This is a genomic window from Streptomyces sp. NPDC029169, from assembly GCF_055563935.1.
In genome coordinates, this window is record NZ_JBVHXA010000005.1 from 281,566 (window position 1) to 376,915 (window position 95,350).

The 95,350-nt window shown below is 71.2% G+C and carries 88 protein-coding genes, 2 tRNA genes and 1 pseudogene (1 of these 91 cut by a window edge); 28 read left to right on the plus strand and 63 right to left on the minus strand.

Features of this window, described 5'->3' with window-relative positions:
• From ppdK to ACZ4VI_RS12635, 3 genes are all read right to left on the minus strand, one after another.
• Positions 1–2,014, minus strand: the 5' portion of a protein-coding gene (gene ppdK, locus ACZ4VI_RS12625) for a pyruvate, phosphate dikinase (RefSeq protein WP_467999176.1). It extends 698 nt beyond the left edge of the window; only the first 2,014 of its 2,712 coding nucleotides appear in the window; its start codon is at positions 2,012–2,014; its stop codon lies beyond the left edge, outside the window.
• A 376-nt stretch (positions 2,015–2,390) separates the two neighbouring features.
• The gene (gene dusB / locus ACZ4VI_RS12630; protein ID WP_467999177.1) at positions 2,391–3,527 is read right to left on the minus strand and encodes a tRNA dihydrouridine synthase DusB; all 1,137 of its coding nucleotides are present in this window, start codon (positions 3,525–3,527) and stop codon (positions 2,391–2,393) included.
• 119 nt (positions 3,528–3,646) lie between these two features.
• Complete coding sequence (locus tag ACZ4VI_RS12635; RefSeq protein WP_467999178.1) at positions 3,647–3,874, minus strand: DUF6243 family protein; 228 nt, start codon at positions 3,872–3,874, stop codon at positions 3,647–3,649.
• Positions 3,875–4,135: 261 nt separating this feature from the next.
• On the opposite strand from ACZ4VI_RS12635, the gene ACZ4VI_RS12640 reads away from it, so the two are divergent.
• Together ACZ4VI_RS12640 and ACZ4VI_RS12645 are read left to right on the plus strand one after the other, a co-directional pair.
• Positions 4,136–5,149 (plus strand): aldo/keto reductase, encoded by a 1,014-nt coding sequence (locus ACZ4VI_RS12640; protein WP_467999179.1) that lies wholly within the window; start codon positions 4,136–4,138, stop codon positions 5,147–5,149.
• Positions 5,150–5,181: 32 nt separating this feature from the next.
• Positions 5,182–5,766, plus strand: coding sequence for a TetR/AcrR family transcriptional regulator (locus tag ACZ4VI_RS12645; protein WP_467999180.1), 585 nt, complete (start codon positions 5,182–5,184; stop codon positions 5,764–5,766).
• 84 nt (positions 5,767–5,850) lie between these two features.
• Here the strand turns inward: ACZ4VI_RS12645 and ACZ4VI_RS12650 are convergent, their stop codons facing one another.
• Complete coding sequence (locus ACZ4VI_RS12650) at positions 5,851–7,233, minus strand: glycine--tRNA ligase (RefSeq protein ID WP_467999181.1); 1,383 nt, start codon at positions 7,231–7,233, stop codon at positions 5,851–5,853.
• A 176-nt stretch (positions 7,234–7,409) separates the two neighbouring features.
• Between ACZ4VI_RS12650 and ACZ4VI_RS12655 the strand changes: the two genes are divergently transcribed.
• Genes ACZ4VI_RS12655 through ACZ4VI_RS12670 form a run of 4 tightly spaced genes read left to right on the plus strand, consistent with a single transcriptional unit; the run spans position 7,410 to position 10,643 of the window.
• A complete protein-coding gene (locus ACZ4VI_RS12655; protein ID WP_467999182.1) occupies positions 7,410–8,459 on the plus strand; it encodes a metal ABC transporter substrate-binding protein in 1,050 nt (349 codons plus the stop codon).
• Positions 8,459–9,259 carry a metal ABC transporter ATP-binding protein gene (locus ACZ4VI_RS12660; protein ID WP_467999316.1) on the plus strand — a complete coding sequence of 267 codons (801 nt, stop codon included), beginning with the start codon at positions 8,459–8,461 and terminating at the stop codon, positions 9,257–9,259. Before ACZ4VI_RS12655 ends, ACZ4VI_RS12660 begins: the two co-directional genes overlap by 1 nt.
• Positions 9,260–9,261: 2 nt before the next feature.
• Positions 9,262–10,179, plus strand: coding sequence for a metal ABC transporter permease (locus tag ACZ4VI_RS12665; protein WP_467999183.1), 918 nt, complete (start codon positions 9,262–9,264; stop codon positions 10,177–10,179).
• A gap of 53 nt (positions 10,180–10,232) precedes the next feature.
• Positions 10,233–10,643 (plus strand): Fur family transcriptional regulator, encoded by a 411-nt coding sequence (locus ACZ4VI_RS12670; protein ID WP_361848386.1) that lies wholly within the window; start codon positions 10,233–10,235, stop codon positions 10,641–10,643.
• Positions 10,644–10,708: 65 nt separating this feature from the next.
• On the opposite strand, the gene ACZ4VI_RS12675 is transcribed toward ACZ4VI_RS12670, so the two are convergent.
• The 6 genes from ACZ4VI_RS12675 to ACZ4VI_RS12700 all read right to left on the minus strand — a co-directional run bounded on the left by ACZ4VI_RS12675 (position 10,709) and on the right by ACZ4VI_RS12700 (position 14,935).
• The gene (locus ACZ4VI_RS12675; RefSeq protein ID WP_467999184.1) at positions 10,709–11,269 is read right to left on the minus strand and encodes a YcxB family protein; all 561 of its coding nucleotides are present in this window, start codon (positions 11,267–11,269) and stop codon (positions 10,709–10,711) included.
• Between the two features lie 63 nt (positions 11,270–11,332).
• Entirely contained in the window at positions 11,333–12,181 is an 849-nt protein-coding gene (locus tag ACZ4VI_RS12680; protein ID WP_467999317.1) for an isoprenyl transferase, read from the minus strand.
• 18 nt (positions 12,182–12,199) lie between these two features.
• Positions 12,200–12,949 carry a DNA repair protein RecO gene (recO, locus tag ACZ4VI_RS12685; protein WP_467999185.1) on the minus strand — a complete coding sequence of 250 codons (750 nt, stop codon included), beginning with the start codon at positions 12,947–12,949 and terminating at the stop codon, positions 12,200–12,202.
• A 70-nt stretch (positions 12,950–13,019) separates the two neighbouring features.
• The gene (locus tag ACZ4VI_RS12690; RefSeq protein ID WP_467999186.1) at positions 13,020–14,321 is read right to left on the minus strand and encodes a S8 family serine peptidase; all 1,302 of its coding nucleotides are present in this window, start codon (positions 14,319–14,321) and stop codon (positions 13,020–13,022) included.
• Positions 14,322–14,471: 150 nt separating this feature from the next.
• Positions 14,472–14,687 (minus strand): hypothetical protein, encoded by a 216-nt coding sequence (locus ACZ4VI_RS12695; RefSeq protein WP_467999187.1) that lies wholly within the window; start codon positions 14,685–14,687, stop codon positions 14,472–14,474.
• Entirely contained in the window at positions 14,684–14,935 is a 252-nt protein-coding gene (locus ACZ4VI_RS12700; protein WP_467999188.1) for a hypothetical protein, read from the minus strand. Before ACZ4VI_RS12700 ends, ACZ4VI_RS12695 begins: the two co-directional genes overlap by 4 nt.
• Positions 14,936–15,052: 117 nt before the next feature.
• On the opposite strand from ACZ4VI_RS12700, the gene ACZ4VI_RS12705 reads away from it, so the two are divergent.
• The 7 genes from ACZ4VI_RS12705 to ACZ4VI_RS12735 all read left to right on the plus strand — a co-directional run bounded on the left by ACZ4VI_RS12705 (position 15,053) and on the right by ACZ4VI_RS12735 (position 21,482).
• Complete coding sequence (locus tag ACZ4VI_RS12705; RefSeq protein WP_467999189.1) at positions 15,053–15,886, plus strand: helix-turn-helix domain-containing protein; 834 nt, start codon at positions 15,053–15,055, stop codon at positions 15,884–15,886.
• Entirely contained in the window at positions 15,868–16,137 is a 270-nt protein-coding gene (locus ACZ4VI_RS12710; protein ID WP_467999190.1) for a DUF397 domain-containing protein, read from the plus strand. Before ACZ4VI_RS12705 ends, ACZ4VI_RS12710 begins: the two co-directional genes overlap by 19 nt.
• Positions 16,138–16,147: 10 nt before the next feature.
• Positions 16,148–16,489 (plus strand): hypothetical protein, encoded by a 342-nt coding sequence (locus tag ACZ4VI_RS12715; protein ID WP_467999191.1) that lies wholly within the window; start codon positions 16,148–16,150, stop codon positions 16,487–16,489.
• The gene (locus ACZ4VI_RS12720; protein WP_467999192.1) at positions 16,486–16,620 is read left to right on the plus strand and encodes a hypothetical protein; all 135 of its coding nucleotides are present in this window, start codon (positions 16,486–16,488) and stop codon (positions 16,618–16,620) included. Before ACZ4VI_RS12715 ends, ACZ4VI_RS12720 begins: the two co-directional genes overlap by 4 nt.
• 138 nt (positions 16,621–16,758) lie before the next feature.
• Entirely contained in the window at positions 16,759–18,132 is a 1,374-nt protein-coding gene (locus ACZ4VI_RS12725; RefSeq protein ID WP_467999193.1) for an FAD-dependent oxidoreductase, read from the plus strand.
• Between the two features lie 122 nt (positions 18,133–18,254).
• Entirely contained in the window at positions 18,255–19,991 is a 1,737-nt protein-coding gene (locus ACZ4VI_RS12730; protein WP_467999194.1) for a LuxR C-terminal-related transcriptional regulator, read from the plus strand.
• A gap of 96 nt (positions 19,992–20,087) precedes the next feature.
• A complete protein-coding gene (locus ACZ4VI_RS12735) occupies positions 20,088–21,482 on the plus strand; it encodes an FAD-binding oxidoreductase (RefSeq protein WP_467999195.1) in 1,395 nt (464 codons plus the stop codon).
• 10 nt (positions 21,483–21,492) lie between these two features.
• On the opposite strand, the gene ACZ4VI_RS12740 is transcribed toward ACZ4VI_RS12735, so the two are convergent.
• Complete coding sequence (locus ACZ4VI_RS12740) at positions 21,493–22,215, minus strand: tellurite resistance TerB family protein (RefSeq protein WP_467999196.1); 723 nt, start codon at positions 22,213–22,215, stop codon at positions 21,493–21,495.
• 177 nt (positions 22,216–22,392) lie between these two features.
• Positions 22,393–24,150 (minus strand): 2-isopropylmalate synthase, encoded by a 1,758-nt coding sequence (gene leuA, locus ACZ4VI_RS12745; RefSeq protein WP_467999197.1) that lies wholly within the window; start codon positions 24,148–24,150, stop codon positions 22,393–22,395.
• Between the two features lie 297 nt (positions 24,151–24,447).
• Here leuA and ACZ4VI_RS12750 point away from each other — a divergent pair, with 297 nt between their 5' ends.
• Together ACZ4VI_RS12750 and ACZ4VI_RS12755 are read left to right on the plus strand one after the other, a co-directional pair.
• A complete protein-coding gene (locus tag ACZ4VI_RS12750; RefSeq protein WP_467999198.1) occupies positions 24,448–25,512 on the plus strand; it encodes a M4 family metallopeptidase in 1,065 nt (354 codons plus the stop codon).
• Positions 25,513–25,541: 29 nt separating this feature from the next.
• Positions 25,542–25,805: a protealysin inhibitor emfourin gene (locus ACZ4VI_RS12755; protein ID WP_467999199.1), complete on the plus strand. Its 264-nt coding sequence runs from the start codon at positions 25,542–25,544 to the stop codon at positions 25,803–25,805.
• A gap of 130 nt (positions 25,806–25,935) precedes the next feature.
• Here ACZ4VI_RS12755 and era read toward each other — a convergent pair whose 3' ends face one another.
• From era to ACZ4VI_RS12785, 6 genes are all read right to left on the minus strand, one after another.
• Positions 25,936–26,886 carry a GTPase Era gene (gene era / locus ACZ4VI_RS12760; protein ID WP_467999200.1) on the minus strand — a complete coding sequence of 317 codons (951 nt, stop codon included), beginning with the start codon at positions 26,884–26,886 and terminating at the stop codon, positions 25,936–25,938.
• 21 nt (positions 26,887–26,907) lie between these two features.
• A complete protein-coding gene (locus ACZ4VI_RS12765; protein WP_467999201.1) occupies positions 26,908–27,846 on the minus strand; it encodes a DUF916 domain-containing protein in 939 nt (312 codons plus the stop codon).
• Positions 27,847–27,916: 70 nt separating this feature from the next.
• The gene (locus ACZ4VI_RS12770; protein WP_467999202.1) at positions 27,917–29,254 is read right to left on the minus strand and encodes a beta-xylosidase; all 1,338 of its coding nucleotides are present in this window, start codon (positions 29,252–29,254) and stop codon (positions 27,917–27,919) included.
• Between the two features lie 213 nt (positions 29,255–29,467).
• A complete protein-coding gene (locus ACZ4VI_RS12775) occupies positions 29,468–29,830 on the minus strand; it encodes a cytidine deaminase (protein WP_467999203.1) in 363 nt (120 codons plus the stop codon).
• Positions 29,831–29,856: 26 nt separating this feature from the next.
• Positions 29,857–30,591, minus strand: a complete 735-nt coding sequence (locus tag ACZ4VI_RS12780; protein WP_467999204.1) for a hypothetical protein — start codon at positions 30,589–30,591, stop codon at positions 29,857–29,859.
• A 121-nt stretch (positions 30,592–30,712) separates the two neighbouring features.
• Complete coding sequence (locus ACZ4VI_RS12785; protein WP_467999205.1) at positions 30,713–31,600, minus strand: helix-turn-helix transcriptional regulator; 888 nt, start codon at positions 31,598–31,600, stop codon at positions 30,713–30,715.
• Between the two features lie 92 nt (positions 31,601–31,692).
• Between ACZ4VI_RS12785 and ACZ4VI_RS12790 the strand changes: the two genes are divergently transcribed.
• On the plus strand, positions 31,693–33,084 hold the full coding sequence (locus tag ACZ4VI_RS12790; RefSeq protein WP_467999206.1) for an MFS transporter: 1,392 nt from the start codon (positions 31,693–31,695) through the stop codon (positions 33,082–33,084).
• A gap of 1 nt (position 33,085) precedes the next feature.
• On the opposite strand, the gene ACZ4VI_RS12795 is transcribed toward ACZ4VI_RS12790, so the two are convergent.
• From ACZ4VI_RS12795 to ACZ4VI_RS12845, 11 genes are all read right to left on the minus strand, one after another.
• Positions 33,086–33,439: an MmcQ/YjbR family DNA-binding protein gene (locus tag ACZ4VI_RS12795; RefSeq protein ID WP_467999207.1), complete on the minus strand. Its 354-nt coding sequence runs from the start codon at positions 33,437–33,439 to the stop codon at positions 33,086–33,088.
• Positions 33,429–34,730, minus strand: coding sequence for a hemolysin family protein (locus tag ACZ4VI_RS12800; RefSeq protein WP_467999208.1), 1,302 nt, complete (start codon positions 34,728–34,730; stop codon positions 33,429–33,431). The genes ACZ4VI_RS12795 and ACZ4VI_RS12800 overlap by 11 nt, the downstream gene beginning before the upstream one ends.
• 19 nt (positions 34,731–34,749) lie before the next feature.
• Entirely contained in the window at positions 34,750–35,247 is a 498-nt protein-coding gene (gene ybeY, locus ACZ4VI_RS12805) for an rRNA maturation RNase YbeY (RefSeq protein ID WP_137989380.1), read from the minus strand.
• An 11-nt stretch (positions 35,248–35,258) separates the two neighbouring features.
• Positions 35,259–36,281: a PhoH family protein gene (locus ACZ4VI_RS12810; protein ID WP_467999209.1), complete on the minus strand. Its 1,023-nt coding sequence runs from the start codon at positions 36,279–36,281 to the stop codon at positions 35,259–35,261.
• Between the two features lie 149 nt (positions 36,282–36,430).
• Positions 36,431–37,543 (minus strand): carbohydrate kinase family protein, encoded by a 1,113-nt coding sequence (locus tag ACZ4VI_RS12815; protein WP_467999210.1) that lies wholly within the window; start codon positions 37,541–37,543, stop codon positions 36,431–36,433.
• A 351-nt stretch (positions 37,544–37,894) separates the two neighbouring features.
• A complete protein-coding gene (locus tag ACZ4VI_RS12820; RefSeq protein WP_467999318.1) occupies positions 37,895–38,893 on the minus strand; it encodes an adenosine deaminase in 999 nt (332 codons plus the stop codon).
• Between the two features lie 10 nt (positions 38,894–38,903).
• Positions 38,904–39,806 carry a ribonuclease Z gene (locus ACZ4VI_RS12825; protein ID WP_467999211.1) on the minus strand — a complete coding sequence of 301 codons (903 nt, stop codon included), beginning with the start codon at positions 39,804–39,806 and terminating at the stop codon, positions 38,904–38,906.
• A 3-nt stretch (positions 39,807–39,809) separates the two neighbouring features.
• The gene (locus ACZ4VI_RS12830; protein WP_467999212.1) at positions 39,810–40,169 is read right to left on the minus strand and encodes a histidine triad nucleotide-binding protein; all 360 of its coding nucleotides are present in this window, start codon (positions 40,167–40,169) and stop codon (positions 39,810–39,812) included.
• 316 nt (positions 40,170–40,485) lie between these two features.
• Positions 40,486–41,649 (minus strand): tetratricopeptide repeat protein, encoded by a 1,164-nt coding sequence (locus ACZ4VI_RS12835; RefSeq protein WP_467999213.1) that lies wholly within the window; start codon positions 41,647–41,649, stop codon positions 40,486–40,488.
• On the minus strand, positions 41,559–42,620 hold the full coding sequence (locus ACZ4VI_RS12840; RefSeq protein WP_467999214.1) for a tetratricopeptide repeat protein: 1,062 nt from the start codon (positions 42,618–42,620) through the stop codon (positions 41,559–41,561). Before ACZ4VI_RS12840 ends, ACZ4VI_RS12835 begins: the two co-directional genes overlap by 91 nt.
• A complete protein-coding gene (locus ACZ4VI_RS12845; protein ID WP_467999215.1) occupies positions 42,617–43,879 on the minus strand; it encodes an AAA family ATPase in 1,263 nt (420 codons plus the stop codon). The genes ACZ4VI_RS12840 and ACZ4VI_RS12845 overlap by 4 nt, the downstream gene beginning before the upstream one ends.
• A 94-nt stretch (positions 43,880–43,973) precedes the next feature.
• On the opposite strand from ACZ4VI_RS12845, the gene ACZ4VI_RS12850 reads away from it, so the two are divergent.
• Positions 43,974–44,336 (plus strand): hypothetical protein, encoded by a 363-nt coding sequence (locus ACZ4VI_RS12850; protein ID WP_467999216.1) that lies wholly within the window; start codon positions 43,974–43,976, stop codon positions 44,334–44,336.
• Here the strand turns inward: ACZ4VI_RS12850 and ACZ4VI_RS12855 are convergent.
• From ACZ4VI_RS12855 to hrcA, 4 genes are all read right to left on the minus strand, one after another.
• Positions 44,333–45,076, minus strand: coding sequence for a 16S rRNA (uracil(1498)-N(3))-methyltransferase (locus ACZ4VI_RS12855; protein WP_467999217.1), 744 nt, complete (start codon positions 45,074–45,076; stop codon positions 44,333–44,335). The genes ACZ4VI_RS12850 and ACZ4VI_RS12855 overlap by 4 nt on opposite strands.
• Positions 45,073–46,149, minus strand: a complete 1,077-nt coding sequence (locus tag ACZ4VI_RS12860; protein ID WP_467999218.1) for a nitronate monooxygenase — start codon at positions 46,147–46,149, stop codon at positions 45,073–45,075. The genes ACZ4VI_RS12855 and ACZ4VI_RS12860 overlap by 4 nt, the downstream gene beginning before the upstream one ends.
• A 206-nt stretch (positions 46,150–46,355) precedes the next feature.
• The gene (dnaJ, locus tag ACZ4VI_RS12865) at positions 46,356–47,495 is read right to left on the minus strand and encodes a molecular chaperone DnaJ (protein WP_467999219.1); all 1,140 of its coding nucleotides are present in this window, start codon (positions 47,493–47,495) and stop codon (positions 46,356–46,358) included.
• Positions 47,496–48,515, minus strand: a complete 1,020-nt coding sequence (gene hrcA, locus ACZ4VI_RS12870; RefSeq protein WP_453727156.1) for a heat-inducible transcriptional repressor HrcA — start codon at positions 48,513–48,515, stop codon at positions 47,496–47,498. It lies immediately after the preceding gene.
• A 151-nt stretch (positions 48,516–48,666) separates the two neighbouring features.
• Between hrcA and ACZ4VI_RS12875 the strand changes: the two genes are divergently transcribed.
• Both ACZ4VI_RS12875 and ACZ4VI_RS12880 read left to right on the plus strand, forming a co-directional pair.
• Positions 48,667–49,389, plus strand: coding sequence for an MBL fold metallo-hydrolase (locus tag ACZ4VI_RS12875; protein WP_467999220.1), 723 nt, complete (start codon positions 48,667–48,669; stop codon positions 49,387–49,389).
• Positions 49,390–49,399: 10 nt separating this feature from the next.
• Positions 49,400–50,200: a DUF3097 domain-containing protein gene (locus ACZ4VI_RS12880; RefSeq protein WP_467999221.1), complete on the plus strand. Its 801-nt coding sequence runs from the start codon at positions 49,400–49,402 to the stop codon at positions 50,198–50,200.
• A gap of 26 nt (positions 50,201–50,226) precedes the next feature.
• On the opposite strand, the gene hemW is transcribed toward ACZ4VI_RS12880, so the two are convergent.
• The 3 genes from hemW to lepA form a co-directional block, all read right to left on the minus strand.
• The gene (gene hemW, locus ACZ4VI_RS12885) at positions 50,227–51,459 is read right to left on the minus strand and encodes a radical SAM family heme chaperone HemW (protein ID WP_467999222.1); all 1,233 of its coding nucleotides are present in this window, start codon (positions 51,457–51,459) and stop codon (positions 50,227–50,229) included.
• A gap of 69 nt (positions 51,460–51,528) precedes the next feature.
• A complete protein-coding gene (locus ACZ4VI_RS12890) occupies positions 51,529–53,403 on the minus strand; it encodes an AMP-dependent synthetase/ligase (protein ID WP_467999223.1) in 1,875 nt (624 codons plus the stop codon).
• Between the two features lie 258 nt (positions 53,404–53,661).
• The gene (gene lepA / locus ACZ4VI_RS12895; RefSeq protein ID WP_467999224.1) at positions 53,662–55,533 is read right to left on the minus strand and encodes a translation elongation factor 4; all 1,872 of its coding nucleotides are present in this window, start codon (positions 55,531–55,533) and stop codon (positions 53,662–53,664) included.
• A 185-nt stretch (positions 55,534–55,718) separates the two neighbouring features.
• Here lepA and rpsT point away from each other — a divergent pair, with 185 nt between their 5' ends.
• Positions 55,719–55,985 (plus strand): 30S ribosomal protein S20, encoded by a 267-nt coding sequence (gene rpsT / locus ACZ4VI_RS12900; RefSeq protein ID WP_384893243.1) that lies wholly within the window; start codon positions 55,719–55,721, stop codon positions 55,983–55,985.
• A gap of 476 nt (positions 55,986–56,461) precedes the next feature.
• Here rpsT and holA read toward each other — a convergent pair whose 3' ends face one another.
• On the minus strand, positions 56,462–57,457 hold the full coding sequence (gene holA / locus ACZ4VI_RS12905; protein WP_467999225.1) for a DNA polymerase III subunit delta: 996 nt from the start codon (positions 57,455–57,457) through the stop codon (positions 56,462–56,464).
• A 39-nt stretch (positions 57,458–57,496) separates the two neighbouring features.
• Between holA and ACZ4VI_RS12910 the strand changes: the two genes are divergently transcribed.
• Positions 57,497–57,757, plus strand: a complete 261-nt coding sequence (locus ACZ4VI_RS12910; protein WP_467999226.1) for a hypothetical protein — start codon at positions 57,497–57,499, stop codon at positions 57,755–57,757.
• Positions 57,758–57,794: 37 nt separating this feature from the next.
• Here the strand turns inward: ACZ4VI_RS12910 and ACZ4VI_RS12915 are convergent.
• The 8 genes and pseudogenes from ACZ4VI_RS12915 to leuS all read right to left on the minus strand — a co-directional run.
• A pseudogene (locus tag ACZ4VI_RS12915) lies at positions 57,795–58,159 on the minus strand (arylamine N-acetyltransferase); the annotation flags it as partial.
• A gap of 84 nt (positions 58,160–58,243) precedes the next feature.
• A complete protein-coding gene (locus ACZ4VI_RS12920; RefSeq protein WP_467999227.1) occupies positions 58,244–59,515 on the minus strand; it encodes an MFS transporter in 1,272 nt (423 codons plus the stop codon).
• Positions 59,516–59,518: 3 nt separating this feature from the next.
• Complete coding sequence (locus tag ACZ4VI_RS12925; protein ID WP_467999228.1) at positions 59,519–60,169, minus strand: winged helix-turn-helix domain-containing protein; 651 nt, start codon at positions 60,167–60,169, stop codon at positions 59,519–59,521.
• Between the two features lie 43 nt (positions 60,170–60,212).
• Entirely contained in the window at positions 60,213–62,705 is a 2,493-nt protein-coding gene (locus ACZ4VI_RS12930; RefSeq protein ID WP_467999319.1) for a ComEC/Rec2 family competence protein, read from the minus strand.
• 155 nt (positions 62,706–62,860) lie between these two features.
• Positions 62,861–63,646 carry a ComEA family DNA-binding protein gene (locus ACZ4VI_RS12935; protein WP_467999229.1) on the minus strand — a complete coding sequence of 262 codons (786 nt, stop codon included), beginning with the start codon at positions 63,644–63,646 and terminating at the stop codon, positions 62,861–62,863.
• A 371-nt stretch (positions 63,647–64,017) separates the two neighbouring features.
• Entirely contained in the window at positions 64,018–64,863 is an 846-nt protein-coding gene (locus ACZ4VI_RS12940; RefSeq protein ID WP_467999230.1) for a DegV family protein, read from the minus strand.
• A 60-nt stretch (positions 64,864–64,923) separates the two neighbouring features.
• Positions 64,924–65,769, minus strand: a complete 846-nt coding sequence (locus tag ACZ4VI_RS12945) for a hypothetical protein (protein WP_467999231.1) — start codon at positions 65,767–65,769, stop codon at positions 64,924–64,926.
• A gap of 133 nt (positions 65,770–65,902) precedes the next feature.
• On the minus strand, positions 65,903–68,770 hold the full coding sequence (gene leuS / locus ACZ4VI_RS12950; RefSeq protein ID WP_467999232.1) for a leucine--tRNA ligase: 2,868 nt from the start codon (positions 68,768–68,770) through the stop codon (positions 65,903–65,905).
• Between the two features lie 398 nt (positions 68,771–69,168).
• Here leuS and ACZ4VI_RS12955 point away from each other — a divergent pair, with 398 nt between their 5' ends.
• Both ACZ4VI_RS12955 and ACZ4VI_RS12960 read left to right on the plus strand, forming a co-directional pair.
• Positions 69,169–70,365 carry a hypothetical protein gene (locus ACZ4VI_RS12955; RefSeq protein WP_467999233.1) on the plus strand — a complete coding sequence of 399 codons (1,197 nt, stop codon included), beginning with the start codon at positions 69,169–69,171 and terminating at the stop codon, positions 70,363–70,365.
• Positions 70,362–71,939: a ferredoxin gene (locus ACZ4VI_RS12960; protein WP_467999234.1), complete on the plus strand. Its 1,578-nt coding sequence runs from the start codon at positions 70,362–70,364 to the stop codon at positions 71,937–71,939. The genes ACZ4VI_RS12955 and ACZ4VI_RS12960 overlap by 4 nt, the downstream gene beginning before the upstream one ends.
• 62 nt (positions 71,940–72,001) lie before the next feature.
• Here ACZ4VI_RS12960 and ACZ4VI_RS12965 read toward each other — a convergent pair.
• Positions 72,002–72,074: transfer RNA gene (locus ACZ4VI_RS12965), tRNA-Ala, on the minus strand.
• 120 nt (positions 72,075–72,194) lie between these two features.
• On the opposite strand from ACZ4VI_RS12965, the gene ACZ4VI_RS12970 reads away from it, so the two are divergent.
• A complete protein-coding gene (locus tag ACZ4VI_RS12970; RefSeq protein ID WP_467999235.1) occupies positions 72,195–73,421 on the plus strand; it encodes a glycosyltransferase 87 family protein in 1,227 nt (408 codons plus the stop codon).
• Here the strand turns inward: ACZ4VI_RS12970 and ACZ4VI_RS12975 are convergent.
• From ACZ4VI_RS12975 to ACZ4VI_RS12985, 3 genes are all read right to left on the minus strand, one after another.
• Positions 73,400–73,633, minus strand: a complete 234-nt coding sequence (locus ACZ4VI_RS12975; protein WP_361970244.1) for a hypothetical protein — start codon at positions 73,631–73,633, stop codon at positions 73,400–73,402. The two genes, ACZ4VI_RS12970 and ACZ4VI_RS12975, sit on opposite strands and share 22 nt — an antisense overlap.
• Positions 73,634–73,636: 3 nt before the next feature.
• Positions 73,637–73,828 carry a hypothetical protein gene (locus ACZ4VI_RS12980; protein WP_467999236.1) on the minus strand — a complete coding sequence of 64 codons (192 nt, stop codon included), beginning with the start codon at positions 73,826–73,828 and terminating at the stop codon, positions 73,637–73,639.
• Between the two features lie 77 nt (positions 73,829–73,905).
• Positions 73,906–75,345, minus strand: coding sequence for an MFS transporter (locus tag ACZ4VI_RS12985; RefSeq protein WP_467999237.1), 1,440 nt, complete (start codon positions 75,343–75,345; stop codon positions 73,906–73,908).
• A gap of 94 nt (positions 75,346–75,439) precedes the next feature.
• Here ACZ4VI_RS12985 and ACZ4VI_RS12990 point away from each other — a divergent pair, with 94 nt between their 5' ends.
• Complete coding sequence (locus ACZ4VI_RS12990; protein WP_467999238.1) at positions 75,440–76,315, plus strand: helix-turn-helix transcriptional regulator; 876 nt, start codon at positions 75,440–75,442, stop codon at positions 76,313–76,315.
• Positions 76,316–76,376: 61 nt separating this feature from the next.
• On the opposite strand, the gene ACZ4VI_RS12995 is transcribed toward ACZ4VI_RS12990, so the two are convergent.
• The 6 genes from ACZ4VI_RS12995 to ACZ4VI_RS13020 form a co-directional block, all read right to left on the minus strand.
• A tRNA-Ala gene (locus ACZ4VI_RS12995) sits at positions 76,377–76,449 on the minus strand.
• An 85-nt stretch (positions 76,450–76,534) separates the two neighbouring features.
• Entirely contained in the window at positions 76,535–77,188 is a 654-nt protein-coding gene (locus tag ACZ4VI_RS13000; protein WP_467999320.1) for a histidine phosphatase family protein, read from the minus strand.
• Complete coding sequence (rsfS, locus tag ACZ4VI_RS13005; protein WP_467999239.1) at positions 77,185–77,625, minus strand: ribosome silencing factor; 441 nt, start codon at positions 77,623–77,625, stop codon at positions 77,185–77,187. The genes ACZ4VI_RS13000 and rsfS overlap by 4 nt, the downstream gene beginning before the upstream one ends.
• A gap of 80 nt (positions 77,626–77,705) precedes the next feature.
• Complete coding sequence (locus ACZ4VI_RS13010; RefSeq protein ID WP_467999240.1) at positions 77,706–79,415, minus strand: LCP family protein; 1,710 nt, start codon at positions 79,413–79,415, stop codon at positions 77,706–77,708.
• A 19-nt stretch (positions 79,416–79,434) separates the two neighbouring features.
• Positions 79,435–80,052 carry a nicotinate-nucleotide adenylyltransferase gene (gene nadD, locus ACZ4VI_RS13015; protein WP_467999241.1) on the minus strand — a complete coding sequence of 206 codons (618 nt, stop codon included), beginning with the start codon at positions 80,050–80,052 and terminating at the stop codon, positions 79,435–79,437.
• Positions 80,053–80,105: 53 nt separating this feature from the next.
• Positions 80,106–80,267 carry a hypothetical protein gene (locus tag ACZ4VI_RS13020; protein WP_175439045.1) on the minus strand — a complete coding sequence of 54 codons (162 nt, stop codon included), beginning with the start codon at positions 80,265–80,267 and terminating at the stop codon, positions 80,106–80,108.
• A gap of 225 nt (positions 80,268–80,492) precedes the next feature.
• Here ACZ4VI_RS13020 and ACZ4VI_RS13025 point away from each other — a divergent pair, with 225 nt between their 5' ends.
• Positions 80,493–81,653: a M48 family metallopeptidase gene (locus tag ACZ4VI_RS13025; RefSeq protein ID WP_467999242.1), complete on the plus strand. Its 1,161-nt coding sequence runs from the start codon at positions 80,493–80,495 to the stop codon at positions 81,651–81,653.
• Here the strand turns inward: ACZ4VI_RS13025 and ACZ4VI_RS13030 are convergent.
• The 8 genes from ACZ4VI_RS13030 to ACZ4VI_RS13065 form a co-directional block, all read right to left on the minus strand.
• On the minus strand, positions 81,638–82,717 hold the full coding sequence (locus ACZ4VI_RS13030) for an SCO2583 family membrane protein (protein ID WP_467999243.1): 1,080 nt from the start codon (positions 82,715–82,717) through the stop codon (positions 81,638–81,640). The two genes, ACZ4VI_RS13025 and ACZ4VI_RS13030, sit on opposite strands and share 16 nt — an antisense overlap.
• 110 nt (positions 82,718–82,827) lie before the next feature.
• The gene (locus tag ACZ4VI_RS13035) at positions 82,828–83,433 is read right to left on the minus strand and encodes an SCO2584 family spore wall biosynthesis protein (RefSeq protein WP_467999244.1); all 606 of its coding nucleotides are present in this window, start codon (positions 83,431–83,433) and stop codon (positions 82,828–82,830) included.
• Positions 83,434–83,547: 114 nt separating this feature from the next.
• Positions 83,548–84,831 (minus strand): glutamate-5-semialdehyde dehydrogenase, encoded by a 1,284-nt coding sequence (locus ACZ4VI_RS13040; protein WP_467999245.1) that lies wholly within the window; start codon positions 84,829–84,831, stop codon positions 83,548–83,550.
• 121 nt (positions 84,832–84,952) lie between these two features.
• On the minus strand, positions 84,953–85,432 hold the full coding sequence (locus ACZ4VI_RS13045) for a hypothetical protein (protein ID WP_467999246.1): 480 nt from the start codon (positions 85,430–85,432) through the stop codon (positions 84,953–84,955).
• Positions 85,433–85,598: 166 nt separating this feature from the next.
• A complete protein-coding gene (proB, locus tag ACZ4VI_RS13050) occupies positions 85,599–86,726 on the minus strand; it encodes a glutamate 5-kinase (protein ID WP_467999247.1) in 1,128 nt (375 codons plus the stop codon).
• Positions 86,727–86,896: 170 nt separating this feature from the next.
• Positions 86,897–87,334, minus strand: a complete 438-nt coding sequence (locus ACZ4VI_RS13055; protein ID WP_467999248.1) for a GtrA family protein — start codon at positions 87,332–87,334, stop codon at positions 86,897–86,899.
• The gene (locus tag ACZ4VI_RS13060; RefSeq protein ID WP_467999249.1) at positions 87,334–88,347 is read right to left on the minus strand and encodes a glycosyltransferase family 2 protein; all 1,014 of its coding nucleotides are present in this window, start codon (positions 88,345–88,347) and stop codon (positions 87,334–87,336) included. Before ACZ4VI_RS13060 ends, ACZ4VI_RS13055 begins: the two co-directional genes overlap by 1 nt.
• Positions 88,344–90,845 (minus strand): YfhO family protein, encoded by a 2,502-nt coding sequence (locus tag ACZ4VI_RS13065; RefSeq protein WP_467999250.1) that lies wholly within the window; start codon positions 90,843–90,845, stop codon positions 88,344–88,346. The genes ACZ4VI_RS13060 and ACZ4VI_RS13065 overlap by 4 nt, the downstream gene beginning before the upstream one ends.
• 373 nt (positions 90,846–91,218) lie before the next feature.
• On the opposite strand from ACZ4VI_RS13065, the gene ACZ4VI_RS13070 reads away from it, so the two are divergent.
• Both ACZ4VI_RS13070 and ACZ4VI_RS13075 read left to right on the plus strand, forming a co-directional pair.
• Positions 91,219–94,089 carry a bifunctional glycosyltransferase/CDP-glycerol:glycerophosphate glycerophosphotransferase gene (locus ACZ4VI_RS13070; protein WP_467999251.1) on the plus strand — a complete coding sequence of 957 codons (2,871 nt, stop codon included), beginning with the start codon at positions 91,219–91,221 and terminating at the stop codon, positions 94,087–94,089.
• A 62-nt stretch (positions 94,090–94,151) separates the two neighbouring features.
• Positions 94,152–95,258, plus strand: coding sequence for a glycosyltransferase (locus ACZ4VI_RS13075; RefSeq protein ID WP_467999321.1), 1,107 nt, complete (start codon positions 94,152–94,154; stop codon positions 95,256–95,258).
• Positions 95,259–95,350: the final 92 nt, after the last annotated feature.

The window sequence follows — 95,350 nt, forward strand, 5'->3', positions numbered from 1 at the left end:
GGCGCAGCTCGTTCTCGTGCGGCTCCTTGCGGGCCTCGGCGAGGGCGACGCGCACCGACAGCTCGGTGATGTCGGGCAGGAACTCGTGCAGCGGCGGGTCGAGCAGGCGGACCGTGACGGGCAGCCCGTCCATGGCCTCGAAGAGCTCGACGAAGTCCTTCTTCTGGAGCGGGAGCAGGGCCTGGAGGGCCTCCTCGCGCTCCTCGTCGGTGTCGGCGAGGATCAGCTTCTCGACCATCTCGCGGCGCTCGCCGAGGAACATGTGCTCGGTGCGGCACAGGCCGATGCCCTGGGCGCCGAAGCGACGGGCGCGCAGCGCGTCCTCGGCGTTGTCGGCGTTGGCGCGGACGCGCAGCCGGCGGACGCGGTCGGCGTACGCCATGATCCGGTGGACGGCCTGGACCAGCTCGTCGGCGTCGTCGGCGCCGGCGTGCATGCGGCCCTCGAAGTACTCGACGACCGGGGACGGTACGACGGGTACCTCACCGAGGTACACCTTGCCGGTGGAGCCGTCGATGGAGACGACGTCGCCCTCCTCGACGACCTGGCCCGAGGAGGTGGTCATCCGGCGGCGCTTGGTGTCGACCTCGAGCTCCTCGGCGCCGCAGACACAGGTCTTGCCCATGCCGCGGGCGACGACGGCGGCGTGCGAGGTCTTGCCGCCGCGCGAGGTCAGGATGCCCTCGGAGGCGATCATGCCGTCCAGGTCGTCCGGGTTGGTCTCACGGCGGATCAGGATGACCTTCTCGCCGGAGCGGGACCACTTGACGGCCGTGTACGAGTCGAAGACGGCCTTGCCGACGGCCGCGCCCGGGGAGGCGGCGATGCCGCGGCCGATCTGCTCGACCTTGGAGTTCTCGTCGAACTTGGGGAACATCAGCTGCGCGAGCTGGGCGCCGTTGACGCGCTGGAGCGCCTCGGCCTCGTCGATCAGGCCCTGGTCGACGAGCTGGGTGGCGATCCGGAAGGCAGCACCGGCGGTGCGCTTGCCGACGCGGGTCTGCAGCATCCACAGCTGACCGCGCTCGATCGTGAACTCGATGTCGCAGAGATCCTTGTAGTGGGTCTCCAGGGTCTCCATGATCTGCATGAGCTGGTCGTACGACGCCTTGTCGATCGACTCCAGCTCGGCCAGCGGCACGGTGTTGCGGATACCGGCGACGACGTCCTCGCCCTGCGCGTTCTGCAGGTAGTCGCCGTAGACGCCCTGGTGTCCCGAGGCGGGGTCGCGGGTGAAGGCGACACCGGTGCCGGAGTCCGGGCCCAGGTTGCCGAAGACCATGGAGCAGATGTTGACCGCGGTGCCGAGGTCGTGCGGGATGCGCTCCTGGCGACGGTAGAGCTTGGCGCGGTCGGTGTTCCAGGAGTTGAAGACGGCCTCGATCGCGAGGTCCATCTGCTCGCGCGGGTCCTGCGGGAAGTCGCGGCCGGCCTCGGCCTTGACGATCTTCTTGAAGTGCTTGACGAGCTTCTTCAGGTCGGCGGCGTCGAGGTCGGTGTCGACGGTGACCTTCTTGGCGGCCTTGGCCTCGTCGAGGGCCTCCTCGAAGAGCTCGCCGTCGACGCCGAGGACGGTCTTGCCGAACATCTGGATGAGGCGGCGGTACGAGTCCCAGGCGAAGCGCTCGTTGTCGGCCTGGGCGGCGAGGCCCTCGACGGACTTGTCGGAGAGGCCGATGTTGAGGACCGTGTCCATCATGCCGGGCATGGAGAACTTGGCGCCGGAGCGGACCGAGACGAGCAGCGGGTTGTCGGCCTGGCCGAGCTTCTTGCCCATCTTCTGCTCGAGGGCGTCCAGGTGGGCGCTGACCTCGTCGCGGAGCTCGACCGGCTCGGAGCCGCTGTCGAGGTAGACCTTGCACGCCTCGGTGGTGATCGTGAAGCCGGGGGGAACGGGGAGGCCGAGGTTGGTCATCTCGGCGAGGTTCGCACCCTTGCCACCGAGCAGGTCCTTCAGGTCCCTGTTGCCCTCGGTGAAGTCGTACACGAACTTCTGATCTTTGTTTTCCGACACGTGTCTCGACTCCTCGAGGACTCGGTGGCTGCCCTGACGGCGAGGAACATACCCAGATCGAAGGCTCATGTGGAGGTATGCCTACCGGACACGTGGTCTTAACCACCCGTCCGCCAGCACATCGAAAGTAACCGACGAGTAGCTTCCGCTTTCAGGCTCCGAACCTGCCTTGACTCAAAACTGGGGATAGCCGCTCATGTGAGCGCCTTCCAGAGCATTTGTGTTCAACTCTTGAACACAGAAGGGGTGGCACCCAGTGCCACCCCTCCATAAGTGCAACGCCTCGAAACCTGCTCATCTGAGCACCACCTCTATCAAGGGTGGCGAGGATCACGCCGTACGAACGGCCCGATTCCCACGATCCGGACGCCCGGGATCACCCCCCGGACGTGTCCAACTCGGCCTCCTCGCTTACCCCGGCGCAGTCGTACGGGTCCTTCAGCCAGCCGTCCGGCAGGACCACCCGGTTGTTGCCCGAGGTACGGCCGCGCGGGCCGTCCGCGCCGGTCGGCCAGGGCTGGTCCAGGTCCAGCTCGCTCAACTGAGCGCTCAGCTCGTCCAGGGACGAGGTGACTGCCAGCTTCTTGCGCATCTCGGAGCCGACCGAGAAGCCCTTCAGGTACCAGGCCACGTGCTTGCGGAAGTCGATGACACCCCGCGACTCGTCCCCGAGCCACTCGCCGAGCAGCCGTGCGTGCCGCACCATCGCGTCCGCGACCTCGCGCAGGCCGGGCTGCGCGTACGTACCCGTGCCCTCGAAGCCCGCCACCAGGTCGCCGAAGAGCCACGGGCGGCCCAGGCAGCCGCGGCCCACGACCACGCCGTCGCAGCCGGTCTCGCGCATCATCCGCAGCGCGTCGTCCGCCGACCAGATGTCGCCGTTGCCGAGCACCGGGATCTCCGGCACGTGCTCCTTGAGCCGCGCGATGGCGTCCCAGTCGGCGGTGCCTCCGTAGTGCTGCGCCGCCGTCCGGCCGTGCAGGGCGATCGCCGTGACGCCCTCCTCGACCGCGATCCGGCCGGCGTCCAGGTACGTGATGTGGTCGTCGTCGATGCCCTTGCGCATCTTCATCGTGACCGGCAGGGCGCCCGCGTTCGACACGGCCTCGTTCAGGATCGCGCGCAGCAGCGGCCGCTTGTACGGGAGCGCCGAGCCGCCGCCCTTGCGGGTCACCTTGGGGACCGGGCAGCCGAAGTTCAGGTCGATGTGGTCGGCCAGGTCCTCGTCCGCGATCATGCGGACGGCCTTGCCGACCGTCACCGGGTCGACGCCGTAGAGCTGGATCGACCGCGGCTTCTCGCTGTCGTCGAAGCGGATGAGCTGCATCGTCTTCTCGTTGCGCTCGACCAGCGCCCTCGTCGTGATCATCTCGCTCACGAAGAGCCCCTTGCCGCCGCTGTACTCGCGGCAGAGGGTGCGGAACGGGGCGTTGGTGATGCCGGCCATCGGCGCGAGCACCACCGGCGGCTGCACGATGTGCGGCCCGATGGCGAGGGGGGAGAACACGGTCATTGGGCCATTGTCGCGCACTGCGGGGGTCTTTAGATGGCCGTACTGTCCGCACTGTCCGCACGCACGTGGGCCCCCGGTCACCTGGTGACCCGGGGCCCACGTCGTCGTACCGGCTGCGGCTACTCCTGGCTGCCCGTCGTCTCGCTGCCCGCGGTCTCGCTGCCCGCGGTCTCGGCGCCTTCGGCGCCCATCGCGCGTTCGCGCATCTTCTTCAGCAGCTCCTGCTTCTGGTCGACAGCGGCCTTGCGGTCGGCGCTGCGGCCCTGGACGGAGCCCGGCTGGTCGCCACGGGACAGCTTGCGGCGCTGTCCGCCGACGCCGAGGAGGTTGTTACGGCCCTTGGCCATGGGGTTCTCCCATTGGTGAGAAGTGGTGAGGGGATCGTTCGGCAGGGGCGGGCGTCGCGGCCCGCCGCGCTCTCACTCGTAGATCTGGAAGAACGAAGACATGCGGTAGACGCTACCCCGCCTGCGACACCCCGGACACCGATTTCCCGTCGCGTCACTCGCACGAATGACAGACATTGAAATCTGTCAGCCGTCATGTCATAGTTGTCATGCGTCACTCCTTCGATCCCTTCCCATCGATCCCCTTCCGAGGAGACACCCATGACCTCCCTCCCCACCCGCCGCCTCGGCACCACCGGCCCCCAGGTCTCGGCCCTCGGGCTCGGCTGCATGGGGATGTCCGCGCTGTACGGCGAGAGCGACCGCACCGAGTCGATCGCGACGATCCACGCCGCGCTCGACGCCGGCGTCACGCTCCTCGACACCGGCGACTTCTACGGCATGGGGCACAACGAGCTGCTGATCAACGAGGCCCTGCGCACGGCCCCCGCGGCCGCCCGCGAGCAGGCGCTGACCAGCGTGAAGTTCGGCGCCCTGCGCACGGTCGAAGGCGGCTTCACCGGCTATGACGGGCGGCCCGCCGCGGTGAAGAACTTCGCGGCGTACTCCCTCCAGCGCCTCGGCACCGACCACATCGACATCTACCGGATCGCCCGGCTCGACCCCGACGTGCCGGTCGAAGAGACCGTCGGCGCGATAGCCGAGCTGGTCGAGGCCGGACACGTCCGCCACATCGGGCTCTCCGAGGTCGGCGCGGACACCCTGCGCCGGGCGGCGGCCGTCGCCCCGATCGCCGACCTCCAGATCGAGTACTCCCTGATATCCCGCGGCATCGAGGAGAAGATCCTCCCGACCGCCCGCGAGCTGGGCATCGGCATCACGGCGTACGGCGTGCTCTCGCGCGGTCTGATCAGCGGCCACTTCACCCGTGACCGCGAGCTCGGCCCGGGCGACTTCCGGGGCATGAGCCCGCGCTTCCAGGGGGAGAACCTGCACCGGAACCTGGACCTGGTGGACCAGCTGCGCGCCATCGCCGAGGCCAAGGGCGTGACGGTCGCGCAGACCGCCATCGCCTGGGTCCTGTCTCAGGGTGAGGACATCGTGCCGCTGATCGGCGCCCGTCACCGGGACCGGCTCACGGAGGCCCTCGGCTCCCTGGACCTCACGCTCGACGCCGCCGACCTGGCCGCGATCGAGCGGGCCGTCCCCGCGGGCGCGGCGGCCGGCGAGCGCTACCCGGCGGCCCAGATGGCGCACCTGGACAGCGAGCACTGACTCGGGGTTCGACTGACAGGTACTGTCATCTCATGCCGACCGAGACCCTGACCGCAGAGCGCATCCTCGAAGCCACCGAGGAGGTGCTGCGGCGGTACGGCCCGGCGAAGGCGACGGTGGTCGACGTCGCCCGGGTGCTCGGCGTCAGCCACGGCAGCGTGTACCGCCACTTCCGTACGAAGGCGGCGCTGCGTGAGGCGGTGACCGAGCGGTGGCTGAGCCGCGCCGAGGTCGCCCTCGCCGAGCTGATCGAGACCTCGGACCGGTCGGCCGCCGAGAAGCTCCGGGCCTGGTTCGCCGGCCTCTTCGAGGCCAAGCGGCACAAGGCGGGTGACGATCCCGAGCTGTTCGCGACGTACGGCGTGCTGATCGACGAGGCCAGCGGTGTCGTCGAGGACCACATCGAGGCGCTGATCGGGCAGGTCCGCTCGATCGTCGAAGAGGGCGTACGGAGCGGGGAGTTCACCACCCCCGACCCCGCGGTCACGGCCCGGGCCCTGTTCGCCGCGACGGCCCACTTCCATGACCCGGCCTATGCCCCGGAGTGGCAGCGCCCCACGATCGAGGCCGAGTTCGACGCCGTACTGGACCTGCTGCTGCGCGGCCTGAGGGCGTAACGCGCGCAACGCGCAACGTACGGCGAAGCCCCCGGTTCCTTCCGCGGAACCGGGGGCTTCGGCGTACGAACGGTACGGCGAGCGTCAGCAGCCGAGGAGGCGGCTGCCCAGGTAGCCCTGGATCTGGTCGAGGGAGACGCGCTCCTGCTTCATGGTGTCGCGCTCGCGCACGGTCACCGCGTTGTCGTCCAGGGTGTCGAAGTCGACGGTCACGCAGAACGGCGTACCGATCTCGTCCTGGCGGCGGTAGCGGCGGCCGATGGCGCCGGCGTCGTCGAACTCGATGTTCCAGTTCTGCCGCAGGTCCGCCGCGAGGCCCTTGGCCTTCGGGGAGAGCTGCGCGTTGCGGGACAGCGGCAGCACGGCGACCTTGACCGGCGCGAGGCGGTGGTCGAGGCGCATCACGGTGCGCTTCTCCATGACGCCCTTGGCGTTCGGGGCCTCGTCCTCGTTGTACGCGTCGAGCAGGAAGGCGAGCATCGTGCGGCCGACACCGGCGGCGGGCTCGATGACGTACGGGGTCCAGCGCTCCTGGGCGTCCTGGTCGAAGTAGAGCAGGTCGTTGCCGGAGGCCTTGGAGTGCGCCTTCAGGTCGTAGTCGGTGCGGTTGGCGACACCCTCGAGCTCGCCCCACTCGCTGCCGCCGAACTGGAAGCGGTACTCGATGTCGGCGGTGCGCTTCGAGTAGTGGGAGAGCTTCTCCTTCGGGTGCTCGAACCAGCGCATGTTCTCCTCACGGAGACCCAGGCCCGTGTACCAGTTCCAGCGCTGCTCCATCCAGTACTCGTGCCACGTCTCGTCCTCGCCCGGCTTGACGAAGAACTCCATCTCCATCTGCTCGAACTCGCGGGTGCGGAAGATGAAGTTGCCCGGAGTGATCTCGTTCCGGAAGGACTTGCCCATCTGCGCGATGCCGAACGGGGGCTTCTTGCGCGAGGTCTGCAGGACCTGGCCGAAGTTGGTGAAGATGCCCTGCGCGGTCTCGGGACGCAGGTAGGCGACGGAGCCGGAGTCCTGGGTCGGGCCGAGGTGGGTGGAGAGCAGACCGGAGAACTGCTTGGGCTCGGTGAACGTGCCCTTGTTGCCGCAGTTGGGGCAGTTCAGGTCGGCGAGGCCGTTCTCGGGGAGGCGGCCGTGCTTCTCCTCGTACGCCTCCTCCAGGTGGTCCGCGCGGAAGCGCTTGTGGCAGGAGGTGCACTCGGTCAGCGGGTCGGTGAAGGTGGCGACGTGACCGGAGGCCTCCCAGACCTCGGTGGCCAGGATCACCGACGAGTCGATGCCGACGACGTCCTCGCGCGCGGTGACCATGTAACGCCACCACTGACGCTTGATGTTCTCCTTGAGTTCGACACCCAGCGGCCCGTAGTCCCAGGCGGCGCGCTGGCCGCCGTAGATCTCGCTGCACGGGTAGACGAAGCCACGGCGCTTGCTCAGGCTGACGATGGTGTCGATCTTGTCGGCGGCCACGGTGCTCTCTTCATTACGACGACGAAGTGCGAATGCTTCAGGTTACCGGCGCCCACGCCCCCCGTATCAAATCGGCCCGGCATACGCCCGCGCACCGCCGACCGCCGAGCGGACGTGGCCGGTTCCACAAGAAGCACAATTGACAATCGTTTCCAGTTTTGTTGAAAATGAGTGTCATGAACGTACGCCGTCTGATACCCACCACCGCCATCGCCGGAGCCGTCACCCTCGGTCTTGTCAGCCTCTCCGCCTGCTCGGGGAGCTCCGACGCCGCCGACAAGAAGGCCGACGGCAAGCTCAGCGTGGTGGCGTCGTTCTACCCCATGCAGTACCTGGCCGAGCAGATAGGCGGCGACCACGTCTCCGTCAACACGCTCACCAAGCCGGGCGTCGAGCCGCACGACCTGGAGCTCAAGCCGAAGCAGATCGGCGAGCTCGGCGAGGCCGACTACATCCTCTACCTCAAGGGCATCCAGCCCGCCGTCGACGAGGCGATCAAGCAGGCCGGCGTGAAGAACACCGTCGACGCTGCCACCCTCACCACGCTGGAGGACCACGGCACCGAGGTCGGCCACGACCACGGCGCCGAGGAGCCCGGCCACGAGGAGAAGCCCGAAGCAGGTCACGAGGGCGAGACCGCCGAGGAGCACGCCGAGCACGCGGGCGAGGAGAAGGCCGAGGAGCCCGGCCACGAGGAAGAGGCCGGTGCCGACCCGCACATCTGGCTCGACCCGGTGAAGTACGCCGAGGTCGCCAAGGGCGTCGGCGCCTCCCTGGAGAAGGCCGACCCGGCCCACGCCGCCGACTACAAGAAGAACACCGACGCGCTGGTGAAGAAGCTCGGCGACCTGAACACGGCGTTCGAGACCGGTCTGAAGAACACCACCACCAAGACCTTCATCACCACCCACTCCGCCTTCGGCTACCTCGCCGAGCGCTACGGCCTGGACCAGGAGGGCATCGCCGGCCTCGACCCCGAGTCCGAGCCGAGCCCCGCCCGGATGAAGGAGCTCCAGGACGTCGCGAAGAAGGAGAAGGTCTCCACCGTCTTCTTCGAGACCCTCGCCAGCGACAAGACCGCGAAGTCCCTCGCGTCCGACACCGGCCTCAAGACCGACGTACTGGACCCGCTGGAGGGAATTACCGACAAGTCCAAGGGCGATGACTACATCGAGGTCATGCAGTCCAACCTCGCCGCGCTGAAGAAGGCCCTCGGCGCGAAGTGATCCCCGCACAGCCGAGCCATGCACAGCAGGAGGCAACCGTGACCGCGCCCGTCATATCCGTCCGCGGAGCCACGGCTGCCCTCGGGGCGCGCCCCGTCCTGCGCGGCATCGACCTCACCGTGAACTGCGGTGAGGTCGTCGCGCTGCTCGGCGCCAACGGCTCCGGCAAGTCCACCGCCGTCCGTGCCGTCATCGGCCAGGTGCCGCTGACCGGCGGCACGATCTCCCTGTTCGGCACCGAGCAGAAGCAGTTCCGCGACTGGGCCCGCGTCGGCTACGTGCCGCAGCGCACCACCGCCGCGTCCGGCGTCCCCGCCACGGTCCGCGAGGTCGTCTCCTCCGGCCGCCTCGCCCGCCGTACGTTCGGCTGGCTGACCAGGGCCGACCGCGCCGCCGTCGAGCGGGCCATCGAGCTCGTCGGCCTCGCCGACCGCGCCAAGGACTCGGTGAGCGCCCTCTCCGGCGGCCAGCACCAGCGCGTCCTGATCGCCCGCGCGCTCGCCTCCGAGCCCGAGCTGCTGATCATGGACGAGCCGATGGCCGGCGTCGACCTCGCCAGCCAGGAGATCCTCGCCGCCACCCTGCGCGAGCAGGTCGCGGGCGGCACGAGCGTCCTGCTCGTCCTGCACGAGCTGGGCCCCCTGGAGCCGCTGATCGACCGGGCCGTGGTGCTCCGCGACGGCTGCGTCGTCCACGACGGCCCGCCGCCGAAGGCCGTCGGCCAGCACGCCCTGCCCGGCCACGACCACGTACATCCGCACGCGGCCGACGAGCCGCTCCGCACGGGACTGCTGACCTGATCATGGACTTCCTCGAACCTGCCTTCATGCAGCGGGCGCTCCTCGCGGCCGTCCTCGTCGGCATCACCGCCCCCGCCGTCGGCATCTACCTCGTCCAGCGCCGGCAGGCACTGATGGGCGACGGCATCGGCCATGTCGCCATGACCGGTGTCGGCCTCGGCTTCCTGCTCTCCTGGAGCCCGGTGTGGATGGCGACCCTCGTCGCCATCGCCGGCTCCGTCGCGATGGAGCTGATCCGTGCGTACGGAAGGACCCGCGGCGATCTCGCGCTCGCCCTGCTCTTCTACGGCGGTATGGCCGGCGGTGTCCTGCTGATCAACCTCTCGCCGACCGGCTCCAACGCCAACCTGAGCTCGTACCTCTTCGGCTCGCTGACCACGGTCTCCCCCGAGGACGTCACGGCGATCAGCATCCTCGCCGCGTTCGTGATCCTGGTGACGGTCGGACTGCGCCGCCAGCTCTTCGCGGTCAGCCAGGACGAGGAGTTCGCCCGCGTCACCGGCCTGCCGGTGCGCGCCCTGAACCTGCTCGTGGCCGTCACCGCCGCCGTGACCGTCACGGTGGCGATGCGGGTCGTCGGCCTGCTGCTCGTCAGCGCGCTGATGGTTGTCCCGGTGGCCGCGGCCCAGCAGCTCTCGCGTTCGTTCCGTACGACGTTCGTGCTCGCGGTCGTGATCGGCACCGGCACCACCCTGACTGGCACGATCACCTCGTACTACCAGGACCTTCCGCCCGGCGCGACGATCGTGCTGCTCGCGATCGCCGTCTTCGTCCTCCTGACCGTGCTGGCCACCCCGCTGGCCAGGCGCCGCGCCCGGGCCGCGGCGGCGTCCTCGGCTTCGGCCTCCGCCTCGGCAGGGGCCGACTGCGACATGGCCGTGCCCGTCACCCGCCGGCCCACGGACGACGCCGCGGTCTAGCGGTCCGGCGGCCTGGCAGAATGGCGGGGGCGACGAAACTCTAGGAGGCCCCTGTGGCGACGGCAGGACCCCCCGTACGCGGCCGCTCGACCAAGCAGCGAGCCGCGGTGGCGGCGGCACTGAACGAGGTGGACGAGTTCCGCAGCGCCCAGGAGCTGCACGACATGCTCAAGCACCGCGGCGACTCGGTCGGCCTCACCACGGTCTACCGCACGCTCCAGTCCCTCGCCGACGCGGGCGAGGTCGACGCCCTGCGCACCAGCGAGGGCGAGACGGTCTACCGCCGCTGCTCGACGGGCGATCACCACCACCACCTGGTCTGCCGCGTCTGTGGCAAGGCGGTCGAGGTGGAGGGCCCGGCGGTGGAGCAGTGGGCGGAAACGATCGCCTCCCAGCACGGGTACGTCAACGTGGCGCACACGGTCGAGATCTTCGGCACGTGCGCGGAGTGCGCGGCGAAGTAGGCGGTACGTGAAAGGGGCCCCCACCGGAGCGATCCGGTGGGGGCCCTCTCGCGTACGAGGGTGGCTCAGAGCCGCGTGATGTGCCGGTCGAGGATCGCGCGGAGCCGGTCGACCTCCTCGGCACCGGCCAGTCCCCGCTTGGGCAGCGTGCCGACCCCGACGCCGCCCTTGTCGCCGGAGAACACGACGAACAGCTCCGCCGTCTCGGTGTACCGCGGGAACATCTCCCACCCGGCCTTCACGTCGGTGTCCCGCGAGGTCCAGCGCATCCCGTGCTCGTCCACGAAAGCCCGGAACTCGCCCTGCGAGGCGACCATCCGGTGGACCTGCTTCGCCGTGAGCACCGGGATGAGCACGAGAAGACCGAAGGACAGCACCGTGAGGAAGACGGGGCCGAACGACGACGCGAACTGGCTGCTCGTCCCGGGCCGGAAGACGGACAGCACCAGGAGGAAGATCCCCAGGAACCCTGTGGTCAGCAGAAAGAGCCGCAGGCGGCGCCCGCCGGGAGTCTTGCGCATCCGCGCGCGCAGCGCGTCGGCCACGTCGACGTCGGTCGGCACATAGACCAGCTCCACGGTCTCCTGAGCTGTCTCCTGCGCTGTCGGATTCTGTCCCTCGGCCATGCTGGCCCCTCCCCGGTGCCTCGACGACAAGCCGTGATCGTAACGGCCCAGTCGGACAGCCGGTCAGACGGCCGGGCCCTGGGGCGGGACGACCGTGCCCATCGCCGCGCGGTCCGCCGCCGGGATCGCGCCGAAGCGGCGGTCGCGGGAGGCGTACTCGACGCACGCCCGCCACAGGTCACGGCGGTCGAAGTCCGGCCACAGCACGTCCTGGAAGACCATCTCGGCGTAACTGCTCTGCCAGATCAGGTAGTTCGAGGTGCGCTGCTCGCCGCTCGGGCGGAGGAAGAGGTCGACGTCCGGCATGTCCGGGTAGTAGAGGTACTTCTGGAAGGTCTTCTCGTTGACCTTCGACGGGTCGAGCCTGCCCGCCGCCACGTCCTCCGCGATCTTCTTCGCGGCGTCGGCGACCTCGGCACGGCCGCCGTAGTTGACGCAGAAGTACAGCGTCATCGCGTCGTTGTCGACGGTCTGCTCCTGTGCGACCTGGAGCTCCTGGACGACCGACTTCCACATCTTCGGCATCCGGCCGACCCAGCGGATACGGATGCCCAGCTCGTCCATCTCGTCGCGCCGGCGCCGGATGACGTCCCGGTTGAAGTTCATCAGGAAGCGGACCTCCTCGGGCGACCGCTTCCAGTTCTCCGTGGAGAAGGCGTAGAGCGAGAGGTTCTTGACCCCGAGCTCCAGGCAGCCCTTCAGGACGTCCAGGACGACGCCCTCGCCGACCTTGTGCCCCTCGGTGCGCGGGAGGCCCCGCTCCTGGGCCCAGCGGCCGTTGCCGTCCATCACACAGGCGACGTGGTTCGGCACCAGCTCGCCGGGGAGCTTCGGCGGGCGCGCGCCGGACGGGTGCGGCTCCGGGGTCTTGTACTCCCGGATCTTCCGTCCGAGGATTCCGCGTCGTGCGATGGCCATGCGATGGGTCTCCTAGCTCTTCTCTACGTACCGCAGCGAGCGCAGGCCGCGCTCCAGGTGCCAGTGCAGATAGGCGGACACCAGCCCGCTGCCCTCCCTGACGTGACGCGGTTCGCACGCGTCCGCCGTTGCCCAGTCGCCGGTGAGCAGCGCGCTGAGCAGGCCGATGGCCTCTGGAGAGGGTACGACGCTGCCGGGCACCCGGCAGTCGCCGCATATGACGCCGCCCGCCGCGACCGAGAAGAACCGGTTCGGTCCGTGGAGGCCGCACTTCGCGCAGTCCTCGAAGCTCGGCGCGTAGCCGTTGACGGCGAGGGAGCGCAGGAGGAAGGCGTCGAGGATGAGGTGCGGCGCGTGCTCGCCCCGGGCGAGCGTCCGCAGCCCGCCCACGAGCAGCAGGTACTGCTGCACGGCCGGCTCGCCCTCGTTGTCCGTGAACCGCTCCGCCGTCTCCAGCATCGCCGTCCCGGCGGTGTAGCGGGCGTAATCGGTGACGATCCCGCTCCCGTACGCGGCGATGGTCTCGCTCTGCGTACAGAGCGGCAGCCCGCGCCCGACGAGATCGCTCCCGCGGGCGAAGAACTGCACGTCGACGTGGGAGAAGGGTTCGAGCCTGGCCCCGAACTTCGACTTCGTTCGCCGCACACCCCGGGCCACGGCGCGTACCCGCCCGTGACCGCGTGTGAGGAGCGTGATGATGCGGTCCGCTTCACCCAGCTTCTGGGTGCGCAGCACGATGCCGTCGTCGCGGAACAGACTCATGGGCCCATTCTCCCGTACGACGACGGAGCCCCGGGCCGGTACCCGGGGCTCCGGTCGTTGCGGAAGGGGCTCAGTAGCCGCCGGCGTGGACGAGGTATCCGTAGTAGCGACCGCTGACGGGCGCGTTCGGGTCGCCGGCGAAGCCGTACGCGGCGGGCTGGAAGGCTGCGTCGGTACGGAGCCTGGCCATCACCTCGGCCGGGGTCAGGCCCGCGCACGGCCCGGCGATGCACAGGGCGGCCGCTCCGGCCACGTGCGGCGAGGCCATCGAGGTGCCGGAGAGGACCGTGGTGCCGCCGCGGAGGCGCGTGGACCGGATGCACACCCCCGGACCGGCGATGGTGTGGGCCGCGTCGGCGGAGCTGACGGCGAAGCTGGAGAAGGCCGCCCTGGTGTCGTCCGGTTCGGTTCGGCAGGTCGGGACCGCGCCTCCCCCGGGTCGGCCGTTGTAGTCGGCCATGGCGGTCGTGGTGAGCACCTCGTCGTAGGCGGCCGGAATGTGGTTGGCGACATCGTCATTGCTGTTGCCGGCCGCCACCACCACCGTGACGCCGGCCTGGTTGACCACGTGGCAGATCGCCCGGTGCTCCGGGTCGCCGTTGGTGATGCCGCAGTTGCCGTCGTCGGTACCGGCCCCGCCGAGGCTCATGTTCGCGACCTTGATGTTCCGCGCGGCGGCGTTGTCCGCCACCCAGTCGAGCCCACACACGATGTTGGAGGTGAACCCGGTGCCCAGGGCACCCAGCACCTTGACCGAGTACAGCGGGGCGCCGGGCGCGACCCCCACGACGTCGACGCCGTTGTCCCGGGCGGCGGCGGTGCCGGCCACGTGGGTGCCGTGTCCGTTGTTGTCGCGGTACGACCCGGGGAACAAAGGACTCGTGCAGTTGACCCCGCCGACCACGTTGAGATCACGGTGCCGGTTGTCGATCCCTGTGTCGAGAATCGCCACCCCGACGCCGACGGATCCCGTCCCGTCCCCGGCACGCGTGCTGCTCAGATCCGCGTCCACCCGGTCCACCCCGGTCGGCAGCGTCTGCTGGGTGGCCCGTACGGGCAGATCGGGGGCCACCGCCGCCACGTGCTCGGCCGCCCGCAGCGCCGCCACTCGGGACTCCGGGATCACCGCCGAGTACCCGACCAGGGCGTGCCGGTACCGGAAGCCCGCCGTCACCCCGTGGGCCCGGCCGTGCTCCCGCACGATCGCGTCGAGCCGGTCACGGGCCGAGTCCTCCAGCACGACCACGTACCGCCCCGTCGGGTGGGCCGCCGCCCCGGCCCCCGTGAGTCCCCCCGCCAGCAGCGCCCCCGCCACCGCGGACACCGCGGCCAACCGGTACGCCGGTCTCGCGACCCGGCCTCGTCCCGCCATGCCGAACACCTCGTTCCCTCTCGCTGTCGACGAACCCCGAACTCCGAACCGGTTCGCGGCGACCACGTAACCGGTGCGGTGGCGTTCGTGCAGCGCGGGCGAGGCGGATGGACTAACGGACCGCCAGGTTGCGGCTCCACCCGAGTGCGCTCAGGGCACCTCGCCCCGGCTCCGCGCGTTCGCGTGGGCCGTGGCGGCGCGGAGGCGCTCCGCCGAGGTCGCCTCGCGGACCCCCTCCGGCTCGGCGTCCCACTCCCGCCCGCCCCCGAGCGGCCGTAGCTGGATGTACGGGCCCTCGTGCCCCATGACCGTGCCCACACGTCCGGTGCGGATCTCGACGACGTACGACCCAATGGGCAAGTTCATGACCGGCCCCCTTCTTCCCCAGGCGGCGGCAGTACGGCGGCTGCCAGCAGGCGCGCCGTTTCCACCGTGCAGCGTCCCAATTCGATGAGCGGCGGCTGGTGCGGGGAGTCGGCGGCGAGGGTGACGACGTCGAGCCCGAGGGACGGCAGCACGATTCCCGCCCGTCCGAGTGCCTGACGCAATTCCGTCACCGTATCGCTCGCTTCTTCGACGGCCCCCGTGATCGACCGCGTGTCTTGTTCCTTCACCAACGCATCCCTTTCCGAATCCATTTCTCGTTTACCGCACCCAGGGTGGTGCCGGATCCGTAGAATCGACAGATGCGCAGGTCCTACAACTGCGAGGCAGCGTGGGGGAGTTAATCCATGGCCAAAGCACGGCGGTTGGACACGTGGCGGTTCTTCGGCCAGGAGCTGAAGGCACAGCGAGAAGCGAAGGGGATGACGCAGACCGAGCTGGGCGAGCGGGTGTTCGTTTCCGGGGGATACATCGGCCAGTTCGAACAGGGAATTCGGAAACCGCAACTGGACGTGGCGCGGCGAATCGACGAGGTCCTACAAACCGGAGGCTTTTTCGAACGGGCGTGGAGACGCCTGATCAACGCCTCGCCGTACGCGACCTATTTCGAGCCGGTGGTGGAGCTGGAGGCGCTGGCGACGAAGATCTGCGAGTTCGCGCCGACGGTGGTGCCGGGGCTGTTGCAGACGGCGGAGTACGCGAGGGCGGTGACGCTGGCGGCGAACCCGTTCGTCACCGAGGAGTACGTCGAGGAGAAGGTCACCGCGCGACTCGACCGGGCGCGGATCCTCAAGGACGCTACAAGGCCCGAGTATTGGGTGATTGTGCACGAGAACGCGCTGCTGACCCCGGTCGGCGGGACGGCGGTGATGGCGGCGCAACTGGAGCACCTGGCGGCGCTGGTGCGGGAGCGGGCGGTGCTGGTGACGGTGCTGCCGCGGGCGGCGGGTGCACACGCAGCCATGGAAGGCTCGCTCAGGCTCATGGAGTTCGAGGACGCGCCGCCAACGGGCTATACAGAGACGTCGTTTTCGGGAACATTGCTGGACGATCCGGCAGTGGTGAAGCGCGCACAGCGCGCCTACGATCTGCTCAGGGCCGCCGCTATGTCGCCGGAGGCGTCCCTGGCCCTGATCGACTCGGCGGCTGAGGACTACAGACGATGCGCGAGTACGACCTGAGCAACGCCCGCTGGTTCAAGAGCTCGTACAGCAACGGCGAAGGCGGCGACTGCATCGAGGTGGCGTACGACTTCGTCGGCGCCGCCTGGCGTAAGAGTTCCTACAGCAACGGCGAGGGCGGCAACTGCGTCGAGGTCCTGGACGACGTGCCCGGTGTCGTCCCCGTCCGGGACTCCAAGAATCCCACCGGCCCCGCCCTCATCGTCCCCGCCGCCGCGTGGGCCGTCTTCGTCACCGGCTTGAAGGGCTAAGACACGCCCCGTGTCGATCACTTCGCCCGTACCCGTCCTCCAGGGCCGCGGCGGTGCCGTGCTGAGCGCCGAGCGCGAGGCGCTGGTCCTGGAGCGCCCCCGCGACAGGCTGACGATCCCCGTCGAGGCCGTCGCCCGGGTCCGCGCCGAGGGACGGTCCGTCACGGTCGAGCTGAGGGCCCCGGCGGGGGCCGAGCCGGCCGTCCACCGCATCGAGGACGTGAGCGAGGCCGCCGCCGTCGTCTTCGCCGACGCCGTGAACGCGCTCCTGCCCGAGCTGACCGAGGAGGTCGACGGCGCCGCCCTCGTCATCCTGCGCACCATCAAGACCCGCGGGACCCGTCCGACGTGATCGTGCCGCAGACGCCGTTCATGCGGCGCTTCGACATCACCGTGGGCGCGTTCATCCTCTTCTGCGGGCTCAACGGCGCCGGCCTCGCGATCTGGATGACCGTCATGGCCGTCCTCGGCGAGGAGCTCTAGCTTCCCCTTTGGGAAGTCATAAGTCTGCCTTATGGGGCCATAGACCGGGGGCGGGTACCGGTCCGTGAAAGGCGTTATTTAGGGTGACCTAAGTGACGGCAGCTCTCGCCGTCACGTCGCTTGCGAAGGGAACCTGACATGCCCCGCCCTCTCCGGGTCGCGATCGTCGGCGCCGGCCCCGCCGGAATCTACGCCGCCGATGCGCTGCTGAAGTCCGAGGCCGCCGCCGAGCCGGGTGTGTCCATCGACATCTTCGAGCGGATGCCGGCTCCCTTCGGCCTGATCCGGTACGGCGTCGCCCCCGACCACCCGCGTATCAAGGGCATCATCACCGCGCTGCACCAGGTGCTCGACAAGCCGCAGGTCCGCCTCTTCGGCAACATCGACTACGGCACGGACATCCACCTGGACGACCTGCGCGCGTTCTACGACGCCGTGGTGTTCTCGACCGGCGCCATGGCCGACCGCGAGCTGCGGATCCCGGGCGTCGAGCTGGACGGCTCGTTCGGCGCCGCCGACTTCGCGTCCTGGTACGACGGCCACCCGGACGTCCCGCGCACCTGGAAGCTGGAGGCCGAGAAGGTCGCCGTCCTCGGCGTGGGCAACGTGGCCCTCGACATCGCCCGGATCCTCGCCAAGACGGCGGACGAGCTGCTGCCGACCGAGATCCCGCCGAACGTCTACGAGGGCCTGAAGGCGAACAAGGCGCTGGAGGTCCACGTCTTCGGCCGCCGCGGCCCCGCGCAGGCGAAGTTCAGCCCGATGGAGCTGCGCGAGCTGGACCACTCCCCGAACATCGAGGTCATCGTCAACCCCGAGGACATCGACTACGACGAGGGCTCCATCGCCGAGCGGCGCAAGAACAAGCAGACCGACATGGTCGCCAAGACCCTGGAGAACTGGGCGATCCGCGACATCGGCGACCGCCCGCACAAGCTCTTCCTGCACTTCTTCGAGTCGCCGGTCGAGATCCTCGGCGAGGACGGCAAGGTCGTCGGCCTGCGCACCGAGCGCACGGAGCTGGACGGCACCGGCAACGTCAAGGGCACGGGCCAGACAACCGACTGGGACGTCCAGGCCGTCTACCGCGCCGTCGGCTACCTCTCCGACGAGCTGCCCAAGCTCCCCTGGGACACCGCCAGCGGCACCGTCCCCGACGCCGGCGGCCGGGTCATCGAGGACGGCGGCGCGCACCTGGCGTCGACGTACGTCACCGGGTGGATCCGGCGCGGCCCGGTCGGCCTCATCGGCCACACCAAGGGCGACGCCAACGAGACGGTGGCCAACCTGCTGGACGACTTCGCCAACGGCCGGCTGCTCACGCCCGAGTCGCCGGAGGTGGACGCGGTCGTCGCCTTCCTGGAGGGCAAGGGCCTCACGTACACGACGTGGGAGGGCTGGTACGCCCTCGACGCCGCCGAGAAGGCGCTGGGCGAGCCGCAGGGGCGCGAGCGCGTGAAGATCGTCGAGCGCGAGGACATGCTCCGCGCGAGCGGCGTCGACCTCGGCTGACCACCCGTACCTGCAGGACCCGAGCCCGACTCGTCGACGACGAGTCGGGCCCGAGGTCTGTCCGAGGCGCCCGCCTGCCGACCGTCCTAACCTGGAAGGACCGGGAAGGGAAGTGAGCGGCGATGGCCGTCCCCGTCGAACAGGCCCCCGCCGTAGAGCGGGCACGGGCCGCGGCGGCCCGGGAGTCCTGGGCCGAGGTGTACGTACTGCTGCGCGAGGCCGACCGGCACCCCTCCGCCGCGCTGGGCCCGGGCGAACTGGACCTGCTCGCGGACGCCGCGTACTGGACGGGGCACGTGGACGAGTCGATCGCCGCCCGGCTGCGGGCGCATGCCGGGTACGTGGCGGCGGGCGACCACCGGGGCGCGGGGGCCGCGGCGTGGTGGCTGTACTTCGAGTACCGCTGCCTGGGCCGGCCGGCGGCCGCGGCGGGCTGGCTGCACAGGTCCCGTCACCACCTGGAGGGCGAACCCGACTGCCCCGAGCAGTGCTTCATCGCCTGGGCGGACGCGGAGGAGGCCCAGGAGCACCACGACGCGGAGGCGGCGCTCGCCGCGGCACGGCGCATGGAGCGCCTCGCCCGCGACTCCGGCAGCCCGGACGTGATCGCCCTGAGCCGCCAGGCCCACGCGGCGGTCCTCATCGCGGAGGGCCGCAGGGCGGAGGGCCTGGCCCTGCTCGACGACGCGATGGTGTCGGTCCTGGCGGGCGAGCTGAGCGGCATGTTCACCGGCTTCATCTTCTGTCTGGCGCTCACCCAGTGCATGGAGGCGGCGGACTTCCGCCGGGCCGTGGAGTGGACGGACGCGGCGATGTCCTGGTGCGAGGTCCCCTGGTCCCAGCACGTCCGCGCGGCGGACCCGGACTCACACCCGCTGGCCACGACGCCCGTGGCTCCTGAACAGGCCACCGACAACCCCTTCCGCGGCCTGTGCCGGATCCACCACGTCGAGGTGCTCGACCTGCTCGGCGCGTGGACGCTCGCCGAGGCCGAGGCCGGGCGGGTGTGCGGCGAGGTGCTGGTGGACAGCCTGGACGTCGCCGCCGAGGCGTACTACGCGGCCGGGGAGATCCGCCGTCGCCAGGGGCGGCTCGACGCCGCCGCCGTCTCGTACGCGCACGCCCACGAGCTCGGCCGTATCCCGCAGCCGGGGCTGGCGCTGCTCCGGCTCGCCCAGGGCAAGGCCGACGCCGCCGTGACCGGTCTGAAGCTGGCCCTGGCCTGTCAGAGCGACCCGCGCCACGACCTCCTGGGCCGGGCCCGGCTGCTCGCCGCCCAGACGGAGGTGGCGCTGGCCGTCGGGGACGTGGACGGGGCCGCCGACGCGGCGCAGGAGCTGGCGGGGCTCGCCGGGGACACGCCGCTCCTGAACGCCATGGCCGACACCGCCCGCGGCGCCCTCGCGCTCGCCCGGCACGAGCCGGCCCTGCGTCCGCTGCGCCGGGCGCTGGCGGGCTGGCTGGCGCTGCGCATCCCGTACGAGGCGGCGCAGGTACGGATGCTGCTCGCCGCCGCCGACCGGGCCGCGGGCGACGAGGAGGCCGCCCGTCTGGAACTCGTGGCGGCCCGCGCGGCCTTCGAGCGGCTCGGCGCGCTGCCGGACGCCCGCCGAGCGGCGGCCCTGCTGACGGAGCGGCGCCACCGCCCGCTGCCCGGCGGCCTGACCGCCCGCGAGGCGGAGGTCCTGCGCCTGGTCGCGGAGGGCGGCACGAACCGGGACATCGCCCAGGCCCTGGTGATCAGCGAGCACACGGTCGCCCGCCACCTGAACAACATCTTCGCCAAACTGAACGTCACCTCCCGCGCCGCCGCCACGGCCTACGCCTACGCCCACGGCCTGGCCGGAACCCCCGCGTAGGGCCCCCATGGGTCGTTCCGCCCATCTCGCGGCGGTCGTCCAACGTGGGTCGTTCGGGCGATGCCCGGGCCCGCCCGCGCGGCCTAGAACGGGGGCATGAACACCACCGACACCCTCATCACCGCAGTCCCGCCCGACTCGCTCGACACCCTGCGCGGCTCCGTCCGCGGTGACGTCGTCGTCCCCGGCGACGCCGCGTACGACGAGGCCCGGCGGGTCTACAACGCGCTTCACGACCGTCGTCCGGCCGTCGTCGTCCGGGCCGTGGACGCGGGCGACGTCATCGCCGGCGTCCTCTTCGCCCGGGATCACGGGCTGCCGCTCGCGGTCCGCGGCGGCAGCCATGCCGTCGCCGGATACGGCACCGTCGACGACGGGCTCGTCGTCGACCTGTCCCGGATGCGCTCGGTCCGCGTCGACCCCGTGACCCGTACCGCACGGGCCGACGGCGGCTGCACCTGGGGCGACTTCAACCACGCCACGCACGCCTTCGGTCTGGCCACCACCGGCGGCGTCGTCTCCACCACCGGCATCGCCGGGCTCACCCTCGGCGGCGGGATGGGCAACCTGGCCCGCCGCTACGGGCTGAGCTGCGACAACCTCGTCCAGGCCGATGTCGTGACCGCCGACGGCACCCTCGTCACCTGCGACGCCGAACGGCACCCCGACCTGTTCTGGGCGCTGCGCGGCGGCGGAGGCAACTTCGGGGTCGTCACCTCGTTCGTCTACCGCCTGCACCCGGTGTCGGACATCCTGGGCGGCCCGGCGTTCTACCCCCTCGACGGGGACGTGGCCCGGCGCTGGCGGGACATGAACGCCGGCGCCCCCGAGGAGCTCAACACGATCTTCGTCATCGGGCTCGGACCGGAGCTGCCGTTCCTGCCGGAGCGCTGGCACGGCCGGCCCGTCTGCGGCGTGCTGACCTGCTTCAGCGGCCCCTCCTCCGAGGACGAGAACGTCCTCGGCCTGCTCGACGAGCTCGGCCCGGTCCTCGGCAGGTACGTGGAGCGGATGCCGTACCCGGTGATCAACACGCTCTTCGACGACCAGCTGCCGCCGGGGCTCTACCACTACTGGAAGGGGAACTTCAGCCGCGATCTCAGCGACGGCGCCATCGATGTGCACGCGCGCTACGGGGAGACGATGCCCTCGATGGAGAGCGACACGGTCATCTTCCCGATCGACGGCGCGTGCCACCGCGTCGGCCCCGAGGACACCGCGTTCGCCTACCGCGACTGTGCCTACTCGCACGCGTTCGGCACGAGCCACACGGACCCCGCCGACAACGAGGCGAACATCGCCTGGACGCGGGAGTACGACGAGGCCCTGCGGCCGCACACCGAGGAGGCCGGCTACATCAACTTCCTGGACGCCGACGACCAGAACCGGGTCCGCTCCAACTACCGGCAGAACTACGACCGGCTGCGGGCGGTCAAGCGCCGCTACGACCCCGGCAACCTGTTCCGTCTCAACCACAACATCGCGCCGTAGCCCCTCAGGCTCAGAGCAGCGTCCTCGCGGTGGCGAGCAGCCGGGCGGTGTCGTCCGTGCACAGCGCGAGGGCGTTGCCGACCGTGTGGAGCACGTCCCGCTCCGCCGGGCTGTACGCCCCGTCCGCGAGCGCGATCCGGGCTCCCTGGAGCAGGATCGACTCGCGCCCGGAGGCGGCCAGGTGCGGGGCGAGCGGCTCCAGGGCCTCGTGCAGCTCGATGGCGAGGGCCGCGCCCCCGCTGCCCGCGTCCGGCAGGAACCGGCCGGTGTCGGCGGCGAGCGCCTCGACCAGATCGACCAGCTGGACGCCCGTGCACTCGTCGAAGCCGGCCGCACGGACCGCCGTGACCGCGGTGTCCACGGCCGTACGGGACGAGGTGCCGCCCGCCGCGAGGACGGCGAGGGCGACGGTGTGGACGGCGTCCCGCAGCATCGCGGAGAAGCGGCTCGTCGTCGGGTGGTCGAGCACCTCGGTGCCGAAGTGTGTATGGCAGGCGGCGCATTCCACGACCGGTCCGGCGAGGCCGCGGGAGAGCAGGGGCACGCCCAGGACCGCGAACCGCCGACGCCCGGTCCGCCTTCGGTAGTTGCGGTCGCCGCCGCACTCCTCGCAGAAGAACTCGCCGTCCCCGACGGTGTTCCAGGAGGTACGAATGCCGCAGATGCTCACTTTTCGTCCGCGTGACTCTCGGGCAGACCGCACGCCGCACCTCCCTTGACGAACCGGCGACATTGCCGACGTGGGGAGTGATGTTAGCCACATCCTTGATGTGGCGTCAGCACCTCGTCGCCAGATCGCCACCGACTTGGCCGAGACACGACGCGGATCCCGCTCCGACGAGATCACCCTCAGGGGTGTATGGGGAAGGCCCCGACGTCGCCGTGCGACGTCGGGGCCTTCAGTGACGGATCAGCGCGCGGAGCGGTTGACCGCCGAGATGACGGCCTTCAGCGAGGCGCGGGTGGTGTTGGCGTCGATGCCGATGCCCCACAGGACCTTGCCGTCGATGGCGCACTCGATGTACGAGGCGGCCTGCGCGGAGGCGCCCTCGCTCATCGTGTGCTCCTGGTAGTCCAGCAGTCGGGCGTCCACGCCGATCGCCTGCAGCGCGGCGAAGAAGGCGGAGATCGGACCGTTGCCGGAGCCGGACAGCACGGTCTCGACGCCGTCCACGACCGCCTCGACGGTCAGGGTGTCGGTGCCGTCCGTGTCGGACGTCGTCTGGCCGGAACGCAGCTGGATGCGGCCCCAGGCGTTGTCCGGGTTCGGCAGGTACTCGTCCTGGAAGACCGACCAGATCGCGGCCGGGGTGACTTCGCCGCCCTCGGAGTCCGTCTTCTGCTGGATGATCCTCGAGAACTCGATCTGCATCCGGCGCGGCAGGTCCAGCTTGTGCTCGTTCTTCAGGACGTACGCGATACCGCCCTTGCCGGACTGCGAGTTGACCCGGATGACGGCCTCGTAGGAACGGCCGACGTCCTTCGGGTCGATGGGCAGGTACGGCACCGCCCACTCGATGTCGTCCACGGTCTTGCCCTGGGCGGCCGCGTCGGCCTCCATGGCGTCGAAGCCCTTCTTGATGGCGTCCTGGTGGGAGCCGGAGAAGGCGGTGTAGACCAGGTCGCCCGCGTAGGGGTGGCGCGGGTGGACCTCCATCTGGTTGCAGTACTCGCTCGTGCGGCGGATCTCGTCGATCTGCGAGAAGTCGATCTGCGGGTCCACGCCCTGCGAGAACAGGTTCATGCCCAGCGTCACCAGGTCGACGTTGCCGGTCCGCTCGCCCTGCCCGAACAGGCAGCCCTCGATGCGGTCGGCGCCGGCCATGATCGCCAGCTCGGCCGCCGCCACCGCCGTACCGCGGTCGTTGTGCGGGTGGACGGACAGGCAGACGAACTCGCGGCGGGTCAGGTTCCGGGACATCCACTCGAACCGGTCCGCGTGCGTGGAGGGCGTCGAACGCTCCACGGTGGCGGGCAGGTTGAGGATGATCTCGCGGCCCTCCTCGGGCTGCCAGACGTCACAGACCGCCTCGCAGACCTCCAGGGCGAAGTCCAGCTCGGTGTCGGTGAAGATCTCCGGGCTGTACTGGTAGCCGAAGATCGTCTCGTCGCCCAGCAGCTTGTCCGCGTACTCCATGACCAGCCGCGTGCCGTCGACGGCGATCTGCTTGATCTGCTCCTTCGAGCCGCGGAAGACGACCCGGCGGAAGGTGGGCGCGGTGGCGTTGTACAGGTGGACGGTGGCGCGCTTGGCGCCGACCAGGGACTCCACGGTCCGCTCGATCAGGTCCTCGCGGGCCTGGGTCAGTACGGAGATGGTGACGTCGTCCGGGATCGCGCCCTCTTCGATGATGGAGCGCACGAAGGCGAAGTCGGTCTCGCCGGAGGACGGGAAGCCGACCTCGATCTCCTTGTAGCCCATGCGCACCAGCAGGTCGAACATCTCGCGCTTGCGGGCGGGGCTCATGGGGTCGATCAGGGCCTGGTTGCCGTCGCGCAGGTCGGTCGACAGCCAGCGGGGGGCCTTGGTGATGCGCCGCTCGGGCCAGGTGCGGTCGGGGATGTGCACGGCCTCGTACCGGCCGTACTTGTGGATCGGCATCCCGGACGGCTTCTGCATCTGGGTGGCGTTGGTGATGGGCGTCGGGCGGCCAACGGGCTGGGACATTGCGTACGGCTCCTCGGGTCCTGCGGGAGGGAGGGACGGCCGACTGTCGAACGCAACACCAGGTCCCGCGGGGAGGGGGTCGGCCTACGACTACAGGCCCTCGCCGCGGCAGCTAAGGAGAAGCAGCCCGAAACGCATGATGTGCCGCAGCCTAGCTCAGGTCCGCGCACGGCGGACCAGGTGTTCCAGTATGCGGGACGGCTGGGGCGTCAATACGAAAAGGTGACGAATCACTCCATTTCGCGGATCATGGTCGCCCCTAGTGACAGTTCCATGACCGAGTGCCACATTGCTGGGATGACCTCCCACTCGTACCACCCCGTCTTCTGCACGATCGTGCCGCCGCACCTCCTGGAGCACCTGGCCCGGTCCGGGAACCCGGCGATCGCGGCCGTCGCCCGGCGCACGCTGGTCGCCGACGCCGCGGCCCGTACCGCCCGCCTGCTCCCCTCGGCCGCCTCCCCCTCCGCTGCGGCTCCCGAGCCCGCCGAGTCCGCCCGCCCCCGGCGCACGATCTACGACGCCCAGGGCGGCACGGAGCTGCCGGGCGTCACGGTCCGCGAGGAAGGGCAGGAGGCGACCGGGGACGCCACCGTCAACCGCGCGTACGCGGGGCTCGGCGCCACCTTCGAGCTCTTCCTGAACGCCTACGGCCGGGACTCGATCGACGGCTCGGGGCTGCCGCTGCTCGCGACCGTCCACTACGACCGGAACTACGGCAACGCCTTCTGGAACGGCGAGCAGATGGTGTTCGGCGACGGCGACGACGAGATCTTCCTCGACTTCACGCTCCCCGTTGATGTGATCGGCCACGAGCTGGCGCACGGCTTCACGCAGTACACGGCGAACCTGGAGTACTTCGGCCAGTCGGGGGCGCTCAACGAGTCCGTCTCGGACGTGTTCGGCTCGCTGGTGAAGCAGTACGCGCGCGGCCAGAGCGCCGCAGAGGCCGACTGGCTGATCGGTGAGGGCCTGTTCCATCCGAACGTCGAGGGGACGGCGCTGCGCTCGATGAAGGCGCCGGGCACGGCGTACGACGACGACGTCCTCGGCAAGGACCCGCAGCCGGGCCACATGGACGACTACGTCCGCACGAGCCGGGACAACGGCGGGGTGCACATCAACTCGGGCATCCCGAACCACGCCTTCTACCTCGCGGCGACCGAGCTGGGCGGCAACGCCTGGGAGCGGGCGGGCCAGATCTGGTACGACGTGATGACCGGCGGCGCGCTGACGCCCGAGACCCGGTTCACCGAGTTCGCGGCGGCGACGGTCGCGGCGGCGAAGGCCCGGTACGGGGACGGGGAGGAGATCCAGGCCGTACTGAAGGCCTGGGCGGCCGTCGGCGTACCGACGGACTGACGGACCGATGGACTGGTAGACCAGAGGGCATGCGTATTCGAGTGCGGCGCACCGGCGGCTTCGCGGGCATCGAGCGGACGGCCGAGGTGGACACCTCGGCCGTGCCGGACGCCGCGGAGTGGCAGACCCTGGCCGGCACGGTCCTCGAGGAGGGCGGTGAGGACGGCCTGGGCGTGCCGGACGGCTTCTCCTACGAGATCACGATCGACGGCGAGACGATCCGCTGCTGCGACCCGCGCCTGACGCGGGCGCAGCGCGCGCTGATCACGAAGGTCCTGAAGGAGGGGGCGTAACTAGAAGCCGAGCTTCCTCAGCTGCTTCGGGACCCCTCTCTCACTGCCGTCCTCGCACCGCTCGGCCCCGGGGGCCTCACGGGCTTCGGACGGCTGCGCCGGCCGCCGGCCGGACGGTGCCTGGCTGGGCTCAGAAGCCCAGCTTGCGCAGCTGCTTCGGATCCCGCTGCCAGTCCTTCGCGACCTTGACGTGGAGGTCGAGGAAGACCGGGGTCCCGAGCAGGGCCTCGATGTGCTTGCGGGACTTCATCCCGACCTCCTTCAGGCGGCTGCCCTTCGGGCCGATGATGATCCCCTTCTGGCTGGGGCGCTCGATGTAGACGTTCGCGTGGATGTCGAGCAGCGGCTTGTCCGCCGGGCGGTCCTCGCGCGGGATCATCTCCTCGACGACGACCGCGATCGAGTGCGGCAGCTCGTCCCGTACGCCTTCCAGCGCGGCCTCGCGGATCAGCTCCGCGACCATGACCATCTCCGGCTCGTCCGTGAGGTCGCCCTCCGGGTAGAGCGGCGGGGACTCCGGCAGGAGCGGGATCAGCAGGTCCGCGACGAGCTGGACCTGCTTGTCGCCGACGGCCGAGACCGGGACGATCTGCTGCCACTCGAAGCCCAGCTCCTTGCCGAGCTGGTCGACGGCGATGAGCTGCTCGGCGAGCGTCTTGGAGTCGACCAGGTCGGTCTTGGTGACGATCGCGACCTTCGGGGTCTTCTTGATCCCGGCCAGCTCCTTGGCGATGAAGCGGTCGCCGGGGCCGAGCTTCTGGTCGGCGGGCAGGCAGAAGCCGATCACGTCGACCTCGGCCCACGTCGTGCGCACGATGTCGTTCAGCCGCTCGCCGAGGAGCGTGCGCGGCTTGTGGAGCCCGGGGGTGTCCACGAGGATCAGCTGCGCGTCCGGGCGGTGCACGATGCCGCGGACGGTGTGCCGGGTGGTCTGCGGCCGGGTGGAGGTGATCGCCACCTTCTGGCCGACCAGAGCGTTCGTGAGGGTGGACTTGCCCGCGTTGGGGCGGCCGACGAAGCAGGCGAAGCCGGCCCGGTGGACGGCTTCGGGTTCTTGGTTACGAGCGCTCATGGGGGCCATTGTCCCCGATGCGGAGCGCCGTCACGTACTCAGTGCCCGGCGCCGCCTCACCCAGAGCCCCGCGAGGGCCGCCGCTCCCCCGGCGAGCACGACCGCGGCGGCGAGCCACGGCAGGGCCAGGAAGGAGGCGCGGCCGGACTCCCGTACGTCCTTCGCGGTGGCCGTGAGCGTCACCTCACCCCAGTCGAACTGCGGCGATCCCGTCCAGCGCTCCGTGAGCCTGATCTTCTGGCGGGGCAGCAGCTCGGCGGGGATCTTCGCAAGATCGCGGGCGAGCAGGGTGCGGCCGAAGACACCCTCGGCGCGCAGGGCGACCTTGGGGTTGAGGGTGACGTTGCCGCGGTTGTGGAGCGTGTACGAGATGAGGGCGGTGCTCGTACCGGCGCCGGGGACGAGCGGCCGGTCCTGGTCGAGGGTGACGTCCTCGACGGCGAGGGCGGGGACGGTGGGGCCGTTGACCCGGAGGTAGACCCGGGCTCCGACGGCGCGCTGCACGCCGACGGCGACGGAGCCGCTGCCGCCGGCCTCGACCCGCTCGTCGAGGGCGACGACCGCGCCGGGGTGGTCACCGGGCTCGGCGTCGGCGGGGACGGTGAGGGTGTACGGCACGGTGACGGAGGAGCGGGGCGGGACGGTGACGCGGCTGCGGGCGGGCGTGATCCAGGCTCCGGCGCCGGTCTGCTTCTCCTGCCGGGTGCGGATGGCGAAGCCGCCGTCGCGTTCGGTGTTGTAGGCGTCGGCTCCGTAGAGGCGGAAGGTGAGGGGAGCGCCGGTCTTGTTGGTGACGGTGACCCGGTCGGTCAGGGTCGTGCCGGGGTCCGCGGAGAGATAGAAGTACGGCCGGCTGCCGAGCGGGGAGGCGGCCGGGTGGACGGCCCACTCGCCGTTGTCGGCGGCGTGGGCGGGAGTCCCGGCCAGGAGCAGCAGGGCGCCGACCACGAATACGTACAGCTTGCGCACGGTGCGAACCCCCGAAGGTCGAGGCGGGCCGACCGGGTGCGCGCCCGGCCCGCTGTGTGCGGTACTGCGGTCAGCTGAGCGTGAGCGTCAGGACGCCCGCGTACGAGCCGGGCGCGGTGAACGCCGGGACGTCGAGGGAGACCTTGGCGTCGACGGTGAACTCACCGCCGGTGAGCGTGCCGTTCGGGGTCGAGGCGAGGGTCGCCCCGCCGCTGCCGACCGTTCCCGACGAGCCGGGGACGCAGGTGCTCGGGCTTCCGGCCTTGGTGGTGCAGGCCGGGGTCCAGCTGAGTGCTCCGGCGCCGATGGAGCCGCCGGGGCCGGTGAAGTCGGTGACCTTGCCGGTCAGGGACCAGCCCGCGGGGCCGCCGCGGAAGTCCTTGACCGTCACCGTCTTCAGGTCGCCGGTCGCCGCGCCGCCCTGACCGAAGTCGACGGACGACAGTTGGACGGCGTCACCGGCCTGGGTCATCGACAGTTCGCCCGCCATGACCGCCGCCGTGAGCTTCTGGCTGTTCGGCGGGGGCGGGGTGTCGTCGATGACGGTGTACGCGGCCGGTCCGGCGCCCTTCTCCGGGTCCCAGGCCGCCCCCTCGTACGCCACGATCCCGGTGGTCGCCTTGTCGTTGACCGTCAGCCGGGCGGCGAACCCGCCCTCGCTGTCGGTCGTGACGGTCATCCTGTCGGCGGTCTCCGCCGCGCCGGCCCGGCCGACGACGGTGACCTCGGCGAGCGGGGTGAACTTGGCGCCGGTCACGGTGACCTGGACGCCCGGTGCGCCGGAGGCCGAGCCGAGCGAGATGTTCCGCTCGTTGGCACCCGGCTGCGGGCTCGCGACGACCGTCTCGGAGACGGGGGCGGGCGGGTTCATGACCGTACAGGGGGTGTCCAGCTCCATGATGTAGCTGGTGTGGATGTTGTAGTCGCCGGGCGAGAGGCTGATCGAGCCGGGCGCGGTGACCGTGAACGTACCGGTCATCGAGAACGGCGGGAAGGCGCCCTTGGCGGGGATGGGCGGGTTCTTCTTGGGTCCGGTGACGGTGACAGCGCCGGTCTGGGCGCCGCCGAGGACGACCTTGCCGCTCGGGGTCATGATGTCGGCGGGCAGGGCCAGGTCGACGGGGTTCGAGGCGGCCGGTTTGGTGATCGTGTAGGTGACCGTGACGGTGTCGCCGACCTTGGGTGCGGGCTTGTCGACGGTGATCTCGGCCGTCGTGGTGCCTTCGATCGGCGGGATGCCGGCGATCGGCGGCGGGACGCAGCGGGTGGGGAAGTCCACCGCCTGGGACGCGGCCGTCAGAGCGCCGGCCGGAGCGGCGAGTGCGCCGCCGGTGGCGACCGCGAGGGCCGCGGCGCCGAGGACGGCGCCCCAACGCCGTCTTCGGGCGCCGGTTCGCGAGAGTGCCATGTGTGCCCCCTCCTGAGGGATGAGAGGGCGCCATTGACGGCCGCGCGCAAGGAGAAGTCAATGGAATCGAAATGCACCGACTGATGACCCATCAGATACTGTCAAGATCGATGTTTTGCCTGGTCAGCCCGGAGAGCGCCGCGCCGTAGATCGCCGAGAGGGCCCGGCGCATCAGGCGCCGGGCCCTCTTCGTTTCGGCACATCGGCCGGACCTCAGCCCGCGGTGACCGCCGAACGCAGCTGCCCGTCGGGGCCGGCGAGCAGCACCGGGGTCTCCGGGCCGCCCAGGTCCCGTACCGCCGCGCGGTCCGCGTCCGAGGCGGACTCGGCGGTCGAGACGACGGCCGCGGCCTCCAGGGACTGGGCGCCACTGGCCACGGCCATCGCGACCGCGGTCTGGAGCGCGCTCAGCTTGAGCGACTCCAGAGCCACGGTCCCGGCCACGTACGTGCGGCCCGTCTCGTCCCGTACCGCCGCACCCTCGGGCACACCGTTGCGGGCGCGGGCGCTGCGCGCCAGCGTGATGATCTTGAGGTCCTCGGCGCCGAGGTCGCCGTGCTCGCGCTTAAGTGTCATGCCCCGAGCATAGGTCGGGGCACGGGTCAGCTCTGCGCGGCCTTGACGAACTTGTCGGCGGCGAGCTTGGCGAAGCCGTCGAAGTCCTTGTGGTCGGAGGCGGTGGCCGGGTCGTGTGCCAGCCGGGTCACACCGGTGCCCTGACGGGCGACCAGCAGGTTCACCTCCGTGTTGTAGCCGACATCGGGGATGCTCAGCTTCAGCCGCAGGGCGTGCGCCTCCTCGGCACCCTGCGGAGCCGTCAGCTTCGTCACGGTGGCCGTCAGCTTCATGCCCTCCGCCTCGGCACCGAACCCGGTGCAGGCGTCCAGGGCGGTGCCCAGCTTCTTGACGAAGTCGGCGGCCCCGGTGCCCGGGAAGGTCAGGACCTCCTGGTTGAGCGTCGTGGTTCCGCCGCGCTGGAAGTCGCCCGAGCCACCGAGCGTCGCGCCGGAGAGCTTCTCCGCGAGCAGGCCCGCGATCGGCTCGCACTCAGGCTTGTCGACCTTGGTGACGGTCGGGCCCTCCTCCGCCTTCACGGCCTTCCAGCCCGACGGCAGGTCCTTCAGCTCCAGGACGCCGGCCTTCATCTGCGCGGCCGTGAGCGGCGTCGCGGGCGCGGGGGCGGGGGCTGCCGACGTGGTCTGCCCGGCGGCCGGCTTGTCGGCGGCCTTGTCCTTCTTCGCGTCGTCCTTGGCCGCGCCGCCACCGCACGCGGCGGTCAGGGAGAGCGCGGAGACGGCGAGAGCGGCGGCCAGTCCGTGGCGAATGCGAGTGCGCATGGCGAATGAGCCCTTTTCGGGTATGAGGGTGATGGGACAAGCCCGGCGCACGGTGGGGGACGGCCGGATCGCGAGGAGAATATACGGGCCCGCCGACAACGCCGTACGGCGGGAGTCCCGTTCAGCCCGCCACCGGATACATCGCCCCGCGCCGTCCCTCCGGGGAGACCAGCCACTCCAGCTTCGCCGCCGTGTCCGCCTGCGGCAGCGGCGTGTGCATGATGATCGTCAGGTCGGGGCGCGCGGGCACCCTCAGCTGCGTGGACTCCACGCACAGGACGCCGACGAGCGGGTGCTCGATCTCCTTGCGGATCTGGCCGCCCGGGGAGATGTCCCGCCGCTCCCACAGCTCGGTGAACTCCTCGCTCGCCGCCTTCGCCTCCTCCACCACCGCGCGGAAGCCCTCGTCGTCCGGGCACTCCGAGCAGGCGGCCCGGAACTGGGCGACGACCTGCGGGGCGAGCCGCTGCCAGTCGGTCGCCCGGGAGCGGTAGATCGGGTCGGTGAAGAACGAGACGAGGCAGTTCTGCGAGATCTCGGGGCGCATGCCGAGGACGACCGCCGCCGACTCGTTGTACATGATCGTGTTCCAGTACGCGTCCATGATGTGCGCCGGGAACGGCATCCACGCGTCGATCAGCCGCCGCAGCCCCGCGCACATGTCGCGCGCCTCCGGATCGACCTGGGGGGCGGGCGGGTTGAGGCCGGCGAGGACGTACAGGTGGCGGCGCTCCGCCGCGGTCAGCCGGAGCACCCGCGCCACCGCGTCGAGGACCTGCGGGGAGACCGTGATGTCCCGGCCCTGCTCCAGCCACTGGTACCAGGAGACGCCCACGCCCGCGAGGACGGCGACCTCCTCGCGCCGCAGGCCGGGCGTACGGCGCCGGGCGCCGCCGTCCGGGAGGCCGGCCTCCGCCGGGGTGACCCGGGCCCGACGGCTCCTCAGGAACTCGCGCAGTTCGGCCAGTCGGTGCGCCTTGGCCGCATCGCTCTCGACGGCTGTGGCCACGTGTGCTTCCTCCCCCTGGATGCCTGGTGGTGCGACCAACAGGATAAGTTCCCGCTCCCCACGGTTGTTCCCGCGCGCCGAGGGTGGTGGCCATGGCAACCACCCTTGATTCCACGACGACACCCGCCCCACCGGCCCTCGCCGGACGCTCCCGGCTCGTCCTCTTCGTGCTGTGCGCCGCCCAGTTCATGGTGGCGCTCGACTTCTCCGTACTGAACGTGGCGCTGCCCGTCCTCGGCTCCGACCTCGGCCTGAGCCCGTCCGCGCTCCAGTGGGCGGTCACGGCCTTCGCCCTGCCGTCCGGCGGGTTCCTGCTGCTGTTCGGCCGGACCGGCGATCTGTACGGGCGCAAGCGGCTGTTCCTCGGGGGCCTCGCGCTCTTCGGCGCGGCCTCGCTGCTGGCGACCTTCGCCTGGGACCCGGCGTCGTTCCTGGCCGGCCGTGCCCTGCAGGGCCTCGGAGCGGCGGCGATCGTACCCACCGGCATGTCCCTGCTCACCACCACGTTCCCCGAGGGCCCGCAGCGGGACCGGGCGCTCGGCATCTCCGGCACCGTGCTGTCCCTGGGCTTCACGGTCGGCATGATCCTGGGCGGGGTCATGACCGACACCCTCGGCTGGCGCTCGACGATGGGCCTGCTCGCGCTCTTCTCCCTGATCGTGCTGCCCCTCGCCCCCGGCCTGCTGCGCGAGTCGCGGACCGCGGACCGGCCACGCCTCGACGTGCCGGGAGCGGTGACCGTGACCGGTGGACTGCTCGCCGTGATCTACGCCCTGTCGACGGCGGCCGAGCGCGGCTTCGGCGGCACGGACGTCCTCGTGACCCTGGTGGCGGGCGTGCTGCTGCTCGCGGCGTTCGTGGCGGTGGAGTCCCGGCACGCGTCCCCGCTGGTCTCGCTGCCGATGCTGCGGCGGCGCACGGTGGCCTTCGGCAACCTGGGCGGGCTCGTGACCTTCTCGATGATGTCCACGGTCGTCTTCGTGCTGACCCTGTATCTCCAGGAGACGCTGGGGCTCTCGGCCTTCGGCACCGGTCTGGTCTTCGGGGTGCAGGGCGTCCTGTCGGTGCTCGCCGGGTCTCTCGCGTCGAAGGTGATCGGCCGGATCGGCGCCCGCCGCACGCTCGCGTTCTCCCTGCTCGGTCAGGGCGTGTTCGTGGCGACGCTCCTTGCCCTCGGCTCGGACTCGGGCGCGGTGTTCGCGACGGTCGCCGTCTCGCTGGCGAGCATGTGCCACCTCGGCGCGATCATCTCGTACGGCGTGACCGTCACCTCCGGTGTCCCGGACGAGGAGCAGGGCCTGGCGACCGGTCTGGTGACGACAACCCAGCAGGTCGGCATCACCGTCGGCATCCCGCTGCTCGGTGTCCTCGCGACGACCGGCCCCAGCCTGTACGACGGGGTGCGCACGGTCCTGGCCGTCGACGCGGCGATCGTGGTGGCGACGGCGCTGCTCGTGGCGGTCGGCCTGCGCCGGAAGGGCTGAACTATGGACGGTCGAGGCGGAGCCGTACCGCCTTCGGCAGGCCCGCGACCACCAGGTCGTACGAGTCCTCGATGAGCTCCCGGACCATGCGGTCCGGGAGTCCGCCGACGGTCACCGTGTTCCAGTGGCGCTTGTTCATGTGGTAGCCGGGGGCGACCGCCGGGTACTCCTCGCGGAGCCGGACCGCGTCCTCCGGCTCGCACTTGAGGTTGATCCGCAGCGGTCTGCCGTCGAGCCAGGACAGCGCGAACATCTTCCCGGCGACCTTGAAGACGGAGGTGTCCGGCCCGAAGGGGAACTCCTCCGTCGCGTCGTTGAACTCCAGGCAGAAGGCGCGCAGCTGGTCAGGCGTCATCCGTCGTCCCTTCGGGCTCGACCGGCTCCACGAGCACCGTCACGATCTTGTTCCGGCGGCCCGCCGGCGCCTCGGCCGTCAGCCGCAGGTCGCGCCCGTCGGGCAGCTCCACGACCGCCTTGGCGCCCGCGATCGGCACCCGGCCGAGGGCCTTGGCGAGGAGTCCGCCGACGGTCTCCACGTCCTCGTCGTCGTACTCGTCCCCGCCGAAGCCGTACAGCTCGCCGAGGTCGCCGATGTCGAGGCGGGCGGTGACCCGGTAGCGGTCGTCGCCCAGCTTCTGGACCGGCGGGAGTTCACGGTCGTACTCGTCGGTGATCTCGCCGACGATCTCCTCCAGGATGTCCTCGATGGTGACGATCCCGGCCGTGCCGCCGTACTCGTCGATGACGACGGCGACGTGGTTGCGCTCCTGCTGCATCTCCCGCAGCAGGTCGCCCGCGTTCTTGGTGTCCGGCACGAACGCGGCCGCCCGCATCGCCGTCGACACCTGGTCCGACTCGGCGTCGCGGTTGATGTGCGTCTTGCGGACCAGGTCCTTCAGATACACGATGCCGACGATGTCGTCCTCGTTCTCACCCGTGACCGGGATGCGGGAGAAGCCGGAGCGCAGCGCGAGGGTGAGGGCCTGACGGATCGTCTTGTACCGCTCGATGCAGATGAGGTCGGTGCGGGGCACCATGACCTCCCGTACGAGCGTGTCGCCGAGCTCGAAGACGGAGTGCACCATCCGGCGCTCGTCGTCCTCGATGAGCTGTTCCTGCTCGGCGAGGTCGACCATGGCCCGCAGTTCGGCCTCGGAGGCGAAGGGGCCCTTGCGGAAGCCCTTGCCGGGGGTGAGCGCGTTGCCGATGAGGATGAGCAGCTGCGGGATCGGGCCCATGACCCGGGCCAGCGGCAGCAGGACGTGCGCGGCGGCGGTCGCCGTGTTCAGCGGGTGCTGCCGGCCGATGGTGCGCGGCGAGACGCCGACGGCGACGTACGAGACCAGCACCATGACCGCCATGGCGACGAGCAGGGCCTGCCAGGTCTCGGGGAACTCCTCCAGGCATGCGTAGGTGACGAGGACACCGGCCGCCATTTCGCAGGTGACGCGCACGAGCAGCGCCACGTTGAGATAGCGGGTGGGGTCGGAGGCGACCTGCGCCAGCTTCTCGGCGCCGCGCCGCCCCGACCGTACGGCCTCGGCGGCGCGGAAGCTGGAGACGCGGGCGATACCGGCCTCGGCGCAGGCGGCCAGCCAGGCGACGACGACCAGGGCGACCGCACCGAGGATGAGCGATGCGTTCATCGGGGGCCCGATCCCCGGGTCAGGAGACGGTGGGCGCCGGGGACGGGCCGGTCAGGCCCTTCTCCGCGCGCCAGCCGTCGACGATGGCCGCCTGGAGGCCGAACATCTCGGCCTTCTCGTCCGGCTCCTCGTGGTCGTAGCCGAGCAGGTGCAGCACTCCGTGGACGGTGAGGAGCTGGAGCTCCTCGTCCATGGAGTGCTGCGTCGGCGCGTCCTTGCCCTGCTGGGTGGCGACCTCGGGGCAGAGCACGATGTCGCCGAGGAGACCCTGCGGGGGCTCCTCGTCGTCCTTCGACGGCGGGCGCAGCTCGTCCATCGGGAAGGACATGACGTCCGTCGGGCCCGGCAGGTCCATCCACTGGATGTGGAGCTGCTCCATCGCCGCCTCGTCGACGACGATCACCGAGAGCTCGGAGAGCGGGTGGATGCGCATACGGGCGAGCGCATAGCGGGCGATGTCGAGGATCGCCTGCTCGTCGACCTCGGTTCCGGACTCGTTGTTGACGTCGATCGACATGGTGCTGGTGGCTACTTCCCGTTGCGGCTGTCGTACTGCTCGTACGCGTCGACGATACGGCCGACGAGCTTGTGCCGGACGACATCCTGCGACGTGAGCAACGAGAAGTGGACGTCCTGGACGCCGTCCAGGATCTCGCGGACCTGGCGCAGACCGCTCTTCGTGCCGCCCGGCAGGTCGACCTGGGTGATGTCGCCGGTGACGACGATCTTGGAGTCGAAGCCGAGGCGGGTGAGGAACATCTTCATCTGCTCGGGGTTCGTGTTCTGCGCCTCGTCGAGGATGATGAACGCGTCGTTGAGCGTCCGTCCTCGCATGTACGCCAGCGGCGCGACCTCGATCGTGCCCGAGGCCATGAGCTTCGGGATCGAGTCGGGGTCGAGCATGTCGTGCAGCGCGTCGTAGAGCGGCCGCAGGTAGGGGTCGATCTTCTCGTAGAGGGTGCCGGGCAGGAAGCCGAGCCGCTCGCCCGCCTCGACGGCCGGCCGGGTCAGGATGATCCGGGTGACCTGCTTGGACTGCAGGGCCTGGACCGCCTTGGCCATGGCCAGATACGTCTTGCCGGTACCCGCGGGGCCGATGCCGAAGACGACCGTGTGCTTGTCGATGGCGTCGACGTACCGCTTCTGGTTGAGGGTCTTGGGGCGGATGGTGCGGCCGCGGCTGGAGAGGATGTTCTGCGTGAGCACCTCGGCCGGGGTCTCCTGGCCGATCTCCGTGTTGCCGTTCTCGCTCGCCCTGAGCATGGCGATCGAGCGTTCCACTGCGTCCTCCGTCATCGGCTGCCCGGTGCGGAGCACCAGCATCATCTCGTCGAACAGTCGCTGGATGAGGGCGACTTCCGCCGCCTCGCCCACCGCACTGACCTGGTTGCCCCGGACATGGATGTCGGTCTTCGGGAACGCCTTCTCGATCACACGCAGGAGAGCGTCACCGGAGCCGAGAACGGTCACCATCGGATGCTTGGCGGGGACGCTGAAGTAGGCGCGGGTCTCGTCCGGCGCGCCATTGGGGGCTGTGGGTGTCTGAGTCATGGGCCGGCACTTGGCCTGCACATACCTCCCGTTGCAGGGTTCTCGCTGCTCGACAACCTCTGGAATACAAGCCTACGACGGAGGACTGACAAGGCCGAAGCGTTTTACGGGGCCCGGTACCGGGCTCCTCACGGGGCCCCTGCGCAGGTTCAGGCGCTCCGGCGGAAGCCGATGGTCGGGACCGCCCGGCGCAGGGGCCAGGGGCGGGTGGCGGCCGGGAGGAGGCGCTCCAGGAAGGCGTAGCGGGCCCGCAGGGCCTCCGGGTCCTGGCAGACGTGGTCCTGGACGTGCTCCCACCAGGCGGCGACCTGGCCCCAGCCGGGGGCGGAGAGCGAGCCGCCGAACTCCTGGACGGAGAGCGCGGCGATCAGTCCGGCGAAGGCCAGCCGGTCGGCGAGGGGCCAGCCCGCGAGCGTCCCGGTGACGAAACCGGCCACGAAGACGTCTCCGGCGCCGGTCGGGTCGAGGGCGGAGACCTCGATGGCCGGCACCTCGGCGGTCTCGCCGGTGGCGCCGTCGACCGCGTAGGCGCCCTCGGCACCCAGGGTGACCACCGCGTAACGGACCTTGTCGGCGAGGGCGCGGGCGGCGGCCCGGGGGCAGTCGGTGCGGGTGTAGCGCATGGCCTCCTGGGCGTTGGGCAGGAAGGCCTCGCAGTGCTCCAGGTCGGTCAGTCCGTGCAGGTCCCAGCGGCCGGTGTCGTCCCAGCCGACGTCGGCGAAGACCTTCGCGCCGCCCCGCGCGGCCTGGGCGACCCACTCCTCGGTGCGGCCCGGCACGAGCGAGGCCACGGCGGCCCGCGCGTGCGGCGGGTACGCGGGCAGGGCGCCGTCCGGGGGCGGGGCCTCGTGGCCGTGGGAGACCATCGTGCGCTCGCCCTCGTACGCCATGGAGACGGTGACCGGGGAGTGCCAGCCGGGCACGGTGCGGGAGAGCGAGAGGTCGATGCCCTCGCCCTGCTCCAGGGCGTCCCAGCAGTACTCGCCGTAGTGGTCGTCCCCGAAGGCGGCGGCGAGCGAGGTGCGCAGGCCGAGGCGGGCGAGCGCGGTGGCCATGTTGGCGACGCCGCCGGGGCTGGACCCCATGCCCCGGGCCCAGGACTCGGTGCCGCGCACGGGGGCGCTGTCGAGGCCGGTGAAGATGATGTCGAGGAAGACCGTGCCGGTGAGGAAGACGTCGCAGGCGGGGTCGGTGGGCTCCCGCAGGCGCACCAACGGATCGACCCCGGCGTCGCGTTGCTGATCTCCCCTTGCTGTGGTCACGGCAGGCTCCCGGTCGTGGTGCGGATCAGGCCAGTGTGCCTGATGAGGGCCGGGTGAGGGGGTGCCGTAGATCGAAAGCGGCCATGGTTACCCGGGGAATCAAGGCCCAAACCCCATAGTGACCCAGATCACAAATGGAATGGGGTCTGTCCTGCCTGGGGCTGAAGGGGGGCGGCCCTGTCGGGCCCCCAGCGGGGCTGGATTTTCAGCCCGTCCGGCGTTTGAGGACACGGCCGGAGGCCGTACGGGGGTCTGGGGGCTTGCCCCCAGTTCGGGAAGGGGCGGGGTGGGGAAGGAGCCCGCCGCAGGCGCCCACGGCCCGCACCCACGCACCCACCCCCGCCCGCCCCCCTACTCCGCGTCGAAGTCGTACGCCTCCACCTCCGCCAGGTACCCCGCCCGCCGCCCCTCCTCGTCCTCCAGGAAGGCCGCCTCGAAGGAGTTCCGCGCCAGCGTCCGCAGCTGCTCACGGTCCAGACCAAGCGCCCCCCGCACCGCCTCGAACGTGTCCCCCACATACCCCCCGAAGTACGCCGGATCGTCCGAGTTGACCGTCGCCATCAGCCCGGCGGAGAGCATCGCGGCCAGCGGGTGGTCCTCCAGGACGTCGATCGCCCGGAGCCGTACGTTCGACAGCGGGCAGAGCGTCAGCGGCACCCGCTCCCGTACCAGGCGGGACACCAGCTCGGGGTCCTCCATGCAGCGCAGCCCGTGGTCGATCCGCTCCACCCCGAGGACGTCGAGGGCCTCGCGGATGTACGCCGGCGGGCCCTCCTCGCCCGCGTGGGCGACCTTGCGCAGACCAAGAGCCCCGGCCGCCGCGTACACCTCGCGGAACTTCGACGGCGGATGGCCGACCTCCGCAGAGTCCAGGCCGACACCCGTGATCCGGTGCAGATACGGCTTCGCGGCCTCCAGCGTCGCCATGGCCGACTCGGCGGACTCGTCGCGCAGGAAGCACATGATCAGCCGCGTGGAGACGCCGTGCCGCTCCTCCGCCCGGTCCAGCGCGGCGGCCAGGCCCTCGATCACCGTGCCGATCGGAACGCCCCGCGCGGTGTGCGCCTGCGGGTCGAAGAAGATCTCCGCGTGCCGCACCCCCTGCGCCGCCGCCCGCGCCAGGTACGCGTCGGCGAGTTCGGTGAAGTCCTCGGCCGTGTGCAGGACGGCCATCAGCCCGTAGTACAGGTCCAGGAAGGACTGCAGGTCGCTGAAGAGGTACGCCTTGCGCAGCTCCTCGGTGTCCGCGTACGGCAGCGTGACGCCGTTGCGCGCGGCGAGCGCGAACGCCAGCTCGGGTTCGAGGGTGCCTTCGATGTGAAGGTGGAGTTCGGCCTTGGGGAGGGGCAGGGGCATGGATCTATCTTTTCGGTAGAGGGACCCGCATCAGGTCCTGGGCAATGCTCAGCTCGCCGTCGAACCCGGCCGCCCGCGCCTGCCGTTCGAACTCGGCGGGGTCGCCGTACCGCTGCGAGAAGTGGGTCAGCACGAGGTGCCGTACCCCCGCGTCGCGCGCGACGGCGGCGGCCTGTCCGGCCGTCAGATGGCCGTGTTCGGTGGCGAGCCGGACGTCCTCGTCGAGGAAGGTCGACTCGATGACGAGCATGTCGGCGCCCTCGGCGAGCGCGTGCACGCCCTCGCAGAGCCGGGTGTCCATGACGAACGCGAACCGCTGCCCGCGCCGCACCTCGCTGACCGACTCCAGCGTCACGCCGTTCAGGACGCCCTCACGCTGGATCCGGCCGACGTCCGGACCCTTGATGCCGTGCGCGGCGAGCCGCTCGGGCAGGATGCGGCGCCCGTCGGGCTCGGTGAGCCGGTAGCCGTACGACTCGACGGGGTGCGAGAGCCGGTACGCGTCCAGGGTGTAGGAGTCGGTGACGGCGAGCGGGCCGTCGGCGGCCACCGGGGTCTCCGTCAGCTTCACCGTCTCGCGGTAGGCGGTCGCGTACCGCAGCCGCTCGAAGAAGCGCTGTCCGCTCGCCGGGTAGTGCGCGGTGACGGGGTGCGGGACCTGGTCGAGGTTGATCCGCTGGATCACTCCGGCGAGGCCGAGCGAGTGGTCGCCGTGGAAGTGCGTCACGCAGATCCGGTCGATGTCGTGCGCGGCGACCCCCGCCCGCAGCATCTGGCGCTGGGTGCCCTCGCCGGGGTCGAAGAGGATGCCCTGGCCGTCCCAGCGCAGCAGATAGCCGTTGTGGTTGCGGTGCCGGGTCGGGACCTGGCTGGCGGTCCCGAGCACGACGAGTTCACGTACGGACACGTCTTATCCCGGAGGCCAGTTGAGGCCGCGACCGCCGAGGACGTGCGCGTGGGCGTGGAAGACGGTCTGGCCGGCGCCGACCCCGGTGTTGAAGACGATACGGAAACCGCTGCTGTCGACCTTCTCCTGCGCGGCGATCTCGCCGGCCTCGCGCAGCATGTCAGCGGCGATGGTCGGCGCGGCCGTGGCGAGGGTGGCGGCGTCGGGGTAGTGCACGCGCGGAATGACGAGCACGTGCGTGGGCGCCTGCGGGTTGATGTCCCGGAAGGCGACCGTCGTCTCCGTCTCGCGCACGATCGTCGCGGGGACCTCCCCGTCCGCGATCTTGCAGAACAGGCAGTCGCTCTGCGGCTCTCCGGCCATGGCCCGGGCCTCCTCGCCTTCGATGATCAGTACTCGGGCATCGTATCGGCCACGCGAGCCCGCGGGGCGGGCGTCGGGGCGGGGCGCCGCGGGCCCGCGGGGCGGGCGTCGGGGCAGGGCGCCACGAGCCCGCAGGGCGGGGGTCGGGGCGGGACGCCAAGAGCCCGCAGGGCGGGGGTCGGGGCAGGGCGCCAAGAGCCCACAGGGCGGGCGACGGGGCAGGGCGCCACGAACCCGAGGCGCGGGCGCCGGGGCAGGGCGCCGGGTGTGAGCAAGGCGCCGAGATCTCGTGCGCCGCGCCCTGCCTCCCGCGCTCCTACCTCGGGGCGCGGCGGCCGAGGGCCGAGCGGCTCACCCAGTAGGTGATGACCACCGCCCAGAACAGCGGCGCGCCGAGCCCGCCGACGACCCCCGCGTCCGCCCGCCACAGCGCGAGTGACACGACCGAGTGCAGGCCGAGCAGACCGACGGCGACCGCCATCGCGATGACCGGTCGGCAGCCGCGGGCCACCAGGAGCAGCGGGCGGCGCAGCCGCGGCGGCACGCGCCGGGTGATCCACACCGCCCAGCCGGCCCAGCCGCCGACGAGAACGGCCGCGCCGATCAGGTAAGGGACGAGGGCCTCGCCGCCCGACGCCCCCGTGCGCAGCGGCGCCGAGCCGAGGGCGGCGGCCACGAAGCCGAGCAGGGCCACCCAACGGGCGCCGGCGGCGGTGCCCCAGGCCATGGTCTCCAGGTTGTAGCGGGCCTGCCGGTCGTTCATGTCGAGCGCCGCGGACTCGACGAAGCCCTCGGCGGCCTTCGTCCACGACCCGGGCCGGAACCAGCGGCGGCGCAGATGCAGCAGGGAGAGGTTGTTGTGCGCCTCGCTGCTCTCCGGGTCGAGGCGCAGTGCCGTCTCGTAGGCCTGCTGGGCGACGCGGTGGTTGCCGGTGCGCTGGGCGGTAAGTCCGACGAGGAAGTGCGCGGCGCTCTCCTCGGGAGCGAGGGCGACGGCGGCGCGGGCCGCCTCGTACGCCTCGCGCCGCCGCTCGACGCGGACGGACTGGTCGAGGACCGTGCCGAGGGCGTAGTGGCTGCCCCAGTACTGCGGGGCGAGTTCGACGGAGCGGCGGGCAGACGCCTCCGCCTCCTCGTACCGCTTGAGCGCGAGCAGGATCTGCGTACGCATCAACCAGCCGGGCAGCGCGTCGGGCTCGGCGCGCAGGGCTCGCTCGACGGTGTCGAGGGCCTCCTGCGCGCGGCCCAGGCGGTGTTGGCAGCGCGCCAGGAGGACCAGCGCGGCGGCGTCGTCCGGGTCGGTCGCCAGGTGCTGGGCGACGAGGCCGGCCGCCTGCTCGTACCGTCCGACGTCGAACAGCGCGTCGGCCCTGTCCAGGGGCGCACCCATCAGACCTTGTCCCGGTCGTGGGTGATGCTGAGCAGGTTCGGTACGAGTCCCAGCCAGAACAGGACCTGGGGGATCGTACGGTCGGTCCACGGCACGGCGACGATCAGCAGGCCGCAGAGCGTGGCGAGGGCGGCCTGGCCGAGGACCACTCGGGGCCAGAACAGCCGCCGTACGAGGTCCCGTACGGTCAGCTTCGCGCCGGTACGCATCCGCAGATAGCGGCGCCACGCCCCGAAACCCCACACGGCCGCCATCAGAGCGAGCGCCCAGAGCCGGGTGCCGAGGTGGATGGGGAGTTCCTTCGGCTCGCCCTCCGTGGGGAAGACGTCGACGGTCACGCCCGCCATGACCAGGCAGAGCAGCGCGAGCCACCGGGTGCCGCGGAGCATCCGGTAGACGGCCTTGTCAAGGTCCCTGCGCAGCGCGGGGGCGTCGGGGGAGGCGGCGAGTCCGCCCGCGTACAGGTCGGCGGCCCGGGCGGCGGACGTGCCGGGCTTGCGGGCCTCGCGCTCGGTGATCTCGGTGACGGCGAGGCTGTCGGTCGGGTCGATGCGCAGCAGCTGCTGAATCGATTCCCGTACCAGGTCCTGACGCTCGTTGAACGCGGCGACCTTGTACATCGTGTGCCAGGTGTCGACCACGTCGGGACCGCGCCGCACTGCCTCCAGGGCCTCCTCGAGCGCCTCCTCCTTCGTCCCGATGAAGATCAGCATCTCGGCGCGCTGGGTGCGCGGACCCCAGCGGTACGGCGCGAGGCGGATCGCCTCGCGCTGCGCCAGCTCGGCCTCGGGCAGCCGGCTCATCCGGCGCAGGGCGAAGCCGCGCATGAAGTGGCCGTCGGCGGACTCGGGTTCGAGCTTCAACGCCTGCTCGGCGGCGTCGAGCGCCTCTTCGGGGCGCTTGAGGGCGCAGAGGCATCGGGCGCGCGTGTTCCACGCCTCGTGGTCGTCGGGTGCCTCCGCGAGACGCCGGTCGACCAGGGCCAGGCCCTCCTCGTACCGCTTCATGCCGTACAGCGCGTCGGCCTGTTCGACGTGCGGGTGACTGGTTGTTCCGCTCACAGCTTGCGCTTCTTCTTCAGGTAGGCGACCAGGTCGTCGTACATCCCGCCGTCGTTGGCGAACATCGCCACGTTGCGGGCGGAGGCGAACCAGGACTCGCTGGACGGCCTGATCTGCTTCGCCGCGCCCACCAGATCCTTCATGTTGATCATGCGTACGGTGCCGGTGCGGGCGGAGTCGAGGAGCGCGGACTCGGCGGCGGTCTCGCAGACATGGGCGAGGTCGGCGCCGGAGAAGTCCTCGGTGGCCTTGACCAGTTTGCCCAGGTCGACCGATTCGATGGGGCGCTCGCGCAGGTGGTAGCGGAGGATCGCCTCGCGGGCCGGCGCGTCGGGCGGCAGCACCAGCAGCGTGCGGTCCAGACGGCCGGGGCGGCGCAGCGCGAGGTCCACGTCCCAGGGGACGTTGGTGGCGGCGAGCACGAACACGCCCTCGTTCTCGGCGCCGTCGATGCCGTCGAGCTCGGTGAGGAGCTGGTTGACGACGTTGCGCAGTCCGCCGTGGTGCGTGCGCGAGCGCTTGGCCCCGAGGGCGTCCAGCTCGTCGAGGAAGACGACGCAGGGAGCCTGGGCGCGGGCGGTCTCGAAGATGTCGTGGACGTTCTTCTCGGACGTGCCGATGTACATGTCGAGGATGTCGGAGAGCGAGACCGATATGAAGCTCGCGCCGAGCTCGCCGGCGACGGCGCGGGCGATGAACGTCTTGCCGCAGCCGGGCGGGCCGTAGAGGAGCAGGCCGCCGCGGAGTGACTTGCCGTACAGCTTGCGGAGTTCGGGGTTGCGCATGGGGGCGAGGAAGGCGGCCTCCAGGCGGTCCTTGACCTCCTGCATGCCGCCGACGTCGGCGAGGCGTACGGAGCCGGGGCGGTCGACGTCCCAGGCGGACGCGTCGCCTGCGTCACCGCTGCCGTCGGAGGTGAGGGGCGCCTCGGTCCCGCTGTCCGGGCCGGTGACGAACCGGGGCCCGACGAGGTCCCCGACCTCCTGCTCGGCGGCGGCCCAGTCGAACCCGGGGGCCCGGGTGGGAGCTTCCTGAGGCGCGGCGGGCACGGCGGGCAGACCCATCGCGCGGACCATCAGGGCACGGGCCGCCTCGTCCCCGGGGGCGTGCTGGAGCGCGACGGCCGCCTCCGTGACGGCCTCGTCCCCGCGCCCCTCGGCGAGCAGCAGTTCGGCGAAGTGGAGCCGCAGGGGCACGTCTTGGGGCGCGGCGGCGACCGCGGCGCGCAGACTACGGATCAGAGGAGACTCGTCGGACATGCGGTCACCCTATGAACCGACCTACCACCCGCGCCCACCGGGTTCCCGAAATCCTGGTTGCCGAACCACCGGGTTCCCGGCATACGGTGGACCCATGGGGCGACGAGAACGCGTACCGCGCAGGCTGGTGGCGGACGGCACGGTCTGGCTCTGGTCGGTCGGGCATCTGCATCCGCCCTGCCGGGAACTGCTGACGCTGCGCCGCGCCGACGCCCCGCACGCGCAACTGCGCCTGGTCTTCCAGGAAGGCCCGGGCCGTGTGACGCAGGGCGGGTACATGGGCGCGGGCCAGGTCGCGGACACCAAGGACGGCTACCTCAACCTCAACGAGCCCGGCGTCGTCCGCCGGTTGCTCGACGAGGCCGAGGCCCGCGGCCTGCTTCCGGTCGCGCACGGGGTGACGGAGGTCGACGGCTGGCCGCTCTTCGACGCGCTCGTGGCGCGCCAGGCGCCTTAGGACCAGCGGCCCGTACGACCGAGGAGCAGCGCGGTGGCCGCCGTACCGGCCGTGGAGGTACGCAGTACGCTCCGCCCCAGCCGGTACGGCTTCGCACCCGCCTCCTCGAAGATGGTCAACTCCTCGGGTGACACGCCCCCTTCGGGCCCGACGACCAGCACGATGTCGCCCTCGGCGGGGAGTTCCGCGTTGGCGAGCGCGCCGCTCGGGTGGTCCCGGTCCTCGTGCAGGACGGCGGCGAAGTCGGCGCCCGCGAGGAGCGCGGCGACCTGCTTGGTGGTCATCGCGTCGGCCACCTCGGGGAAGCGTGTGCGGCGCGACTGCTTGCCGGCCTCGCGCGCGGTGGCGCGCCACTTGGCGAGGGCCTTGAGGCCGCGCTCGCCCTTCCACTGGGTGATGCAGCGGGACGCGGCCCACGGCACGATCGCGTCGACGCCGGTCTCCGTCATGGTCTCGACGGCGAGTTCGCCCCGGTCGCCCTTGGGCAGCGCCTGGACGACGGTGATACGGGGCGCGGGCTCCGGGTCCTCGTACGTCCCCGAGACCTGGACGGTCAGCTGGTCCTTGCCCTCGGCGGCGAGCACGACGCAGTCGGCCCACGCTCCGCGCCCGTCCGTGAGCACGAGCTCCTCCCCCGCGCGCAGCCGCTTCACGGAGACGGCGTGGCGGCCCTCGGGGCCGTCGAGGAGGAAGGTGCCGGTGCCGGGGACGGCCTCGACGACGAAGACGGGTGCGGTCATGAGGCGCTCCTGTGGGCCTGCGCGGTCAGTGCGGTGTCGAGTTCGGCGGCCAGCACCTCGACCAGTTGCCCCGCCGGGAGTTCGCGGGCCAGCCGGTGCCCCTGGCCGGCCCACAGGGCCATGCCCTGCGCGTCGCCCGCGGTGGCGGCGGCCTTGCGGAGGGGCGCGGTGAGGTGGTGGACCTCGGGGTAGGCGGCGGGGGCGTACGGCCCGTGCTCGCGCATGAAACGGTTGACGAGCCCGCGCGCCGGGCGGCCGGAGAAGGCCCGGGTGAGCTCGGTGCGGACGAAGAGGGGGTTGGTCAGGGCCTGCTTGTGCAGCGCGTGCGCGCCCGATTCGGGGCAGACGAGGAACGCGGTGCCGAGCTGGGCGGCGTCGGCCCCGGCGGCGAGGACGGCGGCGATCTGCGCGCCGCGCATGATCCCGCCGGTCGCGACGATCGGCAGCTGCACGGTCTCCCGGACCTGGGTGACGAGCGTGAGGAGCCCGGTCCCGGCGAGGGCGCCGTCCGGGTCGTCGCGGTGCGTGCCCTGGTGCCCGCCGGCCTCGACGCCCTGCACGCAGACCGCGTCGGCCCCGGCCCACTGGGCGGCCTGGGCCTCTTCGGGGGAGGTGACGGTGACGATCGTGTACGTACCGGCGCGGGCGAACGCGTCGAACGTGTCCCGGTCCGGGCAGCCGAAGGTGAAGGAGACGACGGGGACCGGATCCTCGAGCAGGATCGCGAGCTTGGCGTCGTAGGCGTCGTCGCGCCCCTGGTCGGCGTCGCCGAGCTGCGTCTCGTACCAGGTGGCCTCACCGGCGAGCTGGTGCCCGTACACCCCGACGGCGGCGGGGTCGGCGGGCTGTCCGCTCTGCGGCATGAAGAGGTTGACGCCGAAGGGCTGCCCGGTCAGCCCGCGCACCTGCTTGATCTCCTGGTACAGCCCGCCGGCGGTCTTGTACCCCCCGGCGAGGAACCCGAGCCCGCCGGCCTCGCACACGGCCCCGACGAGCTGCGGACAGGACGCGCCACCCGCCATGGGGGCCTGCACGATCGGGTATCGGGAGAGACCGTTCAGAGCGGTGGACATGCAGGCATCGTGTCATACGGGAAGGGCGGCACCCGCTCCCAGCGGATGCCGCCCTTCCAGGCACAACGTCGGCCTACTGGCCGGGGAACACGCCCGTCGGCCTACCGGCCGTTGAAGGCGTCCTTCAGCCGCGAGAACAGCCCCTGCTGCCCCGGCTGACTGTGCCAACCCGGGGGCCAACCCCCGGACCCCCGGCAGTCATGCGCCTACCGGCCGTTGAACGCGTCCTTCAAGCGCGAGAACAGCCCCTGCTGCCCCGGCTGGAACTGACCGGTCGGCCGCTCCTCGCCGCGCAGCTTCGCCAGTTCGCGCAGGAGCCGCTCCTGCTCGGCGTCGAGCTTCGACGGCGTCGTCACCTCGACGTGCACGATCAGGTCGCCGCGCCCGCCGCCGCGCAGGTGCGTGATGCCGCGCCCGTGCAGCGGGATCGACTGGCCGGACTGCGTGCCCGGGCGGATGTCGACCTCCTCGAGCCCGTCGAGCGTCTGCAGCGGCACCTTCGTGCCGAGCGCGCCCGCCGTCATCGGGATGGTGACCGTGCAGTGCAGGTCGTCGCCCCGCCGCTGGAAGACCTCGTGCGGGACCTCGTGGATCTCGACGTACAGGTCGCCGGCCGGGCCGCCGCCCGGGCCGACCTCGCCCTCGCCCGCGAGCTGGATGCGCGTCCCGTTGTCCACACCGGCCGGGATCTTGACCGTGAGCGTACGACGGGACCGGACCCGGCCGTCGCCCGCGCACTCGGGGCACGGGGTCGGGACGACGGTGCCGAAGCCCTGGCACTGGGGGCAGGGGCGGGAGGTCATGACCTGGCCCAGGAAGGACCGCGTGACCTGCGAAACCTCACCGCGACCGCGGCACATGTCACAGGTCTGCGCGGAGGTGCCGGGCGCGGCGCCCTCACCCGAACACGTCGTACAGACGACGGCCGTGTCGACCTGGATGTCCTTGGTCGTGCCGAAGGCGGCCTCGTTGAGGTCGATGTCCAGCCGGATCATCGCGTCCTGGCCGCGCCGGGTGCGCGAGCGCGGCCCGCGCTGCGACGCCGTACCGAAGAACGCGTCCATGATGTCCGAGAAGTTCCCGAAGCCGCCCGCGCCGAAGCCGCCGGCCCCGCCGCCACCGCCCGAGGCGGACAGCGGGTCGCCGCCGAGGTCGTAGACCTGCTTCTTCTGCGGGTCCGACAACACCTCGTACGCGGCGTTGATCTCCTTGAACCGCTCCTGCGTCTTCGGATCGGGATTCACATCCGGGTGCAGCTCGCGCGCGAGCCGCCGGAATGCCTTCTTGATCTCGTCCTGGGACGCGTCGCGGCGCACGCCAAGCGTGGCGTAGTAGTCCGTGGCCACTTACGACTCCGCCAGGATCTGTCCGACGTAACGTGCCACTGCGCGTACCGCTCCCATCGTTCCGGGGTAGTCCATGCGGGTCGGTCCGACCACGCCGAGTTTGGCGACTGCCTCGTCGCCCGAACCGTAGCCGACCGCGACGACGGACGTGGAGGTGAGCCCTTCGTGGGCGTTCTCGTGCCCGATCCGTACGGTCATGCCCGAGTCCTTGGCCTCGCCGAGCAGCTTGAGGAGCACGACCTGCTCCTCGAGCGCCTCAAGCACAGGCCGGATCGTGAGGGGGAAGTCATGGCCGAAGCGGGTGAGATTGGCGGTGCCGCCGATCATCAGCCGCTCCTCGTGCTCCTCCACCAGGGTTTCGAGCAGGGTCGCGAGCACCGTCGAGACCGTGCCGCGGTCCTCGGTCTCCTCGAACGACTCCGGAAGATCCTGCACCAGCTGCGGCACGTCCGCGAAACGGCGGCCGACCACGCGGCTGTTGAGCCGGGCCCGCAGGTCCGCAAGGGAGGTCTCGCCGAACGGCGCCGGGCAGTCGATCACGCGCTGCTCGACCCGGCCGGTGTCCGTGATCAGCACGAGCATCAGGCGGGCGGGGGCCAGCGCGAGCAGCTCCACGTGCCGGACCGTCGAGCGGGTCAGCGACGGGTACTGGACGACGGCGACCTGCCGGGTCAGCTGCGCGAGCAGCCGGACCGTGCGCCCGACGACGTCGTCGAGGTCGACGGCTCCGTCGAGGAAGTTGTGGATCGCGCGCCGCTCCGGCGTCGACAGCGGCTTGACGCCGGCGAGCCGGTCGACGAACAGGCGGTAGCCCTTGTCCGTCGGGATGCGGCCGGCGCTGGTGTGGGGCTGGGCGATGTAGCCCTCGTCCTCCAGGACGGCCATGTCGTTGCGCACGGTGGCGGGCGAGACGCCGAGCTTGTGGCGCTCCGTGAGCGCCTTGGAGCCGACCGGCTCCTCCGTCCCGACATAGTCCTGGACGATGGCGCGCAGCACCTCGAGCCTGCGTTCGCTGAGCATCGCGCCCACCTCCAGCTGTCGTATCGGGTTGCTTCGGTTGCTCCCCTTTTGGCACTCGCCCTGTCCGAGTGCCAGGAATCCCCCGGCCAGTGTACGGCGGCGGGCATCGCTCCTGGCAAGGAGGCGGGGTGGTAGCCGCTAGCGTCGCGGTATGGATGTCACTTGGGAAGAGTTCGGCTGGGAGCGGCTCGCGGACGGGGTGGGGCGGCGTCGGCTGCCGGGCTGGGACGCCACGGTGGGCCTGGTGCTGGGCGAGAAGGCGGTGCTGCTGTACGACACGGGCTCCACGCTCCGGGAGGGCGCGGAGCTGCGGGATCAGGTCGAGGCGCTGACGGGCGGCCGGAGCGTGACGCACATCGCACTGAGCCACCCGCACTTCGATCATGTGCTGGGGACGGCGGCGTTCGAGGGCGCGGAGGTGTACGGGGCGGTGGGCGTCGACGCGCTGATGCGCCGGGAGGCGAGCTCGCTGATGGCGGACGCGGTACGGCACGGGGTCGACGCGTTCGCGGCGGCGGAGGCGGCCGACGCACTGGTGGCACCGCAGCACATGGTCTCCGGGGAGTGGACGCTGGACCTGGGCGGCCGGCAGGTGCTCCTTGCGAACGTGGGCCCGGGGCACACGGCGCACGATCTGGCGCTGCTGGTGCCGGGTGCGACCGAGGTGGTCTTCTGCGGGGACCTGGTGGAGGAGTCGGGCGAGCCGCAGGCGGGGCGGGACGCGATGCCGTCACGCTGGCCGGACGCGCTGGACCGCCTCGTCGGTCTGGGCGGGGAGGAGGCGGTGTACGTGCCGGGTCACGGGGCGGTCGTGGACGTCGCGTTCGTACGACGTCAACGGGATGAACTGGCACGCCGCTTCTCCGTCGCATAACGTCCCCCAAATGCGCAGCTACAACCCGGACCTGACGCCCCCGTGGAAGCGATCCGCCCCCGTGCCGGAGGTGCCGGCGGAGGTGGACCTCGTGGTGGAGGAGGTCTCGACGGGCTTCTGCGGGGCGGTGATCCGCTGCGAGGCGGGCACGGTGACGCTGGAGGACCGCTTCGGCAAGCACCGGGTCTTCCCGCTGGAACCGAGGGGCTTCCTGCTGGAGGGCCGTGTGGTCACCCTGACCCGCCCGGTGGCCGGCCCCGCGCGGTCGCATCGCACGGCCTCGGGCTCGATCGCGGTCCCCGGCGCGCGGGCGAGGGTGGCGCGGGCGGGCCGGATCTACGTGGAGGGGCGGCACGACGCGGAGCTGGTGGAGCGGGTCTGGGGCGACGACCTGCGGATCGAGGGCGTGGTGGTGGAGTACCTGGAGGGCATCGACGACCTCCCGTCGATCGTCGCGGACTTCGCCCCGGCGGCGGACGCGCGCCTGGGCATCCTGGTCGACCACCTGGTCCCCGGCTCGAAGGAGTCCCGCATCGCGGCGCAGGTCTCGTCCCCGGACGTCCTGATCGTCGGCCACCCGTACATCGACGTCTGGGAGGCGGTGAAGCCGTCCTCCGTGGGCATCCCGTCCTGGCCGACGGTCCCCCACGGCCAGGACTGGAAAACGGGCGTCTGCCGCGCCCTGGGCTGGCCGGAGAACACGGGAGCGGCCTGGCACCACATCCTGTCGAAGGTCCACACCTACAAGGACCTGGAACCGGCCCTGCTGGGCCGCGTGGAAGAACTGATCGACTTCGTGACGGCACCGTAGGGGGCCCTTGCACGAGGCCCTGCCCCTTAGTCCACCAGGTCCCTGACGACCGCGTCCGCGAGCAGGCGACCCCGCAGGGTCAGGACCGCGCGCCCCGCCTCGTACGGCCCGGCCGCGAGGAGTCCATCGTCCAGGGCCCTCCGGGACGCGGCAAGCCCCGCGGCCTTGAGCAGCCCCAGCTCGACGCCCTCCCGGAGCCGTAGCTCCAGGAGCACACGCTCCACGCGCCGGTCCTCCGCCGAGAGAACCTCCCTCCCCGCGCCCGGGGACCTGCCGGAGGAGAGCGCCGCCGCGTACGCCCCCGGATGCTTCACGTTCCACCACCGCACACCCCCCACGTGCGAATGAGCCCCCGGCCCCGCGCCCCACCAGTCCGCGCCGCGCCAGTACAGCTCGTTGTGCAGGCACCGCCCCGCCTCGGACGTGGCCCAGTTCGACACCTCGTACCACTCGAAGCCGGCCTCCGCGAAGATGGAGTCCGCTATCAGGTACCGGTCGGCGTGCACGTCGTCGTCCGTCATCGGCACCTCCCCGCGCCGGATCCGCCGCGCCAGCTGCGTGCCCTCCTCCACGATCAGCGCGTACGCGCTGACATGGTCCGGGCCCGCCCCGATCGCCGCCTCCAGCGACGCCCGCCAGTCGTCGTCCGACTCCCCGGGCGTCCCGTAGATGAGGTCGAGGTTGACGTGCTCGAAGCCCGCCGCCCGCGCCTCCGCGACGCACGCCTCGGGCCGCCCGGGGGTGTGCGTCCGGTCGAGGACCTTCAGGACGTGCTGCCGGGCGCTCTGCATGCCGAACGACACCCGGTTGAAGCCACCCGCCCTCAGCTCCTCCAGGTACGCCGGATCCACCGACTCCGGATTCGCCTCCGTCGTCACCTCGGCGTCGTCCGCGAGCCCGAACTCGTCCCGGATCGCCCCCAGCATCCGTACGAGATCCCCGGCGGCGAGCAGCGTCGGCGTGCCCCCGCCCACGAAGACCGTCCGCACCGGCCGCGGGTCGTCGCCGAGCACCTTCCGGGCGAGGCGTATCTCCTCGACGACCTGCCCGGCGTAGTTGTCGCGGGAGGCGAGGACGCCTCCGGCACCGCGCAGCTCGCTCGCGGTGTACGTGTTGAAGTCGCAGTAGCCGCACCGCGTGGCGCAGTACGGCACGTGCAGATAGAACCCGAGCGGTCGCTCCCCGGCCCCTTCCAGGGCGTGCGCAGGCAGCGCCCCGTCCTCGGGCATGGGCTCACCATCGGGCAGTACGGAAGGCATGAGCCCATTGTCCCGTACTGCCCGAGGTAAGCCGTCCGACCTGTGGATAACTTGGTGGAGGCCCGGCGATCAGGCCTCCCGCGCCCCCGCGTACATCTCCTCGATCAGGTCCTTGTACGTCCGCTCCACCACCGGCCGCTTCATCTTCAGCGACGGCGTCAGCTCACCGTGCTCGACGTCCAGGTCACGCGGCAGCAGCCGGAACTTCTTGATCGTCTGCCAGCGCTGCAGGCCCTCGTTGAGCCGGTCGACGTACCCCTGGACCATCTCCTGGGTCTGGGGGGCGGCGACGACCTCCGCGTACGACTTGCCCGCGAGGCCGTGCTCGGCGGCCCAGCCGAGGATGGCGGGCTCGTCGAGCGCGATGAGCGCGGAGCAGTAGTTCCGGTCGGCGCCGAGGACGACGATGTTGGAGACGAAGGGGCAGACGGCCTTGAAGTGGCCCTCGATCTCGGTCGGCGCGATGTACTTGCCGCCCGAGGTCTTGAACAGGTCCTTCTTGCGGTCGGTGATCCGCAGGTAGCCGTCGGCGGACAGTTCGCCGATGTCACCGGTGTGGAACCAGCCGTCCGGCTCCAGGACCTCGGCCGTCTTCTCGGGCAGGCCGTGGTAGCCCTCCATGATGCCGGGGCCGCGCAGCAGGATCTCGCCGTCGTCGGCGATGCGGACCTCGCAGCCGGGCAGCGGCTTGCCGACCGTGCCGGTGCGGTAGGCCTCGCCCGGGTTGACGAAGGAGGCGGCGCTGGACTCGGTGAGGCCGTAGCCCTCCAGGATGTGGATGCCCGCGCCGGAGAAGAAGTAGCCGATCTCGGGCGCCAGCGCGACGGAGCCGGACACGGCGGCGCGCAGCCGGCCGCCGAACGCCTCGCGGAGCTTCTTGTAGACCAGCGCGTCGGCGACCTTGTGCTTGGCCGTGAGGCCGAAGGGCGCGGAGGCGGTGCCGGTGCGGCGGAAGTTGTCCTGGGTGACCTTGGCGTACTCGCGGGCCACGCCCGCCGCCCACTGGAAGATCTTGTACTTGGCGGGTCCGCCCTCGCGTGCCTTGGCGGCGACGCCGTTGTAGACCTTCTCGAAGATGCGGGGCACGGCGGCCATGTACGTCGGCTGGACCACCGGCAGGTTCACGATGATCTTGTCGATGCGGCCGTCGACGGCCGTGACGTGTCCGACCTCGATCTGGCCGGAGGTAAGGACCTTGCCGAAGACGTGCGCGAGCGGCAGCCAGAGGTACTGGACGTCGTCCTTGGTGACCAGGCCGGTCGCGGCGATGGCCTTGGCCATGTACGACCAGTTGTCGTGCGGGAGCCGGACGCCCTTGGGGCGGCCGGTGGTGCCGGAGGTGTAGATGAGGGTGGCGAGCTGCTCGGCGGTGATGGCCGAGACGCGCTCCTTGACGGCGTCGGCGTGCTTCTCCAGGTACGCCTTGCCGCGCGCCTCCAGGTCCGCGAGGGAGAGGACCCAGTCGTCGGTCTCGACGTCCGTCGGGTCGATGACGACGACGTGGTGGAGACCGGGCAGGTCGGCGCGGGTCTCGCGGGCCTTGGCGACCTGGGCCGCGTCCTCCGCGATCAGGACCTTGGACTCGGAGTCGGAGAGGATGAACGCCGACTCCTCGGCGTTGGTCTGCGGGTAGACGGTGGTGGTGGCGGCGCCCGCGCACATCACGCCGAGGTCGGCGAGGATCCACTCCACCCGGGTGGAGGAGGCCAGGGCGACCCGCTCCTCCGGGCGGACACCGAGGTCGATCAGACCCGCCGCGATGGCGTACACCCGCTCGGCGGCCTGCTCCCAGCTGAGGGACTTCCACTCGTCCGGTCCCTGGCCGGAAGCAGCCGGTACCGGGTAGCGATAGGCCTCCGCGTCGGGAGTCAGCGCCACGCGCTCAAGGAAGAGGTTCGCCACGGAGGGCGGACGGTTCTCGATCAGGGTCTGTGTGTCGCTCACGACGTCCTCCGGGCGGCGGCGGTGCGTTCTAGCGGTAAACGTTCTGATGGGCTGATGCGGCGCTGATGGCGCATTTCCAACTGGCGAGTAACCTTCGAGCCGCGATCAGAGTAAGGCGCCGGGGTCCGGCGCGTAAGAGTCTGCGGGCCGCCTCTTGATACCCGCTTCATAACGAACGGGCCTCCGCAGCGTTCCTGCGGAGACCCGTTCGATGTATCTGTCAGCTGAACAGCCGATGACTTCGCACCGACACGCCGGCTACTTCTTGCCCTTGCCGCCGGCGGAGTCGTCACTCGACAGGACGGCGATGAAGGCCTCCTGCGGGACCTCCACGGAGCCGACCATCTTCATCCGCTTCTTGCCTTCCTTCTGCTTCTCGAGCAGCTTCCGCTTACGGGAGATGTCACCGCCGTAACACTTGGCGAGGACGTCCTTGCGGATGGCGCGGATGGTCTCGCGGGCGATGACCCGGGAGCCGATGGCGGCCTGGATCGGCACCTCGAAGGCCTGCCGCGGGATGAGCTCGCGCAGCTTGGCGACGAGGCGCACGCCGTACGCGTACGCGGCGTCCTTGTGGGTGATCGCCGAGAAGGCGTCCACCTTGTCGCCGTGCAGCAGAATGTCGACCTTGACCAGGCTGGAGGCCTGCTCGCCGGTGGGCTCGTAGTCGAGGGAGGCGTAACCGCGCGTCTTGGACTTCAGCTGGTCGAAGAAGTCGAACACGATCTCGGCGAGGGGGAGGGTGTAGCGGATCTCGACCCGGTCCTCGGAGAGGTAGTCCATGCCGAGGAGCGTGCCGCGACGGGTCTGGCAGAGCTCCATGATCGAGCCGATGAACTCGCTCGGGGCGAGGATCGTGGCGCGCACGACGGGCTCGAACACGTCGTTGATCTTGCCTTCGGGGAACTCGCTCGGGTTGGTGACCGTGTGCTCGCTGCCGTCCTCCATGACCACGCGGTAGACCACGTTGGGGGCGGTGGCGATCAGGTCGAGACCGAACTCGCGCTCCAGGCGCTCCCGGATCACGTCCAGGTGCAGCAGTCCGAGGAAGCCGACGCGGAAGCCGAAGCCGAGGGCCGCGGAGGTCTCCGGCTCGTAGACGAGCGCGGCGTCGTTGAGCTGGAGCTTGTCGAGGGCGTCGCGCAACTCGGGGTAGTCCGAGCCGTCGAGCGGGTAGAGGCCGGAGAAGACCATCGGCTTGGGGTCCTTGTACCCGCCGAGGGCCTCGGTGGCGCCCTTGTTCAGGGTGGTGATCGTGTCACCGACCTTGGACTGCCGGACGTCCTTCACACCGGTGATCAGGTAACCGACCTCGCCGACGCCGAGGCCGTCGGCCGGCAGCATCTCGGGCGAGTTGGTCCCGATCTCCAGGAGCTCGTGCGTGGCGCCCGTGGACATCATCCGGATCCGCTCACGCTTGTTGAGCTGACCGTCGATGACACGGACGTACGTCACGACGCCTCGGTAGGAGTCGTAGACGGAGTCGAAGATCATCGCGCGGGCGGGGGCGTCGGCGACACCGACGGGGGCCGGGACGTCCCGGACGACACGGTCGAGGAGCGCCTCGACGCCGAGACCGGTCTTGGCGGAGACCTTGAGCACGTCCTCGGGCTGGCAGCCGATGAGGTTGGCGAGCTCCTCGGAGAACTTCTCCGGCTGCGCGGCGGGCAGGTCGATCTTGTTCAGTACGGGAACGATCGTGAGGTCGTTCTCCATCGCGAGGTACAGGTTCGCGAGGGTCTGCGCCTCGATGCCCTGGGCCGCGTCGACGAGCAGGACCGTGCCCTCGCAGGCCGCCAGGGACCGGGAGACCTCGTAGGTGAAGTCGACGTGCCCGGGGGTGTCGATCATGTTGAGGATGTGGGTCTTCCCCTGGCCCGCGCCCTCGGTGGGGGCCCAGGGAAGACGCACCGCCTGGGACTTGATCGTGATGCCGCGCTCGCGCTCGATGTCCATCCGGTCGAGGTACTGGGCGCGCATCTGCCGCTGGTCGACCACGCCGGTCAGCTGGAGCATCCGGTCGGCAAGCGTGGACTTGCCGTGGTCGATGTGCGCGATGATGCAGAAATTGCGGATCAGCGCCGGGTCGGTACGGCTCGGCTCAGGCACGTGGGTAGGAGTCGCGGGCACGCAGGGTCTCGTCTCGGGGCGATGGTCGGATCGATACGTAGGCTCCATGGTCCCACGAGTGACAAGGTCCGCCCGGTTTGGGCAGGCACGAGGCCGCCTGATACCGTGGACAGCTGTGTCTCGTACGCCCTCTCAGCGATGGGGCACACCTCAGAAACAACACCGAACCTGAAAAGGCTCTTTTCGTGGCGAACATCAAGTCCCAGATCAAGCGGAACAAGACGAACGAGAAGGCGCGCCTGCGCAACAAGGCCGTCAAGTCCTCGCTCAAGACCGCGATCCGCAAGGCCCGCGAGGCCGTCGCCGCGGGTGACGTCGAGAAGGCCGTCGTGGCTTCTCGCGCCGCCTCCCGCGCGCTCGACAAGGCTGTCTCGAAGGGTGTCATCCACAAGAACGCCGCCGCCAACAAGAAGTCGGCGCTGGCCACCAAGGTTGGTGCTCTGCAGGGCTGAGCCCCTCTGATGTAACGCCGGACGGGACCCAGCGGGCCCTCTCTCCCGCTCCCACCCGGCACCCCGGACCCGTGCGCGATACGCGTTCGCCACGCGTGCACGAGCCCACCATCCACACGACAAGGCCCCGAGCCTCCTTCCCCAGGAGCCCCGGGGCCTTCGTCGTCCCGGAAGCACACCTGCCACCACCCGGCGCGACCGGGCGAGGCCCCCGGCGCGAAGCCGCCGCCGCCCAGCGGGACCGGGCCAGGCCCCCGGCGCGAAGCCGCCGCACCGGGCCGCGCTCGCGCGGTGCGAAGCCGCCGCCGCCCGGCGGGACGGAGCGCGCCCCCGGCGCGAAACTGCCGCCGCGCGGGGCCGGGGCGCAGCCCGGGATTGTGTCACCCCCACCAGCCCCCGTCAGGGTTTCGGGAAGGGGCGGGGTGGGGGGATCAACCCGCCCCGGAGACAGGCACCTGCAACCGCACGCCTACCGCCTACCGCCGAAGCCGCGCCGCCCTCGCCACCGCGACCACCGCCTTCTCCAGGGCGTACTCCGGGTCGTCCCCCCCGCCCTTCACGCCCGCGTCCGCCTCCGCCACCGCCCGGAGCGCCATCGACACCCCGTCCGGCGTCCAGCCCCGCATCTGCTGCCGCACGCGGTCGATCTTCCACGGCGGCATCCCCAGCTCCCGCGCCAGATCCGCCGGCCGCCCGCCCCGCGCCGACGACAGCTTGCCGATCGCCCGGACGCCCTGCGCCAGCGCGCTGGTGATCAGGACCGGCGGGACGCCGGTCGAGAGCGACCAGCGCAGCGCCTCGAGGGCCTCCGCCGCCCGCCCCTCCACCGCCCGGTCCGCGACGTTGAACGACGACGCCTCCGCCCGCCCCGTGTAGTACCGCCCGACGACCGCCTCGTCGATCGTCCCCTCCACGTCCGCCGTCAGCTGCGACACCGCCGACGCCAGCTCCCGCAGATCGCTGCCGATCGCGTCCACCAGCGCCTGGCACGCCTCGGGCGTGGCCGACCGGCCCAGCGCCCGGAACTCCTGCCGTACGAACGTCAGCCGCTCCCCCGGCTTCGTCGTCTTCGGACAGGCCACCTCCCGCGCGCCCGCCTTCCGCGCCGCGTCCAGCAGGCCCTTCCCCTTGGCGCCGCCCGCGTGCAGGAGCACGAGCGTGATCTCCTCGATCGGCGCGTCGAGGTACGCCTTGATGTCCTTGATCGTCTCCGCGGACAGGTCCTGCGCGTTCCGCACGACCAGCACCTTGCGCTCCGCGAACAGCGACGGGCTCGTCAGCTCCGCGAGCGTCCCGGGCTGGAGCTGCTCGGAGGTGAGGTCTCGTACGTCCGTGTCGGCGTCGGCGGCTCGGGCAGCGGCCACCACCTCCTGGACGGCACGGTCGAGGAGCAGGTCCTCCTGGCCCACGGCGAGCGTGACGGGGGCGAGGAGATCGTCGTTCGAATTCTGCTTGCTTTGTCTGCGGATCATCGCGATCCAGCATCCCACGCCCCACTGACACCCACCCCCATGCCCGAGAATGGCGGGGTGAGCGAACGACATGTACTGGTGCTGCCCGACCGCGACGCCGCCGAAGAGGTGGCCGAGGAGCTACCCGCCCGCTTCGGCGTCGCCGAGGAGCCTCAGCTCGTACGGGACGCGCTGGCCGGCGAGGACGACGCGGAGGACGCGCAGTGGCTGGTCGTCGTGGAGGACCCGGACGCCCGCCTGGACCGCTCGGCGCTCGACGAACTCGCCGCGGAGTACGAGGGCTGGCTGGAAGCCCCGTAGACGAGCCCGTCGGGCCGCCCACGACCGCACAGGACAGCTAGGGCCTACGAGACGGCGCAACGGACGGCAGGTCGGCAAGCTCCATGCCGAACAGGTCGCGGTACGCCGCCCTCACCTCGTCGTCCCCGTCGAGCAGCCGCTCGGTGCGCTCGCCCTGGGCGGACGTGACGAGCTTGTGGCCGCTGAGGGTGATCCGGCCCTCGTCGGTGAGCCGGGAGCAGACGAGGGAGCGGGTGAAGTGCGAGTCCGGGGAGGTGCGGTGGTACCAGACACCCGCCGTGAAGTCGGCGAGCCGACGCGGCCGCAGCTCCAGCCTGTACCGCGGCTTGCCGTTCCGCAGCACGTCCAGGTCGCCGTCCCGGTCTCGAGGACGCGGAACGTGCCTCCCGGGTCCGCCTGGTCGCCCTAGGCCTGTTGGCCGAGGTCCGTGGCCCGAGGCTCCGCACGAACCGCCCCACTACCGTGCTGCCCGCCGACCGGACGGGCTCATGCCGCCGGTACCGGATCCTCGGCCTCCTCGGCCGGCCTGGGCAGTTCGCGGGTGTGCATCACCGGCGAGGGCAGCAGCCACAGCACGGCCAGTACGGCTCCGGCGGTGGCGATCCACAGGGTCGGCCGCAGCCCGAGAGCCGTGCCGAGCGCGCCCGCGGCGAGCGCGCCGACCGGGCGGAAGCCGTGGTTGAGCGTGCGGAACGCTCCCATCACCCGGGACCGGATGGCGTCGGGTATCAGCGCCATCTGCAACGACCCCGCGGCGATGTCGACGACCATGACGCCGACGCAGGAGAGGAACTCGGCCGTGAACAGCACGGCGACGACCAGGGCGGTTGGGCCCTGGGCGAGCGGTATGAGCAGCAGGGGCAGCGTGAAGCCGAGGAAGCCCGCCACGATCGAACGACCGATGCCGATGCGGCGTACGACGGCCCCGCTGCACACGGCACCGATCAGTCCGCCGACCGCTCCCGCGCCGAGCACGGCCCCGAGAACGCCCGGGCTCAGGCCCAGTTCGACCGTGGCGTAGAGCACGAACAGCGTGTGGAACATGTAGTTGAAGAACTGGATCGTTCCGGAGGCCGCGAACAGCGCCCGCATGGAGCGCTCCCGGACGACCCAGCGCAGGCCCTCGGTGAAGTGGCCCTTGCCGACCGGTGAGGGCGGGGGCTCCACGGGTCTGATCCGGGCCAGGAAGCCGGCCGAGACCAGATAGGTGAGGGCGTCGGCGACCATCGCGAAGGGTGCTGTCAACACCTGTACGAGCACCCCGCCCGCCCCCGGACCCGCCAGCCAGGCCATCGAACGGCTGCCGTTGACCAGCGAGTTGGCCTGCACATAGCGATCGGTCGGAACCATCGCGACGAACAGCGTGGCGTTGCACGCCTCGAAGAGCACGGTCAGCGCGCCGACCCCGAAGGCCACGGCGTAGAGCTGCCCGAGGGTGAGGGCGTCGAGCAGATACGCGACGGGGAGGGTCAGCAGCAGCGCCGCCCGCGCGAGGTCTGCGGCGATCATGGCGCGCCGCCGTCGGGCCTGCCGGTCGGCCCAGGCCCCGAAGGGGAGGTTGAGCAGCAACGCGGGCAGCAGTTCGGCGGTCTTGAGCCAGCCCATCTCCGCGGCATCGGCCCCGAGCACGAGCACGGCGGCCAGCGGAATCGCAATGAGCGAGATCTGGTCCCCGACGAGCGAGACGGTCTGGCCGGTCCAGTACCGCCGGAAGGTCCGCTCGCGCAGCAGCGCGGGTATGCGTTTCGCCACTCTCATCCCTCACTCCTCACCGTCGTCGTCGAGGAGTTCGGGAATCTCCTCGGGGATCTCGCGGTCCAGGTACGCGATGCGCAGCACGCTGACCGGCCTGGCCCCTTCCGGCCGCAGGGAGGGGTCGGACTCGCGGGCCTCGTAGGGCCGCAGCAGCTCGTCGATCCGCCGGCCGAATGCGGCCAGCTCGTCGGGCGTGAGGTAGAGGAGGGAGTCGCCGAACATCTCGGCCTCCCGCCACTCCCTGGGCAGCCGGTGCCGGTCCTCCATGGCCCGGACGACCCGCTCGAAGTACCGCTCGGCGACCGCGGCGCTCAGCGCGTCCGCCGCCTCCGCCACCGTCGTGTCCTCGCTGTCGCCCGGCCAGTCGGTGTACCTGGCCGTCGCCCGCCAGGGCTTCTCCCTGCCCCGGCCGCCGGGCGCCTCCTCCACCAGCCCGTACTTGGCGAGTATCCGCAGGTGGTACGAGCAGCTGGCCACCGATTCCCCGGTCAGCTCGGCCGCCCGCGTCGCCGTGAACGGCCCGCTCCGCCGCAGCAGGCCGACCAGGGCCATCCGCGTCGGGTGGGCGTACGCCCGCAGGGCCCGGGGGTCCGTGAGGCTGATGCTGCGGGGCTGCTCGCCACCCGGGGGCGGCGACGTGGTCTCGTTCTCGGACATGATGTAAACCTATCTTTAGAAAGACTCCTTTACAACGACTTCTTTACAAGCGTCTTGGCTGGCTCGGTACGGCCATCAGTCCCGCTCCGGCACCTGTCACCGCGATCGCCCCGTCCAGGTCCGTCCGCAATACCTCCGCTCCCCCGGCCCGCAGCGCCTCGACGGTCCGGGGCGAGGGATGGCCGTACGGGTTGTCCCGCCCGGCCGACACCAGCGCCAGCCGCGGCCGGACCGCCCGTATCAGTCCGGGGTCCTGATGGGCGGATCCGTGGTGGGCGACCTTGAGCACATCGACCGGGGCGAGCGCGGGGTACGCCCGCACCAGGCCCTGCTGGGCGGGCGGCTCCAGGTCCCCCAGGAGCAGCAGGCTGAGCCCCGCCGCAGTCCGGACGAGCAGCGTGACACTGGCGTCGTTCGGCTCCGACTCCTCCGGCCCCGCCGCGCCGGGCTGCCCCCGCGGCCACAGCACCTGCCACTCCAGCGGACCCAGGCGCCTCCGCTCCCCCGGCCCGGCGCGAACCACGGGCACTCCCGCCGCCGCGGCCGTGCGCCGCACGAACGCCGCCTGCCCCGAGGGCTCTTCGAGCCCCGTCGTCTGGATCGCGCCGACCGACCGCCCACGCAGCACCCCCGGCAGACCCGCGACGTGGTCCGCGTGAAAGTGCGTCAGCACCAGCAGCGGGATCCGGCGGACCCCGAGATCGTGGAGGCAGCGATCCACCAGCGTCGGGTCGGGACCCGCGTCCACGACCACGGCCGAGTCTCCGCCGGCCGCCAGCACGGTCGCGTCGCCCTGCCCCACCTGGCACATCGCGAACACCCAGCCCGGCGGCGGCCAGCCGCTGACGAGGCGGGTCAGCGGCGGCGGTCGCACCACCGCGAGGAGCAGCAGGACGACACAGCCCGCGGCGATCCTCCGACGGAACGGCATTCTCCACGCCCCTAGCACGACCAGACCGGAGAGCCCGGCCAGCAGCAGCCCTCCCCACCAGCCACCGGGCCAGGCCACCTCCGCCCCCGGCAACGCGGCACCGGCCCGGGCCACGCCGGCGATCCACCCGGCCGGCCAGGCCGCGACCCCCGCCACCAGCTCCGCCGCCGGAAGCCAGAGCGGGGCCAGCGCGAGCGCGGCGAACCCGAGGACCGTGGCCGGGGCCACGGCCAACTCGGCGAGCAGGTTGCTGGGGATCGCGACCAGACTCACCCGGGCGGCGAAGACCGCCACCACGGGCGCGCACACCGCCTGGGCCGCCAGGGCCGCCGCCAGCGCCTCGGCAAGCCTGCCCGGCACCCGGCGTCGTCGCAGCGCCTCGCTCCAGCGCGGCGCGATCGTGAGCAGCGCCCCGGTGGCCAGGACCGAGAGCAGGAATCCGTAACTCCGCGCCAGCCACGGGTCGTAGAGCACCAGCATCAGCACCGCCGCCGCCAGCGCGGGGATCAGCGACCTGCGGCGGCCCGTACCGATGGCGAGCAGGGCGACGGAGCCGCAGGCGGCCGCCCGCAGCACGCTCGGATCCGGCCGGCAGACGATGACGAAGGCGAGCGTCAGCCCTCCCCCGATGAGCGCGGTGGACCGCAACGGGATCCCGAGCCGCGGCGCGAGCCCGCCCCGTTCCGCCCGCAGAGCCATACCCGGCCGTCCGATGAGCAGGAGCAACACGATTGTGAGGTTGGACCCGGACACGGCAAGGAGGTGCGTGAGGTCCGTGGCCTCGAACGCGTCGCTCAGCTCCGGCTCGATCCGCGAGGTGTCGCCGACGACCAGGCCGGGCAGCAGCGCGCGGGCGTCCCCGTCGAGGTCCTCGGTCGCGCGGCGCAGTCCTTCCCGCAGTTCCCCGGCCGTGCGTTGCGCAGTGCTCGGTGGGCCCGTGATCCGGGGCGGTCCGGCACCGTCGACCCGCAGCACCGCCGCGAACCGGTCTCCCGGGCGCATCGGAGGTGCGAGCCGTGCGGTGAGCCGCAGCCGGGTCGAGGGCAGCAGCCGCAGCCACTCCCGCTGCTCTTCCCCGGCCGGCACGATCACCACGACAGGGGTCCTGGTCCGGTGGACGGCTCCGCCCGCTTCGACGCGGGTCGCCTCGCCGCCCAGGACGACGGAGACCGGGGCGGCCCTGTCGCCCCGGATCCGGGGCCGGGTGAGCCGGGGATCGGAGGTGACCGTCACCTCCACGCGCGCCCGGGCGTACTGCTCCGCGAGACCGGGCACCGGTCCCCGCCGCAGATCCGCCGCGTGCAGCCCGCCCGAAGCGGCACCGGCAGCGGCGCACAGGAGCACGGCGGCGCCCGCCGTGACCCTGAGCCGGCGACCCGGCCGCCCACGGACAGCCGTTGGCAGCAGGACCGTCGTCAGCAGCACGGCCGCACCCGCCAGGCAGGCGAGCACCCCCGCGAACACCCACCACCCCGCGGCACCCACCGCCAGCGCGGCCGCTCCCCAGGCCGCCAACGCCGGTGGTACCAGCCGGAGATCGACCGGCCCTTCCTCGACCTCCCGCCCACGCCCGGACACCTCGGCCTCGTCGGGGGCGTCGGACACCTCGGCCGCGTCGGACACCTCGGCCACCTCGGCCACCTCGGCCGCGTCGGCCGCGTCGGACACCTCGGCCGCGTCACGCGCCTCAGGCGCGTCGGACACCTCGCGCGCGTCGGACACCAACGGCCCTCCCCGCACCTCAGAAGCACGGGGCGCGCTCACGGCCGGACCAGGGGCGCGAGGTCCGCGAACCGGCGTTCTCCGATGCCGTTGACCTCGCGCAGTTCGGCGACCGACCGGAATCCGCCGTGCTCCGTACGGTGGTCGATGATGTGCTGGGCGAGCACGGGCCCGACTCCCGGCAGGGTGTCGAGCTGATCCACCGTCGCCGCGTTGAGGCTCAGCGGAGCCGCCCGACCGCCCGGACCGGCCCCCGTGCCCACTGCCGCGCCGCCGACTCCCACGGCCGGTACGGGCACGCCGACCGCGACCTGTTCGCCGTCCATGAGGATCCGGGCGCGGTTGAGTCCGGTGAGGTCCGTGCCCGGGCGGACCCCTCCGGCGGCCCGCAGCGCGTCCGCGACCCGTGACCCGGCCGGCAGGGTCAACACCCCGGGCCGCCGTACCTTGCCGCTCACATCGACCACGACGCCCGGCGGCGACGCCCCGCTCGTCGGCTCCGCCGAGACCGCGGGAGACGCCCCGCTGTCCGACAGCGGAGCCGCGCGCACGATCTCCGGCGCACGGACCGCCTCAGGCCGCCCGGTCCAGAAGTACCGTCCGGCGAAACCGGCGGCCACGACGAGGACCACGGCCAGCGCGGCCAGCGTCCGCGGTTCGAGGCCACACCTGGACTGCACCCACACGGGCAGCCGGTCACTCAGCGCGAGCCTCAGCCGCTCCCACCGCCCGGAAGCCGCCCCCTCCTCCTGGGCGCCGGGCCGCGCGGCCACCTCCGGCGCGCTCCAGTCCGACGGGGGTTGGGCCGAGGCAGACCGAGACATGGTGGGAAACAGCGCCTCACCCCGGCGCCGTACGGCCGCACCGGCACTCACCGCGGCCGCGTTCCTCCCCCGCGCCCGCCCTCGGGCACGCGTGGGAGGCGAACCTCGACCGCGGACGCGGGTGCGCCCGTCCGATCCGGGCGCGCGGCCGGGCCCGCTGGTCGCGGTAGCCCTCCTCACCGAGGAGGCAGCCGAGGTCGTCGCTGCGTGACGCGCGGAGTGCCGCGCCGGGTGACGGGGTGCGAGATGTGTGCGAAGAGCCATGGACAGGACGGTAGACACATCCGCCTGAACCTGCTGAGACGCATCAATTTCCGTGGATAGACACCCAGTTGTGGAAAAACCCGTCACTCACACGAGGGATGAACACGTCAGCGGGGCGACACCACGACGGCGAGAAGCCCGGGGCCCGTGTGCGCCCCGATCACCGCGCCCACCTCGCTGACGTGCAACTCCTCCAGTCCCGGCACGCGTTCCCGCAGCCGGTCGGCCAGCGCTGCGGCCCGCTCGGGCGCGGAGAGGTGGTGCACGGCGACGTCGACCGCTCCGGAGCCCGCCCGTTCCACCGCGATCTCCTCGAGACGGGCGATGGCCTTCGACGCCGTCCGCACCTTCTCGCGCAGATCGATCCGTCCACCGTCGAGCTGGAGCAGTGGCTTCACGGCGAGCGCGGAGCCGAGCAGCGCCTGCGCGGCGCCGATCCGGCCTCCCCGGCGGAGATAGTCCAGCGTGTCGACATAGAAGAAGGCGGAGGTCCCGGCGGCCCGCTTCTCGGCCGCGGCGACGGCCTCGTCGATCGAGCCGTCGGCGTCCACGACCTCGGCCGCCGCCAGCGCGCAGAAGCCGAGCGCCATCCCCACCATGCGGGTGTCGACCACCCTGACCGGCACCGGGGCGTCCTTCGCGGCGACGACGGCGGCGTCGTACGTACCCGAGAACTCGGCGGAGAGGTGCAGCGAGACGATGCCCCGCGCCCCCGCCTCGGCCGCCGCGCGGTAGGTCGCCGCGAAGACCTCGGGGCTCGGCCGCGAGGTGGTCACCGGCCGGCGTTTCTGGAGCGCCTGGGCCAGTGAGCGGGCCGAGATCTCGGTCCCCTCTTCGAGCGCTCTGTCACCGATGACGACGGTGAGCGGGACCGCGGTGATGCCGTGCCGCTCCATCGTCTGGGGTGGCAGGTAGGCCGTGGAATCGGTGACGATCGCGACATGCCGGGACATGAGCGGGAGGTTACCCGCCGACGCCGCCCCGCGGCAGCCCGGCCCCCGCGTTCCGCGACGTCAGTTCGTGGTCTCGGGCCGTGCCGACTTCTCCCACGGATAGGCAGTCAGGCGCGGATCGCGCGCCGCGATCGCCTGCGGCTGCTGTCCCGCGGCCGTGGTGTCCGGGCGCCGCCCGCCGTCCGCATCGCCGTTGTTCGCATCGCCGTTCGCATCGCTGCTCGCGTCGCCGCCCGACGCGGCGTCCGCGGCGGCCCGCCCGTGCGCTTCCGCCGGCCACACCTGTCCGCGCTCGGCTCCGGGCGCGGCGGCACCCGCGTCGGGCCAGGAGAAGTCGTCCGAGGCAGGGTCCTGGGCGGTCGCCCCCGACCAGTGGCGCAACGCGCCCGCCTCCAGGTCGATCTGCGCGCTCAGCGAGGTCAGGTCGTCCTCCGCGAATCTCTGCGCGCGGTCCCTGGCGGCCCAGCGCAGCGAGTCGGCCGAGTGCGTGATCCGCTCCGTGCGCTCCCGCAGGCCCTGGAGCTGGGCGGCGACCCTCGCCCGGTCCGGCTCCCGCTCGAGTCGCTTGAGCTCCTCGTCGAGCTCACGGCCGTGGGCACTCAGCCGCTTGAAGAGGTCGAGGGACTCCTTCAGCGAGGCGTCCTCGGCGACGCCCGCCTGCAGGGCGTCCTGCGTCGCGCGCATCGAAGTGCGCAGGGAGAGCCGCAGCTGGGCCAGCTCACCGGCGACCCCGCCCTGCCCGAAACTCTTCGCGCGCAAGGTGGTGTCCTCGACGGTGCGCCGAGCCTGGTGGATCGTGCGGTCGACGCCGCGCTTGGCCGCCTTGACCGCCTTCACGGTCGCGTACACCCCCAGCGCCACGAAGGCGAAGAAGAGCAGCGCCATGATCACAATCGTGGCTTCCATGTGCGCCCCTCCGGCGTGGATCGAGTTCCCTCGGCTGTTGTTCTTCCACGGTAAACGGAACGGGCAGGCCGGGGGTTCCCTCGGAACCCCCAACCTGCCCGTAGGGGAAACCCCCCATGCCTCGCCGCCGGAACTATCCGGCGACGATGTTGACCAGCTTCGGCGCGCGCACGATCACCTTGCGGATCTCCGCGCCGCTCAGCGCCGCGACCACGTTCGCGTCACCCAGCGCCAGCGCCTCCAGCTCCGCGTCCGTGATCGCCGGGGAGACCTCCAGGCGGGCCTTGACCTTGCCCTTGATCTGCACGACGCAGGTCACCGTCTCGTCCACGACGTACGCCGGGTCGGCGACCGGGAAGTCCTGGTGGACGACCGAGTCGGTGTGGCCCAGCTTGCGCCACAGCTCCTCGGCGATGTGCGGGGCCAGCGGGGCCACCAGCAGCACCAGCCGCTCGGCGACCGAGCGGGACACCGGGCCGCCCACCTTGGTCAGGTGGTTGTTCAGCTCGGTGACCTTGGCGATGGCGGTGTTGAAGCGCATGGCCGCCATGTCCTGCGAGACACCGTCGATGGCCTTGTGCAGGGCGCGCAGCGTGTCGTCGTCGGGCTCGGTGTCGGCGACCGTCGCCTCGCCGGTCGACTCGTCGACAATGTTGCGCCACAGCCGCTGCAGCAGCCGGTACTGGCCGACCACCGCGCGCGTGTCCCACGGACGGGAGACGTCCAGCGGCCCCATCGCCATCTCGTACAGGCGCAGGGTGTCGGCGCCGAACTCGGCGCAGATCTCGTCCGGGGTGACCGCGTTCTTCAGGGACTTGCCCATCTTGCCCAGGACGCGGCTGACCTTCTCGCCCTGGTACCAGTAGCCGCCGTCACGCTCTTCGACCTCGGCCGCCGGCACGGCGATGCCCCGCGCGTCCCGGTAGACGAAGGCCTGGATCATGCCCTGGTTGTACAGCTTGTGGAACGGCTCGGCCGAGGAGACGTGGCCCAGGTCGAAAAGCACCTTGGACCAGAACCGCGCGTACAGCAGGTGCAGTACGGCGTGCTCGGCACCGCCGACGTACAGGTCGACGCCGCCGGTCGGCATGCCCTCGCGCGGGCCCATCCAGTACTGCTCGATCGCCGGGTCGACCAGCTTCTCGGAGTTGTGCGGGTCCAGGTAGCGCAGCTCGTACCAGCAGGAACCGGCCCAGTTGGGCATGGTGTTGGTCTCGCGGCGGTACTTCCTCGGCCCGTCGCCCAGGTCCAGCGTGACGTTGACCCAGTCCTCGTTGCGGGACAGGGGCGTCTCGGGCTGGGTGTCGGCGTCGTCCGGGTCGAAGGTGCGCGGCGAGTAGTCGTCGACCTCCGGCAGTTCCAGCGGCAGCATCGACTCGGGCAGCGAGTGGGCGATGCCGTCCTCGTCGTAGACGATCGGGAAGGGCTCGCCCCAGTAGCGCTGGCGGCTGAACAGCCAGTCGCGCAGACGGAAGTTGACGGTGCCCTCGCCGATGCCGCGGTCGGCCAGCCAGGCGGTGATCTTCGCCTTGGCCTCGACGACGCCCAGACCGTCCAGGGAGATCTCGTCGTTCGCGGAGTTGACCAGCTTCGCTTCGTAGGAGGCGAAGGCGTCGTCCCAGGTGGACGGGTCGGTGCCGCGCTCGTCGCTCGGCTCCACGACGCAGCGCATGGGCAGCTCGAAGGCGCGCGCGAAGGCGAAGTCGCGGGTGTCGTGGGCGGGGACGGCCATGATCGCGCCGGTGCCGTAGCCCATCAGGACGTAGTCGGCGATGAAGACCGGGACCTGCTCGCCGCTGACCGGGTTGGTCGCGTACGCGCCGGTGAAGACACCGGTCTTGTCCTTGGCCTCGGCCTGCCGCTCGACGTCGGACTTGGAGGCGGCCTGCTTGCGGTAGGCGGCGACGGCGTCGGCGGGGGTGGTGTGACCGCCCGTCCACACGTCGTGGGTGCCGGCCGGCCAGGCGTCCGGGACGATCTTCTCGACCAGGTCGTGCTCCGGCGCCAGGACCATGTAGGTGGCGCCGAACAGGGTGTCCTGGCGGGTGGTGAAGACGGTGATCGCGCCGGCCTCGCCGACCTGGAAGTCGACGCGGGCGCCCTCGGAGCGGCCGATCCAGTTGCGCTGCTGCAGCTTGATGGCCTCGGGCCAGTCCAGCGCGTCCAGGTCGTCCAGCAGGCGGTCCGCGTAGGCGGTGATGCGCATGTTCCACTGGCGCAGCTTGGCCTTGAAGACGGGGAAGTTGCCGCGCTCGGAACGGCCGTCGGCGGTGACCTCCTCGTTGGCCAGGACGGTGCCCAGGCCGGGGCACCAGTTGACCGGCGCGTCGGAGGCGTACGCCAGGCGGTACTCGCTCAGGACGTCGGAGCGCTCGGCGGCACTCAGCTCGCTCCACGCGCGCGTGCCCGGGACCTCACGGTTGCGGTTCTCGAACTGCTCGACCAGCTCGGCGATCGGACGGGCCTTCTTGGCCTCGTCGTCGTACCAGGAGTTGAAGATCTGCAGGAAGATCCACTGGGTCCACTTGTAGTACTCCGGGTCGATCGTCGCGAACGACCGGCGCTTGTCGTGGCCCAGGCCCAGCCGGCGCAGCTGGACCTTCATGTTCTCCATGTTGGCCTCGGTGGACACGCGCGGGTGCGTGCCCGTCTGCACGGCGTACTGCTCGGCCGGCAGGCCGAAGGCGTCGAAGCCCAGGGTGTGCAGCACGTTGTGGCCGGTCATGCGCTGGTGGCGGGCGAAGACATCGGTGGCGATGTAGCCCAGCGGGTGACCGACGTGCAGGCCCGCACCCGAGGGGTACGGGAACATGTCCATGATGAACTTCTTGGGCCGGGCCACGATCTCCGGATCGCCCGCCAGGTCACCGGTCGGGTTAGGCGCCTCGTAGGTCCCCTCGGCGTCCCAGAAGTCCTGCCAGCGTGCCTCGATGTCGGCGGCCATGGCCGCCGTATAACGATGCGGGGCCGCCGTCTCGGCAGCCGAATTCATCTCGCTCATGATCCTTGAAGCTCCATCGATCGTCTCTGCCCACTGCCCGCGAACTGCACTGCCACGAAATGAAAAATCCCCTCGCACAGGAGGGGACGCCGCGCCGATACCGACCGGATCTTTCATCCGTCGGGACTGATCAGCGCGGCTCGCTAAGCAGAAGGCGTACGGCACGCATGGCGTCAGGGTACCGCAGGGCCCGCGCGGGCCGCACCGACGTTCCGCCCGGCTGCCAGGGGGCGCCCGAGGCGCCCGGGTTACTCCGCGTATCGCCCCTATCCGGGGCAACCCCAAAGTCAGTTGCCGAGCAAGCGCCTTGTAAACGAGCAAACCACCTACCAGCCGGTATGGAGCGACTTAGCATGCGGCAACGGGACCGCTTATCCGCACCATTCGGAGTCGCCCCCATGAACCCTCATCGCAAGATCCGCTCTTCCCCCGCCCTGCGAACCGGTATGAGCCGGCCGGTTCAGGGCGGGATTTCGGTCGCGGCGCTGGTGATCATTCCGCTGCTCGTCCTCGGCGGCAGTGATGGATTCCGGGCCGCGCTCGACTTCACCAGCGGCGTGCTGTCGCTGGTCTCGCTCACCGCGTCCGTCGCGTGGGGCCTGATAGCGACCGACCGGCTGCTGCTCTCCACCCGGCACCGGCTGCTCGCCCAGGGGGTCCACCGCGCCACGGCGATCGCCTCGCTCGGCTTCCTGCTGCTGCACGGCACCGTGAAGGTCTCCCTGGGCAATGTCGAGCCGATCGGCGCCCTGCTCCCCTTCGGACTCGGCGTCACGGGCTCGTCGGCGCTCATCGGCTTCGGCTCGCTCGCCGGGCTCCTCATGGTCGTCGCCGCCGCCACCGGCGCGCTGCGCAGCACCCTGGCGGGCCGGAGTCGTTTCGCCGCCCGCTGGCGGCCGCTGCACATGCTGGCGTATCCCGCCTGGTGCTTCGCCCTGGTGCACGGCCTGTACGCGGGCCGGCCCGCCGCCACCTGGGTCGTCGTCATGTACTGCCTGGCGCTGACAGCGGTCGCCGCGGCCGTCTCGCTCCGGCTGCTGCCCGCCCCCACGCAGCGGGCGCTCGCCGACAGGCTCGCCGTACTCCTCGCCTCCCTGGAAGGCCGCCCACGGCCCCAGCAGCCCGACGGCACCGATCAGCCCGACCGGACCGCCGAAACACCGTCCGGAACCGCCGACACGGCCGCCACGGCCATCACCCCCGCCACGGCGGTCGCCGCCGGCCAGGACCTCTACGAACCCCCCACCGTGTCCGCCGAATGGCTCGACCGCCCCACGCCCGGCCTCCCCGCGGGCTTCTCGGCCGCGTACCGCGCGGTGTCCCGCGCCGCCCCGGCGCCCGGACCCACCCCGTACACCCCCGACAGCACCGTCCCGCTCGCCGAACGCATCCCCCTGACCGAGGAGCTCCCCGTCGTCCCCGACACCCCCCTCCGCGCCGGTTACTGGCCCGCCCCCTCGCCCCCCGTGCCGACGTACACGGCACCGCCGCCCCCGATGCCGCACCACACCGCAGCACCGCCCTCGACGCCGACCTACGCCAGCCCGCCTCCCGCGGGTGAGCCCTGGACCGCACCCGCAGGAGACCGCCCGTGAACGCCCCGCTCCCCGACGTCCCCGAGGTCCGCGTGGTCGGTCTGCCGCAGCTCACCCAGGGCTTCGACCTGGTCGAGCGGCTCGGCCTCGACATGCACCTGAAGGTGCACGGCCCCCTGGACCCCATGAGCGGCGATCGGCTCGCCCAGCTCGCGGACGAGATATCCCTCCACGGGCGCGGTGGCGCCGGATTTCCCTTCGGCCGCAAGCTCAGGGCGGTCGGCCAGGCGGCGATCCGCCGCGGGGTACGCCCCGTGGTCGTGGTCAACGGCAGTGAAGGCGAGCCCGCCTGCCGCAAGGACACCGTGCTGCTCAACCGGGCCCCGCACCTGATCCTGGACGGCGCGCTGCTGGCCGCGGAGGCCCTCGGTGCCCGCACCCTGATCGTGGCCGTGACCCGTAACTCCACGGAGATCTCCATCCGGTCCGCGCTCGCCGAACGCGGCCTCTCCGACCGGCGGGGACAGGCGCTACGCGCGCGTGTCGTCCGTACTCCCGAGCGCATGGTCTCCGGGGAGGCGTCGGCGGTGATCCGCGCGGCCGGCGGCGGTCCCGCGCTGCCGCCCGGCCGCCGGGAGCGCGCGGCGGAGTCGGGCGTAGGCGGTGCGCCGACGCTGCTGTCCAACGCCGAGACCTTCGCCCAGCTGGCCGTAGCCGCCCGGATCGGTCCGCGCCGCTACGGCCACACCGGTCTGGAGGCGGAGCCCGGTACGGTCCTGCTGACGCTCTCCGGGGCTGTCGCGCGCCCCATGGTCGTCGAGGTGCCCACGGGTGTCCCGCTGCGGTACGTGCTCCAGCTGGCGGGCGCCCCTGCGCTGCCCCAGGGGGTCCTCACGGGCGGCTACCACGGCAACTGGATCGACTCGGTGTCGGTCGACAACGCTGTCGTCTCGCGCGCGTCCCTGGCGGCGGTCGGCGGCGCTCTCGGGGCCGGGGCGATCCTGCCGATCGGCCCGGAGACCTGCCCGCTCGGGGAGTCGCTGCGCGTCGCGAACTGGCTGGCGGCCGAGACGGCCGGCCAGTGCGGCCCGTGCCGGCTCGGGCTGCCCGCGGCGGCCGGCGGCCTCTCCGACGTGCTGAACGGGGGCGGTCCGGCCGCGCTCGGGGCGCTGCGGGAGGTCACGCAGGCGGTGAAGGGCCGGGGCGCGTGCAAGCACCCCGACGGTTCGGCCCGCTTCTTCGCCTCGACCCTCTCGGCCTTCACGGACGATCTGGCCGCCCATGTCCTCGACGGCGGCTGCGGACGGCCGACCGTCGGCGTGCTGCCGCTCCCCGCACCGGGCTACCAGGACGCGGAGGAGTCGATTCCGAGCGGCGAGAAGCTGGCCGTGGACTGGACGCTGTGCCAGGGGCACGGGCTCTGCGCGGACATCGTGCCGGAGCTGATCAGGCTGGGCCCGGACGGCTATCCGGCACTCGCCGACGCCTCCGTGCCGATGCATCTGCGCGGGCGGGCCCAGCGGGCCGTACGCCGCTGTCCCGCGCTGGCGCTCCGTATCGACCAGGCGCCCCAGGAGCGCCCGGCCCTGCCGCCGGGCGGCGGCCGCAAGGCACTGGGCAGCGGCAGGGGTTGACACCCCGGAGGAGACGCACAAAGAAGCGGACCATCCGATCCGGATGGTCCGCTTCTTTTCTGTGGAGCTAAGGAGAATTGAACTCCTGACCTCCTGCATGCCATGCAGGCGCTCTACCAACTGAGCTATAGCCCCTCGCTGTCCGCCCCGTTCCGGGTTTCCCCCGCGGCGACAGACAGAACATTAACCGGCCCTCCGTGGGATCACCAAATCGTTTCCCTGGCGGCCCGACGGCGGCGGGTAGGGTCCCCCTCTGTGACCGTGTCCGTGCTCGCCAGAACCCGCGCCCGCCCGTGGCCCCTCGCCACCGCCGCGGCGGCCTGTCTCCTGTCGTTCATAGCCTTCTGGGTGGCCCAGCGGCTCGCTCACGTGAACATGCTCGACGTGATGGTCTACCGGGCCGAGGGGGAGACGGTCCGGGCCGGCGGCGACCTCTACGCGATGCGCGCCACCTCGGCGAACCTCGCCATGACGTATCCGCCGTTCGCGGGGCTGCTGTTCGTCCCGCTGACGTTCGTCGGCGTTCCGCTGATGCGGACGCTGGCGACCGCCGGGAACCTGCTCCTTGTGGTCGCGCTGGTCCAGCTCTCCCTGCAGCTGGTCCGTCCGTCCCTGTCCGGCACCCGCCTGTGGCGCACCACGCTCTGGGTGGCGGCGGTCGTGGTCTGGTGCGAGCCGGTGTGGACGACGCTGCGGTACGGGCAGATCAATCTGCTCATAGCGGTGGCCGTGCTGTGGGACTTCACACGTCGCGAGGGAAACCGCTGGGCGGGCGTGGGCATCGGCCTGGCGACTGCGGTGAAGCTCACACCCGGTCTGTTCGTCGTCTTCCTGCTGGCCGCCGGCCTGCTCCAGTGGCGCCGGGAGAGGCGCTGGAACCAGTGGCTGCGCACGGCCGCCACCGCCACGGCGGTCTTTCTCGGGACCACCGTGGCGAGCGCGCTGATCCTCCCGTACGACTCCCAGCGCTTCTGGACCCGGACGCTCTTCGAGACGGGCCGGGTGGGCTTCGCCGAGGAGACCGCCAACCAGTCGCTGCGCGGGGTCCTGGCACGGCTGATGCACACCGACGACCCGGGGCTGTGGTGGGCGGTCGTCGCGGCCGTCCTCGGAAGTGCGGCGATGGTGCTCGCGGTGCGGGCCGCGCTGCGCGGGGACAAGGCCCTGGCCGTGGTGGTCTGTGCGATCACGGCGCTGATGATCAGCCCGATCTCCTGGTCCCACCACTGGGTGTGGTGCGTCCCGCTGCTCGTGCTGCTGGTGGACCGCCGCGACCGGGTGCGGCCGGGCTGGACGGTGGGAGCGGTGGCGCTGGTCTTCGCCTCGTTCGCGCTGTGGTGGGTGCCGCACGACCCGGGTCGCCCCGAACTCGACCAGAACGCCGGTCAGATGCTGCTCTCAGCGGTCTATCCGCTCACCTCGACGGCGCTGTTCCTGGGCTATGCCCTCACGCGCCGGCGTCAGGCCGTGGCGAAGGAGTAGAAGCGCTTGAGGGTGCAGTGTTCGTCGAGGAGGCGACCGTAGATCGGCTCCCCTTCGAGCTCGCGGTACGTCTCGATGGGGTCGCCTTTTATGATCAGCGCCCGCGCGCACTCCTCGCACCAGTACTGGTACTCGATGTTGACCGGGTCCATGTCCCGGACGATGGGCGTACCACTGCCGCACCAGTCGCATTTCCGCCTGTGTGCACCCATCACTCAGCTCCCGCTGTGGCCGCAGGACGTGCACACATAGGACACTCCGCCGTTGTCACCGAGCATGTGGGCCACCTGGGCGGAACCGCACGAGGGGCAGTCGAGCCGGGCTCCGGCCCCCTCGGCTCGGGCCGCGGCCGGGACCGCGGCGGGCGCTGCGACGGCATGGGCCTCGGCATCCTCGGCACCACTCACGGCCAACGCGCACTCCCTCCCGTCCGGACCCTCGTTCCCCTCCGGCCGTCCGATTCTGCCATGGCCCCGCAAGGGGGTCAGCGGGCTCGGCGTACGAGGGCGGTCGAGGCGCCCAAGATCGACGCGGCGGCCAGCGCGAGAGCGCACGCCCACAGCGCGTTGGCGGAGCCGTGCGCCCCCGGCGCGTCCAGTCGGCCGAGGAAGAGCGTGCCGAAGGTCGCGACTCCGATCAGCTGGCCGAGCTGCGTGACGGTGGCGAGCAGACCGCTGGCGTCGGCGGCGTCCTCGGGCCGTACGCCGGCCAGTGCGCCGGTCAGGGCGGGGCTGAAGGCGAGCGCGAGCCCCGCGCCCATGGTGGCGAGCGCCGGATAGAGGGCCCAGCCGCCCGTGTCACCGCCCTTAAGGAGGCCTCCCATGGCCAGCGCGGCGGCCGCGGCGGCGAGGAACCCTCCCGGGACCAGGAAGCGCTGCGCGGGGGCCGGCCAGCGCCGCCAGGTGAGGCCGACCACGCCGAAGACGACGGCGGCGGGCGCGAAGGTCAGTCCGGCGCGCAGGGCGCTGTATCCGAGCCCTCCCTGCAGGTGCAGGGTGATGGTGAACAGGAATCCGGCGTTGACGGCCATCGCCACACCGATCCGGATCGCGGCCCGTCCGATGCCGGGGACGCGCAGGACGCGCGGGGCGATGAGCGGGGTGCCGCCGCGACGGGCCAGCCGCGACTCGTACGCCCCGAAGGCCGCGAAGACCACCACGGAGGCCGCGAGCGAGATCCAGGACCACAGCGGCCAGCCCTCCTCCTGCCCGAGGACCAGGGGGACGGTCAGGAGCGAGACGGCCGCGGCGAGCAGGACCAGACCGGGCAGGTCGAGGGAGCGGAAGCGTTCGGGTGCGGGTCCGGTGCGCGCGTCGCGTGGCAGTACGCGGGTGCCCAGGGCCAGCAGGATCAGTCCGATGGGCACGTTGACGAGGAAGACCGGCCGCCAGCCGCTGCCGAACAGATCCGCGCTGACGAGGACACCGCCGGCGACCTGGCCGGCGGCGGCGCCGGTGGCGAGCACCGCGGAGTACGCGCCGAGCGCGCGGAGGCGGCCCTCCCCCGTGAAGTTCCGTTGGATGAGGCTGAGCACCTGGGGGATCATCAGGGCCGCGCCCGCGCCCTGGACGAGCCGGAAGGCGATCAACTGGCCCGTTCCCGCGGCCAGTCCGCAGGCGAGCGAGGCGGCGGTGAAGAGGGCGAGGCCGCCGAGGTACGTCCGCCGGTGGCCCAGCCGGTCGCCGAGCCGCGCGCCGGTGATCAGCAGGACCGCGTAGGCGATGGTGTATCCGGCGACGACGAGCTGAAGTCCCGCTCCGGAGGCGGAGAGTTCGGTACGGATCGTGGGCGCGGCGACGTTGACGATGAAGACGTCGAGCAGCGCCATGAACTGGGCGGCGAGCACGACCGCGAGCAGCAGCCGCGGCCGGTTGTCGGTGCCACCGTCTTTACTGAGTACGGGACGTGTTGTGGTCGTCGTCATGACAGGCAGCGTGACGGCGATGCGATACGGGTAACGAGAGCCCGCTGATGCTGGTACTGACACCACCTGGCAACGGCGGCACGGGGACTCGACCATGGGGGGTGTGACGACCTTGACAGCACCGGCACAACAGCGCCGCAGACACGAACTGGCCGCGTTCCTGCGCAGCCGCAGGGCCCGGGTGACTCCGCAGGACGTGGGCATGCCACCGGGCCTGCGCCGCCGCACGCCCGGGCTGCGCCGCGAGGAGGTCGCCCAGCTCTCCGGTGTCGGCGTCACCTGGTACACCTGGCTGGAACAGGGCCGTCCGATCAACGCCTCCGCCCAGGTGCTCGACGCGGTGGCCCGCGTCCTCCGGCTCGACCGGCCCGAGCGCGAGCATCTGTACCACCTGGCGGAGGTGCCGTTCGCGCCGGAGCACGGCACCGAGGACGTCGAGGTGGTCAGTCCGGAGATCCAGGGCATCCTGGACGCCCTGGTGCCCCGTCCGGCGGTCGTCTACAACAGCCGCTATGACGTGCTCGCGACCAACTCGACGTACCGGCTGCTGTTCTCCGTCCCGGAGAGCACGGCGCGCGGCGTCCGCAACGTCCTGTGGACGCTCTTCACGATCCGCGACGACGACTGTCCGCTCCTCGACAGAGAGCGCGAGCTTCCGCTGATGGTCGCCCAGATGCGCGGCGCGTACGGCCGGCACGTGGGCGAGCCCTCCTGGGAGTCGTTCGTCCGGCGGCTCTCGGAGGCGAGCCCCGAGTTCGCGCGGATGTGGCGGAGCGGCGATGTGGTACCGCCCGGAAGCCATGTCAAGACCTTCCGTCACGACGCCGTGGGACAGCTTCGGATGACGTCGGTGTCGCTGTCGATCAACGGGATGCCGGAGTGCCGGATCGTGGCCTACACCCCGAAGGACGAGGAGAGCCTGCGGGCGCTCGATACGATCCGCGCCGAGGGGGTGGACACCTGGACGTGACAGAAACAACCGGTGGAAACGACGAATCCCGCCCCCTGACGGGGACGGGATCCGGTGACTGTGGAGCTAAGGAGAATTGAACTCCTGACCTCCTGCATGCCATGCAGGCGCTCTACCAACTGAGCTATAGCCCCTCGTGTTCTTCGCGCTCCGCGCTGCGAACAAGAAGAACTTTAGCCTGTGACCTGCCGGAAAGTGAAATCCGGGTCTGCGGGCGGCTCAGTCGTCGTCGCCGAGGACCGGCTCGGGCAGCGTGCCGGCGTTGTGCTCCAGAAGGCGCCAGCCCCGGGCACCCTCGCCGAGGACGGACCAGCAGCAGTTGGAGAGCCCGCCGAGGCTCTCCCAGTGACGCGCCTCCAGGCCGAGGAGCCGGCCGATGGTGGTGCGGATCGTGCCGCCGTGGCTGACGACGACGAGCGTGCCGTCCTCGGGCAGCTTATCGGCGTACTCCAGAACCACCGGGGCGGCCCGGTCGGCGACCTCGGTCTCGAGCTCGCCGCCGCCCCGGCGCACGGGCTCGCCGCGCTTCCAGGCGGCGTACTGCTCGCCGTACCGCGCCACGATCTCGTCGTGGGTCAGACCCTGCCACTCCCCCGCGTACGTCTCGCGCAGGGCGGAGTCGTGCGCGACGGGGTGACGGGTGATCGCGGCCAGCTCGGCCGCGGTGGCCGCCGCCCGCTTCAGGTCGGAGGCGATGATCGCGTCCGGCTTGAGCGAGGCGAGCAGCCGGGCGGACCGGCGCGCCTGGGCGACGCCGGTCTCGGTCAGTTCGATGTCCGTGGAGCCCTGGAAACGGCGCTCCAGGTTCCACGAGGTCTGGCCGTGCCGCCACAGGACGATGCGGCGGCCGATGCCGCCCTTGGTGGTGCTCAGCTCAGCTCACCGTCCGTCTCCTCGGCGGCGCCGCGCAGCGCGGCGTGCTCGGCGGCCTTACCGCGGGTCTTCAGCGCGTCCTCGGGGAGCGGCAGCTCGGGGCAGTCCTTCCACAGCCGCTCCAGGGCGTAGAAGACCCGCTCCTCGCTGTGCTGGACGTGGACGACGATGTCGACGTAGTCCAGGAGGATCCAGCGGGCGTCGCGGTCGCCCTCGCGGCGGACCGGCTTGGCGCCGAGGTCCTTGTTGAGCCGCTCCTCGATCTCGTCGACGATCGACTTGACCTGGCGGTCACTGGGTGCGGAGGCGAGCAGGAATGCGTCGGTGATCGACAGCACATCGCTGACGTCGTACGCGATGATGTCGTGCGCGAGCCGGTCGGCCGCCGCCTGGGCGGCGGCGTTGACGAGCTCGATGGAGCGATCCGTGGCGGTCACAAGCAGGCTTTCGTCGGCGGTCAGAGACACATCAAGGGTCTCACGTGCCGCCGACCGCCCCGCAAACCATTACGAGCAGGTCACTTCTTGCTCCCGGGGATCTTGTAATCCTCGCCCAGAACCACCGTGACGTCGGCGCTTCCGGCGGGCTCGCCCTTCTTGACGGCGCTGTCCGGGAGGCCGAGCGTCTTGGCCACCTCGCCCGCGGTCGTCTTCTGGGCGTCGTCACCGTAGAGGACCTGCGACTTCTCCTGGGTGTCCGTCTCCGCGCCGCCCACGAAGGCGAAGCCTCCGTTGATCAGGACGACCCGGGCGGCCTCGGTCGCGTCCTTGCCGGTGGCGTCACGGACCGAGACGCGGACCGCCGCGCCCTGCTCCGGGGCGCTGACCTTGCCGCCGAGGATGTCCTTGACCACGCTGGAGGCCGCGTCCTCGCTCAGCGAGCCGTCCTGCTCCACGGGGAGAACCGCCGTCTTGTAGTCGCCGCCCTTGGCGTGCTTGGCCAGCCCGGCGAGCGAGGCACCGAGGTCCTTCTCCGGAAGGGAGGGGTCGAGGATCATGACGAGCGTCGCGATGGTGTCCGCGTTGGCCTTGGGGTCGTCGGACATCTTGCGCAGCACCGCGTAGAGGACCTGGCCGAAGCGCTGGAGCTGCTTGGCCTCGGCCTCGCCGGGCGCCCGGTAGGTCGCGTACGCGACGGCCGCGCGACCGTTGAGCGTCTGGTTCTCGCCCTTGGTGACGAGCGGGTCCTCGCCCTTCTTGTCACTGGGCACGGTGACGTCCGTGGTCAGGTCGATGTTGCTGACCAGCTCGACCAGGTTCTCCAGGTACGGGGTGTCCAGCCGCCAGGTGCCGGTGATCTTCGTACCGAGGAGGTTGCCGATCGCCTCGCGGGTGCCGCTGGAGCCGTCGTCCTCGACGGACTTCGCGAGGGTGGTGGCCGAGCCCTCGTCATTGGCCACGGAGAGACTGTTGGGGAGCAGGACGGTCGTGCCCTGCCCGGTCGTGGTGTTGTCGACCAGGAGGGCGGTGGAGGTGGCGCCGCTCTTGAGGTCGTGGAGATGGACGACGATCGTGTCCCGCTTCTGCGGACCGGTCGCGGTGTTCTGCTTCTGCTCCTCGGCGGACATGCCGGGGAGCTTGCCCGCCGACCAGAGGTAGCCGACGCCGCCGACGGCGGCGAGCGCGAGGACCACGATCAGGGCGACGACCCGGTTGCGGCCGCGGCGTCTGGCCTCCTCGCGCCGCTCGGTGCGGCTCTCGGTGAACTTCAGCCAGTCGATGACGTCTTCGGAGTCCTCGTCGGGCTCCTCGATGAACGAGAACTGCTCGGTGCGGTAGTCGCGCTCGCCGCCGCCGTCGGGCGCGGGGCGCTGGCCCGGCACACCGGCGGGAGCGGCCACCGGGGCGGCCGGAGCGGGCGCCCGGGGGGCCTGCCGGGCCTGAGGGGTGGGGTCCGCCTGGACTGCCCACTGCTGCCCGGTGTCGTACGAGGAGTAGCCGTAGCCGCCCTGCTGCTGCGGCTGCCCGTACGGGTCGTACTGCGGCTGTTGCGGCTGGCGGGGGGCCTGGGGCTGCTGGGGCTGCTGGGGCTGGACGGGCCGCCCGTAGGCGTCGTAGCCGTACCCCTGCTGCTGCGCCTGCGGCTGCTGCGCGGCGTACGGGTCGTACGCGTCGTACGACTGCTGCGCCTGCGGTGGGACCTGCTGGTACACCGGCTGCCCGTACTCGTCGTAGCCGATGATCTGCGGCTGCGGGTAGTACGGGTCGTACGGGTTCTGATCGTTCACCGGTGCCCCTCTCCGAGGCTCACTCGCCGCGGTACAACTGGCGCTTGTCGATGTAGCGCACCACGCCGTCCGGCACCAGATACCAGACCGGATCGCCCTGCGCGACCCTCGCCCGGCAGTCCGTGGAGGAGATGGCGAGCGCGGGAACCTCGACGAGCGAGACCCCGCCCTTGGGCAGACCGTCGTCCGTGAGGTCGTGACCCGGCCGGGTGACGCCGATGAAGTGGGCGAGCGAGAACAGCTCCTCGGCGTCGCGCCACGTCAGGATCTGCGACAGCGCGTCGGCCCCGGTGATGAAGAAGAGGTCCGAGTCTCTGTTGAGGGCGCGCAGATCCCGCAGGGTGTCGATGGTGTACGTCGGGCCGCCGCGGTCGATCTCGATACGGCTGACCGAGAACTGCGGGTTGGACGCCGTGGCGATGACCGTCATCAGATAACGGTCCTCGGCCGGCGAGACGGCCTTGTGGCTCTTCTGCCACGGCTGCCCGGTCGGCACGAACACCACCTCGTCGAGATGGAACAGGGCGGCCACCTCACTGGCGGCCACCAGGTGTCCGTGGTGGATCGGGTCGAACGTTCCGCCCATCACGCCGAGCCGGCGCTTGCCGCGGCCAGTAGGCACTTCCTGCTCTCCCATGCGTGCAGAGCCTACTGGCACGGCAGCGGGCGTCTTCTGTCCGGTCTCCGGGCTCAGCGGTCGCGGTTGAAGCGGGTGGTGATCCACAGCAGCAGAAGCAGCGCACCGAGCGCGCCGAAACCGGTGAGGTAAGGGCTGAGGCTGTCGTGGTTGCCGCCGTGCTCGGCGCCCTCGGCGAGCGTGACCAGGTTGGCGGCGGTGCTGTGGAGGCTCATCTTCAGCAGGACCTATCGATCGGGGACGGGAGCGAGACTTCGCGCACATCGTATGCGGGCCGTCCGGGCACGCTCACGCCGACTCAGTCGTTGTCCGGGCTGTCGTACCTCGCCGTCGTCCCCCACCCCAGAGTTATCCACAGGCTCAGGCGTGCGGGGACCCCAGCACCTAGGCTGGGATGCGTCAGGGGGACGAGCAAGGTCTCGTACGAACAGGGGGCATCCATGACCGAGAAGTCCGACAACGACCGCGGGAACGTGCCGAGCAGGCAGCGCAAGCGCTTCCCCGGCATCTCCTCACGCGCCTACGAGCATCCGGCGGACCGGTCGGCGCTCGTGGCCCTGCGCAGGCTCACCGGCTTCGACACGGTCTTCAAGGCGCTGAGCGGGCTGCTGCCCGAGCGCAGTCTCCGACTGCTCTTCCTCTCCGACTCCGTGCGGGTGAGTGACGCCCAGTTCTCCCACCTCAACGACATGCTGAGGGACGCGTGTTACATCCTGGACCTGGAGAAGGTCCCGCCGATGTACGTCACCCAGGACCCGAAGCCGAACGCGATGTGCATCGGCCTCGACGAGCCGATCATCGTGGTCACCACGGGCCTCGTGGAGCTGCTCGACGAGGAGGAGATGCGGGCGGTCGTCGGCCATGAGGTGGGCCACGCCCTCTCCGGCCACTCCGTGTACCGCACGATCCTGCTGTTCCTCACCAGCCTGGCGGTCAAGATCGCCTGGATCCCGCTCGGGAACGTGGCGATCATGGCGATCGTGACGGCGCTGCGGGAGTGGTTCCGCAAGTCCGAGCTGTCCGCCGACCGGGCGGGACTCCTCGTCGGCCAGGACCTCCAGGCGTCCATGCGCGGTCTGATGAAGATCGCCGGCGGCAACCATCTCCACGAGATGAACGTGGACGCGTTCCTCGCCCAGGCCGACGAGTACGAGAAGGGCGGCGATCTGCGCGACTCCGTCCTGAAGATCCTGAACGTGCTGCCGCGCACGCACCCGTTCACGACGGTCCGGGCGGCCGAGCTGAAGAAGTGGTCCGAGACCCGCGACTACCAGCGGATCATGGACGGGCACTACCCGCGGCGCTCCGAGGACAAGGACACCTCGGTGAGCGGCTCCTTCCGGGAATCGGCCGGGCACTATGCCGAATCGGTGCGGACGAGCAAGGATCCGCTGATGAAGCTGGTGGGGGACATAGCCGGCGGCGCGGGTGACCTGGCGGGCGACCTGGGCGGGAAGCTGCGCAGCCGGTTCGGCGGCGGGGCGGCCCCGCAAGGCGGCACCGGGAGCGGCTCGGATGGCACCAGCAGCGGCTCAGGCACCGGCAGCGGTGGCGACGACGGCAACGACGACGCCCGCGGCAGCGGTCAGAAGGACGGCTGAGCGCTCGGCGCGAGGGTTCCGCAGAGCGAGGAGGCGGCGGGCCGGCCGGTGGCGTACGGGTCGGTGACTGCCGGTCCGCCGGAGTCGGAGGCCCGCTCGCCCGCGAGCAGCGGGCGGAGGGCGCCGCCGGTGTCGGGTCCGCAGGCCTGCGGGCCGGCCTGGACGGTGCTGGCGAGCAGTTCGGCGCGGTGCATCCGCAGGTCCTCGCGGTCGAAGCGGAAGTGCGTCTCGCGGTGGACGGTGAAGAGGGAGGCCTGGCCCACGGGTCCGGCGCCGGAGGTGGCGGGGCGCAGGGCGTAGGTGAAGGTGTGGTCCGCCGTGACTTCCAGCATGTCGGTGGCCGTCTCCGCGAAGCGGAGGGTGCCCTGGACGCGGACGGTGGGGTCCGCCAGGGCGACCTCGGCCGGGTCGAACCGCACGAGCCAGCCGGCCACCGCGTGGCGGCCGTCGTCGCGGGAGGACTCGACGCTCTTGTCGAACTGGGCAAGCTGGTCGGGGTCGAGCAGCAGCCGGGCGGGGCGGACGGTCACACCGGCCAGCACGTCGGGCTCCAGGGAGGAGGCCACGAGGTAGTCCTTGGCGATCGACAGGGCGGTCACCACCTGGCTCTCCGAGAAGTGGGTGGTGCGTCCGGCTACGGGGAGGTTGATGCCGGCGGCGCCGGTGCGGTACTCGGCGGCGGGGCTGTGGGCGAACAGCTGGGCGGGCTCGCCGCCCGGCACCGGGCCCTGCGGGGCGAGCGGGACCACGGTGGTCCGGAGCGGTTCGGCCCGCTGGTCGAGAGGGGGCTGGTAGGGGTTGCGGACACCGAGATAGATGGCCGTACCGAAGGCGAGGAGGATCAGCAGGACCAGCAGGAGGGCCTGGCGGGAGCCGCTTCTGGCCTCCCAGCCGGGGCGGGAGCGTACGGCCTGGGAGTGCTCGCCCATACGCTCTTCCGCGGAGAACTCCTGGAGCCGGGCAGCCTGGACGAACGACTCGTCGAAGACGACGGATCGGTACTCGTCCTCACCACCGCCGGGGTCGGGAACCGGCCCCTCAGGCGGGTCGCCACGCCCTGCCATACCTTCAGAGTAGGTCGGACGCGGCTCGGGTAAACGCCCAGGTACACGACAAGTTCCCAAGAATTCCGACGGAGGTCCGGCCACCTGCGCACAAGCCCGGGGGGCAGGGTTCAGGGCGTGCGGGGAACGGCGGGGACGGGGGGCGCGGAGTATTCGGCGGAGGCCGAGGGCGCGGTGACCGCCGGGGGGTTCGCGCTCGGCTTGTCGATGCCGGTGGTGGCAGGGGCGGGGACCTGGTCCTGGCGGTTGGCGGAGGCGCCGCGGTAGACCGCGGTGAAGGCGAGGGCGACCATGCCGACGCCCATCACCAGGGCGAGCACCCAGGCGACGGGCCGGTGCCAGCGGGCGCTGCCCCGGTAGGGGCGCAGGGCGCCGCCGTGGGGGCCGTAGGGGCCGGAGTCGTCGTCGGGGCCGTCGGTGTCGTACCCGTCGCCGTAGCGGCCGCCGAAGGGGTCCGAGGGGTCGTAGCCGTCCTCGCGGAGCTCGTCGTCGCCCGCTCCGCCGCCGGCCCGGGCGCGGGCGGCCTCCGCCTCGGCGCGCGCCTGCGCGGCCGCCAGGAGGCGCTCCACGGCGGTCGGCTCATGGACTTCGGCGGCCCGTACGAAGTCCTCGTCGAACACCACGGTGGCGAAGTCCTCGTCCGCGCCCCCGCGGTCGTCAGAGTTCTCAGGGTCCCAACCGTCCGGGAACGGCCTGCCCCCCACGTCGTCCGGCACGTTTTTCAGAGTAGACCTGGGAGGTGGATTTGGGCAGGGAGAGTGCGAACCGTTCCCGCCCGTCCTGCTCCCCCGGGGCCCCGTGGGAGCGGGGCCGAACGGGGGATTCGGGGGTTACCGCGTGTGACCGTCGCCGGTCACGATGTACTTGGTCGAGGTCAGCTCGGGCAGGCCCATTGGGCCGCGGGCGTGCAGTTTCTGGGTCGAGATGCCGATCTCGGCGCCGAAACCGAACTGGCCTCCGTCGGTGAAACGGGTGGACGCGTTGACGGCGACGGTCGTGGAGTCGACCAGCTGGGTGAAGCGGCGGGCCGCGGCCTGCGAGGTGGTGACGATCGCCTCGGTGTGGCCGGAGGACCAGAGCCGGATGTGTTCGACGGCCTTGTCGAGGGAGTCGACGACGGCGGCGGCGATGTCGTAGGAGAGGTACTCGGTCTCCCAGTCCTCGGGCGTCGCGGGGACGACGGTGGCCTTGGAGCCCTCGGCGTGGGCGAGGACCCGGTCGTCGGCGTGCACGGTGACGCCGGCGTCGGCCAGGGCGGCCAGGGCCCGGGGCAGGAAGGTCTCGGCGATGTCCTGGTGGACGAGGAGGGTCTCGGCGGAGTTGCAGACGCTGGGCCGCTGGGCCTTGGAGTTGATCAGGATGTCGACGGCCATGTCGAGGTCGGCCTGGGCGTCCACGTAGACGTGGCAGTTCCCGGTGCCGGTCTCGATGACGGGGACGGTGGACTCCTCGACGACGGTACGGATGAGGGAGGCGCCGCCGCGCGGGATGAGGACGTCGACCAGGCCGCGGGCGCGCATGAGCTCCCGTACCGACTCGCGGGACTCGCCGGGGACGAGCTGGATGGCGTCGGCGGGCAGGCCGGCGCCGCCGACGGCGTCGCGCAGGACCTCCACCAGGGCGGTGTTGGAGGAGTAGGCGGAGGACGAGCCGCGCAGCAGGACGGCGTTGCCGGCCTTGAGGCAGAGGGCGGCCGCGTCCACGGTGACGTTGGGGCGGGCCTCGTAGATGATGCCGACGACGCCGAGCGGGACGCGGATCTGGCGCAGGTCGATCCCGTTGGGGAGGGTCGAGCCGCGGACGACCTCGCCGACCGGGTCGGGCAGGGCGGCCACGTCGCGGACGTCGGCGGCGATGGCGCGGACGCGCTCCGGGGTGAGGGTGAGCCGGTCGATGATCGACTCGCTGGTGCCGGCCTCGCGGGCGCGGGCGACGTCTTCGGCGTTGGCCTCGACGATCTCGGCGGTGCGGACCTCGAGGGCGTCCGCGATCGCCAGCAGGGCGTCGTCCTTGGCCGCGCGCGGAAGTGGCGCGATTTCGGCGGCGGCGGCGCGGGCGCGGTAGGCGGCCCGGGCGACCGGGGACAGGTTGTCGAGGGGCGTGAGCGAGGTCATGCCCGCAGGGTACTGGCACCACTGCGGACATCCCTCACGTATCCCGTCCGTATCCCGTAGTCCGAGACAGCGGTCTCAGTACGGGCGGGCCCCGGTCTCAGTACCGCGTGGACACCCGGGCTCAGTACGGGTGGACTCCCACCGGGGCGGCCGGTGGGGGGCCGTAGCCCTCGGCGATGCGCAGGTGGTAGGTCTCGCGGTCGATGACCTCCAGGCCGACGATCTCCCAGGGCGGCAGCTTGGCGCTCTGCCGGTGCTCGCCCCAGAGCCGCAGCGCGACCGCCGCGGCATCGTGCAGGTCACGGGCCTCTTCCCAGTAGCGGATCTCCGCGTGATCGTTGGCGTAGCGACTGGTCAGCAGGAAGGGATGGTCGTGGGCGAGCTGCTCGAGCCCGCGCCTGACCTCCTTCAGCGGGGCCTCGGCGCCCGAGACGCTGAGGGTGATGTGCCAGAGCTTCGAGGCGACCACCGGCCGCTCCTCGCCGCGTGCCTCAGCTGTGTCGGTGTCCTGTCCCTCGTCGAAGTCCGCTCCGGCCTCGACACTGGTCAGGGCGCGTTCGGCAGTGCCTCGGGGCGGTGCCCCCGGGCGCGCTCGTCTCACCGGCGGCCTCCTGTTTGATGCGTGTGGTGCTGTACCCCGCCCTTGTCTTGTCCCCGAGAGAAAGTTGACCAGCCCGAGGGGGCACGTGGGGCGGTTTTGGTAAAGGTCCCTACCGGATGGCCGGTCTTTCGGCCGTTTCTCCACACGCCCCGCCCCAGGGGCCGGATCAGGCGCGGACGACGACCAGGTCGTCGCGGTGGACGACCTCCCGCTCGTACTCCGGACCGAGCTCCCGGGCCAGCTCGGGCGTGGAGCGGCCGAGCATCCGGGGGATCTCCTTGGCGTCGAAGTTGACGAGCCCGCGGGCGACGGCCCGCCCTTCGGTGTCGCGCAGTTCGACCGGGTCGCCGGCCACGAACTCCCCCTCGACGGCGGCGATTCCGGCGGCCAGGAGGGACTTCTTGCCCTGGACGACGGCCCGTACCGCGCCCTCGTCCAGGGTGAGGTGGCCCTGCGGGGTGGAGGCGTGGGCGAGCCAGAGCAGCCGGTCGGCGGAGCGGCGGCCGGTGCGGTGGAAGTACGTACCGGTGTCGCGGCCGGCCAGGGCGTCGGCGGCGCGGCTGGCGGAGGTGAGGACGACGGGGATGCCGGCGGCGGCGGCGATCCGGGCGGCCTCGACCTTGGTGACCATGCCGCCGGTGCCGACGCCGGCCTTGCCTGCGGCGCCGATCTCGACGTGGGCGATGTCCTCGGGGCCCGCGACCTCGGCGATCCTCGAGGTGCCCGGCTTGGCGGGGTCGCCGTCGTAGAGCCCGTCGACGTCCGAGAGCAGGACGAGCAGGTCGGCGCGGACGAGGTGGGCGACGAGGGCGGCGAGCCGGTCGTTGTCGCCGAAGCGGATCTCGTCGGTGGCGACGGTGTCGTTCTCGTTGACAACCGGCAGGGCGCCCATGGCGAGGAGCTGGTCGAGGGTCCGGTAGGCGTTGCGGTAGTGGGCGCGCCGGCTGGTGTCGTCGGTGGTGAGCAGCACCTGTCCGACCCGTACGCCGTAGCGGGCGAAGGAGGCGGTGTAGCGGGCGACGAGGAGGCCCTGGCCGACGCTGGCGGCGGCCTGCTGCCGGGCGAGGTCCTTGGGCCGGCGGGTGAGGCCGAGCGGGGCGAGACCGGCGGCGATGGCACCGGAGGAGACCAGCACGATCTCCTTCTCGCCGCCGCTGCGGACCTTGGCGAGGACGTCGACGAGGGCGTCGACCCGGTCGGCGTCGAGGCCGCCGGACGCGGTGGTGAGGGAGGAGGAGCCGACCTTGACGACGATCCTGCGGGCTTCCGTCACGAACTGCCTTGCCACTGTCACCTGTACCGCCGTCACCTGCGTCGTCCCACTCGGATGTCTGCCAGGCAATCTACGCGAGCCGGGACGGACGGCGCCCGCCCATTCCGCTGGATGGAACGGGCGGGCGGCACCGGATGGCGGCCTGCGGTCGCGGCACCGGACGGCGGCCTGAGGTCAGTGGGTGCCTGAGCTCAGCGGGTGCCGACGCGGTCCGACGCGGCCTCGGCGTCATCGGCAGCGCCGGTCTCCGCCTTCCTGGCGCCGGGCACGAGGATCTTGCGCGACAGCAGATAGGTGAACGGGATGGCCACGACGGCCGCGACCAGCGGCGCGATCCGGTCGTCCATCCCGGCCCAGGTCACCAGCGCGTACAGGCCGACGCTCTGCACCAGGTAGTTGGTGACGTTGGTGAGCGGGAAGAGCGCGAACTTCTTCCAGGTGGGCTTGGTGCGGTAGGTGAAGTACGTGTTGAGGAAGAACGAGCCGATCATGCTGAGCACGAAGGCGATGGAGTAGGCGGCGAAGTACGGCATCCACGGGTGCAGCAGCAGATAGCACCCGTAGAACGTTCCCGTGTTGATCCCGCCGACCAGTCCGAAGCGGACGATCTGGCCGAGCTGACCGCGCATCACATCTCCCGTTCGGTGGCCACCACGCGGACTCGGCCGTCGGTGCGGCCAGCATGGTAGGCGCTGCCGGCGATCGGGCGGCGGGGCTTGGAGCGGTGGGTCTCCTTGACCAGGAAGTGCGGCCGGCGCTTGGTCTCATAGTAGATACGGCCGATGTACTCGCCGATCAGACCCAGCATCATCATCTGGACACCGCCGAGACCCACGATGATCGCGACGAGGGTCACGTAGCCGGGCGCGCTGACGCCCTGGGTGAGGGCGGCCACGGTGATCCAGATGGCGTACAGCGCGGCCAGGCCGGTGAGCCCGAGACCGAGCCAGATCGCGATGCGCAGCGGTCGGTTGTTGAAGGAGATCAGCCCGTCCATGCCGTAGTTGAGCAGGGAGCTGAACTTCCACTTCGTCTCGCCCGCCTCGCGCGCGGCGTTCTGGTAGTCGAAGGTGACGGTGTCGAAGCCGATCCAGGAGAACAGGCCCTTGGAGAAGCGGTTGTACTCGGGCAGCGACAGCAGCGCGTCGACGGCCCTGCGCGAGAGCATCCGGAAGTCGCCGACGCCGTCGGTCAGTTCGACGTCGACCCACTTGTTGACGCCGCGGTAGTAGAGCCGGCTCAGCGCGCTGCGGAGCTTCTTGTCGCCCTCGCGGGTGCGCCGGGCGATGATCTGGTCGTGGCCCCGCTCGTAGAGCTCCAGCATGCGCTCGATGAGCTCCGGCGGGTGCTGGAGGTCCGCGTCCATGATCACGACAGCGTCGCCGCTGGCCTCGCGCAGCCCGGCGAGCATCGCGGCCTCCTTGCCGAAGTTCCGGCTGAAGGAGACGTACCGGGTCTCCTTCTCGAACTCGCCGGCGAGGGCGCGGAGGCGGAGGAACGTGCCGTCCCTGCTGCCGTCGTCGACGTAGCAGATCTCGTACTCGACAGGCAGGGCTCCGAGGACCTCGCGGATGCGGGTGTCGAACTGGTCGATCACCGCTTCTTCGTTGAAGCAGGGGACAACGACGGAGAGCTTGATCATGAGCGTTGACTCCTGGACGACGAGCGAAGGGTACGAGTACGGAGCAGGTGGACCGCGGCGACGCCCAGCAGCAGCGCCGCGGCCGCGGCGCTGGCCGCGAGGCCGAGCGGCAGCCCCGGGGTGCGGTAGGAGCAGGACAGGTGTGAGGCACCGTCTCCCAGCTGCACGGCCATCAGCCCGCCGAGCGTGCGGGGCGTGCGCGCCGGGCCGCCATCGACCGAGCACTGCCAGCCGGAGGTGGCGGGCACCGCGACGACCGCTGTGCCGGTGGTTCCGGGGACGAAGGTGGCGCTGATGCCGTGGCCGGACGCCTCGACGCGCTCGGGGCCGGTGTCGCGCAGGTGCCGTACGGTCCGGTCGAGCGCGGCCCGGTCGAGGCAGCCGACGGGGTTCCGGGGGATGACGTGGCCCTGGGCCGTGCGGATCGTGACCACGATCCTGCCGTCGGCGGGGACGGTCCCGAGGAAGAGCAGCGGGTTGCTGGTCATCGGGTGCTTGCCGTTGGCCTTGACGGTCCTGCCGAGCGCCTCGACCTCCCCGCTCAGCCAGGGCGCGTGCCAGTAGGCCTCCGTGCCCGGGGCGCAGACGGCGGTGAACCGCGCGGCCGTGCCGCCGTCCTTCCCAGACCTGTCGTCGCCGTCACGTACGAACGCGGGCACCTCGTAGAGCCGCGCGCCGAGCACCCGCTCCTGGCGGGCGAAGACGCCGGCGTCGCGGGTGGTGCCGTCGAGGGGTGTGCCGGCGGAGCGCAGCGTGACGAGGGGCGGGGCGGGGGCGGTGCGCTGGACGAATCCGGCGGGGCCGGCGTCCTTGACGAGGTAGCTGCTCACGCCCATGATCGCGCGGCTGACCGGGTCGTTGAAGCTGCGCGTGTGCCGCCCTTGGATGAACCAGCCGGCACCGAGCCCCTGCAGCGTCTCGGCGGTCGTCTCGGGCAGATAGCTGCTGTAGTACCCACCGCCCTGCCCGCCGAGCAGCATGGGGTCGTTGCTCGCGAACGCGTGCGGGCCCGGGTCGGTACGGCTCGCGGGCCACGCGTCCGCCCCCTTCAGCCGCTCGTAGGCGGCGCGCGACTGGCTGTCGTACGTGCGCTTGGGCTTCCACCAGGCCATCGCGTCGCGGATCTGGGTGGTGGACAGGACGGTGTACATCGAGGAGAGGAAGACGGCGCCGGCCAGAGCGACGGTCAGCCCCCGGCGCACCCTGCGGTCCTGCCTGAAGCGGTGCAGCGCGAGGAGCAGAGCGAGGAAGACGAGTCCGCCCGCGGCGAGGATCCAGGGGCCCTGTCCGCTGTTCATGTACGTGGTGGTGCTCACGCCCGCGGCCAGGACCAGGACCACGGCGGCACCGCGGAGCAGCTCCGCGGGGCGGGGCCGACGGGCGAGCGCCAGCCAGGCGACGCACACGAGCACGGCGGTGAGGGCGATCGAGGCGCGGTACGGGCTGCCGTTGGGCATGGCGAGTCCGTGCCAGAGCAGGATCGTGGGCTTCCAGACCAGGGAGGCGGCCACCGCCGCGGTCAGGCCCAGCCAGGCGATCCGTTCCTTGAGCGGCACCCGGGCGATGAACGGGTAGGTGGCGACGAGGAGCAGGCAGAGCATGCCGACGGAGATGTGGGGCACGCGTCCGACAAGCCCGCCGGGGAACAGGTGCGCAAGGTAGCCGGCGATCGGCGGCGGCCCCTTGTAGAAGGCCTCGGGGGCGGGCTGGGACAGCTTGCTCGCCTTGAGGCTGACCGTGAGCACGGGCGCGGCCAGCAGCAATCCGGTGACGGTCATGGAGGTGGCGCGCGCCAGGACGCGGAGGCGTTCCCCGGCGGGCCGCTCGTCCAGCAGCACCCGTGCGAGCAGGACCAGGCCCATACCGAGGGTGGCCATGGCCGCGGTGTAGAAGTTGCCGACCCAGCAGACGGTCACGAGGAGGGCGCCGAGCACCCAGCGCCGGCGGCCCAGGCACCAGTCGTAGGCGATGCCCATCACCGGGACGGCCACCAGGCCCCACATCCACATGGGGTCGGAGAAACCGTCCGAGATCATCCAGGCACTCAGGCCGAAGCAGACGGCGAGCAGGGCGCGCAGCCAGGGACTGCCCTCGTGGATACGGCCGAGGAATACGGTCATGAGCGCCGTGGCGAGCCCGAGGCTGAACAAGGTGACCAGGAACACAGGGAACTCGACGGCGTCCCGGGGGAAGACCCCGACCAGCCACGAGAACGGGTTCATCAAATACGTGAAGAAGTCGGCGAGGAATGGTGTGCCATAGGCGCTGGACCAGTTGAACGCCAGGTCGCCCCCCGCGTCGCCGTGCATCAGGTCCCAGAGATGGGCGTGGAACGGCACGAACTGGTTGCCGAGGTCGTTCACCGCTCGGGACCGGCCGCCGAAGGGGTACGTGCCCTGAATGGCCATGGCCAGGCAGTACGCGCTCATGGACACGACGGCGGCGAACGAGGGCGCGGCCGGCCGCGTTCTTCGGAACTCGGGTGTGTTCCGTTTCACCTGCTGAACGGAACCAACCCCCCGCCGGTGAGCGTCCGTTTCCATGGAGGGATTCAGCACGAGGGCCTTCCTTGGGCACCGAGCTCCCGGGCGCCCCCCGCCCCCTGAATGTCCCGCAAGGTCAGCATTCGTCCCGTCCGTCACTTTCCGTCATCCATTTGTGCACAAACAGGTTATGACCTCATGTGTGTGCATCTGCTAGACGGGCACGGAGCCGAAAGGGTTGCCCTCTAAAATCGACGAGTCCGATCGAGGCGTGCCCCGATCAACAAGGCCCGGACCCCCGGCCCGGACACCTACCCGAACCATCGGACAGTCGGAAAGTGAACGCGAGGTACCGTTGTGGCAGCCTGCGCAAGACAAGTGGATCGAGGTGCCAGTGCCTGACGTCTCAGTGATCGTCATCGCCTACAACGACGCAGAGCGTCTCCCGACGGCCGTGCGATCGGTGTTGGACCAGACACTGCAGAGTGTTGAAGTCGTGATCGTCGACGACTGCAGCAAGGACCGCACCTTCGAAGTCGCCCAGGGACTGGCAGCCGCCCACCCGGAGCAGGTCCGGGCCTATCAGCTGCCCGAGAACAGCGGTGGCTGCGGAGCGCCGCGCAACTACGGCATCCAGCGCGCCACTGGCACCTACGTCATGTTCCTCGACAGTGACGACGTGCTGGAGGGCAACGCCTGCCGCAACATGCTGGAGGCCGCCGAGCGCACACAGGCCGACCTGGTCTCGGGCTTGTGCGTACGCGTCCACCTGGACAGCAGGAACCAGAAGACCACCCAGTGGTACCGCTGGATCTACTCGCAGACCCGGACGCTCGAGTGCATCACCGAGATGCCGGATCTCCTGGTCTTCGACACCCTGTCGACGAACAAGTGCTACCGCCGTGACTTCCTGCTGGAGCAGGGACTCGAGTTCCCGGTCGGGATCCACTACGAGGACCTGCTCTTCTCCGCGCAGGCCTACGTGGCCGCGAGTCGCATCACGCTCATCCCGAACCAGGTCTACTACTGGAACGTGCAGGAGAGCGCGGCGTCGAAGTCGATCAGCAACCGGCGCCACGAGATCGCCAACTTCGTCCACCGCATGGAAATCCACCGCAGGGTGGACCGTCTGCTGGAGGACAAGGGCTACCACGACCTGAAGTTCCGCAAGGACATCAAGTTCCTCAAGCACGACCTCGTCCTGCACCTGCGCGACCTGCCGCTCCTCGGCGACGAGTACCGGCGCGAGTTCGCGAAGCTGGCCAACGGCTACCTCGCCGAGATCGACCCGAAGGCGTACGACGAGGTCGAACCGCTGCAGGCCATCTGCGCCTACCTGCTGACCGAGGAGGACTGGGACAACCTGCTCCCCGCCACCGAGGCGCTCACCAACAAGGGCAGGCTGACGTCCCCGCTCGCCGAGCACGAGGGGGAGATCCACTGGTGCGCCGAGCACATGGACGACCCTGCAGGACGCCGGATCCTGAACGTCACCGAGGCGGGCTACCACACCCGGCCGCTCACGTCCCTCGCGCTGGGCAACCGGCTGACCTCGTACGACAGCACCGACGGAACTGTCCGGCTGGCCGGCACGGTCGTCAACCCACTCGGCCGGATCAAGCCGGAGGCCAAGCTCAGCGCCGTCCTCGAGGTCACGGCCCGCCGCCGTGTCGTCGGGGGCACCTTCCGGTTCCCGGTGACCGCCCTCCGCCACGCCGGCACGGGGATCGAGTGGGAGGCCGAGGCGGACATCGCGCGCAAGGTGCGGCCGCTCGGCATCATCGACGCGGTCTGGGACGTACGTCTCCTCCTCACCGTCGACGGCGAGGATCTCCGCACCCGGGTCTCCGTCGGAGGCATCAGCCTGGACGGGGCCCGTTCGGTGCGGGTCCGCCCACGGCTGACCACGCTGGTCTCGGACCGCTTCACACCCGAGATCACCAAGAAGGGCAACCTGTCCTACGTCCTCACCGCCGAGGGGCGTGCTGCCACCCGCACATCGGCGATGATCGAGGGCGCCATGCACGGACGCGCCGCCGGAGTGGCCAAGACGAGCCTGAACCGGATCCTGCGGGCCAAGCGCAACCTCAATTCCGGCGAGACGAAGCTGCGCGTGTACCACGAGGTGTACAGCAAGCTGCCGATCCGCAAGGGACTTGTGGTCTTCGAAAGCCACCTGGGCAAGCAGTACAGCGACAGTCCGAAGGCGATCTACGAGGAACTGCGCCGCCAGGGTGTCAAGTTCGAGGCGGTCTGGTCCTACTCGGGCGCGCGTCCGACCGGCTTCCCCAAGGACGCGACCCTCGTCAAACGCTGGAGCTGGCAGTACCTGCGCGCGCTGGCCCAGGCCGAGTTCTGGATCGACAACCAGGGGTTCCCGTTCCGGCTGACCAAGCGGCCAGGGACCACGTACATCCAGACCTGGCACGGTACGGCGCTCAAGCGGATGGGCTTCGACGAGCCGACCACCAAGGCCAAGGGCCAGGCCGCCCAGGACACCCTCCAGCGTTCCGTCGACCGGTTCGACCACTTCCTGATCCGCTCGGAGCACGACCGGCGCACGCTCGCCAAGGGCTTCCGGCTGCGCGACGAGAACCTCCTCCCGGTCGGCTACCCGCGGAACGACGTGCTCGTCGCGGCGCGCCTAGAGGAGGCGGAGCGGGGCAGCCGGGAACGGGGGCCGCTCGCGGAAGAGCTGGGGATCGCGCCCGAGACGAAGATCCTGCTGTACGCGCCGACCTTCCGCGCCAACGCGGGCGGAGGCGTACAGCCGTTCGAGCTCCCGTTCGATGTGGAGGAGTTCGCCGACCGGTTCGGCGACACCTACACCCTGCTCATCAGGTCGCACTACCTCAACAGTGTGACCCTGCCGCCGTCACTGCAGGGCCGGGTCATCGACGTCACCCACCACCATGACGTGACGCCTCTGCTCGCCCTCGCGGACGGCCTCATCACCGACTATTCATCGGTGATGTTCGACTACGGGCTGCTCGACCGCCCGATGATTTTCTTCACGTACGACTACGACGAGTACGCCAAGGAGAACCGGGGCACCTACTTCGACCTGAAGGAGAAGGCTCCCGGACCCGTGGTCGCGACAGCGGATGAACTCTTTGGAGTGATCTCCAATCTGCGGGACGAGGCCGACATCAAGTACGCCGCGGCACGGCAGCAGTTCAACGCCGACTTCAGCGAGTACGACCGGGGCGACGCGGCCGGCCGGATCGTCGCCAAGTTCTTCACCAGGAGCGGGAAGTGACCAACCAGACCGCCGTGTCAGGCGGCCGTGACATCTTCATCGTCTCCAACAGCGTGGACGAGATGGGCGGTGTGACCACCTGGACGCACCAGGTGGCCCGCCTGTTCTCCGACCGCGGCCACCAGGTGCACGTCGTCGGGATCACGCCGGCACCCGAGGGGCGCCGCCACGAGTTCCCCGGCACGCTGCCCTATGCGACCACCACGCTGTACGACGCCCATCCCCCGCAGGTCTCCGCAGGCCGCGGAATCAAGGGCAAGCTCAACGCCGTGCAGCGGTGGCGCAGCGCCGCCCGTGCCGCCGGGATGCGGACCCAGGCGGAGAAATTGACAGCGCTGTTCCGGGCCGCGCGGCCCGGAGCCGTGGTGATCGTCACCCAGGTCTGGGCGATGGAGTGGGTCGCTCTGGCCGACACCAAGGGACTCACCGTCATCGGCATGAGCCACGAGTCCTACGCGGCCAGCGCGGCGTCCTCGCGTCGCTGGCGGGTCAAGCGTCTCTACAAGGATGTCGACCGCCTTCTGGTGCTCACCGCGGAGGATGCCGACCTGTGGATTCGCGACGGCATGGACAATGTCGGCCACATCGCGAACCCCCTGCCCTTCATGCCCGAAGCGCCCGCAGCGCGCACCGAGAAGGTCGTCGCCAGCATCGGCCGCCTCTCGCACGAAAAGGGCATGGACATGCTGCTGGACAGCTGGTCCGAGATCGCCGACCGGTACCCCGACTGGAAGCTACGCGTCTACGGAACGGGTGACGAGGAGGAGAACCTCCACCGCCAGTGCACCGCTCTGGGCTTGGACGGATCGGTCGAGTGGATGGGGCGCACCAATGACGTGCTCGGCGCGCTGAGCGGAGCATCGGTGTTCGCGCAGGCCTCGCGTGCCGAGGGCTTCCCCATCACGCTCCTCGAGGCCATGGCCGCCGGCGTACCGTGCGCCGCTTTCGACTGCGCACCGGGCGTCCGGGAGATCATCCGGGACGGGGAGGACGGCCTGCTGTCGCGACTGGGGAACACGCTGGAGCTCGCCTCGCATCTGAGCCTGCTGATGTCCGACAAGGAACTCCGGGACCGGTTCGGTGACGCGGCCTGGAAGAACGTGCGGAGGTTCTCCGACACCGAGATCACCGACCGCTGGGAGGCGCTGTTCTCCTTCCTCCAGCGCTGACCCCGTACAGAAAGGGCCGGGGGGGGGGGGGGGGGGGGTTGTCCCCCCCCCCCCCCTTCTTGGGGAGCCGGCGCGGTACTAGTTGGGGGAGT

Bases quoted from the DNA above. Each gene is read 5' to 3' on its own strand.
- dusB (WP_467999177.1), bottom strand. From the start codon at position 3,527: ATGACCGTGTTCTCCCCCCTCGCCATCGGGCCGCACATCGTGCAGCCG.
- ACZ4VI_RS12635 (WP_467999178.1), bottom strand. From the start codon at position 3,874: ATGGCCAAGGGCCGTAACAACCTCCTCGGCGTCGGCGGACAGCGCCGC.
- ACZ4VI_RS12640 (WP_467999179.1), top strand. From the start codon at position 4,136: ATGACCTCCCTCCCCACCCGCCGCCTCGGCACCACCGGCCCCCAGGTC.
- ACZ4VI_RS12645 (WP_467999180.1), top strand. From the start codon at position 5,182: ATGCCGACCGAGACCCTGACCGCAGAGCGCATCCTCGAAGCCACCGAG.
- ACZ4VI_RS12655 (WP_467999182.1), top strand. From the start codon at position 7,410: ATGAACGTACGCCGTCTGATACCCACCACCGCCATCGCCGGAGCCGTC.
- ACZ4VI_RS12665 (WP_467999183.1), top strand. From the start codon at position 9,262: ATGGACTTCCTCGAACCTGCCTTCATGCAGCGGGCGCTCCTCGCGGCC.
- ACZ4VI_RS12675 (WP_467999184.1), bottom strand. From the start codon at position 11,269: ATGGCCGAGGGACAGAATCCGACAGCGCAGGAGACAGCTCAGGAGACC.
- recO (WP_467999185.1), bottom strand. From the start codon at position 12,949: ATGAGTCTGTTCCGCGACGACGGCATCGTGCTGCGCACCCAGAAGCTG.
- ACZ4VI_RS12690 (WP_467999186.1), bottom strand. From the start codon at position 14,321: ATGGCGGGACGAGGCCGGGTCGCGAGACCGGCGTACCGGTTGGCCGCG.
- ACZ4VI_RS12695 (WP_467999187.1), bottom strand. From the start codon at position 14,687: ATGAACTTGCCCATTGGGTCGTACGTCGTCGAGATCCGCACCGGACGT.
- ACZ4VI_RS12705 (WP_467999189.1), top strand. From the start codon at position 15,053: ATGGCCAAAGCACGGCGGTTGGACACGTGGCGGTTCTTCGGCCAGGAG.
- ACZ4VI_RS12710 (WP_467999190.1), top strand. From the start codon at position 15,868: ATGCGCGAGTACGACCTGAGCAACGCCCGCTGGTTCAAGAGCTCGTAC.
- ACZ4VI_RS12725 (WP_467999193.1), top strand. From the start codon at position 16,759: ATGCCCCGCCCTCTCCGGGTCGCGATCGTCGGCGCCGGCCCCGCCGGA.
- ACZ4VI_RS12730 (WP_467999194.1), top strand. From the start codon at position 18,255: ATGGCCGTCCCCGTCGAACAGGCCCCCGCCGTAGAGCGGGCACGGGCC.
- ACZ4VI_RS12735 (WP_467999195.1), top strand. From the start codon at position 20,088: ATGAACACCACCGACACCCTCATCACCGCAGTCCCGCCCGACTCGCTC.
- ACZ4VI_RS12740 (WP_467999196.1), bottom strand. From the start codon at position 22,215: ATGTCGCCGGTTCGTCAAGGGAGGTGCGGCGTGCGGTCTGCCCGAGAG.
- leuA (WP_467999197.1), bottom strand. From the start codon at position 24,150: ATGTCCCAGCCCGTTGGCCGCCCGACGCCCATCACCAACGCCACCCAG.
- ACZ4VI_RS12750 (WP_467999198.1), top strand. From the start codon at position 24,448: ATGACCTCCCACTCGTACCACCCCGTCTTCTGCACGATCGTGCCGCCG.
- ACZ4VI_RS12755 (WP_467999199.1), top strand. From the start codon at position 25,542: ATGCGTATTCGAGTGCGGCGCACCGGCGGCTTCGCGGGCATCGAGCGG.
- era (WP_467999200.1), bottom strand. From the start codon at position 26,886: ATGGCCCCCATGAGCGCTCGTAACCAAGAACCCGAAGCCGTCCACCGG.
- ACZ4VI_RS12770 (WP_467999202.1), bottom strand. From the start codon at position 29,254: ATGGCACTCTCGCGAACCGGCGCCCGAAGACGGCGTTGGGGCGCCGTC.
- ACZ4VI_RS12775 (WP_467999203.1), bottom strand. From the start codon at position 29,830: ATGACACTTAAGCGCGAGCACGGCGACCTCGGCGCCGAGGACCTCAAG.
- ACZ4VI_RS12780 (WP_467999204.1), bottom strand. From the start codon at position 30,591: ATGCGCACTCGCATTCGCCACGGACTGGCCGCCGCTCTCGCCGTCTCC.
- ACZ4VI_RS12790 (WP_467999206.1), top strand. From the start codon at position 31,693: ATGGCAACCACCCTTGATTCCACGACGACACCCGCCCCACCGGCCCTC.
- ACZ4VI_RS12795 (WP_467999207.1), bottom strand. From the start codon at position 33,439: ATGACGCCTGACCAGCTGCGCGCCTTCTGCCTGGAGTTCAACGACGCG.
- ACZ4VI_RS12800 (WP_467999208.1), bottom strand. From the start codon at position 34,730: ATGAACGCATCGCTCATCCTCGGTGCGGTCGCCCTGGTCGTCGTCGCC.
- ybeY (WP_137989380.1), bottom strand. From the start codon at position 35,247: ATGTCGATCGACGTCAACAACGAGTCCGGAACCGAGGTCGACGAGCAG.
- ACZ4VI_RS12810 (WP_467999209.1), bottom strand. From the start codon at position 36,281: ATGACTCAGACACCCACAGCCCCCAATGGCGCGCCGGACGAGACCCGC.
- ACZ4VI_RS12830 (WP_467999212.1), bottom strand. From the start codon at position 40,169: ATGGCCGGAGAGCCGCAGAGCGACTGCCTGTTCTGCAAGATCGCGGAC.
- ACZ4VI_RS12845 (WP_467999215.1), bottom strand. From the start codon at position 43,879: ATGTCCGACGAGTCTCCTCTGATCCGTAGTCTGCGCGCCGCGGTCGCC.
- ACZ4VI_RS12850 (WP_467999216.1), top strand. From the start codon at position 43,974: ATGGGGCGACGAGAACGCGTACCGCGCAGGCTGGTGGCGGACGGCACG.
- ACZ4VI_RS12855 (WP_467999217.1), bottom strand. From the start codon at position 45,076: ATGACCGCACCCGTCTTCGTCGTCGAGGCCGTCCCCGGCACCGGCACC.
- ACZ4VI_RS12860 (WP_467999218.1), bottom strand. From the start codon at position 46,149: ATGTCCACCGCTCTGAACGGTCTCTCCCGATACCCGATCGTGCAGGCC.
- hrcA (WP_453727156.1), bottom strand. From the start codon at position 48,515: ATGCTCAGCGAACGCAGGCTCGAGGTGCTGCGCGCCATCGTCCAGGAC.
- ACZ4VI_RS12875 (WP_467999220.1), top strand. From the start codon at position 48,667: ATGGATGTCACTTGGGAAGAGTTCGGCTGGGAGCGGCTCGCGGACGGG.
- ACZ4VI_RS12880 (WP_467999221.1), top strand. From the start codon at position 49,400: ATGCGCAGCTACAACCCGGACCTGACGCCCCCGTGGAAGCGATCCGCC.
- hemW (WP_467999222.1), bottom strand. From the start codon at position 51,459: ATGCCTTCCGTACTGCCCGATGGTGAGCCCATGCCCGAGGACGGGGCG.
- holA (WP_467999225.1), bottom strand. From the start codon at position 57,457: ATGATCCGCAGACAAAGCAAGCAGAATTCGAACGACGATCTCCTCGCC.
- ACZ4VI_RS12910 (WP_467999226.1), top strand. From the start codon at position 57,497: ATGCCCGAGAATGGCGGGGTGAGCGAACGACATGTACTGGTGCTGCCC.
- ACZ4VI_RS12920 (WP_467999227.1), bottom strand. From the start codon at position 59,515: ATGAGAGTGGCGAAACGCATACCCGCGCTGCTGCGCGAGCGGACCTTC.
- ACZ4VI_RS12925 (WP_467999228.1), bottom strand. From the start codon at position 60,169: ATGTCCGAGAACGAGACCACGTCGCCGCCCCCGGGTGGCGAGCAGCCC.
- ACZ4VI_RS12935 (WP_467999229.1), bottom strand. From the start codon at position 63,646: ATGTCTCGGTCTGCCTCGGCCCAACCCCCGTCGGACTGGAGCGCGCCG.
- ACZ4VI_RS12940 (WP_467999230.1), bottom strand. From the start codon at position 64,863: ATGTCCCGGCATGTCGCGATCGTCACCGATTCCACGGCCTACCTGCCA.
- ACZ4VI_RS12945 (WP_467999231.1), bottom strand. From the start codon at position 65,769: ATGGAAGCCACGATTGTGATCATGGCGCTGCTCTTCTTCGCCTTCGTG.
- leuS (WP_467999232.1), bottom strand. From the start codon at position 68,770: ATGAGCGAGATGAATTCGGCTGCCGAGACGGCGGCCCCGCATCGTTAT.
- ACZ4VI_RS12955 (WP_467999233.1), top strand. From the start codon at position 69,169: ATGAACCCTCATCGCAAGATCCGCTCTTCCCCCGCCCTGCGAACCGGT.
- ACZ4VI_RS12975 (WP_361970244.1), bottom strand. From the start codon at position 73,633: ATGGGTGCACACAGGCGGAAATGCGACTGGTGCGGCAGTGGTACGCCC.
- ACZ4VI_RS12985 (WP_467999237.1), bottom strand. From the start codon at position 75,345: ATGACGACGACCACAACACGTCCCGTACTCAGTAAAGACGGTGGCACC.
- ACZ4VI_RS12990 (WP_467999238.1), top strand. From the start codon at position 75,440: ATGGGGGGTGTGACGACCTTGACAGCACCGGCACAACAGCGCCGCAGA.
- nadD (WP_467999241.1), bottom strand. From the start codon at position 80,052: ATGGGAGAGCAGGAAGTGCCTACTGGCCGCGGCAAGCGCCGGCTCGGC.
- ACZ4VI_RS13020 (WP_175439045.1), bottom strand. From the start codon at position 80,267: ATGAGCCTCCACAGCACCGCCGCCAACCTGGTCACGCTCGCCGAGGGC.
- ACZ4VI_RS13025 (WP_467999242.1), top strand. From the start codon at position 80,493: ATGACCGAGAAGTCCGACAACGACCGCGGGAACGTGCCGAGCAGGCAG.
- ACZ4VI_RS13030 (WP_467999243.1), bottom strand. From the start codon at position 82,717: ATGGCAGGGCGTGGCGACCCGCCTGAGGGGCCGGTTCCCGACCCCGGC.
- ACZ4VI_RS13040 (WP_467999245.1), bottom strand. From the start codon at position 84,831: ATGACCTCGCTCACGCCCCTCGACAACCTGTCCCCGGTCGCCCGGGCC.
- ACZ4VI_RS13055 (WP_467999248.1), bottom strand. From the start codon at position 87,334: ATGCGCGGTCAGCTCGGCCAGATCGTCCGCTTCGGACTGGTCGGCGGG.
- ACZ4VI_RS13060 (WP_467999249.1), bottom strand. From the start codon at position 88,347: ATGATCAAGCTCTCCGTCGTTGTCCCCTGCTTCAACGAAGAAGCGGTG.
- ACZ4VI_RS13075 (WP_467999321.1), top strand. From the start codon at position 94,152: ATGGGCGGTGTGACCACCTGGACGCACCAGGTGGCCCGCCTGTTCTCC.